84 protein-coding genes and 1 pseudogene (1 of these 85 running past the window's edge) are annotated in these 115,343 nt (G+C 73.0%); 46 read left to right on the forward strand and 39 right to left on the reverse strand.

From position 1 onward, the window contains the following. The 4 genes from ABD350_RS04885 to ABD350_RS04900 all read right to left on the reverse strand — a co-directional run. Positions 1 to 448: aminotransferase class III-fold pyridoxal phosphate-dependent enzyme (locus tag ABD350_RS04885; protein ID WP_344346478.1), on the reverse strand; the 448-nt coding region annotated here is incomplete at its 3' end. A gap of 103 nt (positions 449 to 551) precedes the next feature. Next, complete coding sequence (locus ABD350_RS04890) at positions 552 to 1,901, reverse strand: CynX/NimT family MFS transporter (protein WP_344346479.1); 1,350 nt, start codon at positions 1,899 to 1,901, stop codon at positions 552 to 554. Positions 1,902 to 2,029: 128 nt separating this feature from the next. Beyond that, positions 2,030 to 2,920, reverse strand: coding sequence for an ectoine hydroxylase (thpD, locus tag ABD350_RS04895; protein WP_344346480.1), 891 nt, complete (start codon positions 2,918 to 2,920; stop codon positions 2,030 to 2,032). 66 nt (positions 2,921 to 2,986) lie between these two features. Then, positions 2,987 to 3,400, reverse strand: a complete 414-nt coding sequence (locus ABD350_RS04900; RefSeq protein WP_344346482.1) for an ectoine synthase — start codon at positions 3,398 to 3,400, stop codon at positions 2,987 to 2,989. Positions 3,401 to 4,247: 847 nt separating this feature from the next. On the opposite strand from ABD350_RS04900, the gene ABD350_RS04905 reads away from it, so the two are divergent. From ABD350_RS04905 to ectA, 9 genes are all read left to right on the forward strand, one after another. After that, entirely contained in the window at positions 4,248 to 5,198 is a 951-nt protein-coding gene (locus ABD350_RS04905; RefSeq protein ID WP_344346483.1) for a ParB/RepB/Spo0J family partition protein, read from the forward strand. A 299-nt stretch (positions 5,199 to 5,497) separates the two neighbouring features. Beyond that, on the forward strand, positions 5,498 to 6,751 hold the full coding sequence (locus tag ABD350_RS04910) for a cation:proton antiporter (RefSeq protein WP_344346484.1): 1,254 nt from the start codon (positions 5,498 to 5,500) through the stop codon (positions 6,749 to 6,751). Positions 6,752 to 6,973: 222 nt separating this feature from the next. Further along, entirely contained in the window at positions 6,974 to 7,291 is a 318-nt protein-coding gene (locus tag ABD350_RS04915) for a hypothetical protein (RefSeq protein WP_344346485.1), read from the forward strand. A gap of 18 nt (positions 7,292 to 7,309) precedes the next feature. Then, on the forward strand, positions 7,310 to 8,008 hold the full coding sequence (locus ABD350_RS04920) for an SDR family NAD(P)-dependent oxidoreductase (protein WP_344346486.1): 699 nt from the start codon (positions 7,310 to 7,312) through the stop codon (positions 8,006 to 8,008). Continuing rightward, entirely contained in the window at positions 8,005 to 9,369 is a 1,365-nt protein-coding gene (locus ABD350_RS04925; protein ID WP_344346487.1) for a class I adenylate-forming enzyme family protein, read from the forward strand. Before ABD350_RS04920 ends, ABD350_RS04925 begins: the two co-directional genes overlap by 4 nt. Continuing rightward, a complete protein-coding gene (locus tag ABD350_RS04930) occupies positions 9,366 to 9,992 on the forward strand; it encodes an LbetaH domain-containing protein (RefSeq protein ID WP_344346488.1) in 627 nt (208 codons plus the stop codon). Before ABD350_RS04925 ends, ABD350_RS04930 begins: the two co-directional genes overlap by 4 nt. A gap of 11 nt (positions 9,993 to 10,003) precedes the next feature. Beyond that, the gene (cmlS, locus tag ABD350_RS04935) at positions 10,004 to 11,716 is read left to right on the forward strand and encodes a chloramphenicol-biosynthetic FADH2-dependent halogenase CmlS (protein WP_344346489.1); all 1,713 of its coding nucleotides are present in this window, start codon (positions 10,004 to 10,006) and stop codon (positions 11,714 to 11,716) included. Between the two features lie 161 nt (positions 11,717 to 11,877). Next, entirely contained in the window at positions 11,878 to 12,609 is a 732-nt protein-coding gene (locus ABD350_RS04940) for a 4'-phosphopantetheinyl transferase family protein (protein ID WP_344346490.1), read from the forward strand. Positions 12,610 to 12,635: 26 nt separating this feature from the next. Further along, positions 12,636 to 13,154, forward strand: coding sequence for a diaminobutyrate acetyltransferase (gene ectA, locus ABD350_RS04945; RefSeq protein ID WP_344346491.1), 519 nt, complete (start codon positions 12,636 to 12,638; stop codon positions 13,152 to 13,154). A 74-nt stretch (positions 13,155 to 13,228) separates the two neighbouring features. Here ectA and ABD350_RS04950 read toward each other — a convergent pair whose 3' ends face one another. Then, positions 13,229 to 13,447: a hypothetical protein gene (locus ABD350_RS04950; protein WP_344346492.1), complete on the reverse strand. Its 219-nt coding sequence runs from the start codon at positions 13,445 to 13,447 to the stop codon at positions 13,229 to 13,231. 235 nt (positions 13,448 to 13,682) lie between these two features. On the opposite strand from ABD350_RS04950, the gene ABD350_RS04955 reads away from it, so the two are divergent. After that, complete coding sequence (locus ABD350_RS04955) at positions 13,683 to 14,591, forward strand: TIGR04222 domain-containing membrane protein (protein WP_344346493.1); 909 nt, start codon at positions 13,683 to 13,685, stop codon at positions 14,589 to 14,591. 108 nt (positions 14,592 to 14,699) lie between these two features. Further along, a pseudogene (locus tag ABD350_RS04960) lies at positions 14,700 to 14,977 on the forward strand (alpha/beta hydrolase); the annotation flags it as partial. Positions 14,978 to 15,131: 154 nt separating this feature from the next. Here ABD350_RS04960 and ABD350_RS04965 read toward each other — a convergent pair. Then, entirely contained in the window at positions 15,132 to 15,863 is a 732-nt protein-coding gene (locus tag ABD350_RS04965; RefSeq protein WP_344346494.1) for a DJ-1/PfpI family protein, read from the reverse strand. A 194-nt stretch (positions 15,864 to 16,057) separates the two neighbouring features. Here ABD350_RS04965 and ABD350_RS04970 point away from each other — a divergent pair, with 194 nt between their 5' ends. Next, positions 16,058 to 16,810: a hypothetical protein gene (locus ABD350_RS04970; RefSeq protein ID WP_344346495.1), complete on the forward strand. Its 753-nt coding sequence runs from the start codon at positions 16,058 to 16,060 to the stop codon at positions 16,808 to 16,810. Between the two features lie 266 nt (positions 16,811 to 17,076). Continuing rightward, a complete protein-coding gene (locus ABD350_RS04975; RefSeq protein ID WP_344346496.1) occupies positions 17,077 to 17,694 on the forward strand; it encodes a sigma-70 family RNA polymerase sigma factor in 618 nt (205 codons plus the stop codon). Between the two features lie 176 nt (positions 17,695 to 17,870). Here ABD350_RS04975 and ABD350_RS04980 read toward each other — a convergent pair whose 3' ends face one another. Then, the gene (locus tag ABD350_RS04980; RefSeq protein ID WP_344346497.1) at positions 17,871 to 18,389 is read right to left on the reverse strand and encodes an AAA family ATPase; all 519 of its coding nucleotides are present in this window, start codon (positions 18,387 to 18,389) and stop codon (positions 17,871 to 17,873) included. Positions 18,390 to 18,664: 275 nt separating this feature from the next. Between ABD350_RS04980 and ABD350_RS04985 the strand changes: the two genes are divergently transcribed. The 4 genes from ABD350_RS04985 (at position 18,665) to ABD350_RS05000 (ending at position 24,015) form a co-directional block, all read left to right on the forward strand. Beyond that, a complete protein-coding gene (locus tag ABD350_RS04985; protein WP_344346498.1) occupies positions 18,665 to 19,429 on the forward strand; it encodes a formylglycine-generating enzyme family protein in 765 nt (254 codons plus the stop codon). A gap of 275 nt (positions 19,430 to 19,704) precedes the next feature. Then, positions 19,705 to 21,024, forward strand: a complete 1,320-nt coding sequence (locus tag ABD350_RS04990) for a cytochrome P450 (protein WP_344346499.1) — start codon at positions 19,705 to 19,707, stop codon at positions 21,022 to 21,024. Between the two features lie 358 nt (positions 21,025 to 21,382). Continuing rightward, positions 21,383 to 23,083, forward strand: coding sequence for a carbohydrate-binding module family 20 domain-containing protein (locus ABD350_RS04995; RefSeq protein ID WP_344346500.1), 1,701 nt, complete (start codon positions 21,383 to 21,385; stop codon positions 23,081 to 23,083). Positions 23,084 to 23,478: 395 nt separating this feature from the next. After that, the gene (locus ABD350_RS05000) at positions 23,479 to 24,015 is read left to right on the forward strand and encodes a GNAT family N-acetyltransferase (RefSeq protein ID WP_344346501.1); all 537 of its coding nucleotides are present in this window, start codon (positions 23,479 to 23,481) and stop codon (positions 24,013 to 24,015) included. A 35-nt stretch (positions 24,016 to 24,050) separates the two neighbouring features. Here the strand turns inward: ABD350_RS05000 and ABD350_RS05005 are convergent, their stop codons facing one another. From ABD350_RS05005 to ABD350_RS05040, 8 genes are all read right to left on the reverse strand, one after another. Next, on the reverse strand, positions 24,051 to 24,947 hold the full coding sequence (locus ABD350_RS05005; RefSeq protein WP_344346502.1) for an alpha/beta fold hydrolase: 897 nt from the start codon (positions 24,945 to 24,947) through the stop codon (positions 24,051 to 24,053). Between the two features lie 153 nt (positions 24,948 to 25,100). Then, positions 25,101 to 26,096: an AraC-like ligand-binding domain-containing protein gene (locus ABD350_RS05010; RefSeq protein WP_344346503.1), complete on the reverse strand. Its 996-nt coding sequence runs from the start codon at positions 26,094 to 26,096 to the stop codon at positions 25,101 to 25,103. Between the two features lie 330 nt (positions 26,097 to 26,426). Then, entirely contained in the window at positions 26,427 to 29,210 is a 2,784-nt protein-coding gene (locus tag ABD350_RS05015) for a helix-turn-helix transcriptional regulator (protein WP_344346504.1), read from the reverse strand. A gap of 547 nt (positions 29,211 to 29,757) precedes the next feature. Beyond that, the gene (locus tag ABD350_RS05020; RefSeq protein WP_344346505.1) at positions 29,758 to 30,819 is read right to left on the reverse strand and encodes an AraC-like ligand-binding domain-containing protein; all 1,062 of its coding nucleotides are present in this window, start codon (positions 30,817 to 30,819) and stop codon (positions 29,758 to 29,760) included. 188 nt (positions 30,820 to 31,007) lie between these two features. After that, entirely contained in the window at positions 31,008 to 33,290 is a 2,283-nt protein-coding gene (locus tag ABD350_RS05025) for an ATP-binding protein (RefSeq protein WP_344346506.1), read from the reverse strand. Positions 33,291 to 33,817: 527 nt separating this feature from the next. After that, positions 33,818 to 35,407, reverse strand: a complete 1,590-nt coding sequence (locus ABD350_RS05030) for an FAD-dependent oxidoreductase (protein WP_344346507.1) — start codon at positions 35,405 to 35,407, stop codon at positions 33,818 to 33,820. Beyond that, a complete protein-coding gene (locus ABD350_RS05035) occupies positions 35,404 to 35,571 on the reverse strand; it encodes a hypothetical protein (protein WP_344346508.1) in 168 nt (55 codons plus the stop codon). The genes ABD350_RS05030 and ABD350_RS05035 overlap by 4 nt, the downstream gene beginning before the upstream one ends. A gap of 102 nt (positions 35,572 to 35,673) precedes the next feature. Continuing rightward, on the reverse strand, positions 35,674 to 36,879 hold the full coding sequence (locus tag ABD350_RS05040; RefSeq protein WP_344346509.1) for a lycopene cyclase family protein: 1,206 nt from the start codon (positions 36,877 to 36,879) through the stop codon (positions 35,674 to 35,676). Positions 36,880 to 37,772: 893 nt separating this feature from the next. Between ABD350_RS05040 and crtI the strand changes: the two genes are divergently transcribed. Genes crtI through ABD350_RS05055 form a run of 3 tightly spaced genes read left to right on the forward strand, consistent with a single transcriptional unit; the run spans position 37,773 to position 41,364 of the window. Continuing rightward, entirely contained in the window at positions 37,773 to 39,338 is a 1,566-nt protein-coding gene (crtI, locus tag ABD350_RS05045; protein ID WP_344346510.1) for a phytoene desaturase family protein, read from the forward strand. Next, positions 39,335 to 40,357, forward strand: coding sequence for a phytoene/squalene synthase family protein (locus tag ABD350_RS05050; protein WP_344346511.1), 1,023 nt, complete (start codon positions 39,335 to 39,337; stop codon positions 40,355 to 40,357). Before crtI ends, ABD350_RS05050 begins: the two co-directional genes overlap by 4 nt. Next, positions 40,354 to 41,364, forward strand: coding sequence for a DUF5914 domain-containing protein (locus ABD350_RS05055; RefSeq protein ID WP_344346512.1), 1,011 nt, complete (start codon positions 40,354 to 40,356; stop codon positions 41,362 to 41,364). Before ABD350_RS05050 ends, ABD350_RS05055 begins: the two co-directional genes overlap by 4 nt. Positions 41,365 to 41,454: 90 nt before the next feature. Here the strand turns inward: ABD350_RS05055 and ABD350_RS05060 are convergent, their stop codons facing one another. Together ABD350_RS05060 and ABD350_RS05065 are read right to left on the reverse strand one after the other, a co-directional pair. Next, a complete protein-coding gene (locus tag ABD350_RS05060; protein WP_344346513.1) occupies positions 41,455 to 41,886 on the reverse strand; it encodes a PRC-barrel domain-containing protein in 432 nt (143 codons plus the stop codon). After that, positions 41,883 to 42,476, reverse strand: coding sequence for a PRC-barrel domain-containing protein (locus tag ABD350_RS05065; RefSeq protein ID WP_382466839.1), 594 nt, complete (start codon positions 42,474 to 42,476; stop codon positions 41,883 to 41,885). The genes ABD350_RS05060 and ABD350_RS05065 overlap by 4 nt, the downstream gene beginning before the upstream one ends. 472 nt (positions 42,477 to 42,948) lie before the next feature. Here ABD350_RS05065 and ABD350_RS05070 point away from each other — a divergent pair, with 472 nt between their 5' ends. After that, positions 42,949 to 43,686, forward strand: a complete 738-nt coding sequence (locus ABD350_RS05070; RefSeq protein WP_344346515.1) for a hypothetical protein — start codon at positions 42,949 to 42,951, stop codon at positions 43,684 to 43,686. A gap of 90 nt (positions 43,687 to 43,776) precedes the next feature. Here the strand turns inward: ABD350_RS05070 and ABD350_RS05075 are convergent, their stop codons facing one another. Further along, a complete protein-coding gene (locus ABD350_RS05075) occupies positions 43,777 to 44,169 on the reverse strand; it encodes an SgcJ/EcaC family oxidoreductase (RefSeq protein ID WP_344346516.1) in 393 nt (130 codons plus the stop codon). Positions 44,170 to 44,406: 237 nt separating this feature from the next. On the opposite strand from ABD350_RS05075, the gene ABD350_RS05080 reads away from it, so the two are divergent. Then, a complete protein-coding gene (locus tag ABD350_RS05080; protein ID WP_344346517.1) occupies positions 44,407 to 44,631 on the forward strand; it encodes a hypothetical protein in 225 nt (74 codons plus the stop codon). Positions 44,632 to 44,691: 60 nt separating this feature from the next. Here ABD350_RS05080 and ABD350_RS05085 read toward each other — a convergent pair whose 3' ends face one another. Beyond that, on the reverse strand, positions 44,692 to 45,144 hold the full coding sequence (locus ABD350_RS05085; RefSeq protein WP_344346518.1) for a phospholipase: 453 nt from the start codon (positions 45,142 to 45,144) through the stop codon (positions 44,692 to 44,694). A 190-nt stretch (positions 45,145 to 45,334) separates the two neighbouring features. Here ABD350_RS05085 and ABD350_RS05090 point away from each other — a divergent pair, with 190 nt between their 5' ends. Further along, positions 45,335 to 46,003, forward strand: a complete 669-nt coding sequence (locus tag ABD350_RS05090; protein WP_344346519.1) for a class I SAM-dependent methyltransferase — start codon at positions 45,335 to 45,337, stop codon at positions 46,001 to 46,003. A 34-nt stretch (positions 46,004 to 46,037) separates the two neighbouring features. Here ABD350_RS05090 and ABD350_RS05095 read toward each other — a convergent pair whose 3' ends face one another. Continuing rightward, the gene (locus tag ABD350_RS05095) at positions 46,038 to 46,841 is read right to left on the reverse strand and encodes a maleylpyruvate isomerase family mycothiol-dependent enzyme (protein ID WP_344346520.1); all 804 of its coding nucleotides are present in this window, start codon (positions 46,839 to 46,841) and stop codon (positions 46,038 to 46,040) included. A 195-nt stretch (positions 46,842 to 47,036) separates the two neighbouring features. Between ABD350_RS05095 and ABD350_RS05100 the strand changes: the two genes are divergently transcribed. After that, the gene (locus ABD350_RS05100) at positions 47,037 to 48,086 is read left to right on the forward strand and encodes a hypothetical protein (RefSeq protein ID WP_344346521.1); all 1,050 of its coding nucleotides are present in this window, start codon (positions 47,037 to 47,039) and stop codon (positions 48,084 to 48,086) included. An 80-nt stretch (positions 48,087 to 48,166) separates the two neighbouring features. Here ABD350_RS05100 and ABD350_RS05105 read toward each other — a convergent pair whose 3' ends face one another. Then, the gene (locus tag ABD350_RS05105; RefSeq protein WP_344346523.1) at positions 48,167 to 48,613 is read right to left on the reverse strand and encodes an anthrone oxygenase family protein; all 447 of its coding nucleotides are present in this window, start codon (positions 48,611 to 48,613) and stop codon (positions 48,167 to 48,169) included. An 89-nt stretch (positions 48,614 to 48,702) separates the two neighbouring features. On the opposite strand from ABD350_RS05105, the gene ABD350_RS05110 reads away from it, so the two are divergent. Further along, positions 48,703 to 49,281, forward strand: coding sequence for a TetR/AcrR family transcriptional regulator (locus tag ABD350_RS05110; RefSeq protein WP_344346525.1), 579 nt, complete (start codon positions 48,703 to 48,705; stop codon positions 49,279 to 49,281). Between the two features lie 220 nt (positions 49,282 to 49,501). On the opposite strand, the gene ABD350_RS05115 is transcribed toward ABD350_RS05110, so the two are convergent. From ABD350_RS05115 to ABD350_RS05145, 7 genes are all read right to left on the reverse strand, one after another. Further along, positions 49,502 to 50,452 (reverse strand): GlxA family transcriptional regulator, encoded by a 951-nt coding sequence (locus tag ABD350_RS05115; RefSeq protein ID WP_344346601.1) that lies wholly within the window; start codon positions 50,450 to 50,452, stop codon positions 49,502 to 49,504. Between the two features lie 23 nt (positions 50,453 to 50,475). Further along, positions 50,476 to 51,120: an HD domain-containing protein gene (locus tag ABD350_RS05120; protein ID WP_344346526.1), complete on the reverse strand. Its 645-nt coding sequence runs from the start codon at positions 51,118 to 51,120 to the stop codon at positions 50,476 to 50,478. Positions 51,121 to 51,297: 177 nt separating this feature from the next. Continuing rightward, positions 51,298 to 51,975 (reverse strand): class F sortase, encoded by a 678-nt coding sequence (locus ABD350_RS05125; RefSeq protein ID WP_344346527.1) that lies wholly within the window; start codon positions 51,973 to 51,975, stop codon positions 51,298 to 51,300. 198 nt (positions 51,976 to 52,173) lie between these two features. After that, positions 52,174 to 52,662 carry a sortase gene (locus ABD350_RS05130; protein ID WP_344346528.1) on the reverse strand — a complete coding sequence of 163 codons (489 nt, stop codon included), beginning with the start codon at positions 52,660 to 52,662 and terminating at the stop codon, positions 52,174 to 52,176. 509 nt (positions 52,663 to 53,171) lie between these two features. After that, positions 53,172 to 53,945 (reverse strand): calcium-binding protein, encoded by a 774-nt coding sequence (locus tag ABD350_RS05135; RefSeq protein WP_344346529.1) that lies wholly within the window; start codon positions 53,943 to 53,945, stop codon positions 53,172 to 53,174. A gap of 509 nt (positions 53,946 to 54,454) precedes the next feature. Continuing rightward, positions 54,455 to 54,970, reverse strand: a complete 516-nt coding sequence (locus ABD350_RS05140) for a lytic polysaccharide monooxygenase auxiliary activity family 9 protein (RefSeq protein ID WP_344346530.1) — start codon at positions 54,968 to 54,970, stop codon at positions 54,455 to 54,457. A gap of 358 nt (positions 54,971 to 55,328) precedes the next feature. Beyond that, positions 55,329 to 55,907, reverse strand: a complete 579-nt coding sequence (locus ABD350_RS05145) for a TetR/AcrR family transcriptional regulator (protein ID WP_344346531.1) — start codon at positions 55,905 to 55,907, stop codon at positions 55,329 to 55,331. Positions 55,908 to 56,176: 269 nt separating this feature from the next. Between ABD350_RS05145 and ABD350_RS05150 the strand changes: the two genes are divergently transcribed. From ABD350_RS05150 to ABD350_RS05165, 4 genes are read left to right on the forward strand one after another with little or no spacing between them, the layout of a single operon-like run. Further along, positions 56,177 to 56,761: a (2Fe-2S)-binding protein gene (locus ABD350_RS05150; protein WP_344346533.1), complete on the forward strand. Its 585-nt coding sequence runs from the start codon at positions 56,177 to 56,179 to the stop codon at positions 56,759 to 56,761. Then, complete coding sequence (locus ABD350_RS05155; RefSeq protein ID WP_344346534.1) at positions 56,758 to 57,750, forward strand: FAD binding domain-containing protein; 993 nt, start codon at positions 56,758 to 56,760, stop codon at positions 57,748 to 57,750. Before ABD350_RS05150 ends, ABD350_RS05155 begins: the two co-directional genes overlap by 4 nt. After that, positions 57,747 to 59,882, forward strand: coding sequence for a xanthine dehydrogenase family protein molybdopterin-binding subunit (locus ABD350_RS05160; RefSeq protein WP_344346535.1), 2,136 nt, complete (start codon positions 57,747 to 57,749; stop codon positions 59,880 to 59,882). The genes ABD350_RS05155 and ABD350_RS05160 overlap by 4 nt, the downstream gene beginning before the upstream one ends. Further along, positions 59,875 to 61,017, forward strand: coding sequence for an XdhC family protein (locus ABD350_RS05165; protein WP_344346536.1), 1,143 nt, complete (start codon positions 59,875 to 59,877; stop codon positions 61,015 to 61,017). The genes ABD350_RS05160 and ABD350_RS05165 overlap by 8 nt, the downstream gene beginning before the upstream one ends. 135 nt (positions 61,018 to 61,152) lie before the next feature. Here ABD350_RS05165 and ABD350_RS05170 read toward each other — a convergent pair whose 3' ends face one another. From ABD350_RS05170 to ABD350_RS05190, 4 genes are all read right to left on the reverse strand, one after another. Next, entirely contained in the window at positions 61,153 to 62,337 is a 1,185-nt protein-coding gene (locus tag ABD350_RS05170) for an aminotransferase class V-fold PLP-dependent enzyme (RefSeq protein ID WP_344346537.1), read from the reverse strand. A gap of 231 nt (positions 62,338 to 62,568) precedes the next feature. Further along, a complete protein-coding gene (locus ABD350_RS05180) occupies positions 62,569 to 63,150 on the reverse strand; it encodes a sugar O-acetyltransferase (RefSeq protein WP_344346539.1) in 582 nt (193 codons plus the stop codon). Between the two features lie 147 nt (positions 63,151 to 63,297). After that, entirely contained in the window at positions 63,298 to 63,711 is a 414-nt protein-coding gene (locus ABD350_RS05185) for a hypothetical protein (protein WP_344346540.1), read from the reverse strand. A gap of 82 nt (positions 63,712 to 63,793) precedes the next feature. Next, complete coding sequence (locus tag ABD350_RS05190) at positions 63,794 to 64,342, reverse strand: cysteine hydrolase family protein (RefSeq protein ID WP_344346541.1); 549 nt, start codon at positions 64,340 to 64,342, stop codon at positions 63,794 to 63,796. Between the two features lie 165 nt (positions 64,343 to 64,507). Between ABD350_RS05190 and ABD350_RS05195 the strand changes: the two genes are divergently transcribed. Both ABD350_RS05195 and ABD350_RS05200 read left to right on the forward strand, forming a co-directional pair. Next, the gene (locus ABD350_RS05195) at positions 64,508 to 65,308 is read left to right on the forward strand and encodes an inositol monophosphatase family protein (protein WP_344346542.1); all 801 of its coding nucleotides are present in this window, start codon (positions 64,508 to 64,510) and stop codon (positions 65,306 to 65,308) included. 270 nt (positions 65,309 to 65,578) lie between these two features. Next, on the forward strand, positions 65,579 to 69,199 hold the full coding sequence (locus ABD350_RS05200; protein WP_344346543.1) for a hypothetical protein: 3,621 nt from the start codon (positions 65,579 to 65,581) through the stop codon (positions 69,197 to 69,199). A gap of 62 nt (positions 69,200 to 69,261) precedes the next feature. On the opposite strand, the gene ABD350_RS05205 is transcribed toward ABD350_RS05200, so the two are convergent. The 4 genes from ABD350_RS05205 to ABD350_RS05220 all read right to left on the reverse strand — a co-directional run bounded on the left by ABD350_RS05205 (position 69,262) and on the right by ABD350_RS05220 (position 73,145). Then, positions 69,262 to 69,720 carry a MaoC family dehydratase gene (locus ABD350_RS05205; RefSeq protein ID WP_344346544.1) on the reverse strand — a complete coding sequence of 153 codons (459 nt, stop codon included), beginning with the start codon at positions 69,718 to 69,720 and terminating at the stop codon, positions 69,262 to 69,264. An 89-nt stretch (positions 69,721 to 69,809) separates the two neighbouring features. Further along, positions 69,810 to 71,333: an acyl-CoA synthetase gene (locus tag ABD350_RS05210; protein ID WP_344346545.1), complete on the reverse strand. Its 1,524-nt coding sequence runs from the start codon at positions 71,331 to 71,333 to the stop codon at positions 69,810 to 69,812. 11 nt (positions 71,334 to 71,344) lie between these two features. Continuing rightward, positions 71,345 to 72,217 (reverse strand): amidohydrolase family protein, encoded by an 873-nt coding sequence (locus ABD350_RS05215; RefSeq protein ID WP_344346602.1) that lies wholly within the window; start codon positions 72,215 to 72,217, stop codon positions 71,345 to 71,347. A 16-nt stretch (positions 72,218 to 72,233) separates the two neighbouring features. After that, on the reverse strand, positions 72,234 to 73,145 hold the full coding sequence (locus ABD350_RS05220; protein WP_344346546.1) for an SDR family oxidoreductase: 912 nt from the start codon (positions 73,143 to 73,145) through the stop codon (positions 72,234 to 72,236). A gap of 205 nt (positions 73,146 to 73,350) precedes the next feature. On the opposite strand from ABD350_RS05220, the gene ABD350_RS05225 reads away from it, so the two are divergent. Further along, positions 73,351 to 73,764, forward strand: coding sequence for a MarR family winged helix-turn-helix transcriptional regulator (locus ABD350_RS05225; protein WP_344346547.1), 414 nt, complete (start codon positions 73,351 to 73,353; stop codon positions 73,762 to 73,764). Positions 73,765 to 74,034: 270 nt separating this feature from the next. Here ABD350_RS05225 and ABD350_RS05230 read toward each other — a convergent pair whose 3' ends face one another. Further along, positions 74,035 to 74,775, reverse strand: a complete 741-nt coding sequence (locus ABD350_RS05230; protein ID WP_344346548.1) for a class I SAM-dependent methyltransferase — start codon at positions 74,773 to 74,775, stop codon at positions 74,035 to 74,037. Positions 74,776 to 75,122: 347 nt separating this feature from the next. Between ABD350_RS05230 and ABD350_RS05235 the strand changes: the two genes are divergently transcribed. Further along, positions 75,123 to 75,323, forward strand: coding sequence for a winged helix-turn-helix transcriptional regulator (locus ABD350_RS05235; protein ID WP_382466840.1), 201 nt, complete (start codon positions 75,123 to 75,125; stop codon positions 75,321 to 75,323). Between the two features lie 393 nt (positions 75,324 to 75,716). Next, the gene (locus ABD350_RS05240) at positions 75,717 to 76,385 is read left to right on the forward strand and encodes a Crp/Fnr family transcriptional regulator (RefSeq protein ID WP_344346549.1); all 669 of its coding nucleotides are present in this window, start codon (positions 75,717 to 75,719) and stop codon (positions 76,383 to 76,385) included. On the opposite strand, the gene ABD350_RS05245 is transcribed toward ABD350_RS05240, so the two are convergent. Continuing rightward, positions 76,367 to 77,062 carry a 4'-phosphopantetheinyl transferase family protein gene (locus ABD350_RS05245; RefSeq protein ID WP_344346550.1) on the reverse strand — a complete coding sequence of 232 codons (696 nt, stop codon included), beginning with the start codon at positions 77,060 to 77,062 and terminating at the stop codon, positions 76,367 to 76,369. The two genes, ABD350_RS05240 and ABD350_RS05245, sit on opposite strands and share 19 nt — an antisense overlap. Positions 77,063 to 77,129: 67 nt before the next feature. Further along, a complete protein-coding gene (locus ABD350_RS05250) occupies positions 77,130 to 78,431 on the reverse strand; it encodes a cytochrome P450 family protein (RefSeq protein WP_344346551.1) in 1,302 nt (433 codons plus the stop codon). A 328-nt stretch (positions 78,432 to 78,759) separates the two neighbouring features. Between ABD350_RS05250 and ABD350_RS05255 the strand changes: the two genes are divergently transcribed. The 12 genes from ABD350_RS05255 to ABD350_RS05310 all read left to right on the forward strand — a co-directional run. Next, positions 78,760 to 79,518 (forward strand): Crp/Fnr family transcriptional regulator, encoded by a 759-nt coding sequence (locus ABD350_RS05255; RefSeq protein ID WP_344346552.1) that lies wholly within the window; start codon positions 78,760 to 78,762, stop codon positions 79,516 to 79,518. A gap of 86 nt (positions 79,519 to 79,604) precedes the next feature. Next, positions 79,605 to 80,918: a cation:proton antiporter gene (locus ABD350_RS05260; RefSeq protein WP_344346553.1), complete on the forward strand. Its 1,314-nt coding sequence runs from the start codon at positions 79,605 to 79,607 to the stop codon at positions 80,916 to 80,918. 91 nt (positions 80,919 to 81,009) lie between these two features. Next, positions 81,010 to 81,903 (forward strand): DUF6039 family protein, encoded by an 894-nt coding sequence (locus ABD350_RS05265; protein WP_344346554.1) that lies wholly within the window; start codon positions 81,010 to 81,012, stop codon positions 81,901 to 81,903. Then, positions 81,887 to 83,119, forward strand: coding sequence for a hydroxymethylglutaryl-CoA synthase family protein (locus ABD350_RS05270; RefSeq protein WP_344346555.1), 1,233 nt, complete (start codon positions 81,887 to 81,889; stop codon positions 83,117 to 83,119). The genes ABD350_RS05265 and ABD350_RS05270 overlap by 17 nt, the downstream gene beginning before the upstream one ends. A gap of 4 nt (positions 83,120 to 83,123) precedes the next feature. Next, positions 83,124 to 83,915, forward strand: coding sequence for an enoyl-CoA hydratase-related protein (locus ABD350_RS05275; protein ID WP_344346556.1), 792 nt, complete (start codon positions 83,124 to 83,126; stop codon positions 83,913 to 83,915). Further along, complete coding sequence (gene fabD, locus ABD350_RS05280; RefSeq protein WP_344346557.1) at positions 83,912 to 86,503, forward strand: ACP S-malonyltransferase; 2,592 nt, start codon at positions 83,912 to 83,914, stop codon at positions 86,501 to 86,503. The genes ABD350_RS05275 and fabD overlap by 4 nt, the downstream gene beginning before the upstream one ends. A gap of 102 nt (positions 86,504 to 86,605) precedes the next feature. Further along, positions 86,606 to 87,556, forward strand: a complete 951-nt coding sequence (locus ABD350_RS05285) for a DUF6039 family protein (protein ID WP_344346558.1) — start codon at positions 86,606 to 86,608, stop codon at positions 87,554 to 87,556. Positions 87,557 to 87,616: 60 nt separating this feature from the next. After that, positions 87,617 to 89,419, forward strand: coding sequence for an amino acid adenylation domain-containing protein (locus ABD350_RS05290; RefSeq protein ID WP_344346559.1), 1,803 nt, complete (start codon positions 87,617 to 87,619; stop codon positions 89,417 to 89,419). A 344-nt stretch (positions 89,420 to 89,763) separates the two neighbouring features. Beyond that, a complete protein-coding gene (locus ABD350_RS05295) occupies positions 89,764 to 90,708 on the forward strand; it encodes a chlorinating enzyme (RefSeq protein ID WP_344346561.1) in 945 nt (314 codons plus the stop codon). A 45-nt stretch (positions 90,709 to 90,753) separates the two neighbouring features. After that, positions 90,754 to 91,929 (forward strand): alpha/beta fold hydrolase, encoded by a 1,176-nt coding sequence (locus ABD350_RS05300; protein WP_344346562.1) that lies wholly within the window; start codon positions 90,754 to 90,756, stop codon positions 91,927 to 91,929. A gap of 12 nt (positions 91,930 to 91,941) precedes the next feature. Then, positions 91,942 to 104,754, forward strand: coding sequence for an amino acid adenylation domain-containing protein (locus ABD350_RS05305; RefSeq protein WP_344346564.1), 12,813 nt, complete (start codon positions 91,942 to 91,944; stop codon positions 104,752 to 104,754). Next, positions 104,751 to 115,343 carry the 5' end (the start) of an SDR family NAD(P)-dependent oxidoreductase gene (locus ABD350_RS05310; protein WP_344346565.1) on the forward strand. Its footprint extends 11,559 nt past the window's final position, so only the first 10,593 of its 22,152 coding nucleotides appear in the window; it begins with the start codon at positions 104,751 to 104,753; its stop codon lies off the right edge, out of view. Before ABD350_RS05305 ends, ABD350_RS05310 begins: the two co-directional genes overlap by 4 nt.

Below are 115,343 nucleotides of genomic sequence, written 5' to 3' on the forward strand. Positions count from 1 at the left end.
AGCCCAGCGACATGCCGTGGAAGGCGTTGGTGAACGACACGACCGCCTCGCGGCCCTTCACCTTCCGGGCCAGCTTCAGCGCGGACTCCACCGCGTTGGTGCCCGTCGGCCCCGGGAACATCACCTTGTACGGCAGATCCCGCGGGCCCAGGATCAGGCGCTGGAAGGTCTCCAGGAACACGCGCTTGGCGGTGGTGGCCATGTCCAGGCCGTGGGTGACGCCGTCCCGTTCCAGATAGTCGAGCAGCGCCCGTTTCAGTACCGGGTTGTTGTGGCCGTAGTTGAGTGATCCGGCGCCGGCGAAGAAGTCCAGGTAGGCATGGCCGTCCTCGTCGTACATCCGGCTGCCCTGGGCCCGGTCGAAGACGGTGGGCCAGCCGCGGCAGTAGCTGCGGACCTCCGATTCCAGGCTGTCGAAGGTGCTCAGGTCGGGCGGCATGATGGTCATGCGTGCTCCCGGGGCTCGGCGAACGGCTGTGGTCGACGTGGAAGGTGCGAAGGTGCGCTTCGCCCGGCTCGGGCAAGGCGCGGACAGGGGGACGGCCGGTCTCTCAGCGCGCGCGGTCCGCCTCGGTGGACCGCGCGGAGACCCGCGCGGGCTCGCCACGACTCTCCTCGGGGCCGTCCGGCCGGGCGGGGCCCGGCCGGACGAAGCCGGGCCGTGCGGCAAGCAGTCCGCAGACGAGTTCGGGCACCACCAGCAGGAACAGCAGCCAGATCGACGCCTCCCAGCCACCGGTGACGCTGTGCAGCACACCGAAGGTGAGGGGGCCGCAGGCGGCGAGGAGGTACCCGCCGGACTGGGCCATGCCCGAGAGCCGCGCCGTGGTCGCGGCATCGGGGGAACGGAGGTTGAGGAGCGTGAGGGCGATCGGGAACGCGCTGCCCGTGGCGACTCCGAAGACGGTGACCCAGACCCAGCCGGCCCGCGGAGCCAGGAGCAGGCCGCCGAGACCGACCGCCATCAGGGCGACGACCCCGAGGACCAGCGGCCGCTGGTCGCGCATATGGGCCGCGACCACCGGCACGACGAAACCGAGGGGAATGCCGATGACGATGATGACGGAGTTCATCATCCCCGCGGTGGCGGGCGAGAACCCGTGATCGTGCATGATCCCGGGCAGCCATGCCGTCAGCGTGTAGAACATCAACGACGTCATGCCCATGAACACCATCACGGACCACGCCAGCGGCGAGCGCAGCAGCGAGCCCTGCGCCGCAGCGGCGCGGGTCGCCGCCTCCGTGGGCGCGCCCGTCGGGGTGTCCGGCCGGTCGGACGGGGAGGCGGCCGGGGAGGCGCCGGCGCCCGGCCGTCGCCGCCGGTGCGTGCGCGCGCGCAGCGCCAGCGGGCCCCACACCAGGGCCGCGACCAGCGCCGGCACCGCCCACGCGGCCAGAGCGGGCCGCCAGCCGCCCAGGTGGTCCAGGGGGACGGCCAGGCCCGCCCCGGCGGCGCCGCCGACCGACAGCAGCATCATCGACAGGCCGGTGAGCGAGCCGACGCGGTGGGGGAACCCGCGCTTGACGACCGCCGGCACCAGCACGTTGCCCGTCGCCATCCCGGCCGCGGCCAGCACCGTACCGGTGAACAGCGCGGACTGGGCGGGGACCACGCGCAGCAGGAGCCCCGCCGTGATCACCAGGAGCGCCACGGTGATCGCCGCCTCGGTGCCGATCCGACGGGCGAGCACGGGGGCGAGGGCGGAGAAGACGCCCAGGCACAGCTCCGGCAGCGTGGTGAGCACGCTGACCTCGACACCGGTGAGCCCGAACGTGTCCTGGAGTTCGTCCAGGAGCGGGGGGACGCCGGTGATGGCCGCCCGCAGGTTGAGGGTCAGCAGGACCAGACCGATGAGGGTCCAGACCGCTGCGGAACGAGTGGTACGGGGAGTGGAGGTCATGTCGCCTTCGTCCTGCGCGGCAGCGTGCCGAACGTCGGGTGCGGTCAGGGCTCGGGTCCCGTCCCGTCCGCGGCGGCCGGGACGGGACCGGCGCGAACGGATCGGCGGGTGCCGTCTCTTGGGCCGGTTCAGCCGGGGAACTCCCGGTTGCCCAGGTGCTGCGGACGCGGCCTGGCCGCGGCGAACGGGGCCTCCAGTGTGTTCTCCACGCTGTTGTAGACGATGAAGATGTTGGAGCGCGGGAACGGCGTGATGTTGCCGCTGGACGCGTGCAGCAGGTTCGAGTCGAACATCACCGCGGTCCCGGCGGGGCCCGTGATCTGCTCGATGCCGTGCTGCTCGGCCATCCTCGTCAGGTGCTCCTGGGCGGGGGAGCCGACGGGCAGGCGCTCCACGCGCAGTGACTCCTTGTGGTAGTCGGGCGGTGTCTCGCCGACCGTGGGAACGAACGTCCTGTGCGTGCCCGGCATGACCATGAGCGGCCCGTTGCACGGGAGGTTCTCGCTCAGCGCGATGGACACGCTGAACGCCCGCGGCCGGGGCATGCCGTCCTCGGAGTGCCAGGTCTCGAAGTCGGAGTGCCAGTCGAACGGGGCGCCGCCGAAGCCGGGCTTGTAGTTGACCCGGCTCTGGTGGATGTACACGTCCGAGCCGAGGACCTGCCGGGCGATGTCCGTGAGCCGGGGCGAGTGCAGCAGTTCGGCGAACAGCTCGCTGACCTTCTCCACCTCGAACACCGAGCGCACCCGGTCGGACCCCGGCTCCAGAATCACGCGTTCACTCGCGCGCAGCACCGGATCGGAGCCGAGCCGCCGCAACTCGGCGCGGTACGCCTCGACTTCGCGCGGGGACAGCAGGTCGTCGAGGACCAGGTAGCCGCCGGTCGCGTAGCGGGCCAGCTGCTCCTCGTCGAGCGGGCCCGGCGCGTCACCCCACACCACGGGGTCGACCCGCGGCCGGGGCACGGCCTCGCCGGTGACTCGGGTCGGATACAGGTCGGGACGCACGGTGGTGTTCATACAGTGCTCTCCTTCGGAGCCGATCGTGCCGGTGCGAGTGCCCGGTTCGGGGGCCGGGCTGCCGTCTCAGGCCGTATCCGCCTCCTCCGCCTCGGTGAGCAGCGGGTACGTGCCGTGCTCGTCGTGGTCCTCCCGGCCGGTCATGGGCGGGTTGAAGACGCAGATGTAGCGGGAGTCGGTCCTGGGGCGCAGGGTGTGCCGTTCGTGGCCGTCGAGGAGGTACAGCGTGCCGGGTGTGATCCAGTGCTTCTCCCCGGTCTCCTCGTTGGTCAGCTCGGACTCCCCTTCGACGCACAGCACCGCTTCGATGTGGTGGGCGTACCACATGAACGTCTCGGTGCCGGCGTAGACGGTGGTCTCGTGCAGGGAGAAACCGGCCCGCTCGCGGGCGAGGAGGATCCTCTTGCTCTCCCAGGTGCCGGACCTGGACTTGACGTGCCGGTCGGTTCCCTCGATATCGCTGAATGAACGGACGATCACGACGGGTCGTGCCCCCTCGGGTCGTGGATGGGTGAAGCGGCGTCGCGCACGGCGCGGGCGACTCTCCTCGGTCGCTCGCCCGCGTGAGCGCCGGGTGTGATGGGCAGGGCCGGTACCCCTGCGCGGGCCTCGGACTCGGAGCGCACAGGAGTGAAATACGGCCACGCGCGAACCGGCCGGACCACTGGCTGATCCTGGCCGGGCCACCGGCCCGCATCGCCGGCGCACCACGGAATCTCGGCGTCCGCCTGGTCAGCCCATTAGACCAACAGGGGAGCCCGGTAGCAACCATGGGCCCGGGTCCGGCCGGTGCCGCGCCCGGCCGCGTATTTTCGGCCAACTGCCCGCGCGTGACGCCGAGTTGATCTTGACGGATCGCTGTGTACCCTCGCGCTTCGGCTCCACGCCAGGGGAGGACACCTGCTTCACAAAACCTTCGAATCGCCGCACGCGCCCCTGCCGATTCGCCCCTGCGACGCGTCCGCGCACCCACACGGCGGCAGGCGCGGCGGGGCCGTCCCGCACGGCCGGTTCTGATCGGACGCACGTCCGCGCTCCTTTCGGGGATGCGACGCTGACAGCGCTACGAACCAGAAGTCGTCCGAACACAGCGGGCGGACGGCGTGGGACATCCCGCGCCTGCCGTGAGCTGACACGTCGTCAACGCTTACACGCCGTGGAACGTCGAGCGCGCGACACGAAAGGCCGGGACACGGCGTGCCGGAGACCATCCGCACGCACCGTGATGCGGGCATACCGGCTGGGGGCCGATATGGATGCTCAGCTTGACCACAGCGAACGACCGCAAGGCCTGGTCCTCAGCGAGCCAGTGCCTCACCTGGTCCCCGTGGACCAGCTTCAGCCGGCCGATTCCCCCCGCCTCGCGGGAGAGGACGAGCGGCATGCGCGGAGGCTGGCCGAGAGCGAGACCGAATGGCCGCCGATCCTGGTCCACCGGTCCACCATGCATGTGATCGACGGGATGCACAGACTCCGCGCGGCGAAGGAGAAAGGGTGGCACTCCATCAAGGCGGAGTTCTTCGACGGCACCGCTGAGGCGGCCTTCGTCGAAGCCGTACGGGCCAACATCCGGCACGGCCTCCCGCTCTCCCTGGAAGACCGGCGGTCGGCGGCCGAACGCATCGTCGCCTCCCGGCAGGACATGTCCGACCGGGCGATCGCCGAATGCACGGGGCTGTCCACCAAGACGGTCGGCGGCATCCGACGGCGGCTGAACGGCGGCTCCGCGCGCCAGGAGGTCCGGCTGGGCAGGGACGGCCGTCGCCGTCCGCTCAGTGCCGCCGAGGGAAGACGGCGGGCGGCCGAGGCGCTGACGGCCCGCCCCCACGCCCCACTGCGGCAGATCGCGAAGGCGGCCGGGGTCTCCGTGGGCACCGCACACGACGTCAGGGAACGCATACGGCGAGGTGAGGACCCCGTCGTGCCCAGGGACCGCGGGCAACCGCGGCAGCCCGATGGCCGGCCGGAGCCGGAGCCGGCTCAGGCGGTGGTCCGGGAGCCTCCGGTCACCCCTGGGGAACGGGAGCGGAAGACCCGGAACATGAGGGCCCGGCTGCAGTCGCTGCGGCGGGATCCCTCGCTCAGGTTCTCGGAGTCGGGCAGGGAACTGCTGCGGTGGCTGTTCCTGCAGTACCAGGCCAAGGCGAAGTATCCGCTCGTCGTCGAGAACATACCGCCGCACCTGGCGGCAACCGTCGCGGAGCTGGCCATCCAGTGCTCGGACATGTGGCGAAGCCTCGCCCGGGAACTCGAAGACCGCGCGGGACGGCCGGACTAGCGGGCACGCCCTTGTTCAACTGATGACAATCCACACTCGAACACAGGGTGCCGACGGAACTTGAACAGGGTGTCGGAGCAAGAGGAAATACGAAGCGGAGCCCCTCGTCGCCGGGGCGTTCAACCCCGGCGGCCAAGGGGCTCCGCTGGTTTTCCACGGGTGAGGTCTGAAAACTGGTGTCCCGGACGCGTTCGGACACCGACGGGCCCTTTTCCCCTGGAGGACATGTGCTTTTCTCGTCCGCACCGACGACGGTCACACCACTCGCGGCCCACGAATTGCTGGTCTTTCTGCTCCAAGTGGCATTGCTGTTGGTGTCGGCGCTGTTCTTCGGCAGGATCGCCGCCCGCGCCGGCCTGCCCGCGGTCGTCGGTGAACTCCTCGTGGGAGTCGTCCTCGGCCCTTCCGTGCTCCAGCGCCTGACCCCCGGCCTGTCGGGCTGGCTCTTTCCCGGCGGCCGCGAACAGGCGCACCTGCTGGACGCCGTCGCCCAGCTCGGCGTGCTGCTGCTCGTCGGAGTCACGGGCATGCACCTGGATCTGGGGCTGGTCCGCCGGCGCGGCAGCACGGCCGTGCTGGTCAGCGCCGGCGGCCTGATCGTCCCGCTCGGCCTCGGTGTCGGTACGGCGTTCCTGCTGCCCGCCGCACTGGTCCCGGACGGTACGGAACGGGGCGTCTTCGCACTGTTCCTCGGCGTCGCGATGTGCGTGAGCGCGATCCCGGTCATCGCCAAGACGCTGATGGAGATGCGGCTGCTCCACCGCACCGTCGGCCAGCTCACCCTGACCGCGGGAGTGATCGACGACGTCTTCGGCTGGTTCACGCTGTCCGTCGTGTCGTCGATCGCCGTCACCGGCATGAGCGGCGCGCCGGTCGTGGAGGCACTCGCCTCGGTGGCGCTCGTGGCGGTCGTGGCACTGACCGCCGGACGATGGGCGGTCCGTCACACTTTCCGGCTGGTGGGCAGGAGCCCGGAGCCGGGGGCGCCGGCCGCCGCGGCGGTCGGGGTGATCCTCCTGGCGGCGGCCGCCACCCACGCGCTGCATCTGGAGCCGGTTCTCGGCGCGTTCCTCGGCGGTGTCCTCATCGGACGGGAGGGGAAGGTCGAACCGGCCAGGCTGGCCCCGCTGCGCACCATCGCCCTGTCCGTGCTGGCGCCGGTCTTCTTCGCCACCGCGGGTCTTCGCATGGACCTCGGCGCGCTGATGGATCCCGGCACCGCCCTGGCCGGACTGGGGGTGCTCGCGGTCGCCGTGCTCGGCAAGTTCCTCGGTGTCTGGGCCGGCGCGAGCCTGGGCGGCCTCGGCCGGTGGGAGGCGCTGGCCCTGGGGGCCGGCCTCAACGCGCGGGGAGTCATCGAGATCGTGGTGGGAATGGTGGGGCTGCGGCTCGGCATTCTCAGCGTGGCGGCGTACACCATCGTGGTCCTCGTCGCCGTGGTGACATCCCTCTTGGCGCCGCCGGTCCTGCGCATGGCGATGTCGCGCGTCGAGCGAACGGCCGAGGAGGAAATCCGGGAGGCCGAGCAAAGGGAGTGGAGCGCACTGTCCTGACCCGCTGCCTCCATGGCCTGTTTGACACGACGGAATGCGGTCCGGCACATTCGTGACCCGGGTGGGAACGCGTCACGGCACGCGGAATCCCATGGCCCGATCGAAAAGACTCGCGGCACAACTCCGAGAGCTGATTGCCGCTTTGAGTACGGCGCCCCGAACGAAAGAGAAACGCGCCGCCCCGGAATACGCGGCCACCCCACATCGGAAGGTACGGCGACCATGAACGACCGGCTTCTCACGCTCATCCAGGACGTCATCGAGGAGGTCAACGAGCGCAGGGACGAGAAAATCCCCGACACGGATCTGGATTCCCTCACCCTCTACGGGGACAACGGAGTCTTCGACTCCATGCAGCTCGTCAACTTCCTGACCCAGGTGGAGGAGGCCGTCGAGGACGCGTACGGCGAGGAGATCTCGCTGACCTCGGAGAAGGCCGTGTCCCAGAGGGTGAGCCCGTTCGGCAGGGTCAGCCGGCTCGTCGACTTCATCGAGGCCGAGCTGGCCGAGGCCGGTGTCGCCGTCTCCCAGCCGGCGTGACCGGCACGGGACGCCCTGATGATCGCCCTAGTCACCGGAACCAGGACCGGCGTGGGAAAGGCCCTGGCCGAGCACTTCCTCGACCGCGGGGACACGGTGATCGGCTGCAGCCGGAGGCCGCCGAGCATCCGGCACCCCGCATACCGCCATCACGAGACCGACCTGACCGACGCCGCGCAGGCACGGTCGATGTTCCGCGCGGTGCGCCGCGAGTTCGGACACCTGGACGCGCTGGTCAACAACGCCGGCACCTCGGTCATGAACCATTTCATGATGACACCGGAGAAGACGGCTCGCGCCGTCTTCGACCTCAACTTCTTCGCGGTGCTCAACTGCTGCAGGGAGGCCGCCAAACTGCTCCAGAAGAGTCCCGAGGGGACCGCGGCGATCCTCAACGTCTCGACGGTCGCCGTGCCGTGGGCGCTGGACGGCCAGCTCGTCTACTCGGCGAGCAAGAGCGCCGTGGAACAGCTGACCCGCGTCATGAGCAAGGAACTGGCCGTGTTCGGCATCCGGGTCAACGGGATCGGCCTGCCGCCGGTCCGCACCGTCCTCACCCGGACCCTCGCCCCGGAGACCCTGGACGCCGTCGTGGAGCGGCAGACGATCGGGCGGATGTGCGAGATGGACGACATCGTCGGCCCCGTCGACTTCCTGACCACCGGCCACTCGGCCTTCGTCACCGGAGAGACGCTGTATCTGGGAGGAGTCCAATGAGGGACACCCTGATCGACAGGCTGGAGCGGTGGGGCGACCGCACCGCCGTCGTCCACCACCGGGCCGGCCGCACGTACGCGGAACTGGCCGGGGAGATCCGGCGGATCGAGACGCTGCTGGACGAGGCGGGAGTCGCACCGCACGACGCCGTCGTGCTGAAAGGAGACTTCTCCTTCTCCCAGATCGCCGCGCTCTTCGCGCTCTACCGTCGCAAGGCCGTGGTGGTGCCCGTCGTGACGTTCACCGACACGACCCTGGAGGCCGTCCGCGGCGCCTGCCGCCCCCGGCACATCGTGGACGTGGCGGAGAGCGTCACCGTCGCACCGTTCGACGCGCCCCCGGGCGAGGCCTCGGAACTCTACGGAGCCCTGACCGCGTCCGGCTCGGCGGGACTCGTCCTGCTCTCCAGCGGATCGACGGGGGCGCCCAAGGCGGTCCTGCACGACTTCGACGCCCTGGTCCGGGAGAAGATCGGCACGAGCGAACGCGCGGGCAGGAAGCCCCCGCACATCCTGCTGTTCCTGCTGGCCGACCACATCGGAGGGATCAACTCGCTGCTCGGCGTCGTACGCGGCGCGGCGACCGCCGTGCTGCCGGACAAGCGCACACCGGAGGAGATCTGCCGGCTGGTCGAGCGGTACGGCATCCGCCTCCTGCCGACCAGCCCGACCTTCCTCAACCTCATCCTCATCGGCGACTTCCACGAGAAGTTCGACCTCTCCAGCCTACGGCTGATCACCTACGGGACCGAGCCCATGCCGGAGGAACTGCTCAAGCGCGTCCACGCCGCCTTCCCGCGGGCCCGGCTGCTGCAGACGTTCGGGACCAGCGAGACCGGCATCTCCACCACGCAGAGCGAGTCGTCGTCCAGCACGTACTTCCGTATCTCGGACGAGGGCGTCGAGCACCGGGTGGTGGACGGAGAGCTCCAACTGCGCACCAGGACCCAGTTCATGGGCTACCTCAACTACTCCGACGAGGCAGTCACCGCCGACGGCTGGTTCCGCACCGGGGACCTCGTGGAGGAGAACGCGGACGGCTACATCAAGGTCAAGGGCCGCGCCAAGGAGATCATCAACGTCGGCGGCGAGAAGGTCCTCCCACTGGAACTCGAATCGATCCTCATGGGCAGCCCCCACATCGCCTACTGCACCGTCTACGGAAAGCCGAACTCCATCACGGGACAGGCCGTGCACGTCGACGTCAAACCCGACGGCGCGATGAGCAAGGCCGAAGTCCGCCGGCACGTCCGCGAGTTCCTGGACGGCAAGGTCGAGCCGTTCAAGATGCCCGCCAAGGTGACCGTGGTCGACGAGATACCCGTATCGGCCCGGTTCAAGAAGAAGAGGAGCCTGCCGTGACCGACGTGACCGTCATAGGGGCGGGCAAGTTCGCGCGGGAGGTGGCGCGTTACGCCGAGGACTCGGGGTTCGGCGTCGAACGCTACCTAGCCGTCGAGGGGGAGGAGGTCCACGCGCCGGACGGAACCTGGACCAAGCTCGCCGCACACCCGCCGGGCGAGGGCACCAAGGTCGTCCTCGCCGTGTCCGGCACGGAGCAGCGGCGCGAGGTGATCGAGGAGTACATCACCCCCCGCGGATGGGAGGCGGTCAACGTCGTCCACCCCTCCTCACGGGTCGACCCCGCGGCGATCGAAGGACAGGGCAACATCATCGGACCGGACAACTACGTCGGCGTGCGCACCGTCCTCGGAAGCTACAACGTCGTCAATTACCGGTGTACGTTCGGGCACCACTCCCGAATCGGTTCGGGCAATTTCTTCGCCCCGAACTTCCACGCCGGCAACAGCGTGGAGATCGGGGACGGGAACTTCTTCGGCCTGGCCTGCACCGTCGCCCCCGAGGTCCGCATCGGCGACACCTGCCGGTTCCAGGCGGGCCTCACCCTCTTCGAGAACGCCGCGAGCGGGTTCTCCTACCTCTCCCCGATCCGCATCAAAGCCCTCAAGACAACCGAGTCGTGAAGGAAGCACCCATGAACGGATCGACCGTCGCCATCATCGGGGCCGGCCCCGCCGGCTGCACCGCCGCCCTCACCCTGCACCGGCTCGGTCACACACCGGTCGTCTACGAGCGCGACAGCTTCCCCCGCTACCGGGTCGGCGAATCGTTCCTCCCCGGTTCGCTGTCCATCTTCCACCGGCTCGGCCTCCAGGACAGGATCGATGCCGCCGGCTTCGTCAAGAAGCCCTCGGCGACGTTCCTGTGGGGACAGGACGAGGCTCCGTGGACCTTCTCCTTCAGCACCCCGCGGACCTCGCCATGGGTCTTCGACCACGCCATCCAGGTGCAGCGCAAGGAGTTCGACAAGCTGCTCCTCGACGAGGTCAGGGAACGCGGCATCGAGGTGCACGAGAACACACCGGTGTCCCATGTCGACATAGCGGACCCCGGCGGGGTGTCGCTCACCGCCGGCCGCGGGGAGACCGCGAAGCGCCTGGAATTCGACTTCGTGATAGACGCCGGCGGCGCCAACGGGCCACTGGCCCGCAAGCTCGATGTGCGGCGCTACGACGAGTTCTACAAGAGCTTCGCCATCTGGTCGTACTTCCGCCGCCCCGACCCCTTCGAGGGCGACCTCAAGGGGACGACGTACTCCATCACCTTCGAGGACGGCTGGGTGTGGATGATTCCGCTCAAGGACGACCTGTTCAGCGTCGGACTGGTCGTCGACCGCTCCAAGGCGAGCGAGGTGAAGCAGGCCGGCCCCGAACGCTTCTACCGGGAGACCCTTGCCAAGGCCACCCGCGCCCAGGACATCCTGGGGGACGCGGAGATGGTCGAGGAGGTCCGGGTCGTCCACGACTGGTCGTACGACTCGGAGGTGTACTCCGGCGGACGGTACTTCCTCTCCGGCGACTCGGCCTGCTTCACCGACCCGCTGTTCTCCCAGGGCGTGCACCTGGCCACGCAGTCGGCCGTCTCCGCGGCCGCCGCGATCGACCGGATCACCCGGCAGGAAGCGGAGAGCGACGAGGTCCACGCCTGGTACAACCGCGCCTACCGCGAAACCTACGAGCAGTACCACGAGTTCCTCGCCTCCTTCTACACGCTGGCCTCCTTCACCGAGCCGGAGTCCGCGTTCTGGTCGAAGCGGCGCATCAGCGAGTCCGACGACGGACGCCTGAGCCACAAGCGCTGGTTCTCCCGGCTGGCCGCCACCAGCGAGGACGGCACCCTGTCGGTGGCCGACTTCCGTGACCGCGCGACCACCATGATGAGCATCGGCCGCCACCAACGCATGGAACTGAGCGACGAGTTCACCGACGACGAGCTCAACCCCGCCCGCGTGCGCTGGATCAGCCAGTTGACCAAGCGGCTCAACCGCATCAAGCGCCTGGAGTGGAACGGCGAAGAGGTGACCCTCAAGCCGTACTACAAGGTGGATCCCGAGACGTTCCGCCTGGAGCCCAAGCAGGTCCTCGCCAACGAGGACGGCCTCGACATGATCAAGTGGCCCCTGGAGGAACGGCACCGGCAGATCCTCAGCCGTCTCCTCAAGGAGGAGGTCGGCTACAAGGAGCTGATCCGCGAACTGAGCGACGCCGACCAGCAGGAACTCAGCTCACAGATCGTCATCCGGCTCATGGAGGCCGGCCTGCTGACCGGCTACGACAAGAACGGCGAGCGGGTCGTCATCCAGGACCGCCTCCGCTTCGACGGAGTGGGAACCGAGTACGAGGTCTGACGCCGGACGCCGGACTACGGACGCCGCTGTGCGTCGCCGCGGACCCGCCGCCGGGTCACCGGACCGGGCCGCCGGTCCGGCCGTCGGGTCCGCGGCACCGATCCGGAACCGGCCGGTGCCTCGCCGGGAACCGTCCGGGACCTTCGCCGGAAGGGGGAGCGATGCCGTTGGCCGTCGATGTCCTGCCCGCCGCCGGTGAGTGCCACCTCTGGTCGGTGCCCGTGCGGACACGCCCCGAGTGGGAAGCGCTGCTGGCCCCCGACGAGGCGGCCCGCGCCGCGGCGATGCCCAGGGGTGGACGGCGCGACCTGCTCGTCACCTCGCGCGCGGCGCAGCGCCTGGTCGCCCACCGGTACACCGGCAGGCCGGCCCGGGATCTGCGTATCGAGCGCACCTGCGACCGCTGCGGCGCCGGCCACGGCCGCCCCCGGATCGTCCACGGCGGGTACGACTACTCGGTCACCCACACCCGCCACCGGGTTCTCCTCGCCGTCGTGGCCCAGGGCCTCGTGGGCATCGACCTCGACACCGCCCCGTACCCCGGTGTCCCGCGGCGTCTCCTCACCCGCGCGGCGACACCCGGCGAACGCGCGGCCCTGTCCCGGCTGCCCGCGGGGGAGGTGCCGGAGGCGTTCACGCGGCTCTGGTCGAGGAAGGAGGCCGTCGTCAAACTCACGGGACACGGCCTGGCGGCCCGGCTGAACCGGATCGAGGTGCGCGGTGAGCTCGCCCGGCCCGAGGGGAGCCCCGCCGAGGACTGGCCCGCGTTCCCGATCCACCTGCGGGACGCGTGGGTGGAGGGCGGCCGGATCGCCGCGATCGCCAGCACGCACCGGATCACCGCTCTGGAGCCGCGGTCGCTGTCCGCCCCGGCCGCCACCAGGAACACGTGATTCGCCTGACACGAAGGGAAGAAACGATGACAGGCTCACCGCCGGAGCGGACCGGCACCGACGTCCGCTACCGCACGCCCGCTCCGGAAGACGCCGTAGCCGTCTGGCGGATGGTGCTCGACGAGCCGATGCTCGACGACAACAGCTCGTACCACTACCGGCTGTGGTTCCGGGACTTCGCCGAGACCTCCATGGTGGCCACCGTCGGCGACGACATCGTGGGCTTCATGACCGGCTACCGCCGGCCCGACGCGCCGGACACGTTCTTCATCTGGCAGGCGGCGGTCACACCCGGCAACGGCATCTCGGGCCTCGGCATCGACCTCCTCGTGCACGCGATCGACTCCCAGCTGGCCACGGGGGCGAAGTACGTGGAGACGAGTGTGTCCCGGCGGAACAAGGCGATCGTGATGCTGCTGCACATGGTCGCCACGACGTACGACGCCGACACCCACACCGAACTGCTCTTCCACGCGGAGGACCTCCCAGGCGGCGACCACGACGAGGTCCTCTACCGCATCGGGCCACTGAACCCCCGCACCTGAGGGCGGACTTCTTCCTCACACGGGCGTGGGGCCGGCCACCGGCCGGCCCCACGGCTGAGCGGGAACCCGTCCCGTCAGTCCCTCTCGTACTGGGCCAGCGCGAGCCCCAGACCGAAGAACGTGGGGGCCCACTCACCGACGAAGATCCCCCACCGGTCGGCACGGTCCACGCCGGCCGATTCGCCCTTCACCGACGCCGCCCACGACAGGAACGACAGCCCGATCGAGGCGACGGCGGCCGTGTACGCATGGTCACTGCGCACACCCGCCTCGTGCAACTTCTTGATGATCATGAATGGCTCCTCTGACGGAGGTCTGCAGACACTGCCCCCACCGTCTCCCCCCTCCGGCGGGCCCGCCCGTCACATACACCCAATCGGGTGACCCTTGCGACGTCGCGAGCAGCTGCCGACAACGGACTCGGGCGCGAGGGGCCGCCGCAGCAGGCGAATCGGTTCCGGCTTGTCGATCTGCCGTCGTGGGGACAACCCTCTTGAGTGAGTAGACGGGGGCTACGGGGGAACGGCGATGCTGTACGAGGGGATGTATCTCGCGGCACTGGTCCTGACGGCGGGCGCGATCGGATATCGGCTCGTCGTCGCTGTGCGGATCGCGGTGCTGCTGAGGACGGAGGTCACGGTCCGTGAGGACCTGTCCGTGGAGGAGCTGGCCTTCCTGGCGGGCGGGCCGCGCCGGACGGCGGTGACGGTGCTGTTCCGGATGGTGCGGCAGGGCCGTCTGACCGTGACGGAGGACGGCACGGTCACCGTCCCCGACGGCGCGTGCGCGACCGGCCCGGCGGCCGCTGTCGAGAAGGCGCTCGTCGAGGCGGCGGGTATCCCCCGCAGCGAGCGGGTGGGCAAACTGGTCGCCCGGACCGCCATGAGCCGCGCGGTACGGTCCGTCGGCGACCGCCTGCGGGCACAGGGCCTGCTGATCGAGCCCGCCCTGCGGCGCGCGCAGTACCGTGCGCGGCGTCTGCTGTGGTGGTCGGCGGCCGTCACGCCCGCGCCGACGGTGTGGGAACTCACCGCCGGTACTCCCGGTCGGTGGTGGGCCGGTGTGGTCCTGTCGGCCGGCGCGGCCGTCACGGCCGTGCTCGTCAAGCCGGTCCAGGCCTGGGCGCCGTACGGCGTCCAGTCGACGGTCGGCATCCTGAGCGGCGAAGGCGAGCGTCCGGCCCCGTGGCGGCGGGCAGGTGCCCTGGCCGCCCTTGCCGTCACCCCTGAGGGCGCGGTGGCCCTCGGCGGGCTGTCCGCCGCGCGGGAGCCGGAATTCGGGGCACTGGTCACACCGGAGACCTGGAGGGCGGGTGACCCGGCCCACGGCGGCGCCTCCGCCATCGGGTTCGGCGCGTACGGGGACTGGGGTTCCTGCGGGTATGCCGGCGCGTGTGGGGGAGGTGACGGCGGCGGATGCGGAGGTGCGGAAGCATGAGAGGCCGGACCGCGATTCGCAAGGGAGAACGGCACATGTCCGATACCGCGCCCACCGAGGTGTTCTCCGGCCGCGTGCTGGAGTGGCACAGCGAAGAGGGCTGGGGGACCCCGACTGGTGGTCCGCGCCCGGTACACCGCGGCGCGCGGTTACGCGGTGGCCACCATCGACGCCGCCGGGTGCGGTGACCGTCCACGTTCCGCCGCCGCCGAGCAGGCTCGGGCCGACCTCCGGCGGGCGATGCGGCCGGCGAGACGGTCGAGGAGATCTTGGAGGCCTTGATCGGTCCGCTGGTCGAGCCGCGCATCGCGGCCGCCGGTTTCTTCGCCGGGGGATATGTGCCCCGCGCCCAGCGCGAGGAGGCCCGGCAGATCACGATCCCGCTGAAGACCCCGCACGCCGGCCCCGCGAGCGCACCGCGCAAGCGCTCCTCGCGGGGCCTCCGCACGGTTCCACCGCCCGAGGGGCCCCGCTGCACCGGTACCGGCTCACAGGCGCCGGATGTCCCACCGGAGAACGGGAGCCGGGGGCTGCCGAAGGTCAGGGAGCCTGCCAGACCGTACCGCGTGCCTCGTACTCCAGCATCGTCTCGACACCGGTCGCGGCGTCCGATCCGAGTTCGCGCCTGACCAGCCACAGGCCCAGTTCCAGTCCCGAGGTGATGCCTGCGGCGGTGACGAGGTCACCGTCGTCGACCACACGGGCGTTCTTGACGAGACCACCGTGTTCTGCCAGGTACGCCTTCGCGCCGTGGTGCGTGGTGCAGGGCCGCCCTTGGGTCAGCCCGGCCGCGGACAGCAGTACCGCCCCCGTGCACAGCGAACTGATCGTCAGCCCCTCGCGGGGGGCTTCGGCGAGTGCCCGTGGGAGGGTGCCCTTGTCGATCTCGGCCCAGACGCCCGGACCGTCGCGGTGTGTGTAGCCACCGCCCGGCACCACGATCAGGTCCGTCTCCCGCGGCGCCCAGCGGTGCTTGACCTGGATGCCCGTACCGTACCCGCAGCGGATCAGTCCGGGGCGTCCGGTGGTGACGTACCGGACCTCGACACCCTTCGGGCTGTGCATGGCGGCGGCGGAGAACACCTCGTAAGGAGCGATACAGTCCAGCTCCTCGACTCCGTCGAACACGACGATGTCGACCCGCAGCGGCCCCGTCCGCCGCGTCGCGGCGGCCGCCGCCCGGGTGCCTGAGGCCGTGGCCGTCAGGGTCGCGGCCCCCAGAGTCGCCGCGCCCGCGGCTGTCGTCCGGCGAAGAAACTCTCTGCGTTCCATCGGTGTGCCTCCTGTGTGAGCCGTAATGGCCTTCCGGAAACGGCATGCGGTCTGTGAACTGCCCGCGGGGGAGTGGTCGTTCGGGGCGGCGGGTGAGTTCCCGCGCGGCGCGATGTGACGATCACCATGCGGGAGGTGGGGGAGGGGGGACCCTCGCGTGACGCGTGAGGTCCGGACTGCGAGGATGAGGCGCCATGAGGGCTGGGTGGTGTTCCCGCACGCTCAGAGCCGCCGTGTTCGCGGCCGTCTGCGTGCTGCTCGCCTCCCTGGGCCACGTCATGATGTCGGGCACCGGGGTGCCCTGGTGGGCCATGGCCGCGGGAACGGCGATGACCGGCGGTACGGCCTGGCTGCTGGCCGGCCGGGAGCGCGGGCCGGCCGCCGTCGGCTCCCTCGTGGTCGCCGCCCAGACCGTACTCCACGCGTCGTTCGCGCTCGCCCAGGCATTCGTACAGCCCCGGGCCCCCGGCGCCGGGTCACTCGGCCGGCGGTGGCTGGGCTGCCTGCTGCGCGGTTCACCGCCGGGTCCCGGACCGCGGCACGGTGTCATGCCGGCGTCCATGGCCTCCATGGAGCACGCGAGGGGCGGCACGCACTCCATGGGGCCGATGGGCCACATGGGGCCGATGGACCACATGGGGGCCCCGCACCCTCCCGGTCACGACATGTCCGGCATGTCCTCGACCGGTATGCTCACCGCCCACCTGCTGGCCGCGCTGCTGTGCGGCCTGTGGCTGGCTCACGGCGAGCGCGCCGCGTTCCGTATCCTGCGGGCCCTGGCCGCGTGGCTCCTCGCTCCGCTGCGCCTGATCCTCCGGCTGCCCGTGCCGCCCTACCGGCCACGCGTCCGCGCCCGCCCGGACCGTTCGGACGGCACGCTGCGGCGGCTCCTTCTCACTCGTGCGGTCACCTCCCGGGGCCCACCCACGGGGTCAGCTGTCGCCTGACGACAGCCGGATTCCCGAGGCCCCCTACGGAGAGGCCGCGTACGAAGACGACGTATACGCAGAGGTGTATACGGAGACGACGAGCCGTCGCTTCCTTGCTTCCTCGCTTCCTCGCTTCCTGGCCTCCTCGCCTCGGGATCGGCCGCGCGCTCTCGCGCCCGGCCGTTCACCCCTTTCACCGGTACCGCCGTGCCGCGCGCGCCTCCCTGTGCGCGCCCGCCCGCGGAACCGGTGTGCCCGGATCCCCGAGAAGGAGAGACCGCAAGGTGCTCACTCCTGCCCCGACCACCCCACGCGAAGCCTCGGAACGAGGGCCGAAAGACGATGCGATCACGGCCTGGGTACTCGCCGCCCGTGGTGGCGACCCCGAGGCCGTCGACCTGTTCGTCCGCGCCCTGCACCGAGACGTCCACCGCTACGTGACGTTCCTCGGAGCCGACCCCCACACCGCCGACGACCTCACCCAGGACACGTTCCTACGGGCCCTGGGCAGCCTGCACCGCTTCGAAGGCCGTTCCTCGGCCCGCACCTGGCTGCTGTCCATCGCCCGCCGCGTGCTGGTCGACAGCATCCGCCACAGCTCCACCCGCCCCCGCCTGTCCGGCACCGGCGACTGGCAGTCGGCCGCCGAGCGTGCCCAGCCACGCGGTCTGCCCGGCTTCGACGACGGCATCGCCCTCGCCGACCTGCTGGACACGCTCCCCGACGACCGCCGCGAGGCATTCGTCCTCACGCAACTGCTCGGACTTCCCTACGCCGAAGCGGCCGGGGTGAGCGGCTGCCCGGTGGGCACGGTGCGTTCACGGGTGGCGCGCGCCCGCACCTCACTGATCGAGCGGCTGCGGGATGCCGAGCGCGGTGCGCCGGCACCCACCGCCGCCTGACCACCCACCCACCGCCGCCGCCCGGCCCGCGGTCCACGGTCCGCACCGGGCGGCGGCAACCCGGTCCGCCCCTTCACGGGCGGACCGGCTATCGCGCGGATGGACGCGAGCAAGCCGCTGTCCGCGTCACCTGCCTTGACGCGCCGCTGCATCCGGCCGCCCCCCGGCGGTGGACCTCAGACGGCCTCCGCGATCCGAGCGGCGGCCTGGGCGGGCGTGAGGTGTGTGGTGTCGATGACCTCGGCTTCGGCGTGCAGCCACGTGCGGGCCGCTTCGGCGTAGGGCTCCAGGTAGCGCAGCCGGAAGGGGGAGTCGGGGCCGAGAACCGTATCGCCCGCGATGCGCGCGCGGAGGGTGGCCTGGTCCGCGTGGAGAACGAAGTGCCGGACCGGAATGGCATGCCCGGCAAGGCCCGAGCTGATCTCGCGCCAGTACTGCTCGACCAAGACGGTCATGGGCACCACCAAGGTGCCGCCGGTGTAGTCGAGGACGCGGCGGGCGGTCTCGACCACGAGCGGCCGCCACGGCGGCCAGTGCTGGAAGTTGTCCGTCGCGGGCAGCCCTGGCGTGATGTCCATGAGTGTCTCGCCGACCTTCTCGGCATCGAACACCCGCGAATCCGGGAGCAGTCGCTGCACGAGCGCACTGGTCGTGGTCTTGCCCGCGCCATGAGTACCGTTGAGCCATACGATCACGAGACGCGACGCTATCGCCTGAGGGCCGCGGGAACAGGCATCGGCGCGCACACAAGCGCGGTGGCGCCCAAATCCGCGTGCTCCCCCCGGAGTTCGACGAAGAGGAGACCGGGCAGCGGCCCCCGGGGTCGTGGTGCTCGGTGAGTGAGGGCAGCGGTCCTGGGACCTGAGTCCTCGTTCCGAGGTCGCTGTGGCCACGGGCCCGACGGCCGATGCACGCCCGGTGGCAGGGGGAGAACATGAAGTCTGCCCGCCCGTCGAGCCGAGGAGGAGCCATGCAGGTGGCGCAGGGGGATCAGGTGCAGCAGGTGGAACCGGTGGACTGGGTCGAGGTCCCGGCCGGGATGCTGCGGCGGGGTACGCCCGCCGACGAGGTGGCGGCAGTGGCTCGCCGCTACGCGGACACCGGGGTGCCGGTGGAGTGGTACCTGAAGGAAGCGCCACGCACCGCGATCCACGTCCCGGCGTTCCGGATCGCCCGCACCCCCGTCACGGTCGGCCAGTGGGCCCCCTTCGCGGCGGCCACCGGCCTGCCCGCCGTAGACGCGCCGACGGACCACCCGGTCATCGGCGTCACCTGGGAGGCGGCGACAGCCTACTGCCGCTGGCTCGGGGAACGGCTCGGCGACCCCGGGGTGCGACTGCCCACGGAGGACGAGTGGGAGCGCGCCGCACGGGGCGACGACGACCGGGAGTTCCCATGGGGTGACGAATACCGCACCGGCCTGGCCAACCTGGTGGACCTCGGCATCGGCACCACGACGCCGGTCGGCTCGTTCCCCGACGGCGCCAGTCCCTTCGGAGTGCTGGACATGGCGGGCAACGCCGACGAATGGACCTCCACCCTCTACGCCCCCTACCCCGGCGCACCCGCCGACGTGCCGCACACCGAAGACTGGGCCTTCGACCCGCACGTCACCCGGGGCGGCGCCTTCCGCCACGACCGCGACCTGGCCCGCTGCGCCCGCCGGCACGGCGCCTACGAGCAGGACCTCGCAGCGATCGGCGTGGGCTTCCGCCTGGCGGCCCCGGCCACGTGACACCGGCTGCCGGGTGCACGCCGACCCGGGGCGCACCCGTCGAGAGCGCACCCCGCGCTCGCCCGAGGCGACCGAGAGCCGGTGCTCCTGCGCGGAGACCGCCCGGCGGCGAACTCCTCGGGATCCGCACGGCGTACGCCGCGGGCCGGCCGCGGACGAACGTCCACGGCCGGCCGCCGTGGCCTGGTCACGTGCCGGTGGGCGAACCGGCGGAGACGTGACACCGGGGCCCATCTGGACCAGACTTCGGGCACCCCCGGACAGGAGGCACGACCATGCGTATTCCCGGGCCCGACCACCAGGAGGACGGCGGAGTGCGTGCCGTCGCGGCCGCCGGCGGTCTGCACCGCTACCCCTTACACCTGCACGACACCTACGGACCCGTCGTACGCTTCCAGCTGCCGGGAGCGGGCGAGGCCGTGTCGGTCGCCGACCCCGTGCTCCTGGAGGCCACGGCACACATCGACAAGCGGCCCGAGAAACTGTTCACCTTCCTGGACCCGCTGTGCGAGGCGGGCAACCTGCAAGTACTCCCCGCCGACGAGCACACGCCCTGGCGTCGCCTGTTGCTGTCCGTGCTCGCCGGACGCCCGGCCCACGAGCGGCACTTCGCCCGCTTCACCGACCTGGCACGGGAACTCGCGGACCGCTGGGCCGCACAGGCGGGTGGCGAACCCGTCGAGCTGCAGAAGGAGTTGACCGCTCTCTCGCTCCGAATGATCTGCGAGTTCGCGCTCGGCGGCGCGGACGCCGGCACGGACGCGGACCGTGTCGTCACCGCGTTCGAAGAGGTACTCACCGAGCATCTGGGGCGGCTCTACCAGGTACCGCGGACCGACCCCGGCTCGGCGCGGCGGGCCGAAGCGGCGCTCGCCTGTCTGCGGGCCACGGTCGACCGCGTGGTGGCGGCGCACCGGCCGGACGGCCGTGGTACCGATCGCAGCGACCTGATCGGGGCGCTCGTCAAGGCCCGGCAGAGTCCGGCGCGCATCCGGGACACCGTGATGGTGACACTCCTCGCCGCCCACCACACCACGGGCGTCGCCGTCTCCTGGACACTGCACCTGCTGGGCCGCCACCCCGACGTGGCCGCCCGCGTCGCCGCCGAACTGGACCAGGTCCTCGGCGACCGTGCCGCGCCCGACTACGGCGACCTGCGGCGGCTCCCCTGTCTGGACAGGGTGCTCAAGGAGTCGATGCGCCTGTTCCCGCCCGGCCCGTACGGCGCGCGCGAGACGACCGAGGACCTGCTCCTGGGCCCGTACGAGATCCCCGCCGGGACGACCGTGTTCTACCCCTTCTGGGCGGTACACCTGAACCCCGACCACTGGCCCGATCCGCACCGCTTCGACCCCGAACGTTTCACGCCGCGGGCTGTCGCCGAACGGCACCGCCTCGCGTACATCCCCTTCGGGATCGGCCCCCGCAGCTGCGAGGGCGCCGCCCTGGCCACGATCGAGGCCCAGCTGATCCTGGCCGTCCTCCTCAAACGCCTGCGCTTCAGCCCCGCACCGGGGCACGAGGTGACGCCGACGGAACGCTTCGTGCTGTGGGCGCGGGACGGCATCCGGATGACGGCGCACCCACGGCCCTGACCCCCGTACGGCCCACGCGAGCCGCAGTCGTGACTGCACCGGCCGGTACGTCCGGCTGTCTCCGGCCCGCACGGCCGGGCGCGTCGGGGGCACACCGGGTGCGCACCCCGCGGCCGGGGGCCGGAGTTGGTTGAAGGTAACACTCTGAAAACCGTTGCGAAAGACTTTGCGCGCAGCGTCTTCAACTATTGCCTGCTCAACCGCCGGTTCTGCGCAAAGGCTTGACCTGCGGTAAGCGGCGCCGTACGGTCTCGACCGCAATTTCTTGCTGCAAGAACCAGTGAACGGCCTGACCTGGCATGGCGCGTTGTCAACCAAGGCTGACTCCGGTACACCCCACTTCCCCACTGGAGCAACCATGGCTCGAAAGACCGTGGCCGCTGCACTCGCCGCCCTGGCGGGAGCCGCTGTGGCCGTCACGGCACCGACGCCGGCGCAGGCGAGCGCGCCCGGCGGCAAGGACGTCACCGCGGTGATGTTCGAATGGAACTTCACGTCCGTGGCCAAGGCCTGCACGGACCGGCTGGGCCCCGACGGGTACGGCTACGTCCAGGTCTCCCCACCCAACGAACACATCCAGGGCCCCGCCTGGTGGACGGCGTACCAGCCCGTCGGCTACAAGATCGGCACGAAGCTGGGCAACCGCTCGGACTTCAAGAACATGGTGGACACCTGCCACGCGGCAGGCGTCAAGGTGGTCGTCGACACCGTGATCAACCACATGGCGAACGCCTCCGGCACCGGGACCGCCGGGTCGTCCTTCAGCAAGTACGCCTACCCCGGCACGTACTCCCCCGCCGACATGGACGACTGCACCGCGAACATCACCAACTACGGCGACCGCTGGAACGTCCAGCACTGCGAGATGGGCGGCCTGCCCGACCTGGACACCGGCGAGGAGTACGTCCGCAAGACCCTCGCGGGATACCTGAACGACCTGCTCTCCCTCGGCGTCGACGGCTTCCGGATCGACGGCGCCAAGCACATCCCCGAAGACGACCTCGCCAACATCAAGTCCCGCCTGTCCCACCCCGGCGTGTACTGGAAGCAGGAGACCATCGGGGCCTCCGGCGAGGCGGTCCAGCCGCCCGAGTTCTACAACACGGGCGACGTCCAGGAGTTCCGCTACGCCTATGACCTCAAGCGGGTCTTCACCAACGAAAAGCTCGCCGAACTGAAGAACTTCGGCGAGGCCTGGGGTTATGTCACCGGCGGCAAGGCGTCCGTCTTCGTCACCAACCACGACACCGAGCGCAACGGAGGCAGCCTCACCTACAAGGACGGCGCGACATACACGCTCGCCCACGTCTTCATGCTGGCCTGGCCCTACGGCTCACCCGACGTGCACTCCGGCTACGAGTTCAGCGACAAGGACGCCGGCGGACCCGGCAACGGCCAGGTGAGCGCCTGCTACACCAACGGCTGGAAGTGCCAGCACGCCTGGCGCGAGATAGCCGGCATGGTGAAGTTCCGCAACACGGCCGCCGGTACCGCCGTGACGAACTGGTGGGACAACGGCGGCAACCAGATCGCCTTCGGCCGCGGTGACAAGGCGTACGTCGTCATCAACCACGAGAACTCCCCCCTCAGCCGCACCTTCCAGACCTCGCTGCCCGCCGGGAGTTACTGCGACGTGCAGAGCGGCAAGCCGGTGACCGTCGACTCCGCCGGCCGGTTCACGGCCACCCTGGGCGCCGACTCCGCACTCGCCCTGCACGTCGGCGCGAAGAACTGTGACACCACCGTCGATCCCGACCCCGATCCCGCCACCGGAGCCTCGTTCAACGTCCACGCCACCACCCAGTGGGGCCAGGACATCTACGTCGTCGGCGGCAACTCCGCCCTCGGCAACTGGAACACCGCGGGCGCCCTCAAGCTGGACCCGGCGAGCTACCCCGTCTGGAAGCTCCGCCTGTCCCTGCCCGCGGGCACCGCGTTCGAGTACAAGTACCTCCGCAAGGACGCCGGCGGCAACGTCACCTGGGAGAGCGGCGCCAACCGGACGGCCACCGTGCCGCCCGGCGGAGTGGTCACGCTGAACGACACCTGGCGCGGCTGACGAACGCCGGCCTCGCGGGCGAACGCCGACCACCGCCTCCCCACGGCGCTCACCGCCGACGACCGCCCGGCCCGTACCACCGGCGCCGGGCGGTCCCGCGCCGACGGCGACGGCCCGTGCCGGAACGGTGAACGCTCTACCGCTCACGACCAAGGGCACGCCATCCCGTCGCCCGAGCCGACGGAGCCCCGGCCTCTCGTCCCCGCGCCAGCCTCCATGGTGTAATGACTCGTATAGAGTTACACCTATTACCGACCTGGGGAGCTGCCGTGCCTTTCAAGACCACCGATGACGCGGTACGCGCGTGGGTAGAAGGGTGGGCCGTCTCGCGTGGCGCGGCCCAACCCACGCCCCGGCCCTGGGGGTTCACCGTGGAGGTTGGCCGGCCCACTGAGATGGCCCGGCATGTCGTCACCGCCGCCGACGAGGCGACCGTCCGCAAGCTGGCCGAGAACACCACCGCCTCCGGCATACCCCTGAAGGCGTTCGTGCCGGCGCCGACCCTGAAGGAGTGGCTGCCGCCGGGCTGGGTCCTCATGGACGGCCACGCCGCCCTCATGGCCGCCCGGCTGAGCGCCGTGGAGGCCCCGCCCGGTCTCCCCGACGGCTACCGGCTGCGCCGCTGGGACCGGGCCGGCGTCACCCGAGTGGCGGTACGCGCCCCCGACGGCGCCTTCGCCGCCCGCGGGCAGATCGCGGTCACCGGCCCGACCGCCGTGGTCGACCAGGTGGAGACGCACCCGGCTCATTGGCGCCGCGGGCTCGGGCGCGTGGTGATGGGAACGCTCGCCGAGGCCGCGACCCGCCAGGGCGCGCGGGCGGCCGTGCTGGGCGCGACCGCGAAAGGCCGGAGCCTGTACGAGGCCGTGGGCTGGCAGGTGGTGGCCCCGCTGAGCGCCGCCGTCCGGGAAACGGGAGACGGCGGGAGCTAGCCACCCGAGGCAAGCAGCGCCGCCGGAGGAGTTGCTCAGCCGGCCCCGCCCCGCCCGCTCCCCTCGCCGCTCCTCCAGAAACCGAGCAGGGCGGAGACGAGTGCCTCGGGAGCCTCTTCGGCCATGTGGTGCCCGGAGTCGATCGGGGCGCCGACCAGCCGGCCGGCCACCCAGTCACGCCAGACCTCCAGCACGTCGCCGTAGAGATCGGTCATGTCGTCGTGGACGGCCCACAGCACCTGCACGGGGCAGCCGATGCGCCGGCCGTTCCGCCGGTCGGTGTCGTCGTGCCGCCGGTCGATGCCGAGACCGGCACGGTAGTCCTCGCACATGGCGTGCACGGTGGCCGGGTCGTGGATCGCACGGCGGTAGTCGTCGTACGCCTCGGCGCCCATCTGCTCGGCGGTGGCCTTGTACCAGGCGTCCGGGTCGGCGTTGATGACGCGTTCGGCGGGCTTGTCGGTCTGCCCGAGGCAGAACCAGTGCCACCAGCGGGCGGCGAAGCCCGCGTCACAGCGCCGTAGCGCCTCCCCGATGGGAACGGCGTCCAACACGCTGACCGCGGACACGGCTTCCGGGTGGTCCAGGGCGAGACGCGTGGCCACATACGCACCCCGGTCGTGTCCGACGACGGCGAACCGGTCGTGCCCGAGACCGCGCATGACCGCCAGACAGTCGCCGGCCATGGCACGCTTGGAATACGGACTGTGCCGCACATCGGTCGGCGGCTTGTCGGACTCGCCGTAGCCGCGCAGATAGGGGCAGACCACCGTGTGACCCGCCGCGACCAGCAACGGGGCTACCCGGTGCCAGGTGGCGTGCGTACGCGGGTGCCCGTGCAACAGCAGTACCGCGGGCCCCCTGCCGCCGTGCCGCACCCGCAACCGGACGCCGTCTCCCTCGCGACGCGTCACCTCGAACCCGTCGAACACGAAACCTCCCGAGCCGGAACCGACAAGGCTCCCCTGCCCCGAAGCGCCCCGCGCACACGGCCGTCAGCGCGCGGACAGCCGGCGAGCGGTTGCCCACGCCCGGGCGTCGGCGCACACCGTCCGGTCACGTCGCTCCCGCGACCCGGAGATCGGCTATGGAACAAGCTGGGAAAGATCCCTCGGTCCCTCGCCGGGCGGCGGCGTGGGGGAGGGGCCGTTGTGCACACCGGTGTCCCGCCATTCGCTGGGTGAGCAGCCGTAGACGGCCTTGAAGGCGCGGCTGAAGTGCGCGGCGTTCCGGAAACCCCAGCCTCGGGCCACCGCCGAGATCGTACGGCTGACCCGGGCGCGGCGCAGCAGTTCGCGTGCGCACTCCTCGATCCGCCGCCGCTGGATGAGCCGGTGCAGCGTGGTGTCCTCGGCCTCGAACAGCACGTACAGGTAGCGCAGCGAGATGCCGTGCGCCTCGGCGACACGCGCGGGTGACAGGGCGGGGTCACGCAGGTGCGTCTCGATGTGGGCGCGGATCGATGCCAGCAGCACGGCGCGGGGCGTGTCCGGTGCCCTGTCGCCGTGTTCGGCCGCCTGCTCGTCGACGAGCGTGGCGACGAGGTCCGCGAAGTGGCCGGCGAGACGCTCCTTGACGTGGTCGTCGAAGGCCGTGGCGCCGGAGGCGAGTTCGGTGGCGAGCGGACGCAGCAGTGCCGCCACGCCCGCGGACGCGGGGATGGCGCGGCCGGTGAGGTGCGGGACGCGCGGCGCGGACGGCCCGAGTGAGCGTCCGGGTAGCCGCAGGGCGTACAGGTGGAACGGTGTGTGCTGGTCCAGTGCGAAGGGGCGGTCCAGATCGAGCAGGGCCAGTTGGCCGGGGCGTACGACGTCCTCGCGGCCGTCCTGCCGGATGGCGCCGGTGCCGTCCTGCTGCACGAGCAGGGCCAGGCCGCCGTCCTCGGCGGCCGGTACGGGCCGGTCGTCGAGGCTCAGCCGCAGCGGTGCCGCCCGCATCGACAGCAGCCGCAGCCGGCCCGCGTCGACCGAGCCGAGCGTGCCCCGGAAGCCGGCCGTTCCCGAGGGCAGGGTCACCTTCACGGGTGCCAGCCGCCGCCGGACCGCACGCTCCCACTCCCGGGCCCGGTCCGCCTCCGGCATCGGTGCTGTTCCTACCTCGTCCTGCACGGTGGCCCCTTCCTGTCCTCCGGTCCCGGCGGGACGGATGCGTGACCTCTTCAGCCTGGTCGGGGGCATCGGGAAGGGGTTAGGTCATGTGACCTGTTTCGCGGGGCGCATATGACCTGTCCGGCGGAAGACGGGGACATCTGTGTCCGTCAGGGTGTGCCGGTGCGCGCGCGAAGCGCGGCCGACGGGAGAGGGGGGCGGGGCCGGGCCGGGGCGGCGGGCGTCCGTCGGAGCGCGCGTCGCCGTGTGCGGACCGGGGCGGGCGCCCGTACGGCGCTCCGTACGCCGGTCGGGCCGAGCCGCCTACGGCGTGCTTCGCTCCAGAGCGCGTGCCAGGGCGGCGCGGGAGGCGATGCCCAGCTTGGGGAAGATCTTCGCCAGATGTCCGCCGACGGTGCGCGGGGACAGGCTCAGCCTGATGCCGATCTCCTTGTTGGTGAGCCCGTCCGCCGCGAGCTGGGCGATGCGCAGCTCCTGCGCCGTGAGCGAGAGGCCACCGCCGCCGCCCGGCCGGGCGGCGGCGGACCGCAGCGCGCGTTCGGCCCGCTCGGCCCAGGGGGCGGCGCCCAGGGCGCGGAAGGTCTCCAGGGCCTGCCGGAGGACCTTCGGGGCCCGCGGGCGGCGGTGGTCGCGCAGCCAGGTGCCGTGCGCCAGCCGCAGCCGGGCCAGTTCGAACACCCACCCGTCGGCGCCGGGCACGGCGTACGCCGCCTCGTAGAGCGCGTCGGCCTCCTCGTCCGCGGCGGCGAGCGCGCGGGCGGCGGCCAGCAGGAACGCGTGGTGCGGGGAGATGTCGCCCATGCGCGCCGCGTCGCCCGCCGCCACGTGCGCCCGTGCCTGCGCGGTCCGCCCGGTGCGCAGCGCCGCGTCCACGAAGTCGAAGAACGGCAGGTGGAACCACGGCAGGCCGGGCGGCAGGACGCCGGGCGGGGTCAGACCGGCCAGGGCGGTGTACGCCTCCTCGTCACGGCCGTGGCCGAGGGCGGCCAGGGCCCGCAGATGGGTGAGATGGTCCGTCACGAACTTCATCCGCACGCGTTCGGCGAGCGGCCGGATGGCGCGGTCCACCGCGAGCAGGCCTTCCTCGTCGCCGCGTCCGGCGAGGAAATGGGCGTAGTGGTGCCGGAAGAGCAGGGCGTTGCAGTGGTAGCCGAGGGCGTCGGCCGCCTCGGCCTCGCGCAGGCACACCTCCGCCTGGTCCCAGTGCCCCCGGAGGTAGTTCTGGTACCCGCCGGCCTTCGCGATGCTGCCCTGGGTGGCGTAGGCGTGCTGACCGAGGAAACGGCGCCACAGGGACGCGTCGGCCATGTCCACCGCGGAGGCGGTCCACAGCAGCAGCCACGCCGCCCCGGCCTGCTGCTCCTGGCTCATCGTGGCGGCCATCGCGCGCAGTTCGCCGCCCGTGCCGTGCGCGGTGCGGGCGGGGTCGGACCAGGCCCGGCGGCACAGGTCGGCCAGTTCGGAGACTTGGTGCCGGTGGGCGCGCAGGGCGGCCCAGCCGCGCGTGTCGGAGGTGTACACCGTTGCCAGCAGCAGCTTGAAGTACATCTGTTCGGCGAGGTCGGCGAACGGGCTCGCGCCCGCACCGGCCTCGGACAGGGCGTCGAGGGCCTGTGGGAGCAGGGTGAAGGACGACTCGAAGTCGACGTGGTGGCTCTGGTCGACGTAGACGACGGCATAGGCGTACAGCGGCGCGCTGTCGGCGGGGACCGGCGCGCGGCGCAGCTCCTCGACGAGTTTCGCCGCGTACGGCAGCCGTCCGCCGCGTGCGGCCATGGCGGCGGCCCAGGTCAGGCGGCGCGCACGGGCTCCCGCATGGGTGCTCAGGGCGGCCGCGCGGTGCAGCAGGAGAGCGCCCTCGGCGTCGCCGCCGCGCAGCGCGAGCCGGCGCCCGGCCTCCTGCAGCCGGCCGGCGAGCGCTTCGTCGGGCAGGACGGTCGCGTCCGCCTCGTGGCCGAGCGCCCGCGGATCGTCGTGCGGCAGGGCGGCGGCGAGCCGGCGGTGGGCGGCCCGCCGTTCGGGCCCGGAGGCCCGGGCGACGACGGCCCCGCGCACCAGGGGATGCCGGAAGGTGAGCCGGCCGTCCGACTCCAGGCGGGCCAGACCGCTGGTCTCGATCTCGTCGAGCACCTCGTCGGCGCGCCGTGCGTCGAGACCGTCCAGCAGGGCGGGAGTCACCCAGCTCGCCGTCGTGCCGCCCAGGGCCGCGTACAGCAGTACGTGGACGGCCTCGCCGGACAGACGGTCCAGGCGGGGCGCGAACAGCCGCTCCAGCCGGTGTCCGAGCGGGAACCTTCTCGGCAACGGCATCACGCCGCGGGCCTGGTCGGGATGGAGGTGGACGGGCAGTTCGACCAGCGCCAGCGGGTTGCCGGCCGCTTCCTGGAGGATGCGGTCGGCCGTGATGACCGCCAGGTGCGGGTGCCGGGTGCGCAGCAGGGCGCGGGCGTCCTCGCCGTCCAGTGCGGCCAGGTCGACGACGGTGCCGGGCCTGCCCTCGGTCGTGGTCCCCTCGGGGCGGCCGGCGCTGACGAAGGCCAGCGGCACCTCGGCGGTTCTGCGCTGCAGGAACGCGAACACGGCCGCGCTGGAGGAGTCCACCCATTGCAGGTCGTCCACGAGGACCAGCACCGGCCGCATCCGCGCCTCGCCCGCCAGGAGCGCCAGCACGGCGGCGCCCACCAGGAAGCCGCCCGGTACCGGTTCCGGGGCCTCCCCGAGGGCGAAGGCCAGGGCCCGCCGCTGCGGTTCGGGCAGGGCGCGCATACGATCCGTCAGCGGCCACAGCAGCTGGTGCAGCGCGCCGAACGCCACACCGGCCTCGGCCTCGGAGCCCACCGCGCGCAGCACGGTGAAGCCCCGGGCGCGCGCCTCGTCGTGAGCCCAGTCCAGCAGCGCCGTCTTGCCGAGGCCGGGCGCGCCCTGCAAGAGGGTGCCCGTGCCACCGCTGCCCGCCCGGGCGCCGTCCAGCACGCGCCGCAGCAGGGCCTGCTCGGGCCCCCGCCCGGCGAGCGCGGGGCGGTCCAGGACCGGATGGTCCACCACCGGAGGCCTGTCGGCCACACCGGCCTCGACGGACCGTCCCACCGGGATCACTCCCTCAGCCGGGCCCACCTCTGTGGAGTGTCCCACCGGGATCGGGCTGTCGGCCGCACCTGCCTCTACGGAGCGTTCCACCGGGATCGGGCCGTCGGCCGGACCGGCTTCGACGGCGTGCCCCGCCGGGACCGGCCTGCCGGCCGGACCCACCTCGACGGGGCGTCCCACCGGGATCGGGCCGTCGGCCGGGCCCACCTCGACGGAGTGCCCTGCCGGGAGGGCGCTGCCGGCCGGACCGGCCTGTGCGGAGCGCCCCGCGGAGACCGACGCGGGCCGCACCGGAACGGCGTGCGGGAACACCACCGCCGTCCCGGCCGCCGCGGGGATGGCGTGCGGAGGCAGAGAGGGCGTCCCGGACGTCCCGGGCGACGGCGCGGCGGTGCGCGGAGGCGGCACGGCCGTCCCGCCCGGCGGCACAGAAGTCTCCGGGCGCGGCCGGGATCCTCCAGGCGCTCCGGTCGATGGCGCGACGCCCCCCGGGGGCACCGCGGCCGTCCCGCCCGTCCTGTCCGTCGTCTCCCCCGGCGGGGTGCCGTCAGGCCGCACGGGAGGTGTCCCGGGCGGCACCGGGGGCGGTGTGCCCGGTGCCGCCCGCCGGTGCGGTGGCGGCGACCCGGGAGGGGGCACCGTACGCCTCGCTCGCCGTCCGGACCGCCGTCGGCGTCCCGCCCGCCATGCTCAACTGCCGCCATTCGCGCGGCGAGTGCCCGTACGCCCGGCGGAAGGCCCGGCTGAAGTGGGCCGGGTTGGTGAAGCCCCAGCGGTGCGCCACCACCGCCACGGCGGGTGCGGACCGGCCGCGGGACAGTTCCCGCGCGCACTCCTCCAGCCGGCGGCGCTGGACGAGCCGGGCGACCGTGATGCCCTCCTCCTCGAACAGCCGGTGCAGATAGCGCACGGAGATGTGGTGGGCCGTCGCCACCGTCTCGGGTGTCAGCCCGGGGTTCTCCAGATGGCGGTCGATGTGGTCGCGGATGCGCAGGACGAGTTCGCCGCGTCCGCTGTCGACACCGCCGGCCGGTCCGCGCTCGGCCACCAGCGTGGCGAAGAGGTCCTCCACGCCGGCCGCGAGCCGTGCCGCGACGGCGGGGCCGTAGGAATCCGCCGGGTCGAGGAGCCGGGTGAGGAAGGGGCCGAGGATCGCGCCGATCCCGTCCGCCCCGCTGACGGCGGTCACCGTGACCGCGCGCAGCTCCTCGTCGGACACGTCCAGACCGCGGCGGGGCAGATGGACGACGTGACAGGCGAACCGCTCGGGGAAGTCCAGGGTGTACGGCCGCGCCGCGTCGTAGACCAGGAGGTCGCCGGCGCCGGCCACGGCGCTGCGGCCGTCCTGGATCAGCGTCACCGTGCCGGCCGTCAGCACCAGCACCGCCACGCACGGATCGCCCGGCCCGCTCCGGCCGACGCGCTGGGCGTCGGCGTCGAGGGAACAGACCGGCAGGTGCCCGAGGCGGCCGCCGGCGACCCGGCCGGTGAAGGGGCCGCTGTCGCGGGGTGCCACGGCCATCGGGGTCAGGGTCGAGGCGAGGGCGGCCCGCCACCGGCCGATTCTGTCCGCCACGGGCACCGTGTCCGTCGACAGCACGAGGTCCACCTGGCTCTCCTCTCTCTTCTCCGTACCAACCAACCAACGGGCCGTGCCGCGCACCAGGCACTCTCCAGGCAGAAAGAGGTGGCGCGGGGATGTGCGCGCGGGGAACAGCACTGTGCGCGCAGAGGCAAGTCGGTCCGGGGGTGCGCACATAGGGTGGCCAGGCCGCCTTCGCGGGGCGGTGGTCCTGGTCAGGGTGTGTCCAGGCGGGCGAGCCGGGAGCGGGCCCTGGCGACGTGTTCCGGGTCGGCTCCGGGACCGACGGCGATGCAGCGCGTGAACGCCTCCCGGGCCTCGGCGACGCGGCCGGCGTCGAGGAGTACGTCACCGAGGGAGCGGAGGTAGCGGCTCTCCAGGGCGATGTTGCCGTCGGTGCGGCACAGTTCCACGGAGGTCCGCAGGTGCCGTACGCCTTCGTCCCAGCGGCCCATGCGGGCGTAGGTGCGGCCGAGGCCCGCCAGGGCGTTGGCGCGGGTGACGGCGGCGATGTGCGGTTCCAGACGGACACCAACCTTATCGAGCCGGGCCAGGATCTGCTGGTACGTCTCGATCGCTGCCTCACCGCTCTCGGCCTCCTGCTCCCAGGCACGTCCGAGGAGCGCCTGGAGCATGCCGGTCAGGTCTCCGGCGGCGTCGAACAGGGCGATGGCGCGGGAGCTGTCGTCGAACGCCGGGCCGGTGTCGCCGAGCAGGTGGTGGGCCCAGGCGGCGTACTGGTGCGCCCATGCCTGCTGGAGAAGGTCGCCTGCCCGCCGGGCCGCCGCGAGCGCGCGGGCCGAGTACTCCAGGCTGTCCCGGGGTCTGCCCTCGCACAGCAGGACGGCCCAGGCGTAGTAGTTGAGCTGGGTGGCTTCCACGAGTGGGTCGCCGAGCGCCTCGGCGGAGCGGACGGCGGTGGCGAAGACCTCCGGCCAGTGCCCCCAGAAGATCCACTGGTCGGAGAACCAGTGCAGGGACTCGGCGACCTCGACGACGGTCGCGTGGTCGCCGTCCGCGGCGGCGGCGTGCAGGGCGGCCAGCCAGTTGGGGGCTTCGGCCTGGAGCCACTCGCGGGCCTTGTCGGCGCTGGAGAGGTCCACGGTGCCCTGCCAGGTGGGCGGCGGTGCGCCGTGGTCGGGTTCGTACCACCGGCCGGCCACGACCGCCGTCTGGAGCAGCCAGCGGAACATCGAGCGGCGGGCCCGTTCGACGTCCTCGGCGCTGTCCTCGGCGGTGAGCCGGGTACGGCCGTACAGGCACAGCAGGTCGTGCAGCCGGTAGCGGTCCCCGGTGGCGCCGAGCAGGCCGGCCTCGACCAGTTCCTCCAGGGTGTCCTCGGTGTCGTAGAGGTCCTGGCCGGTGAGGTGGGCGGCGCAGGCGGCGCCCGTGTCGGGGCCGGGGATCAGCGACAGGCGCCGGAACATGCGGGCGGCGTTGGGGGTGAGCTGGCGGTAGGACAGGTCGAAGGCGCTCGCCACCCGCACGTCGCCCGCGGACAGCGCGTCCAGCCGGCGTTCCTCGTGCGCCAGCCGGTCCGCGAGCCGGCTCAGGCTCCAGCCGGTGCGTGTCGCGAGCCAGTTGCCGGCCACTCTGAGGGCGAGCGGCAGGTGTTCGCACAGCCGGGCGACCTCCTTCAGGGCCTCCGGTTCGGCCGCCACGCGCTCCTCTCCGACGAGTGAGGTGAGGAAGGCGGCCGACTCCGCCGCGTCCAGCCGGCCGAGCGGCAGGCGGTGCACGGCGTCGAGACCGGTGAGCAGACGGCGGCTGGTCACCATGACCAGCGTGCGGCCCGAGCCCGGCAGCAGCGGGCGTACCTGTGCCTCGTCGCGGGCGTTGTCGAGCACCAGCAGGCAGCGGCGGTCGGCGAGGATCTGCCGGTAGAGGGCCGGATGGGCCTGCGGACCGGACTTGGCCAGGTCACGGTCGGGCACGCCGAAGGCCTTGAGGACCCGGACCATCAGCTCCGAGACGGCGGGCGGGGTGTCGTCGGTGCCCCGCAGGTCCACCATGAGCTGGCCGTCCGGGAAGCGGTCGGCCAGCTCGCGGGCGGCACGCAGGGCGAGGGTGGTCTTGCCGGTTCCGGGCGCGCCGTGGACGACGATGACGACGGGCCGGGCGGCCGCGGCCCCCGGGTCCGCACCGCTGTCGTCGTCCGGGGCGCCTCCGGCGAGTTTGTCCAGTTCCGCCAGTTCGTCCGCGCGGCCGACGAAATCCTCGGCGCCGCGGGGGAAGGACCGCACCCCGACAGGGCTGTATGCGGGGCTGCGGCCGGCCCGGGCGGCGACGAGCAGCCTCTCGCGTTCGGTGTCGTCGAGTCCGAGCCCGTCGGCGAGCGCGGCGACCGTCCGCCGCTGTGGAGCGGCCCGGCGCCCGCGCTCCAGGTCGCCGATGCCGCGCACGCTGACGCCGGACGCGTCGGCCAATGCCTCGATCGTCAGCGACTTCGCCAGCCGCAGCTCTCGCAGCAGCGACCCGAACGCCTCTTGTGTGGACATTCCCGTCCCCTCCACAACCACCTTATTATTTGAACATTGTAGTAGATGGTCAGGTGAACTTGATCAAGGGAGGCCGCCGGGGGCGCCGAGCGGGGGAGGACCCGCCTCGGCGAGGGCGTCGAGAACCGCGTCGAGGGCGCCGAGAGCCGGGCCGTCGCCCTCGGCGCGGCGACCGGGACGGTCCGGCGAAGCCGGCGGCCGGCTGCGTGTCGGCGACGAGGGCGGACGGCCCGTGGCGGCCGGGGAGGCCACGCTCACCTCCTACGGCTCCCAGGTGCCGGCCGCCCCGAAGACCGGCGCCACCACGGGCACGGTCAGCGTCATCGCCTGGCCGCCCGGCCGCCGCCCTCGGCACCATCGACATCGGACCGCACCCGGCCGTGGTGTACGAGCGAGGCAGCGCGGTGTTCGGCCCCGACGCCAGGACCGGCACCGGACGCCGGCGCGACCGCCGCCGGCCGACCCCGCACGGTCCGTAGGTCGGTCCCCGCCCTTCAGGCCGTCCATGGTGACGACGGTGGGTGCCGTCACCGACCGCCCCCGGCCAGTGCGGCCGCCCAGCGCAGGACGGCCGTGCGGCCCCGGGTGGGCACCGTCCAGAGGGCGTGGCCGCGCAGACCCCACCGGCGCAGCAGGGAGTTGGCGGCGAGGAAGCCGCTGGTGGCCGCGCACTCCATCAGCGCCACCGGCAGGCCGGTACGGACCGCGTCGCCCGCGAGGACCAGACCGGGCGTCGTGGTGTCCACCGTCGGCCGGGCGGAGTAGCCGCCGACCGGGAACAGGGGGCAGTCGGCGCGCCACAGGTGCCGGGCATCGACCACCCTGGCCCGGCTCGTCTCCGGATACAACCGGCGCAGCGCGCCGAGCAGTTCCCGCTCGGTGGTCGCCCGGTCGGCGTCCTCGGGCAGGGCGTAGGCGTGCAGTTCCACCACCGCGCCACCGGTACGAGCGGCCCAGCGGGCGGCCTCGCCCTCCCAGCCGCTCGGCACGCTGACGTTGTCCAGCGCGCCGTACCCGCTGGTGCCGAGGAAGCCGGGGCGGTCGGCTCGCACGGGCCGGTCCAGCCACAGACGGGAGACCAGGAAGGGCGGAGCCGTACGCAGCCCGGCCACGCGCTCCCGCCACGCCGTGTCACCGAGGCCGGGGGAACGGGCCGCCAGCGCGCGCAGGGCCGCCGGGTCGAGAGCGAGCACGACGGCGTCGTACGACTCCTCGGCACCCGCGCCGGCACCGGCGGCGGCCACCGTGAAGCCGCCGCCGGGGAGAACCATGACCTCCTCCACGGGCGTGCCGGTGCGTACCCGTGCGCCGAGGCGGACCAGCCGAGCGGCGAGCGGGTCCCACAGCGCTTGCGGGAACGGCTCCCGGACCACCTCGAACAGCAGGCCCTCGGCCGAGCCGAGGAAGTAGACGTGGAACATCAGCGCCATCTCCGCGGCCGACAACCGCCTGGGGTCGGCGAAGAAGCTGCGGGAGAACACCTCGAAGGCCAGGTGCCGTGCGGCAGGCGGGAAGCGGATCGCCTCCAGGTGGTCGTGGGCGCTGACGTGATCGAGCCGGTCGTACACCTCGGGCACCCGCACGTCGAACAGCGGCAGCGCCGCGCGCGGGCGCATCCGGGCCAGGTCGCGCGGGCGGAAGGAGTCGCTGAGCGCCATGAAGGCCAGCGCGCTCAGCGGCGGAGTGCGCGGCACCCGCCGGAAGCCGTCCTGCCGGCCGTCGCCGTGCCGCAGCGGGTAGTCGCGCAGGCCGGTCAGACGGGACAGGGCGGGATCGGTGCGGCGCAGCAAGGCCCGCAGGTTGTAGTACTGGTGGAAGAAAGCGTGGAAACCCCGGCTCATCGTCACCGTCGAGCCGTCGGCCAGCCGGGTGGGCCAGCCGGCCAGGCGGCCGCCGAGCTGCGCCTCGCGCTCGTACAGGGTGACCCGTACACCGCGCTCGGCCAGGGCGGTGGTGGCGGTCAGTCCGGCGATGCCGCCGCCGACGACCGCCACGCGAGGCGCCGTGGGCCCCTCGGCCCGGTCGGCTCCGGCCGGCGCGGGCAGCCGGCGGGCCAGCCGGTCCCGGCCGGGTGGTGTGTGCGCGCCGCGTCCGGCCGGCCGCGGGAGGCCCGTCATCGTTCCGCCGCCCCGGTGGCGGCCGGGTGCCCGGCGACGGCGGTGCGGGCGCCGCCGCCCCGCCGGCCCGGCAACGGCGGCGTCGTCCCTTGGGCCGTCCCCGGCAGTCGGGGGACCTCGGCGAGTACGGCGTTCGGGCCGGTGGTGTCGCACAGCACGGGCATGCCATCTCCGTATGGTCGTCGGGCAGCGGCAACGGGCGGTGGCGCTCCGGGTGTTCCAGGTATTCCAGGCATCGCAGGTGTTCCGGGCGCCCGGCGGTGAGGCTACGGGCGTCGGACGGCGGGCGTGCTGCGGCGCGCGGTGAACGGCAGGGCGAGCGCCGAACCGAGCATCGCGGCGACGGGCACGCATAGACCGATGGACAGGTCCTCGGCAAGGCTGGTGTGCCCGTCCAGGAAGCGCAGCAGACGAGGAGCGGGCACCCGGGCGAACAGACGGGTGAAGAAGTCCGGGCCGTCCACTCGGCCGCGGTCGAGGGCGTGCAGCAGCACGGCGTCCAAGAGCCGGGGGCGCAACGCGTACGCGCGCGGCGGCAGGGGGCGGCGGCCGGCGTGCAGCGCGGCGGCCACGGCCGCGGTCTGGCGCTGTACGGCGCTGAAGGTGAAGCCCGTCGCGGGCCGGGTGGCGCCCGCCGCCGCACCGATCCGGAACACCCGGGCGGTGGCCTGCCGGGGGAAGGCGGCGTCCGTCATCGGGATCACGCCCTGTTCGCAGCCGGTGATCTCATGGTCCCCGGCTCCCAGCACCCGCTCGGTGTAGTGGCGCAGCGCCCGGTCGTACGCCTCGCGGTCGCACACCCGGCGGGAGAACTCCGTGTACTCGACCAGCGCCTCGCACGGGCCGGTCGGCAGGACGTACCCGAACGACAGGCCGTGGGCCGGCTGCGGGGTGCGGAAGTCCATGAACTCGACGGCCGTGGGATCGAACACGGGGTGACGGGTACGCACGAACCAGCCGCGGAAGTGCTGCAACAGCGTCGTACGGGCGGGCGGCAGACGCGTCGGCGGCCGGGAGTCGAACACCCACCGGGCCCTGACGTTCACCCGGTCGCCACCCGCTCCCCGGCCGTGCACCAGCGCCCCGTACGGCGTGGTCTCGACCCGTTCGGCCACCGCCTCGACGACCGTCACCCACCGGTTGCCCGCGATCAATCCGCCGACGAGTTCCTCGAAGGCGCCGGAGCGCAGCATCTTGTAGCGCAGCGGCGCGATGGCGGCGTCCAGCGTGCGGCCGTCGCCGGACCGTACCCGCAGCCGCCGCCAGGAGGCGGTCAGCGCTTCGTCGTACGGTCCGCTGCCCTCCTCCCAGTAACACCAGGTGCGTTCGGGGGCCCGGAGGGGACCCGGTGGTGCCGCCAGCAGCACGGCCGTCACCGGGCGCGCGCCCGCGGGTGGCCGGGCCAGCCGCAGGGCCAGGGACAACCCGGCGGCCCCGGCGCCCACCACGGCCACGTCCGACTCCACGTCCACGGCGCTCCCTTCGCATCCGATCCGAATCTGTGCGATCTGTTCAGGTCCGGTCGGCCAAGTCTTCCCGTCCTCCTGCCGTGGGGGACGGAAGCGGGAGCGTGTCGGACGTGTGGGCGCCCAAGGTGCCGGCATGTCCCCCGGACGGCGCATTCCGCGCGGTCGCCCGCGCGGAATGAGTGACACGTGACCTACGACAAGGGTGCGAGCGCCGGCCGGAAGCCCGGCGCCCCCGGAGACCGGGAGGACTCCGCGATGTGTTCCTTCCAAGGGGCAGGCCGTCCCACGGCGTCCTCGGCGTGCCGGCGGTTTGCTGTGGGCGGCCGTCGGAAGACCGGGGAGGCGGTTCGCCCGGCAGTCCGCCCGCAGGACCACCGGGCCGTTGACGCCGGCATCCCGTACCGCGCCGTCCGGGATCCACGGGCGCTGCCCACCGGCCGCCGCGGGCCTGATCGGCCGTTCCTCCACCCCACCGCCGCGCCCACCGCCCGGCCGGCGCGACGATGCCCGTGTCCCGTCGGCGAAGACCTGCCACGGCCGGGAACAGCGGCCCGGGCAGGTACAGAGCCGGGAACAGGGGTCTTGGCGCGTATCGAGTTGGGGGCAGCGGGCCTGGCGGGTTCGGAGCCGGGGGCAGTGGTCTTGGCGCGTACTGAGTCGGGAGCGGCGGGACGGGTGCGTACCGCGCCGGGCGCAGTGGCCCCGGCAGGTAGGGAGTCGCAAGCCGTAGTTCCGGCGGGTGCGGGTCCGACCGGGGTTGGCGGGCCGCGCGGGCGGCGCCTGTCCCGCCGGTCCCACGGGCCCTATGTGTCCCACCAGGCCCGCTGGGGGCGGGGCCGCGCGGGCGGGCCGTCGCTCGTGGTTCTCGCGGTTGCCGGAAGGCCGGGGGCGGGCCGGTGACCCGGCGGATTCCCGGACCCACCGATCACGTCGTGGTGGTGGGCGCCGGTCTGGCCGGTCTGTCCGCCGCCCTGCACCTGCTCGGGGCCGGCCGCCGGGTCACCGTGGTGGAACGGCACCCCGGGCCCGGTGGCCGGGCCGGACGTCTGGAGCTGGGGGGTTACCGGATCGACACCGGCCCCACCGTGCTCACCATGCCCGACATCGCCGACGAGGCGTTCGCCGCGGTCGGCGCCGCACTGCGCGACCGCGTCGAACTGATCCGGCTGCACCCCGCCTACCGGGCGCGCTTCGCCGACGGCAGCACCCTCGACGTACACACCGACCCGGCGGCGATGGAGGCGGAGATCGAACGGTTCGCCACCCGCACCGACGCCGTCGGCTACCGCCGGCTGCGGCACTGGCTGCACGCCCTGTACCGGGCCGAGCGGGGCCGGTTCCTGGACGCCGACTTCGACTCGCCGCTGTCCCTGCTCACCCCCGGCCTGCTGCGGCTCGCCGCACTCGGCGGCTTCGGCCGCTGGGAGGCCCGGGTCGCCCGCCACCTGCGCGACGAGCGACTGCGCCGCGTCTTCACCTTCCAGGCCCTGTACGCGGGCGTCCCGCCCGAACGGGCCCTGGCCGCCTACGCGGTGATCGCCTACATGGACACCGTCGCCGGGGTGTACTTCCCGCGCGGCGGCATGCACGCGCTGCCCCGGGCGATGGCCGACACCGCGGCCGAGGCCGGGGCGGAGTTCCACTACGGGCAGCGGGTCACCCGCCTGGAGCGTTCCGGCGAGCGCGTCACCGCTGTGGTGACCGACGACCGGCGCATCTCCTGTGACGCGGTCGTGCTCACCCCCGACCTGCCGGTGACCTACCGCCTGCTGGGCCGCGCCCCCCGCCGCCCGGCGCGGTTGCGGCATGCACCGTCCGCGGTGGTCCTGCACGCCGGCTGCGACCGCACCTGGCCGGAACTGGCCCACCACACCCTGTCCTTCGGGCATGCCTGGCGGCGTACCTTCCGTCAACTGACCAAGACCGGCGAGCTGATGAGCGACCCCTCCCTGCTGATCACCCGGCCCACCGCGACCGACCCCGGTCTCGCTCCGCCCGGCCGCCACCTGCACTACGTCCTCGCCCCCTGCCCGAACACCGACATCGGGCCGCGCGCCGCCGACTGGTCCGCCCTCGCTCCGCGCTACCGCGACAGTCTGCTGCGCGAACTCGAACGCCGGGGGCTGACCGGCATCGCGTCCGCCATCGAGGAGGAATGCCTGGTGACACCCGCCGACTGGACCGCGTACGGGCATGCCGCGGGCACGCCCTTCTCCGCCGCGCACACCTTCGCCCAGACCGGGCCGTTCCGGCCCCGCAACCTGGTGTCCGGCACCGCCAACGCCGTCCTCGCCGGCTGCGGCACCACACCGGGTGTGGGGGTGCCACCGGTACTGCTGTCCGGGAAGCTGGCCGCCGCGCGCATCGCCGGCCCCGCCCGTACGCGCGTCACCGGGCCCATCCGCACCCGTGTCACGCCGGGCGGCACAGCGCGCCGGGGCGCGGAAGGAGTACGTCCATGACCGCACGCGAACTGGACGCCGCCGGTATCACCGACGCACGCCTGCGCGCCGCCTACACCCACTGCCGCGACCTGAACGCCCGGCACGGCCGCACCTACTTCCTCGCCACCCGCCTGCTGCCCCCCGGCCGGCGCCCCGCGGTGCACGCCCTGTACGGCTTCGCCCGCTGGGCCGACGACATCGTGGACGCGCAGGGGCGCGGTGCCGGTGACAGTGCCGGTGACGAGACGGTACGGCGGGCCGTCGCCCTGGACCGGCTCGGCGACGATCTGGTCCGCGGCCTGGCGGGCGGCCGGTGCGCCGCCCCGGTGGTCGCCGCCCTCGCCGACACCAGCAGGCGCTACGCCATCGACCACCGCCACTTCGCCGACTTCCTCGCCTCCATGCGCAGCGATCTGACGGTCACCGAGTACGCCGACTACCGCGCGCTGCGCGCCTACATGCACGGCTCGGCCGCGGTGATCGGCCTGCAGATGCTCCCGGTGCTCGGCACCGTCGTGCCCCGGGAGGAGGCCGCGCCCTACGCCGCCGAACTGGGCGTCGCGTTCCAGCTGACCAACTTCCTGCGGGACGTCGGCGAGGACCTCGACCGCGGCCGGATCTACCTCCCCCAGGACCTGCTCGCCGCCCACGGTGTCGACCGCGAACTGCTGCGGCACTGCCGGGACACCGGACGCGGCGACCACCGGGTCACCGCGGCACTGCGCGCCTTCGAGTCCCTCACCCGGGCCGCCTACCGGCGGGCGGCTCCCGGAGTCGCCATGCTCGACCCCGTCGCCCGCCCCTGCATCCGCACGGCGGCCGTGCTGTACGGCGGCATCCTCGACGCGGTCCGCGCCGACCGCTGGGCCGTCCTGCACCGCCGGACCGCGGTGCCGCGCAGACACCGCGCCCTCGTCGCCGCCGACGGACTGCTGCGGGTGACGGCGGCCCGGCTCGCCGCCCGGCACCGGGCGACCACGGCCCCGGGGCCGGACCTGTCGGCGTACCCGGCCGCCTCCCGCGAGGAGGTCGCATGACGCCCGGCCCGCCACCGCGCCGCACCCGGCTGCCGTTGCGCCTGCGCCGTGATTCCCGCGCCGGGGAACACCGGCGCCCCACCTGGCGGGAAGCCCGGCCCGCGCTGATCGCCGGCGCCCTCGAACGCGCCCGGTCCCGGCCGGGCGGCAACTGGTACGTCGTGGGCCCCTCCGCCGCGCTGCGCCGGGACGGGCCGCTGGCCCGCACGGTCGCCGGCCGGGAACTGGTCCTCTGGCGCGACGGCCGGGGCCGCCCGGTGGCCGGGCCCGGTGCCTGCCCCCACCTGGGCGCGCCCCTCGTGGACAGCCCGGTGCGCGGCGGCACCCTGGTGTGCCACTGGCACGGGCTCGCCCTGGACGGCGGTCCGACCGCCGGTTGGAGCCCGTGGCCTGTCCATGACGACGGAGTACTGCTGTGGGTACGGCTCGACGCGGCCGGGGGCGAGGAGCCCACCGCCGGGCCGCCGGTGCCGGCCCGCCCGGCCGTGGCCCGTGCGCTCACGGCCGTGTACACCGGGACGGGCGTCTGCGAACCGGACGACATCGTCGCCAACCGCCTCGACCCCTGGCACGGGGCCTGGTACCACCCGTACCGCTTCACCGACCTCACCGTCGTGGAAGCCCCCGGCCCGGGCGGCACGGAGGACGCGTTCACGGTCGACGTCTCCTTCAAGCTCGCCGGCCGGATCGTCGTCCCCGTCCGCGCCGAGTTCACGGCCCCCGGACCGCGTACGGTCGTCATGCGGATCACCGCCGGGGAGGGCGAGGGCTCCGTCGTGGAGACCCATGCGACACCGCTCGGACCCGACGCCCTGGGCCGACCGCGTACCGCGGTGGTGGAGGCCGTCGTGGCCACCTCCGGCCGGCCCGGATTCGCCGTCGCCTGCCGGGCCGCCCTGCTGCTCGGCCCACTGCTGCGGCACACGGCGGGCCGTCTGTGGCGCGACGACCTCGCCTACGCCGAACGACGCTGGGCGCTGCGGTCGACGGGCCGCTTCCCAGGCTGAGGGGCCGGGCCGGCCGGGGGCCGGGGCCGACCGAGGAGACACCGCCGAACACGCGGTGCGTGCCTACAGCGCCGGATACTGGCGCGCGCGTCAGGAGGTTTCGGCGCGTACGACGACCGCATAGGAGCCGACGCCGAGGAGGCGGTCGCCGGAGATGTCGCCGAGAGCCGTGTACAGCGTGTGGATGTGTCCGGTCGTGTTGTCGAAGGCGATGTCCTTGACCGTGCCGTGCTCGGCGCCGTGTTCCGTCAGGACCCGGCGGCCCACAGCCTCTTGGTGGGCGGGGAGGCCGCCCTGCCCGGGATCGGTGGCGGCACGGGAGCGCACGATGACGGCGTCCCGTCCCACCGCCTCGACCGCGTGCCAGGCGATGGCCGTGACATGCCTCGGGGCTCCGGACAGGCGCAGGCAGGCGATGCTGCTCGTGTGCGCGTCGATGGTCAGGCTCTCCACTCGCCCCAGCGGTTCGGCCTCGTCGGCGGTGATCACCGGAAGGCCCTGGGTCTGAGTGAACATCATCATGCCGGTCCTCCTGCTCCGGTGGCGGGGCCGTCCGGGTACGGCTGTGCGGTGTGTGCGCGGAACGCCTCGACCTGGGCGCTGAAGCTGGGCAGGTCGTCGGCGACGAAGTGACGGGCGTGCGCGGGGACCACCAGGGCCCGCCCGGAGACGGCCAGCGTCTCTCCGCGCGGGATGAACGCCTTGCGCCGGTGGCGGTCCATGTTCTCGTCGGCGGCGATCTCGAAGCCGACCACACGTCCGCTGACACCGGCTTCGATCACGACATCCAGGACCGTGCCGATCTCCGTGCCCTGGTCGGTGAGCACGGGGGCGCCGATGACCTGGCCCTGTCCGGCTTCATCGGCTCCCAGGGCCATCTCCCGCGTCTCCAGCGCGGTTTCACCGGGGATCATCACGGCGGACGGGCCGATGGCGTGCACTGCGGAGAAGGGCAGGCTCTCCTTGAGCGGGCCGGCCAGCAGACCGCGCCCGCTCAGGGTGAAGCCGGTGATCCGGCCCGCGCGGGCGTCGAAGACGGTGTCCCTGATCTGGGCGACAGCCTCACCGCCCAGTGTCACCACCACCCGCTTGGTCAGTTCGGAGGCGAGCATGAGGGGGATCACCGCGAACCCTCCCGGCCGGTCCCGTGGTCCGAACGCACCGCGATCACCGTTCCGCTACGGCGCCTGGCCTGGACCGCCACGGCCGCCGCGATGAACAACCCCGCCACCGCGATCAACAAGATCACCCAGCCCCACCAGGCCATCACCGACCTCCTCGGTTCCGTCTTCGCCCAGCCGTCGTCCTGTCCGGCGGTCCCTGGGCTATCCGGTTGCCCGCCGTACGCTCCCGCAAGCCTTCCGTGTCACGGGTGGCCGGAACCGGCGGATCCGCTTCTCGCGGAGGAGTGGTCGCGGCGGAAGTCCGGAATACGTCGTCGGCTTCTCGGAGTTCGAGGGTCTGGAAGAGGAAGCGACTATTCCAGTATCCCGGGGAAACCGGGGTTCCACGGCGGCCGTCACCGGGACAGGAGAGCGGCGGCCGACCGACCGAAAAGGGCAGCCGAACCTGGAAGGGCTCTGTATGTCTGTGAGTCGTACGTTCACCGCGTCCGTCATCTGCGCGATGACCGCCATAGGTATCGCGGGCTGCTCCGATGAGGGATCGTCGGACCAGCCGTTCGAGGGGCAGAGCGCGGACCAGGTGGCCGCGAAGGCGGTGACCGCCACCCGGGACGCCACGTCGCTGCGCATGGCGGGGAAGATGTCCACGCAAGGGCATCCTCTGACGGTCGACTTCCACGTCGACACCCAGAAGAATTGCAAGGGCAGGCTGGCGATGGAAAGGGGTTCGGCCGACGTCATCCACACCGGCCAGACGACCTACGTCAAAGGCGACAAGAAGTTCTGGGCCGGTGCCGCACAGGACTCGGCAGGCGGAGACAAGCAGGCTGAGGCGCTGAGCGGCCGGTGGGTGAAGGTGCCGGTCGGTGATTCCCGTACGACGGGACTGTGCGACAAGCAGGGCTTCCTCGCCGACCTGGACAGCGACAAGTCCGAGCGCAAGGGAATGACGAAGGGCGACGTCACCACGGTGGACGGCCGGGAGGCGATCGCGCTGAGGAAAAAGAAGGGGAGCGGCGAAACCATCACCATGTACGTCGCGACCGAGGGAAAGCCGTACATTCTCAAGCTGGACCAGGCGGGCGGCAAGAGCCCGGGCACCGTCGTGTTCTCGGACTACGACAAGCCGGTCAAGGCGACACCGCCGCCGGCCGGAAAGGTCGTCGACGGCACCAAGGCCGACAAGTCGGTGTCCTGAATCGACGGTGGCCCGGATCCGCCGCGCGGGGGATGAGCCGGTCGTGAACGGCGTGGTGCCGATCGGGCAGCAGGTTGTTCAGGCGAGTCCTCAACCGCTCCGTACTTCGGTGTTCTGGCACGCGTGCAGCAGCCACCTCCCGTCCTCCTGCTTGGTCATGACGTAGAGCGGAGCGCCTTCCGTGTCGCCCTCCGCCGAGTGGTAGATCTGGCGGACCTTGACGGCCGCCACGTCGGGCCGCAGGAACTGCGTGTGCACCGCCTCGTAGGTGACCTCACCGTCCCAGCTCGCGGCGGGCAGCACGGTGCGGGTGAACTCGGCGATGGCGTCGAGGCCGATGAGGACCTTGCCGTGCGCGGTCGTCCAGAGGGCATGGGGATGGAACAGCGCGAGGAAACCCTCCACGTCCTTGGCGCGCTGGGTGCGCTCGACGGTGGCCACGACCTGTTCGATGGCTTCGATGTCCGTGGGTGCGTTGGTCATGCCGATCACTCTGATACCTCAAGTGGCCTTGAGGTCAAGGGGCTGGGTGATGCTCCTGGCCATCCCGCCGTAACTTGCCCACCCTGAGGGCCTGTTGACTGTCATGCGACCCACGCCACGCATCCGGCGCGGAGCGCGTCGAGCCGAGTCGCCGGCGGATCCGGGTGGAACGGGGGACACACGCCGAGAGCCGACAGGCGGCGCCGCGTCCTGGTGTGGGGCGGGACCGGCGGGGCGGTGGCCGCGGTCGCGAGCGCCGCGCTGCTGTGGGATCCCGGGCAGGCGCCGGCCCGGGCCGCCGGTGTCGTGGCGGCCGCCGCGGCCGCCGGGCACACCGTCCGGATCGTCGTGACCTCGACGGCGCCCACGGCCGTGGTGCTGACCGGGCTGCGGGCGGAGGTGCCCCGTCGAGCGTCTTCGCCGGCCGGGCCCGGCCCGGCGCGGCCCGGAGCCGCCGTCTGACGCCCCACGTCGAACGGCCCTCCTCTGGCCGCTCCCGGTGCCGGCGTCCTTTCCTACGGCTCAGCCGAGCGCCTTGACCGCCTGGTAGTAGGTCCATGCCGTGCTGTCGCACGCGGTCTTCGTGGCGCCGGAGTAGTTGACGCAGACGCGCTTGAGGTCCTCGTAGAGGGCGCTGTCGAGCCGTGCCTTGTTGGTGCTGAAGGTGCCGGCGGCCTTGTAGTTGCGGTAGCCGAAGTCGTGGCGGGCGCAGGACGTGGCGAAGGGGAAGCCGAACGGGTTGTCCGGCGAGGAGGAGCAGTAATCGGTCGACCAGTCGAACCCGTACGCGGACCAGGCGGCCTGGTTGGCCCGGGCGGCCACCCAGAGGTTGTAACTCGACGCGCTGGTCTGGGTCCAGCTCGCGAGGACCTGGGGCTTGTCGGCCGGAGCCGCGTCGGCGGCGGTGGCGCCGCCGATGGTGGTGATCACGGCGAGGGCCGAGGCGGACAGGCCGACGGACAGTCTTCGGTGCATCCCACACCTCCATGGGGCTGCGGCCCACCCTGGACCGCAGGTACATGACAAATTATTTGACGCCTCAACACTAAGGACAGGCAACGGAGTTGACCTGAACCACTGAATCTTGGCTGAATTCGCATGGTCGGCCACGACCCGCCCGGGAAACCCTGTACGGCGCCCCAAGCCGCCCCGGTAGCGTTGGTCGATGCGCGCACACCCGACTGACCGCCCGGCCGATCTCGACGTGATACGCGAGTCCTATGACCGGGTGTCCGACAACTACGCCCACATGGTGGTGACGACGGGAGTCGGCGACATCCGTCGCCATCCGTGGCTCAAGGCGTCGATCGACGCCTTCGCCGACACCGTGAGCGAACTGGGGCCTGTCCTCGACGTCGGCTGCGGCCCCGGAACGGTGACCGCCTACCTGGCCGAGCGCGGACTCGACGTGTCGGGGGTGGATCTCTCTCCGCGCATGATCGAGAACGCCCGCCGGCTTCATCCGCGATGCCGCTTCCGTGTCGCCTCCGCCACCGACCTCGACCTCGCCGAGGCGTCCCTTGGCGGTGTGCTCGGGTGGTGGTCGTTGTTCAACCTCCCCCGTGATGTCCTGCCGCAGGTACTCGCCCTGTTCGCGCGCGCGTTGAGGCCGGGCGGGCACTTCATCACCGCGACACACGTCGGCGACGAGGACGTGGTGCGTACCGAGGCCTACGGGGGCGTACCCGTTCGCTGGACGACACACAAGTGGCAGCCGGAGCAACTCGTCGACCTGATCGAGCGGGCCGGCCTGACCCTGGTCGCCGAACTCCGCCTCCCCGACGAGGAGTACGGCGGCCCGGGCGTGGTCGTCATGGCCAAGCGCCCCGGCTGACGACCAGTCACCGCCCTCTGTTGGGTCCGGAGACCTACTCGTCCGGGTCCCAGGCCAGGAGCTGGTCGAAGAGACGCCGGTCGCCCTCGGCCTTCAGGGAGTCCACCGGAACACGGCCGTACAGGGCCAGCACCAGCTCACCGGCCGTGCCCCGGAGCGAGGCGCCGGCCGGGTACGGATCCTCGCCGGCCGCGGTGGCGGGCGCTGTGCCGGGTTCGGGCAGGCGGGCGGCCCGTGCGCCGTCGGCGGAGAGCACGAGACGCCAGGAACGGCCCTCGGCGGCGTGATAGTCGACGGCGGCGGGCTCGTGCGGCCAGGCGCTCGTCGTCGCACAACAGGTGGACAGGAACTCCTCGACACCGTCGAGTGCCACCTCGTCCGGCAGCGGCCGCGGGGCACCCGCGGTGATCTGGGCGTCGTAGGTGTGCAGCGCGACCTCCTGGAGCTGGTGCCGAGCGGCGGCACCGGCGGTCTGCGGGGACTGCGAGGTGTTCCACCACGTCCAGCAGTCGCGATCCGGGCCGGACTCCCACAAGGCGTCCAGGAGCAGCCGTACCGACGCGGCCCACCAGTCCAGCAGGGCCTCGCGCTCCCGAGGCGCCGACGGGGCCGCCCATGCGGAGGGGGCCGGGGGAGCGTCGGCGGGCCCCGCGGCGACGATGGCGGCCCACTTCCGGCGCCCCTCACCCAGATGCCGCACCAGATCGAAAAGCGTCCACTCGGGGCAGGTCGGCACCTGCGCGTCGAGGCTGGGCGCGGAGGCGACCGCGGCGCCGAAGGCGGTCGACCGCTCGTCGATCAGCCGCAGCAGATCGGGGAACTCCAGAGTCTTGTGCATTCAGGGTGTCTATCACCGAGTTCCGGCAACCGGACAGTGTTTTTCGCAGCCGACGTGGCAAGCCCGCGGGGCGGGCCGCCCGCGCACCCGGTCCGGTGCCGCCCGGCCCGGGTTGCCGTGCCGGGGTGCCCGCCCGCGTCCTCACCCCGCGCTCGCCCACGGAAAACGGCGAACCCTCTTCCGTAGGTTGGCCCCATGGTGAGAACCGAACCCAGCGCGGCCGACCGGCACTTGATCCGGATCGCGGCAGGACGTGGACTGCGGTTGAGTCCCTACCGGCTGGAACGGTGGCGGACAGCCGGGCTGATCCCCCGCCCAGGGCCGGACACTCTGCTGCGCATCGGCGACGTCAAGGTCTACACACCGGAGACGGCCTGCCTCGTGGTGGGCCTCCTGACCTGGGCCCCGTTGTGCAGAACGAACGAGGAACTCGCGCTCCTGGCGTTCTTCAACGGGGTCCCGGTACCGCCGGATTTCCTCCGCATCGCCCTGGCCAAGGCCTACTTCCCGCAGTACACCAGGACACGCGACCGACAGGACGCGGAGCTGAGGCGGATTCCGGCGGATCTCCGGGACGAAGTCGCGCCCGAGTACAACTGGGCCGAGGCCGCGGCCGCGCTCGACATGGCGGAGTACGAGACGGCCGTGGGGCAGATGCGGGACAACCTCCGGCGCCGCCGTGATCTGGCGAAGGCCTCGCGCGCCGAGCTCGACGAACGCGTCCGCGGTGTTCTGATCTGGCTGAACGCGCCCGCCTTGCCGGCACACGACACCGTGTTCATGGCGGATCTGCGCGCCGCCATGGCGTTCGCCGGGCCGCCCGAACGGTCGCGCGCGGCGTGGCTGCTCGCAGCCGTGTGCCACAGCGAGCAACTCGCGGACCGCGGCGAAACATCCGGTCCCGAGCGGCTCGACACCTTGCTGGCCGTGACGGACGACGATCTGATCAGCCTGCGGGAACAGGTGCGGGAGTCCATGGACGCCATGTGCTACATGGCGACGGAAGGACACAGCCGCCGCTTTCCCGTCACTTCTCCCGCCACGGCCCGGTTGGCAGGCCGCATGCTGGTGGAGTGGACCACCGCGCGCCAGGCGTACCCTCCCGGTTCGCGTCCCGCGCAGGTACTGGTGGACAGCCTGCGCAGCCTGTGGTCCCTGTGCTCGGCCGACCGCGCCGGGGAAGGCCGCGCCGCCTTTCTGCACCGGACGCGACGGCACGTAGGACGTCAGGGAACCGACGGTTGAGACAGGGCTCCCTGCGATGGTGCCCGCTCCCGCCCGCCGGACGGGAGCGGGCACCACCTGCGGGATCTCGGCCCGCGGGCTCAGGTGAGGGCGGCGACCAGCAGGGCGAAGGCGGCGATGATGACGGCGACGCGGACGTGGTGAAGGCGGTCCCAGCGGTTCATCTGCTGTTTCCAGTCGGCGGGCAGGCCGTCGGCGGTCCAGGTCTTGATGCGGTTGTTGATCGGGACGAGCAACAGGATCGACATGATCACGCTGAGGGACAGCAGCGCGGCGGCGGTGACGACGAGGCCGGCGCCGTGGTGGTGCCGTCCGGCGACGGCCCAGACCGTGCCGAGGACGAGCGAGCCGATGTACCAGAACGGCATCACGGCGCCGAGCAGCCGGGCGCCGTGGGTGCGGGCACGCAGGCCGTTGTCGCCGGGGAGGCCGTCGAGGATCGGGTTGACGAAGAAGGCGACGGAGAACTCCACCCCCACCATCACGCCGACGACCACGGTGGTGAGGATTTCGAGTGCGTTGAGCATGTGATCCCCCTGGGATCTAGCGCCGCTAGCTGATGGGGCAACGCTAGCCTTGCTCTCGCTCGATTGTCTAGCAGTGCTAGGATCCGGTCATGTCGGTACAGGAACGCAAAGAGCGCGAACGGGCGGCCCGAGAGCGCCTCATCGTGGCGACGGCCCGCGAACTCGCCGAGCAGCAGGGCTGGGACGCGGTCACCACCCGTCGGCTCGCCGAGCGCATCGAGTACAGCCAGCCCGTCCTCTACAGCCACTTCCGCGGCAAACGCGAGATCATCGGCGCCGTCGCCCTCCAGGGCGCCGCCGAGCTGGCCGCGGCGGTGCGGGCCGCGGCCTCCGCCGTGGACGGCCCCCGTGCCCGGGTGACCGCCCTGGCCCGCGCCTATCTCGACTTCGCCGAGCGCAACCCGGCGGTCTACGACGCCCTGTTCCAGCTCGACGGCGGCCTGGCGTACGCACAGGAGGACACCCCGGAACCCCTCAAGGACGCCTTCGCCGCCCTGCTGGAGAGCCTGGGCGAGGTCGCCGGGGACGGCGTCCACCCGGGGCTTTTCACCGAGGTGTTCTGGGCATCCCTGCACGGGCTGGCGACCCTGACCCGGGCGGGCCGGCTGCCCCCGGAGGACGCCGAGCGGAGGCTGGAGCTGCTCGTGGGCCGGCTCGCCGTGGTCTGACGCACGTCCGGAGGGGCGGACGACCGAGAGCCTTCCGGGCCGACCGCCGGCCCACGGCAGCGCCGCCGGTCACTAGCCCGACTCCCCTATCGAAGCCCGGATGGCCGTGCCGGAGTCAGAAGTGCCGTCGGGTGGTTGTCCCGGGCGGCCGGGGCCGGGGGAGGTCCGGCCGTCGGTTCGTTCACACGGTGACGCCGGCCTGCCTTGGGGGGTGCCGGTCTCACCCGGGGACCGTTGTGCGGAAGCGGGACCGGTAGACAGTCGGTGAGATGCCCAGCGCGTTCTGGAAGGCCCGGCGCATCGCCTCGGCGGAGCCGAAACCCGCGCGTGCCGCGACGGTGTCCACGGACTCGGTGCCCGACTCCAGCAGAGCCTGTGCCGCTTCGAGGCGAATCGCCTCGGTGTAGCGTCCGACCGTCGTTCCGACGTGGGCCCGGAACAGCCGGTTGAGGTGGCGTACGCTCACCCCGGCGCCCCGCGCCAGTGTGGCCGGGTCGAGGTCCGTGCCGGGATCGGCGCCGATGAGGTCCATGACCTGGCGGACGACCGGATGCGTGGACTCCCGCAGGGTCAGCCGCGCGCTGAACTGCGACTGCCCACCCGGGCGCGCCATGAAGACCACGAGTTCCCGTGCGACCTCCCTTGCCACGTCGGGACCGTGGTCCTGCTCGACCAGCGCGAGGGCGAGGTCGATGCCGGCCGTCACTCCGGCCGAGGTGATCACATGGCCGTCGCGGACGAACAAGGCGTCCCTCTCCACGGTGACACGGGGGTAGCGGAGCGCCAGTTCGGGGGCAAGTCGCCAGTGTGTGGCGGCCCGCCGTCCGTCGAGCAGCCCGGCTTCGGCGAGCATGAAGGCACCGGCGCACACCGAGGCCACGCGACGGGCACGGCCGGCCAGGTCCTTCGTCACGTCCACCAGGGCCGGGTCGGCGACGGCTTCGCGCCACTCCCGGCGTCCCGGCACCAGCAGGGTGCCCAGCCGGTCCGGCAGGTCGTCCCGGCCGGTGCCGGAGTCCAGCCGGACGGGGGCGGAGGTGGGCACCGGCCCGGGAGCGGCGGAGACGATCCGCACGTCGTACCGGGCCCCGTAGGCGTTCGCCGTGGTGAAGACCTCGGCGGGTCCGGCCACGTCCAGCAACTGGACGCCGGGGAAGGCAAGGATCGCCACGAGCTGCCGCGGCCGCCGGTCGTTCACTCCGGCCACGGCGAGTCGAGGACGGTCCGCACGAAGTCGCCGCGCTCGAATCCGGGCACGTAGTGCTCCAGGACATCGGCTTTGATGTTCCCGAAGGTCGTCTCGGGCTTGGGGCGGATGCCTTGGGTGAAGGCCTCCAGGATCCGCCGCTTGAAGTCGGGGCGGGGATGCAGGGCGAGGACGGCCGCACGGTCGGCGGGGGCGATGTCGCCGTAGCCGATGCCCAGCACGTCGTACTCCACCCCGGCGGTCACGAGCGCGACCTCGGGTTCCATGAACTCCGGGATGCCGGGCGTGGTGTGCAGGGCGATCGCCGTCCACACGCGGCGAACGCCGTCCTCGGGCACTTGGTGTTCCCGCAGGAACCGGCGGGCCGCCTCCGCGCCGTCGACCTCGAAGCGCCGGCCACTGTCGTGGAAGCGCCGGCCGAGGCCGAGATCGTGGAACATGGCGCCGATGTAGAGGAGCTCCGGGTCGAATGCGAGGTCGCGCCGACGGCCCTGGAGAGCACCGAACAGGTAGACCCTGCGTGAGTGGTGGTAGATCAGCTCGCTCGTCTCGTCCCGCACCAGCTCGGTCGCCTCCCGGGCAAGCTTCGTGTCCGGCACGCCGACTCCGGCGACCAGCGTTGCGTCGGTCATCTTCCCACCCCATGTCTGCCATGTGTACGCGCGGGTTCGCGCTGTGACCTCAGTGTCGTCCGCGCGGCCGGGCCGGCACCATGTCCGGACGGACAGGTATCCCACGGATCCGGACACCGGTGCGGCGACGGGTCCGTCCGGGGCGCCGGGCGGCGGCCCCGCCACCCCCTGGCAGCACTACCGGGAAGCGTCCGCTTCGCGGGTCTGCGTCACCGCGGTCAGCGTCGCGTAGACCACTACGTTGCCCAGGTAGCCGGTGCCCTCGGTGTAATCGCCGCCGCAAGTGATCAGTCGGAGCTCGGGCCGTCGGGAACCGCCGTAGACCTTGTCACTGGGGAACTGCTCCTTGTCGTAGAGCTCGACGGCGCGGACGGTGAACACCGCTGTCCGTCGGTCCTCCCTGTCGACCTCGATGGTGGCGCCCTCGGTCAGGGAGCCGAGGTCGTGGAAGACACCGGGCTCGCCGGCGGGTGTGTCCACGTGCCCGGCGGCGACGGCGGTGCCCGCCGAACCGGGAGCGATGCCGTCGCCGTACCAGCCGGCGAGGCCGGGCTCGTCGGGTGGGGGAGTGCGCAGCGCCCCTGCCTCGTCGAGACCCACTCGTGTCATCGGGGCGTCCACGTCGATGGCGGCGATCCGGAGCCGGACCGGCTCCGCGGGCGGCAGCGGACGGACCGTCGGGAAAGAGGGGGCCGCGGCGGCCGGCAAGGCCTGGGCCGCCGAGGGCCGCGGTGGCTCCTCGTCGTGTACCCCGCTGATCAGCAGCACCGCGCCTGCCGCCATCGCCCAGCCGAGCGGGACCACTGCGGGGATGAGCCGGTCTTTGGTAAGGCGGGGCCGGTGTCCGGGTGCCATCGCGGTCGAGCCTTTGCTTCACGGCGGGTGCGGTGCGCCGGGTGGGGTGTGACGGGTGCGGTGTAGCGGGTGTGGTGTGGGCTTGGTGGTGGGCGGGCCTCGCCACGGGACCATCCGGTTTCCCCACCGGGTCCATTCGGTTTCCGGAGCCCGGCCGCCGACCTCGGTGGATGCGCCGGGCCGGCGGCTTCGGGCGGGTCAGATGCGGTTGTCTTCCGGGCGGCGGCACAACCAGACCACACCGGCGGCGGCCGTGAGGAGCAGTCCACCCCCCAGGGCGAGTCCCCTGTCCGAGTCGTCGGCCGGACCGAAGCCGGCGTCGACCGAGCCCTTGGGAGGGCGGCCGGTGATCTGGTACGTATCCGTGACCTTGGTCAGCGGCGGACACTTCAGGGTGACGGTGTCGCTGCCGGGTTCGGTGCCTTCCGGGATCTGGAATTGACCGGTGAGTACGCCCTCCTCGTCACCTGCGAAGAGGTGGAAATCCCCGCCCGCCTCCGACATGCCCTTGCCGTAGTCCGCGTCGGGGTCGCAGGCACTCGTACTGACCGTGACCGTGGAACCCGGATAGGCATTCCACGGTTCGATACGGATATCCGAGTCATCGGCGGCGGCAGCGGCCGGGATCTGCAGTGCCAGGGCACCGAGGAGCAGGCCGATACCCGCACCCATGTGTGTGTAACGCATGTGAATCCTCCAACGGACAGCGCCGGCCTGTCTGCGCGGTGCCTCTGCTGTGTTCCGCTCACGAGGCAACCGACAGACCGTCAGTCCCGCAACCTGACGCCTCACCACATGTGTCACTCGTTCAGGTGCGACGGCGCTCCCGCCTGATCGGTACGCGCAGGTCACCGCCGTGCAGCACGGCGTTACGCGTCACCCGCCGCCCCGTCCCCATAACGGTGAACGCCGGCCGTGTGGCCTCGCACGGCGCGGGGCGCCTCGGGCCGCCGTACGGGAGCGGCCGGGCCTTCCCGCGCGCCGGCCGTCATCACCCGTACGCAGGCACACGTATGCGGGGGAGGGACCTGGACCGTGCCCGGCGTTCATCCCCCCTCCTCCGCCGTCGGATGAGCGCGGGTGATCGGGTGGGCCGCGCCCAGCCGTAGAAGGCGATTCAGGCAGGGCGCGGCCGGCCCGGTTCCGTGCGGTTGCGTCCTCGCCGGAGCATCCCGGTCGGGGCCGAAGGGGCGTGCCTACCGGAGGACGACATCGCGGCCCGGGCCGCCTTCCACGGTGTCCTTCCCGGGGCCGCCGCCGACCAGGTCGTCGCCGCCCTCGCCGTCCAGTGTGTCGTCGCCGGGGCCACCGAGGACGACGTCGGGGCCGTCCCCGCCCATGGCGTGGTCGTCGCCCGGGCCGGCGTGCACGACGTCCGCACCGCCGTACGCCTCGATCATGTCGTCGCCCCGGCCACCCCACAGACGCTGGTCGCTGTCGTCGCCCATCAGATGGTCCATCCCGTCGCCGCCGTCCAGGACCGCGCGTCCCATGACCATGTCGTTCCCCGAGTCGCCCCGCACCGTGTGCGCCGTGTGGGCATGCAGTTCGTCGTCGCCGGGACCGCCGCGGACGGTGGCGACCGCGGGGTCACTGGTGACGATCGTGTCGTCGCGGTCGCCGAGGACGATGTCGATCCTGTCCGGCCGGGGGCTGCCGGTGGGCAGTTCGCAGACGACGAAGGTCTGGTCCCCGGGTTCGAGGTACGCGCAGTGGTCGCCGGGTTCGAGCGGGACCGCGTCGCGGAAGCCGATCCGGCGGACCCCGGTGCCGAGATCCATGGGGAACACATGGAGGTCGTTGGCCTGTTCCGCGGCGGCGGTGAAGACGATCGACTGTGCCGCCCAGTCGGCGCCGACACGGGCCTTCGCCTGGGTGGCGGCGGAGGCGGCCACTGCCGGGGCGGCGGCGAGGCCGGTGGCGAGCAGGGTCGTGACGACCGCGCGGGTGGCGGTGCGTTGCCGGTTCATGGGACCTCATCTGGATAGGGCGAGCGGGATCTCGACGGGGCGAGCGGGATCTCGATGGGGTGAGCGGGCAGGTCGGCTTCCTGAGGGGGCGGCCGCCGGGGGCGGGGCGGGGCCAGGGCCGGGGGCGACACCGGTCCCGGCGGGGAACCGCTCGCCGGGCATGCCGACCGGTACCGCGGTGGCCTCGGCGGGCCGCGGTCGCGGGGCGGTGCGGCGGGGGCCTCGCAGTCCCGGGTTTCCTCCGGGCCGAGCACCCGGAGGGGTGTGGGGCTTCGCCTGCCGACTCTCTTCACCGCCGTAGAGCCGTACTTGCCGTACCAGCCCCCTTTCGCACGCGCCCGCACGCGCGCGCCCGCCTGAAGGCTCCCGGCCGTCGGGCACCGGGACGCGCCGACCGGCCCGTACAGACCACAGACCTATCGGGCCGGACGAACCGACCGGCCCCGACAGGCCGACCGGCCCCGACAGGACCGGTTGGTCCCGGCAGGGCCGGCCGGTGCCGCAGCGCGTCAGCTCACGTTCACGTCGACGCAGGCGTAGAACGCGTTGGCGGTGTCGGCGATGTTCCACACGGCCAGCACCTTCTGCTTGCCGGTCAGCGTGCCGAAGTTCACCTGGTGGGTGACGGTCTCACCCGGCCGGGCGCCACCGTCGTTGAACTCCGCGATCTTCCGGCCACCCGCGTAGTACTGCCAGGTGCTGGTGGCGTGCCGTGCCGTCAGCCGCCAGCTGAAGCTGGTCGTCCGGCTGACCGGGGTGACCCTCCACCCCTTGCTGTCGTTGTCGAGCTCGGCGAAGGCGGCGTTCCCTCCGCTGCAGCTCATCAGGCCCTTGGGGCCCTCCACGCTCTGCGGCTCGTACTTGATGGAACCGCAGGAGACCAGGCCGGCGGCACACTGGGCCTGTCGGCTGGGGGGCGAGGATATGTAGCCGTGCGCGCTCGCGCTGCCGGCCGGGAGGCTCACGGCCAGGAGCGGGGCGATCCCCGCGCCGATCGCGGCGGCCAGCATCTTCTTGCTCTTCATGACGACTCCTGTGTGGGGGTTCGTGCCCGCCGACCCGAAGGCAGGCGAACATGAGCATGTCAAGCAACGGCTCCATGACCGTGGGGACGGCCAGGTGCAGTGAGGGAAGCGTACCCTGCTTGGTCTAGACCAAACTAGTACTCGGACACGATCGTGCCGATGTCCGCTCCGGCCGGCAGGTCGCACTCCAGGGTCCCGGGGCGTGTGCTGCCGGGGCGTCAGGCTCCCGGGATGGTACGGGGGATGGCTCGACTGCCAGGCCGGGACGGGAGGCCGGCGCCGGCCGGGGAAGCTGCCGGTGGCCTTCCTGTGAGGCGGCGGGCCGGGGCTGCTCCCCGCGGCGCGGCAGGGCGGCGCTTCACGGGTGGCGAGCCCTCGTGCGCAGTCCGTCCATGACCAGGTCGAGGAGCCGGGTGGCGCGTGATCGCCAGTCGTCGTCCGGGTCGAGCTGCCACAGGCCGGCTATGGCGAGGAAGAAGTCGTCCGCGCTGAGGCCGGGCCGAATGGTGCCGGCTTCCTCGTTGGCGCGGAGCAGCAGTTCCGCCGCATGGGTCACGGGCGTCGGAGGCGGCTTCGCGGGGCCGCCCGGTGCGCCGGTCACCTGCCGGATGGCGTCGGCCAGTCCGGCCTTGGTCATGGCGAACTCGGACAGCCGGTCCATCCAGGCGCGCAGGGCCTCGTCGGGGGCGCGGGTGTCCAGCAGGTGCCGGGCGCTGTCGGCGACCTGCTGCATCTCGTGGCGGTAGATCTCCAGGACGAGGGATTCACGGTTGGGGAAGTTGCGGTAGAAGGTGCCCTGTCCGACGCCGGCCTTCTTGGCGATCGCGCTCAGCGGGGCGTCCGCGCACCGCGACAGCTCGGCGAGTGCCACCACCAGGATGCGCTCGCGGTTGCGCTGGGCGTCGGAGCGCCGGGGTGCGTCCTTCTGCTGAGGCACGCGTCCTCCTCAAGGCGTGGCCAAACCTCGCCCTTGCTAAGCGGACAACTGTCCGTTAGGTTTCCGGGTAGCGGACAGTTGTCCGGTCGCGTCCACCATAGCGGCGGCCGCGAGCCCGTGGCAGTCGCCGGCCGCACTGTTCGGCCCTCAGTACCCAGCACCTTCGCTTCGCCCTCCTCGGGCGCAGGCCCGTACGACGCGTTCCACCCGCCGCCCGGTATCCGGCCGCCGGCCCACCCGTCTGTCCTGATTTGCGAAAGAAGCAGCGCATGGCCTCATCGACGTCCAGTGTCATCACTTTGAAGATCAACGGCGAGAAACGCACACTGCCCGTCGACCACCGCACCACCCTGCTCGACGCACTGCGCGAGCGGCTCGACCTGACCGGCACCAAGAAGGGCTGCGACCAGGGGCAGTGCGGCGCCTGTACGGTCCTGCTGGACGGGCGCCGGACCGTGGCCTGCCTGCAACTGGCCGTGGCGGCCGAGGGCCGGGAGATCACCACGATCGAAGGCGTGGCCGACGGCGAGCGGCTGCACCCCGTGCAGCAGGCCTTCCTCGATCTCGACGGCTTCCAGTGCGGCTACTGCACGCCGGGGCAGATCTGTTCGGCGATCGGGATGATCGAGGAACACGCGGCGGGCTGGCCGAGCGCCGTCACCGAGGACGTCCGCCCGCAAGCGGGGCCGCCGCCCCTGACCGCCGACGAGATCAGGGAACGAATGAGCGGAAACCTGTGCCGCTGCGGCGCCTACGTCGCGATCGTCGAGGCGGTCGCCCGCGCGGCGGAGGCGCACCCGCACGAGGGACGCGAGGACGCCGTGACGGACGGGGCGAGGGAGGCCGCGGTATGAGGGAGTTCGACTATCAGCGGGCACACGACGTCGCCGGCGCCGTGGCACTGCTCGACGCCGACCCGGACACCCGCTTCCTCGGCGGCGGCACCAACCTCGTGGACCTGATGAAATCGGGTGTCGAGCGTCCCGCACGGCTCATCGACATCCGTGAACTGCCGCTCGACCGGATCGAGGAGACGACCGAGGGCGGACTGCGCATCGGCGCCACCGTCACCAACGGCGACCTGGCCGCCCACCCCGAGGTCCGGCGCCGCTACCCGGCGCTCGCCCAAGCCGTGCTGGCCGGCGCGTCGGGCCAGCTGCGCAACATGGCCACGGTCGGCGGAAACCTGCTCCAGCGCACCCGCTGCGGCTACTTCACCGACATCAGCCGGCCCTGCAACAAGCGCGTCCCCGGCAGCGGTTGCCCCGCCGTCGAAGGCGAACACCGCAACCACGCGATCCTGGGCGCCTCCGACCACTGCGTGGCCGTACACGCCTCGGACATGGCCGTGGCGCTGACCGCCTTCGACGCCGTGGTCCACTACCAAACAGCCGACGGACCGGGGCAGTTGCCGCTCGCCGACTTCTACCTGCCCGTCGGGGACACCCCGCACCGCGAGACCGCCCTGCCGGCGGGCGCGCTGATCACCGGCGTCACGCTGCCGCCGGCCCCGGTCGCCGCCAACTCCCGCTACCGCAAGGTGCGCGAGCGCGCCTCCTACGCCTTCGCCATCGGCTCCCTCGCCGCCGCGCTCGACATCCGCGACGGCATCGTCAGGGACGCGCGCCTGGCCTTCGGAGCCGTCGCCTCCCGGCCGTGGCGGGCGCTGGCCGCCGAACGGGTCCTGACCGGTGCGCCGGCGGGGCCCGAGACCTACGCCGCGGCGGCGGACGCCGAGCTGGCGGCGGCCCGCCCGCTGCCCCGCAACGGCTACAAGGTGGACCTGATCCGCAACCTCACGGTGGCCGTCCTGACCGAACTCGCGAAGGAGGCGGCCCGATGAGCACCGTCACCACCACAAGTTCCGCACAGGCACCGTCCGTCGGCACCGGCCACACCCGCGTCGAGGGACGGGACAAGGTCACCGGAGCGGCCCGCTACGCGGCGGAAGTGCCCTTCGCCGGCCTCGCCCACGGCTGGCTGGTGCTGTCCACGATCGCCCGCGGCCGTATCCGCGCCCTCGACACCGAACCCGTCCTCGCCATGCCGGGCGTCCTCGCCGTGCTGGACCATCGCAACGCCCCGCACGTGAACACCGACTACACCGGCATGCTCGGCAGGCCCGACCCGACCTGCGCCGTCTTCCAGCACGACCGGGTGCCGCACCTGGGCTGGCCGGTGGCGCTGGTCGTCGCGGAGAGCTCCGAGCAGGCGAGGGAGGCCGCCGAAGCACTCGTCGTGCACTACGAACAAGAGCCGCACGACACCGAGTTCTCGGGAGATCGCCCGGAAGCCCGCCCGGTGGACGGCCATATGCCCGCGGTGACGGAGAAGGGCGACCTGGAGGCCCGGCTGGCCTCCTCGGCCTTCGTCGTCGACGCCGAATACACCACTCCCGAAGAACACCACAACCCGATGGAACCCCATGCGGCGACCGCCCGCTGGGACGACGGACGGCTGGAGCTGACCGACTCCAACCAGGGCGTCACCTGGGTCGCCGGCGAACTCCAGCACCTCTTCTCGCTCGATGCGGCCTCCGTGCGCGTACGCTCCGAACACGTCGGCGGCGGCTTCGGCAGCAAGGGGGTCCGGGCCCACCAGGTGGCCGCCGTGATGGCGGCGACCATCCTGCAACGGCCCGTACGGGTCGTCCTGACCCGGCGTCAGATGTTCGCGCTGGCCGGCCACCGCAGCCCCACCGTCCAGCGCGTCCGGCTCGGCGCCGACGCCGACGGCCGGCTGCGCGCCCTGGAGCACCGCTCCGTCAGCCGCACCTCCACCGTGCACGAGTTCGTCGAACCGAGCGCCGGGGTGGCACGGGTGATGTACGACGCCGACGCCCACCACACCGCCAATCACGTCGTGCCGCTCGACGTGCCGTCCCCGACGTGGATGCGGGCCCCGGGCGAAGCTCCCGGATCGTTCGCGCTGGAGGCGGCGCTCGACGAACTCGCCGACAAATGCGGAATCGACCCGATCGACCTGCGTCTGCGCAACGAACCGGAAAGCGGCCCGGTGTCGGGTCTGCCGTTCGCGGGACGCAACCTGGCCGCCTGCTTCCGGGAGGGCGCCCGCAGGTTCGGCTGGGCGGACCGCGACAGCCGCCCCGGAGTGCGCCGGGAGGGGCGCTGGCTGCTCGGCACCGGCACGGCGGCGGCCTCCTTCCCGGCCGGGGCCGCCCCGTCGACCGCGACCGCGACCGCGCATCCGGACGGCACCTTCACCGTCCGGATCTCCGCGGCCGACATCGGCACCGGGGCCCGTACCGCACTCGGCCTGGTCGCCGCCGACGCACTCCAGGTGTCCCCGGAACGCATCCGGGTGCGCATCGGCGACAGCGACTTCGGCCCCGCGATGATCGCCGGCGGCTCCATGGGCACCCGCTCCTGGTCCTGGGCCGTCAAGGCGGCGGCCGGTGAACTGCGCGAACGACTGGCCCTCGGCACCGACCTGCCCGCACAGGGCCTCACGGTGCGATCGGACACCACCGAGGCCCTCCAAGCCCTCGGACCCGCCGAACGACACTCCTACGGCGCCCAGTTCGCCGAGGTCGCCGTGGACGTCACCACCGGCGAGGTGCGGGTGCGACGCATGCTCGGCATCTTCGCGGCGGGCCGGATCGTCAACCCGCTCACCGCCCGCAACCAGCTCCTGGGCGGCATGATCTGGGGCATCTCCATGGCCCTGCACGAGGAGGCGGCCCGGGACCACGCCTTCGGCGGCGTCGTCGGCGCCGACCTCGCGGGCTACCACGTGGCCACCCACGCCGACGTACCCCGCATCGAGGCCGACTGGATCGACGACACGGACCCCGACGACCCGGTCGGGATCAAGGGCATCGGCGAGATCGGCATCGTCGGCGCCGCGGCCGCCATCGCCAACGCGGTCTGGCACGCCACCGGCGTACGCCACCGCAGCCTGCCCATCCGGCCGGACCGCGTCCTGACAGCCGTCGCGGGGGCGCCGGATGCTTGACCTGGCCGGGGAACTGCTCCCATGGATCGAGGAGGGCCGGGAGTTCGCCGTCGCCACCGTGGTGGCCGTGAGCGGCAGCGCACCGCGCGAAGCCGGCGCCGCCCTCGCCGTCGACCGCGAGGGCACCGCCATCGGCTCGGTCTCCGGCGGCTGCGTCGAGGGCGCGGTGTACGACCTGTGCGGTGCCGCGCTGCGGACCGGGGAGAGTGTCCTCGAACGGTTCGGCTACAGCGACGAGGACGCCTTCGCCGTGGGGCTGACCTGCGGCGGAACGATCGACGTGCTGATCACGCCGATCGGGGCGCAAGCCCCCGCGCGGACGGTCCTGCGCCCGGCGCTGTCCGCCGCCGCCCGAGGCGAACCGGCGGCCCTCGCCCGGGTCGTCCGCGGCCCCGCCGAACTCCTCGGACAGATCCTGTCGGTCCGCTCCGACGGCATGTCCGAGGGCGGTCTCGGCGGCCACCCGGACCTGGACCGGACGGCGACGGCCGAGGCCCGGGCCATGCTGGAGGCGGGCCGCACCGGCACCGTGGAGCTGTCGGCGGACGGCTCGCACTGCCCCGGCGGACTGACCCTGCTGGTCGAGTCGAACGTGCCACCCCCTCGCATGATCGTCTTCGGCGCGGTCGACTTCGCGTCGGCGCTGGCCCGGGCCGGGAAGTTCCTCGGCTACCACGTGACCGTCTGCGACGCCCGTCCCGTGTTCGCCACCCGCGACCGCTTCCCGGACGCCGACGAGGTCGTGGTCGACTGGCCGCACCGCTACCTGCGGCGCACCGCCACCGACGCCCGTACCGTCCTGTGCGTGCTCACCCACGACGCCAAGTTCGACGTTCCCCTGTTGAAGGCGGCCCTGCGGATGCCGGCCGCTTTCGTCGGCGCGATGGGATCACGCCGTACCCACGAGGACCGCAACCGGCGGCTGCGGGCGGAAGGCGTGACCGAACGCGAACTCGCCCGGCTGCGCTCACCGATCGGCCTCGACCTCGGCGCCCGCACACCGGAGGAGACCGCCCTCTCGATCGTCGCGGAGATCGTCGCCACCCGGCGGGGCGGAACGGGCGTCCCCCTGACCGGTTCCAGCACGCCGATCCACCACGAGGTGGGGGAGGGAAGGAGGTCGGCGGTCGCCTGACGGCCCAGGGCGCGACGCGGCCGCTTACGGGACCAACCGCTGCCGTACCGGTTCGGCAAGGGCCGATGCCCGGGGGCGGTGTGGTCGGTCCCGGTCACCGCGGGGCGTGCCGGCGCACCGTACGCGGGTGGGCGCTCAGGCCGAGAGGGAGTGGAGCGCCTGGGACAGCCGCTCGATGTCCTCGTCGGTGTTGTAGTAGTGCACCGATGCGCGCACCACGGCGGGCAGCCCGCGCGCGCCCAGGTCGTAGCGGGCCGAGGCGATCGTCGAGACGCTGGTGTTGATGCCCGCCGCGGCGAGATGCTGCCGTACGTCGGTGGCGGGTACGCCGTCGACGGTGAACGTGACGATGCCGCACAGACGCCGGCCACGGTCCTGGACGGTTACTCCCGGTGTCCGCGCGAGCCGGTGCCGCAGCCGCGCCGCGAGGGCCGTGACCCGTTCCTCGATCGCTTCGATGCCCCAGTCCAGAGCGTAGTCCACGGCGACACCGAGGCCGATCTTCGCCGCGTAGTTGGCTTCCCAGACCTCGAACCGCCGAGCGTCGGACCGGATTTCGTAGGTGTGCGCGCCGGTCCACGTCGCGGCGTGCAAGTCGAGGAACGGCGGCTCCAGCTTGTCGATGAGCCGGTCGGAAACGTAGAGGAAGCCGGTACCGCGCGGCCCGCGCAGGAACTTGCGCCCCGTCGCCGACAGCATGTCGCAGCCGATCTCCCCCACGTCGACCGGCAGTTGCCCCACGGACTGGCAGGCGTCGAGCAGGAACGGAACGCCCGCGGCGCGGGTCAGCCGGCCGATCTCGGCCGCGGGGTTGACCAGACCGCTCTGGGTGGGCACATGGGTGACGGCGACGAGCTTGACGTCATCGTCCAGGCGCCGCTGGAGGTCCGCTACCGACAACTGGCCGTGTTCGTCGTCGTCGACCACCTCGACGCGGGCGCCGGTGCGGCGGGCCACCTGCAGAAAGGCGATGACATTGCTGGCGTACTCGGCGCGGGAGGTCAGAATGCGATCGCCGGGCCGGAAGCGCATCGCGTAGAAGGCCGTGTCCCAGGCACGGGTGGCGCTTTCGACCACGGCGACCTCGTGCGGCCGGCAGCCGATCAGGCGGGCGATCGACCCGTAGACGGCGTCGACTTCGGAGGCTTGCGCCGCCGCGGCCTCGTAACCTCCGAGCCGTGCCTCCAGCCGCAGATGGTCGATGACGGCTTCGAGGACCGGAGCCGGGGTGAGCGCCGCGCCGGCGTTGTTGAGGTGCACGACGTTCGCGCACCCCGGGGTCTCGCGGCGGGCACGGGCCACGTTCACTGGTTCCGGCATGGCACTCCTTCACACGGGGCTTGTGGGGGCCCGTGCGGCACAGCGGTCAGGCCTGTGCCGCACGGGCGGTCAGGGGGCACACCGGCCGGTGCGGGTGATACGGGTGATCGTCTCCAGCGTGAGGGAGCGGTCGTGGGGTGCGGTGGCCAGGGCGCGGTGGAGGGGCAGGCCCTCGATCAGGACGCGGGTACGGCGTTCCGGTCGGCGTGTCCGGTGACCATGGCGACAGCCTCACAGGCTCCGCACCACGCGGGCCGGGTTGCCCACGGCGACGGTGTCGGCGGGGATGTCCTTGGTGACGACGGCGCCCGCGCCGATGACGGAGTTGTCGCCGATACTCACCCCCGGGCACACGATGACCCCGCCGCCGAGCCAGACGTTGTCACCGATGGCGATCGGCTTCGCCGCTTCCAGCTTGTCGCGGCGCGGCTGCGGTTCCAGCGGGTGAGTGGGGGTGAGCAACTGGACGTTCGGCCCGATCTGGCAGTCCTCCCCGATCGTGATGGCGGCGACGTCCAAGGCGGTGAGGTGGTAGTTCACGAAGGTCCGGGCACCGATGGTGATGTTGCTGCCGTAGTCGACGTACAGCGGCGGACGGACGTGCGCCCCCTCACCGAGGGCGCCCAGCAGTTCGGCCAGGATCGGCTGGGCCGCGGCGGCGTCCTCGGCGTAGGCGGCCTGGTAGCGGGTGGCCAGGCGGACGGCCTGCTGCTGTCTGCGGGCGATGCCGGGGTCGTCGGCGATGTAGAGGTCGCCTGCCTCCATGCGCTCCAGGTTCGTACGCGGATCGTCCGCGAAGTAGTCCGTCGGCATGCGGACGAGCGTACCTCGCGGGGCGTACGAACGTACGCTCCACGTCGCGGAGTTGCGCCGGTGCGCAGCCACAGCTCCGCCGGTGACGGCCCTGGCCGACGCCGCGCGGCGGGATCACCGGCATGGCCCGCGGACGCCGCCACGAACTCACACCGACCCGGCAGGCGGTCCATCGGAGCGCAGCGCGGACCGCATCTCATCGAGGGTCGGGGGCCCGGGATCAGGCACGGGCTGACCGACCTCGGACGGCCAACGGGGACGTACGCATCGCACGAAGTCCTCGAAGTCGGTCCGCAGATACCGGGAGTCGGCCGGCTTCAGCCGGATCTGGTGACGGCTGTCGGCCCACCAGATCTCGAAATCCGCGACCGTGCCCTCGGCCGGCCAGTCATCGCTGCGTTCCGGAAGCAGCACGACGTCGACGAAGCCTCCGACGCTCAGGCCGATGTCCACGAAGATCCCGATCGCCCCGGGCCGAGGAACCTTCACGACGGTGCCCTCGACAACCTGCCCGAAGCGCAGCCCCCTGCGGATGCGGGCCCATTCGACCTCTGTCACCACGCACGCATCTTCGCACTTCCGCCCGGGGCGTCGGCAACTGCACGCGGACCGCCCCCGTCGGTCCGTCGGCGGTCCCGGGCGGTCACAGGGCTGGTCGCCTTCGCAGTTCCTCGCTCGTGCACACCCGCGCGCCCATGTTCCGCTCCATCATCTGCAGGGCTGCCCGCGCGAGGTCCTCGTGGATGTGCGCTACGGCATCCTTGGGAACGACCACGTCGAAGTGGCGGATGTGTGCGTCCAGCGCCGAGTACAGCACGCACTGCTCGGTCACCTGCCCGGTGAGCACCAACTGATCGATGTTCTGTTGTCGCAGGAGGTACTCCAGAGGGGTCTCGAAGAAGACCGAGTGTCGGGCCTTCAGGACGAATAGCGACTCCGCGTCGGGCTTCAACGGTTCCACCAAAGACCCGTGCGGGCCGTTCAAGGCCTCGTCCAGCAACTCGCCGTGATGCGATCGCCACTCACCGAAGTTGTCGTTCACGTAAATCACCGGCACCGAGAGACCTCGCGCGTGACGCAGGAGGTCCGCCACGACTGGGACAACCTCCCGCGCGGAGGGAAGCAGCAGGTCGGCGTCCTTGTGGTCGTAGGTGTTGATCATGTCGATGACCAGCAGCGCAGTTTTGCTCACGCCCACCGGGTTCCCAGATTTACGCTTATCCCCTTGGTGTTTTCTGTTCGCGAAGACCTTCCTGGGGCGGCCGGGCCGGGGCTGCCGGAGATCTTCTCGCTCCCTAGTGCTCTGACCGGGAAGGTTCGCCGGGACGGGTAGCTTCGCCTCGATAGTCTGCACGGCATGATCGACTCATACGTGCGCTCCGACGATGCTGCAGTCGCGATAGCCGGGGCGCGGGCTGGCGCGGACGTGGTCCGTGACATGTACGGTCAGCGGCTCAATCGCATCGATAAGGGTGCCGGGGACTTTGCCACCGCCGCCGATGTGGAGGCCGAGAAGACGATCCTCGGCGTCATCCGTGCCGCACGGCCCGATGACGCGGTACTCGGTGAGGAAGGCGGGCAGCAGGGCGCCACCGACGCTGTGCGCCAGTGGTTGGTGGATCCCCTGTGCGGCACGCTGAACTACGCCGTCGGCACCATGCTGGTAGCCGTCAACGTGGCGCTGCGCGATGGGGCGGCGGCCGTGGCCGACCCGTTCAGCGGCGAGGTTTTCTTCACCGACGGGGAGGCCGCCTGGGTGCGGCATGACGGCGCCGACGACGCGCTGCTGACGCCCACGCCCACTACCCGCTTGGTAGACGTCAACCTGGATCCGCCGTTCCCGAGCGCGCCGGGATTCCGGGCCGTGGATCTGCTGGCCCACCCTGGGTTCGTCGCACGTTTCCGGCCGCGCGTCGTGTCCACGACGCTGGCGCTGGCCTGGGTCGCTGCCGGCAAGCGCGCCGCGTATGTCACCGATGGCAGCGACCTGTCCGGAAGTGTGCATTTCGCGGCCGGTATCGCTTTGTGCCGGGCTGCCGGCTGCGTTGTCACCGGCATCGACGGTGCCCCGATAGGTGAGGCAGGCCGTGGGCTTGTGGTCGCCGCCGACGACGAGACCCACGGGCTGCTGATGTCGATGATGCGCAGCCGAAGCTAGTGCTGCGGCCGCATGGGTGTCGCCGGGCTGGGTCGGTCTGGGACTGGAGCGGCCTGCCGCCCCAGCGGGTGCCCTTCGACGGCGTACCGTAGGCCCCTGAGCGTGCTGCTTGCCGACGGGAGACCGGTCTGGCTGCGCGGCGCGACAGGCACCCCGGTGCCCTGCGTGGTGGCGTCCGCGGGAGTCAGTGGGCGGTTGGGAGGGGTCTCCCCGGCGGGCTGGTGCTGGTGCCGGCCGGGATTGTCAGTGCCGGCTTCTAGCATGGCGGGCATGACGAAGACGCAGGTGGGGGCGGCGGGGCGGCTGCTGCGCGAGATGGTCGGGGCGGGTCGGGGCGCGGAGGGTACGGGCCCGCGCAGCGGAGTCGCGGTGCGGGCGGTGCGGCGGGCGCGGCCGGCGCGCTCGGTGGCGGCCAAGGTCGCCGCCGCGGGGGGAGTGGACGACGAGACGGCCGCCTTCCTCCGTGATGTGACGAAGCGTCACCTCGGCGGGGACGCGGACCGCTGGTGCGCGCTGCACGACGCGCTGGCCGGCCACCCCGGCGCCCTGCCCGAGCTGCTCGCCGCGCCGCCGGCGCCACCAGTGCGAGACGACACGCTCCGTCCGCCCGCGCCCCGCAGTGTCCACCGCACGCTCGGCCTGCTCCTTGAGCACACGGAGCCACGGCACGCCGCTGCCGCGTTCGCTGCCCTGCCCGAGCGGGTGACGACGGAGCTGCTGGCCGGCGGAACCCCGCCGGCGCCCACCCTCGTCGCCGCCGTCCTCGACCACGGCGACCCCCGCACCCGGGCCGCCCTGGCCCGCCATCCCCGGCTCGACACCCGGGTGCTGGCCCGGCTGGTCGCGGTCGGTGACGCCCGGGTCGCCGCAGCCGTCTACCGCAACCCGCGCACCACCCAGTCCCTGCGCCGCACCATCGCGGAACGGCTCGACGCCGTCCCGCTCGACAGCGCGCTGCGCGCCGAGCTGACGGCGCCGCACGGCGAGGTCCCGCGCACCTGGCTCGCCCCGCTGCTCGGCTCGGGCGACCCGCACCTCGTCGTGCCGGCACTGCGGTGCGGAGTGCGACAGGCCGCCCAGCGGTACGCCCTGCTGAGAATCTGGGAGCGGACCGGCCCGGACGCCGTACGCGCCCTGCTCGACGACCCCGCCGCGGCCGCCTGGCTGAGCCGGGCCACCGTCGACACGGTGACCGAGGCCCTGGCCGCCCCGGACGGCGACGGGCCGCGTCGGCTGCGCGCGCAGGGCGAACCCTACGAGGACCCCGCCCGGCTGCCCGCGCTGCTCGCCACCGCCCGGGGCACCAGCACCCTGCGCGACCTGCTGTCCGAGCCGTACGTCCATGATCTCGACGCGCTCGCCGCGGCCCATGCCGCGACCCCGTTCATGCCCAAGGCCTGCGAGGAGCTGGCCCGCCACGAGGCGGCGAGCGACGCACAGCGCCAGGCGTTCCGGCTGTGCGTCCTCAACGAGCCGTGGCGGGCCGGGGGCCGCCGTGCGGGAAACACCACCCTGCCCACTCGGCGCCTCGCCCAGGAGGAGCTCGACGACAGCGCCGCCGTCTGGGCGGAGGGCATGGCAACGGCGGGGTACCTCGACCCGGTCGAACTGATCGGCACCGCGCGCCCCGCCGTCCATGCCCTCGCCGCGCTCGCCCGCCTCGCCGAACGGGACCTGCTGGGCACGGCGGCGGCCGCCGAACTGCGGGCACTGACACGGGCGCACCTGGGGGAGCGGGAGCGAGCCTGGGCCGCGCTCGACGTCCTGCTGCCCGAGCACGCGGGAACGGTCGCGGAGCTGATCGCCAAGGCGGGCAAGGTCCCGGACCAGGCAGCCACCGAGCCCCGGCCACCGGCGCCGCCTGCCGAGCACGCTGCCGAGTCCCAACCGCGGGCCGAGCGCGTCGCCGAGTCCGACCCGCCGGCCGAGCACGCTGCCGAGCCCGAGAGTGTCGCCGACTCCGGGCCGCCGGCCGAACACCTGTCACCCTTCCGGGAACCCTCGTCCCGGCGTACTCTCCACCGGCGCGACCGTGTGCACGCCCTGGCCGCGCTCGACCTGCTGTACTCCCTCGCCCCGGACGGCGCGCCCCGGCCGAAGGACCCCGAGGTGCTGCGCGCGCTGGCCGACTACGAGCCGGCGACCGCGCCCGGCCTCGCCACCCCTCGCTGGTTCGCCCTCGCCTGCGCCTTCCACGGCATCCCCCCGTCCGGGGATGGTTTCGCGTACGGGGCGCCCACCCTCGCGCAGGTGCGCGCACAACTCCCGGAGACATACGGATCCGCCGCACAGCACACCGAACACGCCTACGTACAGGGCGTGCTGCCCGCCGACGAATTGCTCACCCTGCTGCCCGCCCGGCGTCTGCTCCTGCTGCCCCACGACTGGCAGCGACTGGCGTTCGCCGACGCGTGGCGGGCCGCGCTCGCCCGTCGGCTGCGCGCCGAACTCGGCACCGACCCCGACGCCTGGCTCCGCCTGGCCGCGACCGTGACGGCGTCCGAAGCCGCCGGTGAGGGGTTGACCTGGGCGCGGCTGCTCCAGCGCGCGCAGTGCGGTGCGGGCCCGGCGGCGCACGCGGGAACGGCCATCGGCAGGTCCGGACCGGCCACCCCCGACGAGGCGATCAAGCTGCTGGAGCACGGCGACCATCTGTGGGGCTGGCCGGAGGGCACCCTGCTGTGCCTCGCCGACGCCGAGGTGGTCGACGCCGTCCTGCCCCGGCTCGGGCCCGACGGGCCCTGGCTGCTCGCCGCGTACCTGCTGCGCCACGACCGCACGCCCCGCACGGTCCTCGACCGGCTGCTCGCGGACCGCGACCCCGACGCGCTGCGCGTCCTGGCCTCCCAGTCCCGCTGGATGGAGCGCAGCGGCGCGGTGGAGCGCCTGGTCGACCTCGACGACCCCGAGGTCGATCTCGCCCTGCTGCGGCACTGGATACCCCGGCCCCTCGTCCACCGGATCGTGACCCGGTCACGGCCAGGTGCCGGGCGGCCGTCCCTGGGCGCCCGGGTGCTCGCCGACTGGCGAGCCGGACACTCCGCGCGGCCGGCCGGCGGTCTGATGTGGCTGTGCTCCGCCGAACCCGACCTCTTGGAGGAACTGCTCGAAACAGAGGGCTCCCGGCTCGGCCTGGGGTATCAACTGCTCGGCTGCCTACGGCTGCTGGAGTACGGCGGTGCCGACCGGCTGGCGCGGCTCGCGGGGCGGGGCGTGCTGGGGCGCTCCGCCACCACCGTATGCGCGAAGGCCCTCGCCTCCGCCGACCCCGCCGCCGTACTCCGCGCCCGGCTCGACCGCGAACTGGCGCCGGAGAAACTCGTCCGGAAGCTGCGGCGCGCCCGGCACGCCCCGCACGCACGCGACCTCGTCGAGTCCCTCCCGCCGGGCGAGCCCGTGGACTGGGCCGCGCTCGAAGCCGCCCACACCGGGGAACCGCTCCCGTACTGGCGGGACATCATCCGCTTGGACGGCGTCCCCGAGGACGTACGGCTGCGACATGCGGCGCTGCTGCCGGAGCCGGGGCCCGACGGCCTGCCCGGCGGCGCTCGGCTCACCCGGGAGCGCGCCCGGCACGGTCTCGGCGACCTGTTCCGCCACGCGCCGACCACCCAACTGGACGGGCTGCTCACGGCGGGACTGCTCGACGGCGCGGACCTGATGCGCCTCGCGGCCCCGGCCGCGCGGATACTCGCCTATCTGGGCGCGGCCGCCCGGCGCACGGACGCCCCGCCCGAGGCCGCCGAGGCCCGCGCTCTCCTCGCGGACCTGGTGCGCTCCGGACTCGGCACGGACCCGGCGGCTTGGCACCGGGTCGCGCGACGGCTGACCGGTCTGGACCCCGAGTGGGATCCGGTCTCGGCGGTGGAGGCGTTGTTGGCCGCCCGGTAGTGGTTCGCGGGGCTCCGCTCCGGTGGGGGTGTGCGGGCGCGATGGCTCCCGTTTCCCGCTGGTCAGGCGTAGTGGCGGTAGACGGCCTGGGCCACGCAGGCCGGCTTGTCGTGGCCCTCGACCTCGACGGTGAACGTCAGGGGCATCTGCACGCCGTTGCCCTTGACCTCCTCCACCGTGCCGACGACCCCATGGAGGCGGATCCTCGCGCCGACGGGGACGGGGCTGGGGAAACGGACCTTGTCCAGGCCGTAGTTGACGCTCATCGTGGTGCCGGTGATCCTCAGCAGTTCGTTGAAGAGGGGGATGACGAGGGAGAGGGTGAGGTAGCCGTGGGCGATGGGGCCGCCGAAGGGCCCGCCCTCGGCCTTCTGCGGGTCCGTGTGGATCCACTGGTGGTCGCCGGTGGCGTCGGCGAAGGTGTTGACTCGCTGCTGAGTGATTTCGAGCCACTCGGTGCGGCCGAGGTCGGCTCCGCCGAGGGACTTGAGTGCGTCGAGGCCGTGGGCAGTGGTGGGCATGGGCGGATCCTTTCGATGGGCGGACGGTGGTCGGTGTGTCCGTCGGGGCGCGTTGCCCGGTACGTCTGCCAGGTGTGGGGGTGGTGGGATCAGTCCCCGTGGGTGTCGCGCACGACGGACTTGACGATCTTCCCGGTGGCCGTTCGGGGCAGGCTCTCCGTCACCACGAGGGACTTGGGGATCTTGTATGCGGCGAGCCTGCCCCGCAGATGGCCGAGGAGGTCCTCCTCGTCGGCGCGGACGCCGGAATCGAGCACGACGACGGCACGGCCGACCTCGCCCCAGACCGGGTCGGGTACGCCGATGACCGCGCACTCGGCGACCGCGGGATGGGTGAGGAGTACGCCCTCCACCTCGGCCGGATAGACGTTCTCGCCGCCCGAGACGAACATGTCCTTGACCCGGTCGACGATGTAGGCGTAGCCGTCCTCGTCGACGCGGGCGACGTCGCCGGTGCGCAGCCAGCCGCCGTCGGTGAAGACGGCTTCGGTGTCTTCGGGCCGGCCCCAGTAGCCGGTCATGACGTTGGGGCCCTGGACGAGGATCTCCCCGGGCTCTGAGGGGCCGGCGTAGCTGCCGTCGGGCAGGACCAGGCGTGTGTCGGTGAAGAAGTGCGGTACGCCGGCGGAGCCCGCCTTCGCCGCGGCATGCTCCTTGTCCAGGTAGAGGACTCCGGGGGATGCCTCGGTCATCCCGTAGCCCTGGCTGAAGGCCAGGCCGCGGTCGAGGTAGGCGGCGATGGTGCGGGCCGGAACGGGGGCGCCGCCGCAGTTGAGGGTGCGCAGACTGGACAGGTCCGTGGTCGCCCAGCGGGGCCGCGCCGCCATCGCGTCGTACATCGTGGGGACGCCGAACATGCAGGTCACCCGTCGGCTCTCGATGAGTTCCAGCACGCGTTCGGCGTCGAAGGAACCGAGCAGCACCACCCGGCCGCCCTTGAGCAGGGTGGGCAGGCAGGTCATGTTGAGCCCGGCGGAGTGGAACAGCGGGGCCACGACGAGGGTGACCTCGTCGCCGGTGAGGTCGGTGTCGACGAGGACGTTGACGCTGTTCCAGGTGATGTTGCCGTGGGAGAGGACAGCGCCCTTGGGACGGCCCGTGGTCCCGGAGGTGTACATGATGAGGCACGGGTCCTCCGGTAGCACGGTCTCGTCCAGGGGACCGGTTTCCGCACCGGTCAGCAGGTCCTCGTAGCCGAGGGCGTCATCGTCGTCGGACCGGGCGAGGGCGATCCGGTGCCGGACCCCGGCCGCCTCGGCCGCGGCGCGGGCCGCCTCCGCCTGTCCCACGTCGTGGACGAGGACGGTGCTGCCCGAGTCGGACAGGTTGTACGCCAGCTCCGGGGCCGCCAGCCGGGTGTTGAGGGGGACGAAGACCGCGCCGAGGGCACCGGCGGCGAACAGCGTCTCCAGGAAGGCCGGATGGTTGGGGCCCAGGTAGGCGACCCGGTCGCCGCGTTTCGTGCCCAGGCCGCGCAGGGCATGGGCGAGACGCAGTACGCGCTGGTGCAGTTCCCGGTAGGTCCAGCGGCGTTCCTCGTGGACGACGGCGATCCGGTCGGGTGTCTTGCGGGCCCGGCGCGCCGGCCATGAGCCGATGCCTTGGTTCCACACGAACGGCTCCTTCACTCAGGGCGCAGGCCGAGCAGGCCGGCGGCGTTCTCCTTGAGGATCTTCGGCCGGACCTCCGGCTTGATGTCGAGCGTGTCGAAGTCGGCGAGCCACCGGTCGGGTGTGATGACGGGGTAGTCGGAGCCGAAGAGGACCTTGTCCTTGAGCAGACTGTTGGCGTACCGCACGAGCTGCGGTGGGAAGTACTTCGGGGACCAGCCGGACAGGTCGATGTACACGTAGGGCTTGTGGGTGGCCACCGCGAGGGCCTCGTCCTGCCAGGGGAAGGACGGATGGGCCAGGATGATCCGCAACCGCGGGAAGTCCACGGCGACATCGTCGACGAGCAGGGGGTTGGAGTACTTCAGGCGGATGCCGCCGCCGCCCGGGAGGCCGGCGCCGATGCCGGTCTGGCCGGTGTGGAAGAGGGCGGGTACGCCGAGTTCCTCGATGGCCTCGTACAGCGGGTAGGCGAGCGGATCGTTCGGGGAGAACGCCTGGACGCTGGGGTGGAACTTGAACCCGCGCACGCCGTACTCCTCGACCAGACGCCGGGCCTCACGCACCCCTGCGCGGCCCTTGTGCGGGTCGATGGAGGCGAAGGGGATCAGGACGTCGGCGTGGGCGGCGCAGCTCTCGGCGATCTCCTCGTTGGAGATGCGGGGGTGGCCGGTGGCGTGTTCGGCGTCGACGGTGAACACCACGGCCGCCATGCGGCGTTCACGGTAGTAGGCGGCCATCTCCTCGATGGTCGGCTGCCGGTGCCCGTGGGCCTTGAAGTACGCCTCGGAGGCCCCCATCAGTTCCGGGCTGAGCGCCCCGTGCCCGTCCTTGGACACCTCCGCGTGCGTGTGCACGTCGATGGCGGTCAGCCGGTCGAGGTCCAGTGCGAGGTCGCCCATCTCACGCCTCCGGTACCCGGGGCGCGGGGATGCCGTAGGACTCGGGCTCGGCGCCGACGCCGTCCGCCCACGCGGAGGCGATGGCGTCGGCGCTCCAGCCGCCGTCGGCGAAGGCGACGGCCTTCTCCTTGGGATGGGCCCACAGGGCCAGACGGTCCCCGCCGACCCCGATGGCCTGCCCGGTCACCTCGGCGGACAGGTCCGAGGCCAGGAAGGTGACCAGGCCGGCGACGTCCTCGACGGTGCCGAGGCCCTCGTCCTTGCGCAGCCAGTCCGGCAGCGGCTTGCCGGTGCGCTCGGACTCCTCGATGAACGGCGCGAAGACCGGGATGGTCTTGGTCATCTCGGTGGCGGCGACGGGGATCACGGCGTTGACCGTGATGCCGGCGCGGCCCAGCTCCATGGCCCAGGTCCGGGCCATGGCGACGATCCCGGCCTTGGCCGCGGCGTAGTTGGTCTGCCCGAAGTTGCCGCGCTGCCCGGCCGGTGAGGAGATCAGGATCAGCCGGCCACCGGTGCCCTGCTGCCGCATGCGGACGGCGGCGGCCCGGGCACACGTGAAGGTGCCGCGCAGGTGGACGCGGACCACGGCGTCGAAGTCGTCGTCGGTCATCTTCCACAGCACCCGGTCGCGCAGGATGCCGGCGTTGCAGACCAGCACGTCGAGGCTCCCGAACTCCTCCACCGCCGTGTCGACCAGTCGCCGGGCCGCCTCGCTGTCGCCGACCGCGGCGACTACACCGGTCGCCCTGCCGCCCGCGGAGGTGATCGAGGCGACGGCCGCGTCGACCACGGCTTGGTCGGTGTCGTTGACGACGACGGCGGCGCCCGCCGCGGCGAGGGCCTGGGCATAGGCCAGTCCGAGACCGCGTCCGCTGCCGGTGACGACGGCGGTTTTTCCCTGAAGAGCCATGAGAGGTGCCTCTCTTACGGGGTGAGGGAGGAGTACTGAAAGCGCCGGCCCGGGCCGGGATCGACAGGAATCCTGATGAACGCCAGTCTGGGTAATCAACAGGATTCCTGTCAATGGCCTAGTGTGGAGCCGCCGAGTCCGCGGCGAACAGCGAAGGGAACGACATGAACCGACCCGGGCGGCCCGTCACCACGGGAGGGCGAGCATGAGCGCCTCACTGCTCTACTTGGTCAAGAGAACGGAACTGGCGGTACGCGCCCGCCTGGAGGAACTGCTCAAGCCCGCCGGGATCACGGCGTTGCAGTACACCGCCCTCACCGTGCTGGAGCGGCGCGACGGAATCTCCGCCGCACAGCTCGCCCGCGACTCCTTCGTCACCGCCCAGTCCATGGCCGACATGGTCCGCGCCCTGGAACGCCGCGGCCTGATCCGCCGCGAGCCCAATCCCGGCAATCGCCGCGAACGTCTGATCCTGCTCGCCGCCCCGGGGCGGCAGCTGCTGGCCGAGTACGCGGGGCCGGCCCGCGCACTGGAGGAGCGCATGATCGCGGACCTGACCGCCGAGGAGGCCGACGCGTTCCGCCGGGCACTCGTCGGGGCGTGGCGGGCCCTGTCCTGATGACGCGTCGTCAGGTTGCGGGTGAGGCCGTGCTGGTGGTGAGTGGTCGGCCGCAGGTGGCGTCGGGGCGGGTGGGGAAGGCCTGGGCGGCGGTGACGGGGATGACGTGGTGAGTTGGCGGTAGTAGCACTCGATCCGCCGGTGCGTCTTCGTCCGCCGCACCAGGTGGGCGGCCGTCTGCTTGCTTCCGGGGGGTGTGGCAGGCGTCCTTGCCGACGGCCGCACCTGCGGAGCGGGGACGCCTGCCTTCATGTCCCGGCGCGGTGGGACTTACGGTTTGTGGGTTACCCAGAGCAGTTCCGCCGGCCAGCGGTGTCCCCAGTCGGGTGGATCGGTCTCGTTGTAGCCGTTGGGTGTTCCCGGCTCGGGCCGCGGCTCGATGAGGTCGTCGATGACGAGACCCGCGCCGCGCAGGACCTTGACCCAGTCGCCGTAGGTGAGCTGATAGCTGGTCGCGCCGTCGTCCTCGGCGATGGTGTCCAGCCCGAAGTAGTCCCGCTGAAGCGTCGTGGTCACCCGGCCGGCCGCTTCGTCGTAGCACACTTCGAACCACGGGCTGGCGACATTGAACACCAGGCGTCCGCCTCGAACCAAGACGCGTGCGGCCTGCGGGACGGCCAGATGCGGGGGCGCCCAGCTGAGCCCGCCGAAGTCGCAGAACACCAGGTCGAAGCTGTCGGCGGCGAAGGGGAGTTGTTCGGCCGCGCCTTGCACCAGCGGGTAGCGGGCCGTTCCCATCGCGCGGGACGCAGCGGCGAGTTGGGCTTCGGACAGGTCGACCCCGACCACGGTGGCGCCCTCGGCGGCGAGCGCCCTGGACCACTGGCCGGCGCCGCAGCCGAGTTCGAGGACGCGCTTGCCGGTGACGTCTCCCAGGGCGTGCAGGTGCGCGTCGGGGATGGAGTACATGCCCCACAGCCGGGGTGCGGCGCCGATTTGCGGGTCGTGCCTGTGCTGGTAGGCGCTGCTGATCTGGTTCCAGAGCTGCCGGTTGCCGGGGATGCTGTCCATGTGCCGACTCCAGCACTGCCTGTCGGGCGCGGTCAACACGATTAGGGCACTGGCCGGCCTTGGCCCCGGTTCGGCCCTGGCTCGACCCGTGATCCGCCGGAAACGAGCCCTGTCCGGTGCCGCGCAGATCTCCGTCGGACCGGCCCAAGAGGCCGGTCCTCGCGGGCCTGTGCGTACGCGGTGGCGAAGGCGTCGGGTGTCTTTGTGGCGGGCGCCGCCCTCGACGTGGATCGTCTCGCCGGAGACGAGACCCGGGCGGAGGAGCCACATCACCGCAGCCGGCGGCTTGACGGTCCAGCTCGGTCGCGCGGACGCCCGTACACCGCCGATGCCCCGGATCCCGGTGCATCACCCCGAAGGTCCTGACGGAGACCCTGCGCTTCCTGGAAGCCGGCGGTCTGGTCGGCCGCCACGCGTACGACGAGGACCCGCCCCGCGTCGAGTACGCCCTCACCCCGCTGGGCCGCTCGCTGCGCGCCGTACGGCTCCGGGCCGGAGGACATGTCGCGGGCATCGAGGCGGTCCGGGCCCGGCAGTCGAGTCGCTGAGCGATGAGTCCGGCGGCATGACCAGGAGCGGTCAGGTTCCTCTCGGGCCGCACGATGAGGCTGTTCTCACGCGGACCGACCCTTTCGAGCCGACCGGTGTGGCCGTGCGTGCGGTGAGGCGGTCGGCGGCCGGGCTTGAGTGTCGAGTGGCCGGATCGCGCCATTCTCCGGGCGGTGGCGCAGTGGTAGAGCAGCGAATTTGATCTGGCGTGGCCGAAAACAGTCCCTCTTGGACCGGCGAATGGACCGGGCGAGTGGCCGAAGATGGTATATGGTCCAGATTCGGCGGAGTGCAGGGGGGCACGATTTGCCTGGGGAGGGTGGAACGGGCCTTCAACTTTTGTTGACTGGATTCCGCCTCGTTACGGCCGCCGGATGCGAGGGGGAGTACATATGTTCGCCGGCACGTGCACGCCGTTGTGGGAAACTCTGCGGGAGAGAATGGCCGGGGAGGGGAGGGCGGCCCCGGTGGTGCGGCTGGTGCGCGGCGAGAACGCGTATTCCAGCGGGCAGTCCGACGACAGCCTGTACCTCGTCGAGGAAGGCCAGGTCAAGACCGTTTCGGACTCGCCGGACGGCAAGCGATGTCTGCTGTCCATACGAGTGGAGGGGGAGTTCTTCGGTGAACTGGGAATCCTGCGGGGAACGCGCCCGGAGACCGCGACGGCGATGAAGCGGAGTGTCCTGCGGAAACTGTCGGCCGCACATGTGGCGGCGGTGCTGCAGGATCTGGGAAACACCGAGGAGTTCGCCCTGCACCTGATGGCGCAGATGTCCCGGCAGCAGCGGTTGATCGCCAACATGGTGACCATGAACTGCGAGCAGCGGCTCGCGGTGACACTTCTCGATCTCGCTCGGAAGGTCGGCCGGCGGCAGGGGGCCGAGCTGCGACTGGAACGGCGGATCACGCACGAGGAACTCTCGGAAATGGTCGGGACGACACGCTCCCGGGTGGGGTTCTTCCTGAAGAGGTTCTCCGACAACGGGCTGCTGGTGCACAGCGGATCGGCCCAACTGGCCGTGAATGAGCCCCGGTTGGCGCGCTACGTGGCGATGGTCTGACCGGGGCCGGCGGGGGCGTCGCCGTGGTGGACCACCACCATCCCGGCGGCGTCCGCGCCGCGGCGCAGGGCGAGCGCGGCGATATGGCCGGGGCCCGGCCGCCACTGGTGAAACTGCCACTGGCCCGTGGCATCGGCGGCCAGCGCGATCGTCCCGGTGTCGGACAGCGCGCCGAAGTCGCAGCGGTGGAACGGGTGGGCGAGGCCGAGCCCGAGAGCCTTGGTGTAGGCCTCCTTCAGCGTCCAGTACCGAAGGAGGGCGTCGGCCCGCCGGCCGGCGGGCAGCCCGGCGAGCGCGGCGGCCTCGGCGGGGGCGAGCACTCCGGACGGCCGGGGGGTGCGCTGCTGGGCGGCCTCCTCGACATCGATGCCGCAGTCGGTCCGGCGGGTCACCACGCAGACGGCCGCACCGGGCGCGTGGGAGAGGTTGAACCTCAGCCCGGTCTGCGCGCCACGGCCGGCGAGTTCCGGACGGCCGTGCCAAGTGGTGCGGAACTCCCAACCCAGCGGCGGGAGTTCGGGGTGACACCAGGACAGCGCCGTACGCAGCAGGGCGTGCCCCACCGCGTACTGGGCGCGGTCCCGGGCGAAGCGGAAGCGGGCCAGCCGGTCGTGCTCGGCGGGCGTGAGCAGTGCCAGCCCCGCCCGGACCGCGGGGTCGTGGTCCGAGTCCGGCACGCGCGCGGTCCATACGTGGGCCTCGCGCGTGCCGGGCCGGAGCCCTCGCTCTGTCATCCCGCGCGGGTCAGGCCGGCGGGCCGAGTTCGACCGGCAGCTCGACCAGGCCGCGCATGATCCGGGTGGGGCGCCAGCGCAGGTCGTCACGGGAGCCGGACAGCGACATGCCCGGGTAGCGGTCGACCAGTGCCGCGATGGCCTCCTGACCCTCGATCCGGGCGAGCGGTGCCCCGATGCAGTGGTGCAGGCCGTAGCCGAAGGCCAGGTGCGGGTTGTCGGTGCGGGTGATGTCCAGCCGGTCGGGGTTCTCGAACTGCCGCTCGTCGCGGCTGGTCGAGGCGATGGAGACGGTGACCACGCTGCCGGCCGGGATCACGGTGCCGGCCACCTCGACATCCTCGGTGGAGACCCGCATGGTGGACAGCTCCACCGGTGGGTCGTAGCGCAGGAACTCCTCCACCGCGGAGGCGACCAGGTCGGGCTTGGCCCGCAGCAGGGCGAACTGCTCCGGGTTGTCGAACAGTGCCAGGGTGCCGTTGGCGATCAGGTTGACGGTCGGCTCCTGACCCGCGCTGAGCAGCAACATCACGGTGGAGACCATCTCGGTCTCGGTGAGCCGGTTGCCCTCGTCGCGGGCGACGATCAAACCGGTGATCACATCGGGCTGCTGGTCGCTGGTGTCCTCGTCGCTCTCCGCGAGGTCCTTGAGCTCCTCGCGGCGGCGGGCCAGCAGCTCGGTGAAGAAGGACTGCATCGCCGCGTAGCCCTGCTGCGGGGTGAGGGCGCCGTCGACCACCGCGTCCGGGGCGGTGAGCATGGCGGTGGCCCAGATCCGGAAGTTCTCCCGGTCGGTGTTCGGCACGCCGAGGATCTCGCAGATGACGGTGGTGGCCAGCGGGTGCGCGTAACTCTCGATCAGATCGGCGGTCCGCTGACCGGCGAGGCCGTCGAGCAGCTGCTCGGCGATCTCCCGCACGCGCGGACGCATCGCCTCCATCCGGCGGTTGGTGAACGCCTTGCTGATCAGCTTGCGCAGCCGGGTGTGGTCCGGCGGGTCGGTGTTGACCAGGTGGTACAGGTAGTCGGCGCGGTTGTCGCGCTCGCCCTTGACGTAGCCGGCGTCGCGCAACTGGTCCCAGGCCAGGCCCGGATCCTTGGCGAAGCGGGCGTCGTTCATGACGTCGCGGGCCTCGGCGTAGCGCAGCACGAGCCGGCGGTGGAGGCCGTTGGGTTCGCGGATGGTGTGGACGACGCCCTCGGCGCGCATGTCGGAGTACAGCGCGTAGGGGTCGACCCGCGGCCCGGTCGGCAGGACCTTCGGGTCCTCGGTACCGGACGGCGCGCCGGGCTGTGATGACCGGTCATTCACGGGGCAGTCTCCGTTCCTCGGCAGGTCGGCTCGATCCGGCGGTTACGCCCGAGCGCACCGAACCTAGACCGGCCGAACCGGGCATTTCTGCGCTGGATTGAGCATCGCGCGAAGTCGGCGGGGAGCCGCCGCGGCCGGTGGCAGACCCGCGTCGAATGAGGGTGCGCGGGCATTGGTGTAGGCCGGATATTTTCCTATGCTTGCCCCCGCACCTCGCTTATCCGTACATCATGGCGATCCTCACGCCAGTCCAACGCGTCCGCCGGGCCGGGCCGCCCGGGCCGGGACGACGGTCCTGTGCCGCTTTCTAGGCGATTCGAGGTTGAAGATGAGGGCAACACTGGAACACCACCGGACCCGTCCTACCGCCACCGCCGCCCCCGTGCGGCGTCCCGTCGAGCAGGCCGACACCGACTCGGCCCGCTTCCGCACCAAGCTGCGCGCGCTGTGCGCCACGCGGCTGCACGACACCCCGACCCTGACGGTGCCCCGGCGGGGACACGTGTACATGGACGGCGGCCGGGACCGGCACATATACGTGATCGAGACCGGGCAGGTCAAAACGCTGATGACCACCGGGAGCGGCAAGCGATGTCTGCTCTCCATCTCCGGGGCGGGCGACGTCCTGGGCGAACTGGGGCTGCTCGGCAGCGAGCGCTCCGACACCGTCGTCGCGCTGGAACCGGCGACGCTGCACCAGATCCCGGGCGACCGGTTCCTCTCGGTGCTCGCCGAGGGCGGGCTGCTGCCGGAGTACGTGCGGCACCTCGGCGAGCGGGTGATCGAACAGCAGAAGATCATCGTCGACATGGTGACGATGGAGTGCGAGCGCCGCCTGGCGGCCCGGCTGCTGCTGCTCTCCCGGCAGATCGGCGTGCGCCGCGGGCCGCTGGTGCTGATCCGGGCCCGGATCACCCAGGAGGAACTGGCCGAGATGGTCGGTACCACCCGCTCCCGGGTCGGGCTGTTCCTCAAGCGCTTCCGGGAGGCCGGCCTGGTCGACATGGTGCAGGGTTCCCTGCTCGTCGACGACCGGCGGCTCGGCGACTACATCGAGGGCCGGCCGGCGGCCGACGGCCGCTTCTGATGCTCAATTCTGAGTAGCTGGGCACTCGTCGGGACGCCAACCCTTGGGACTCCGGAAAAGACCGGCACCAAGGGGGACGTCCGAACATGAGCGAGCATCAGACCCTGCTGTTCCTGCTGCAGCTGGCGTCCCTGCTACTCGTCGGCACCGGCATGGGCCAACTCGCCCGCCGGGTGGGCCTGCCGGGCGTGGTGGGCGAACTGTTCAGCGGTGTGGTGCTCGGGCCGACCGTGCTCGGACATCTCTCGCCCGACATGTACGCCTGGATGTGGCCGGCCGACAGCTCACAGACCCGGCTGCTGGAAGCGGTCAGCACCTTCGGCGTACTGCTGTTCATCGGATTGTCCAGCGCCCACCTGGACCTGCGGATGCTGCGCCGGCGCCCTCGCACCGTGCTCTCGATCAGCATCGCCGCGCTGGTGCTGCCGCTCGGCCTGGGCGTCGCCACCGGCCTGCTGCTGCCCGGCAGCCTGCTCGGCCCGCATGCCGACCGCTCCTCGTTCGCGCTGCTGATCGGTGTGGTGATGGGCGTCAGCGCGATCCCGGTGATCGCCAAGACGCTGACCGACCTGGGCATGCTGCACCGCGACATCGGCCAGCTGACGCTGGCCGCGGCGGCCGGTGAGGACGTGGTCGCCTGGATCCTGCTGTCGCTGGTCTCCGCCATGACGGCGGGCGCCCTGAAAGCCGGTCACATCGTCTCCAGCGTGGCGCACCTGCTGCTGTTCCTGGCCGTGGTGATCGCCGCCCGGCCGCTGCTGCGCCGGGCGCTGGGACGGGCCGAGAAGGCCGAGGGCTCCGGGCCGGTGATCGCGATCACCGTGGTGGCGATCCTGGCCGCCTCGGCCGGCAGCCAGTCGCTGGGCCTGGAGTCGGCGCTCGGCGCGTTCGCGGTCGGCTGCCTGCTCAGCTCGCCGTCCCGGGAGACCGCGGCGCGGCTGGCCCCGCTGCGGACCGTCACACTCTCCGTGTTCGCCCCCGTCTTCCTCGCCGGGGCGGGTCTGAAGGTGGACCTGTCGGTGCTGGGCGACCCCGGGACGCTCGCCGCCGCGGTGGTGGTGCTGCTGCTCGCCGTCGGCGGCAAGTTCGCCGGCGCCTACCTGGGCGCCCGGTTCGGCCGCCTGACGCACTGGGAAGGGCTTGCACTGGGCTCCGGGCTGAACGCCCGCGGCGCGGTCGAGGTGGTGGTGGCGAGCATCGGCCTGCGGCTCGGCGTGGTCAGCCCCGCGATGTACTCGATCATCGTGCTGGTCGCCGTACTCACCTCGGTGATGGCCGCGCCCACCCTGCGCTGGACCATGGCGAAGGTCGAGCACCGCTCCGAGGAGCACCTGCGGGCCGCCGAACTCGCCGCCTGGGCGGACCGCCCCTCGGCGCCGGCCGACCCTGCGCAGAATTGAGCAGCAGGAATCCGCTGCGCGCTCTTAACGTAATCCGGTAGTGATCGTCGGGGACGACCGGCTGATTTCCGTGGAAAAGGAGGCGGGCAACGTGACGGCCGCAGAAGATTCCAGCACACAACCCAGGATCAGGCCGGCGTTCCACCAGACCTCGGTGCCGTTGGACAAACTGCTGAATTCCGCCGACGCGGGATTCCTCATCCACCGGGTCGGGCAGCTGAAGAACGAGTTCCGCGAGGAAGGCATGTCCTTCTCCGCGGACCTGGTCGACCTGATCAACAACGCCCAGGTCGGCTACGTCTCGATTTTCGCCTTCGAGGAGCTGTTCGGGACGCAGAACCGGCTGCACTGGCTGCTGCACCTGAAGGAGCCCAGCGACTACCGCCGGATGCTCGACATGGTCGACCACTCCCAGAAGTGGGCCGACGTGTCCGCCGGCGACCGGCTGCCCACCAAGGGCGGCGGCAACTGGGAACGCATGTTCGTCGAGGGCTCGATGACCGAGACGATCATCTGCCCGCAGCACGGTCTGAGCCACCACGACGACGACCACCCGCTGGACACCTTCCAGCCACCGGCCCGCTACCAGTCCCGGCTCGCCCCCGAGCAGCTGCTGCACTCCGTGAACACCCCGCTCACCGTGCACCGCCGCCTCCAGGTCCGGTACGCGCTGCGCGAGGAGGCCCGGAAGTTCTGGTTCGACTGGGCCGGATACGTCTCCGAGGCGATGACCGGCCGCGCCACCGCCTTCCTCTACGAGGAGATGTGGGGCCAGCAGGACCGCCTGCACCTGCTGATCCACCTCGCCTCTCCGGAGGCCTACCACGAGCTGACGGCCCTGCAGGAGACCGACCCGGAGCTGCGCCGCCTGATGGCCTCCCAGGTCGTCCCCGACAGCAAGGGCGGAGGCGGCTGGCACCGCACGGTGCTCGACGGCACGATGACCGACACCCTCTGGGCGCCGCTGCATGGCCGTCGGAGTTGAGGCGGCCCACGCCTATGTCGGGCGGGCCGCCCTGGACGTCAGGGAACTGTTCCACGCGCGCGGACTGGACCTGGGCCGCTTCGACAACCTGATGATGGTGCAGAAGTCGGTCAACCTGCCGTGCGAGGACCCGGTCACCAACGCCGTGAACGCGGCCAGGCCGATCCTCGACCGGCTCACCGGGGAACAGCGCGACAGCATCGAGGCGGTGATCGTCGGCACCGAGTCCGGCCTGGACTTCGGCAAGCCGATCAGCACCTATGTGCACCACTACCTCAATCTCGGCCGGCGCTGCCGCTCCTTCGAGGTCAAACACGCCTGCTACGGCGGCACCGCGGCGCTGCGCACCGCGCTCGGCCTGCTGGCGGGCAGCCCCCGCCCGCGGGCCCGGGCACTGGTGATCGCCGCCGACGCGGGCGGCTCGGTGGTCGGCATGCCGTACTGGGAGCCGTCCCACGGCGCCGGCGCCGCCGCCCTGCTTATCGGCCCCGAACCCGAGGTGCTCGACCTCGACCCCGGCGCGGCCGGCCTCTACAGCCACGAGGTGATGGACACCTGCCGGCCGCGCCCCGACCTCGCGGCCGGTGACTCCGACCTCTCCCTGCTGGCCTACCTGGAGTGCCTGGAACGCTCCTTCGCCGACTACCAGGAGACGGTCGCCGGGGCCGACCTCGTCGACACCTTCGACCACCTGGCCTTCCACACCCCGTTCGGCGGGATGGTCAAGGGCGCCCACCGGCACCTGATGCGCCGGGTCAAGCGGATGTCCCCGGACGCCATCGAGGCCGACTTCCGGACCCGGATGGCCGCCTCGCTGGTCAACCCGGCACGGATCGGCAACACCTACGCGGCCGGCCTGTTCGTCGCCCTGCTGTCGCTGATCGAGCACGGCGACTTCAGCGAACCGCGCCGGGTCGGCCTGTTCTCCTACGGGTCGGGCTGCGCCTCGGAGTTCTACAGCGGCGTGGTCGGCGCCGGGGCGCCCGCCCTGCTCGCCCAGTACCGGACCGCCGACGCCCTGGACGCCCGGCACCGGCTCGCCGTCGCCGACTACGACCGGCTGGCGAAACACACCGCCGAGGGCGCCCCCGGAGTGCAGGACGCGGTCCTCGACGTGTCGCGGTACGCGGACGTCTACGACCCGGCGCTGCACGGCAGGGAGCACCTGGTGCTGGACCGGATCGAGAACTTCCACCGGCGCTACCGATGGAGCTGAGCAGATGGACCTGAGCACGGATCACCGTACGATCCGACTCTCCGGCACGCCGGGCGTCCTCACCGTCGCCCTCGACCGCCCGGACGCGCAGAACAGCATCGACACCGCCATGATCCGGGAACTGCACGCGGCGCTCGACACCGCCGAGGCCGACCCGGACTGCCGGGTGGTGGTGCTCACCGGCGGCGACGGCGTGTTCTGCACCGGCATGGACCTGCTCGGGGCGGCCGCCGAGGGCCGCCCCGACCGGGAGCGGGCGGCACAGGGCGGCGCCGAGTTCCTCGGCCTGCTGAAACGCCTCACCCTCACCCCGCGGGTGGTGGTCGCCACCGTCGACGGCCGGGTGGCCGGCGGCGGCGTCGGCCTCGTCGCGGCCAGCGACTTCGTGCTCGCCACACCCCGTTCCACGTTCAGCCTGCCCGAGGCGCTGTGGGGTCTGCTGCCGTGCAGCGTCGCCCCGTTCCTGATCCGCCGCACCGGCTTCCAGAAGGCCTACGCGATGAGCCTGAGCACCCTGCCGGTGACGGCCGATCAGGCACTGCTGTCCGGCCTGGTCGACCAGCTGGTGGACCAGCTCCAGCCGGCGCTGCGCAGACTCGCCTTCCGGGTCACCAAGGTGGAGGGCGCCACGGTCGGCGACCTGAAGCGGTACTTCACCAAGATGTGGATCATCACCCCGGAGGCCGAGCGCCTCGCGATCGACGAGTTCGCCCGGCTGATGTCCTCCGACGGTGTCGGCCGCCGGATCGCCGACTTCGCCGAACGGCAGCGCTTCCCGTGGGAGGGCGGATCGTGACGCGGCGGACCGCATGGCTCTTCCCCGGCCAGGGCGCGCAGCGCCGCGGCATGGGCCGCGACCTGTTCGACCGCTACCCGGAGGCGATGGCCGTCGCCGACCGGATCCTCGGCTTCTCGGTGCGCGAACTCTGCCTCGGCGACGCCGGCGAACGGCTCACCGACACCCGCTACCTGCAGCCCGCGCTGTTCGTCGTCAACGAGCTGACCAGACGCGCGTACGCGGCCCGCGAACCCGCCCCCGACTTCCTGGCCGGGCACAGCCTCGGCGAGTACAACGCGCTGCTCGCCGCCGGCGCCTTCGACTTCGAGACCGGCCTGGCCCTGGTCGCCCGCCGCGGCGAACTGATGGGCCGGGCCACCGGCGGCGCGATGACCGCCGTGATCGGCCCCGGCGCCGCGCGGATCGCCGGCCTGCTCGCCGAGGCCGGCCTCGACGACGTCGACCTCGCCAACCTCAACTCCGCCGAGCAGGTGGTGCTCTCCGGCCCCGCCGAGTCGCTGCGCCGCGCCGCCGAGACCGTCACCGCCACGGGAGCGGGACGCTGCGTCCCGCTGCGGGTCAGCGCCGCCTTCCACTCCCGTCACATGGCCGACGCCGCCCGCGAGTTCGCCGCCTTCCTGGACGGCTTCGAGCTGCGCGACCCCGGCCGCCCCGTGATCGCCAACGTCACCGCCCGGCCCTACCGCCCCGGCGAGGTCCGCCGGCTGCTGGCCGCCCAGGTGCACAGCGCGGTCCGCTGGTCCGAGAGCATGCGGCACCTGCTGGAGCAGGGTGTCGACCGGATCGCCGAACAGGGCCCGGGCAGAGTGCTGACGGGGCTGTGGGACGCGGCGCGGAAGGACGCGGAGAACGGGCAGGCACCGCGACCCCGGCCCGCCGTCGGTCATGATCCGGCATCGCGTCCCCAGCCTGTCGTCGGTCACGATGCGGCACCGGGTGCCGAGCCTGTCGTCGGTCACGTTCCGGCGCCGCGACCCCGGCCCGCCGTCGGTCACGATCCGGCATCGCGACCCCGGCCCGTCGCCGGCCACGACTCCGCTTCGCGACCCCAACCCGCCGCCGGCCACGCCCCGGCACCATCGGCGGCCGGAGCGGTCACCGGCACGGCGTCCGGCGCCGGACCGGCCACCTCTCCGTCCTACGCCGGACCGGCCACCTCTCCGTCCCGAGCCGCCGCGGCCGTAGTCCCACCAACCCCCGCTCAGACGCCACCCCCTGACGGCCTTTCGGGGCTCACCGCGGAGCGGCTGGGGTCGGCGGGGTTCCGGGCCGATTACCGGGTGCGGTACGCCTACCTGGCCGGGTCGATGTACAAGGGCATCGCCTCCACCGAACTCGTGGCCCGGATGGCGCGGGCCGGGCTGCTCGGGTACTTCGGGACCGGCGGGCTGCGGCCCGAGCGGATCGAGGCGGCCATCACCACGCTCCGCGCCGAACTCGGCCCGGACGGCCGCTTCGGGATGAATCTGCTGCACGCGCTGCACGACCCGGCGCTGGAGGAGACCACCGTACGGCTGTTCCTGCGGCACGGCGTACGGTTCGTCGAGGCGTCGGGCTTCACCCAGCCGACCCGTGCGCTGGTGTGGTACCGGCTGAGCGGGGCGCACCGGGACGGCGCGGGCCGGGCGGTGGCGCCGAACCGGCTGCTGGCCAAGGTCTCCCGGCCGGAGGTGGCGACGGCGTTCATGGAGCCGGCGCCGGAGGCACTGGTACGGGGGCTGCTCGCCGACGGACTGCTGACCGCCGCGGAGGCGGAGGCGGGCCGCGCGCTGCCGCTGGCGGGGGAGGTGTGCGCGGAGGCCGACTCGGGCGGGCACACCGACGCCGCGGTGGCGTACACCCTGATGCCCGCGATGACGGGCCTGCGGGACCGGATCGTGGCCGAGCGCGGCTACCCGGACGGCATCCGGGTCGGCGCGGCGGGCGGCCTGGGCGCGCCGGAGAGCCTGGCGGCGGCGTTCGTGCTGGGCGCGGACTTCGTGGTCACCGGCTCGGTCAACCAGTGCACCCCGCAGGCCGGGACGTCCGATGCGGTGAAGGACCTGCTGGCGCAGGCGGACGTCCAGGACACCGGGTACGCGCCGGCCGGCGACATGTTCGAGATCGGGGCGCGGGTGCAGGTGCTGCGCCGCGGCACGCTGTTCGCGGCCCGCGCGAACAAGCTGTACCAGGCGTACCGGCAGTACGACGGCCTGGAGGCGATCGACGCCAAGCTGCGGCGGACGATCGAGGACGGCTGGTTCCACCGCGACCTGGAACAGGTCTGGAAGGAGACCCGCGAGTACCATCTGCGGGGCGGCCGCCCCCAGGAGGTCGAGCGGGCCGAGCGGGACCCCAGGCACCGGATGGCGCTGGTGTTCCGCTGGTACTTCGTGCACAGCACCCGGATGGCGCTGCGCGGCGACCCGGCCGAGCGCGTCAACTACCAGATCCACACCGGCCCGGCGATCGGCGCGTTCAACCGCTTCGCCGCCGGGACCGCGCTCGCCGACTGGCGCAACCGCCATGTCGACGCCGTCGCCGAGGCTTTGATGGCCGGCGCGGCCGAGGTCCTCCGGGACCGTTTTTCCTCGCTGGGCCGATAATTCGGCGGCCTGCTCAATAGTGAGCTGCGCCGATCTCCGAAGGAATGGCCTAATTGTGCCGCGCAGAGCGGAAATGCGAACCATTCACCAAGGAGCCCGTCCATGACTGAGAAGGTCGATTCCGAATTCTCCACCCCGGTCGCCCAGCAGCAGACGTCCGTTCCGGTTACGGACATCCTGCACTCGGCGAATTCCGGTGTCGTGGTCGAGCGCGTCGGGCAGCTACGGGCCGAATTCCGCTCGGAGGGGCGGCAGTTCGCCCGTGAACTCTCCGAGTACCTGAACACCCAGTACGTCGGCGTCGCGACCACCTTCGTCTACGAGGAGACGTTCGGGACCAAGGACACCCTGCACTGGCTGCTGCACATGCGCTCCCTGGAGGCGTACGAGACCCTCGTCCGCATGGGCTCCCAGGACGAGGGCTGGCGCGAGGTGATGTTCCGCAACCGCATCCCGGAGGAGCGCGGCGGCGGTTCCTGGGACCGGATGTTCCTCGACGGGGGACTGAAGGAGACGGTGCTGATCCCGCAGTCCTTCGGGATGTACGGCACCGCCGAGACCGAGCTGTCCTCGGTGGTCGAGGAGGGCGGCGTGGACCGCTTCGTGGTGCCGACCGCCGAGCACCAGACCTCGCAGAAGCCCGATGAGCTGCTGCACTCCGCCAACTCCGGCATCATCATGCACCGCACCGGCGAGCTGAAGTACGAATTCCGTTCCGAGGGACGGGAGTTCGCCCGGGCGCTGACCGAGAGCTGGAACGCCTCACTGGGCGGCGAGGCGACGATCTTCCTGTACGAGGAGGCGTTCGGCCTCTCCGACCGGATCCACTGGTTCATCCACCTGCGCAAGCTCAGCTCCTACTACAACCTGATGGGCCTCAGGGCACGGACCGGCCCGGCCGCGCGCGAGGTGTTCACCAAGCAGTGGATCCCTCAGGAGAAGGGCGGTGGCGGCTGGGAGCGGATGTTCGTCCAGGGCAGCCTGCGGGACCTGGCCCTGACCCCGCAGCACTGGGGCATGTACGCCACCAAGATCAGCGCCGCCCAGGGCTGACCGCCCCGCGCGCTCCCGGCGCGCCCGCCCCGCGAACCCGTACCGGATGGGAGATCCGCCATGGTTTCCGGCAAGACGCTGCACCAACTCTTCGAAGACCAGGCCGCCAGGACGCCGGACCGCGTGGCGGTGAGCGCGGCGGACCGCGCCCTCACCTACCGCGAGTTGAACGCCGAGGCCGACGCGGTGGCCGCCCGGCTGCGGCGGGCCGGCGCCGGCCCCGGCCGGCTGATCGGCCTGTGCGTCGACCGCACCGCCGACCTGGTGGTCGGCCTGCTCGGCATCCTCAAGGCGGGTGCCGCGTATGTGCCCGTCGACCCGGCCTACCCGGCCGGGCGGATCGCCTTCCTGCTCGACGACAGCCAGGTGTCCGCGGTGGTCACGGTGTCCCGGGTCGCCGAACGCCTCGCGGACTGCGCGGCGCCGGTGATCCCGCTCGACCGCGACACCGAGGCGCCGGCCGCGCCCGCCGCCGCGGCCGAGCAGTCCCGGGACAGCGACCTCGCGTACGTCATCTACACCTCCGGGTCGACCGGCGTACCGAAGGGCGTGCTGGTCGAACACCGCAACGCGGTCCGGCTGTTCGAGCAGACCGCCGAACTGGTCGGCTACCGCCCGGACGACGTGTGGACGCTGTTCCACTCGATCAGCTTCGACTTCTCGGTCTGGGAGCTGTGGGGCGCGCTGCTGCACGGCGGCCGACTCGTGGTGGCCGGCACCGAGACCGTCCGCTCCCCTCAGCTGCTGCACAAGCTGCTCGCCGACGAGGGCGTCACGGTACTCAACCAGACCCCGTCCGCGTTCCGCCGTCTGGTGGGCGCCTCCACCGCGACGCTGCCCGCGCTGCGCCTGGTGGTGTTCGGCGGCGAGCGCCTGGACGTCAAGCTGCTGGAGCCCTGGTTCGCCCGCTACGGCGACGAACGGCCCGCGCTGGTCAACATGTACGGCATCACCGAGACCACGGTCCATGTGACGGCCCGCCGGATCACCCGCGCCGACCTCGACGAGCCCGGTGTCAGCCCGATCGGCCGCCCACTGCCCGACGTCACCCTGCGCCTACTCGACGAGGACGGCGACCCGGTCGCCGACGGCACCCCCGGTGAGCTGTACGTCGGCGGCACCGGCGTGGCCCGTGGCTACCACCGCCGCCCCGAGCTGACCGCCGAGCGCTTCCGCACCGTCGGCACGGGGGCGGACGCGGAGCGCCTGTACCGTTCCGGCGACCGCGCGGTGCGTACCGCCGACGGCGAGTACCTGTTCGTCGGCCGGGCCGACGACCAGATCAAGATCCGCGGCTTCCGCATCGAACCCGGCGAGATCGAGGCGCTGCTCGCCGACGACCCGCGGCTGGCCTCGGCGATCGTCGTCCCGCAGGACCACGGGGAGGGCGACGTACGCCTGACGGCCTACCTGGTGCCGTCGGCCGGAGCGGAGACCGGCGACGAGGCACTCGGCCGGCTGGTCGCCGAGGTGTCCGCCCGGGCCGCGGGCACGCTGCCCGAACACATGCGGCCCTCCGCGTACCGGCTGATCACCGAGGTGCCGACCACCGCGCAGGGCAAGGTCGACCGCTCGGCGCTGCCCGCCCTGCCGCACCGGCAGGCCCCGGCCGGCCCGTCGGGGGGCGGCGCGGAGCTGACGCCCACGCAGCGGCAGGTCGACGCGATCGTGACCGAGGTGCTGGCCCGGCCGGGCATCGGTCTCGACGACGACCTGTTCGAACACGGCGCCACGTCCCTGGCGTTCATGCGGGTGATCGCCTCCGTCAACCGGCGCTGGAAGCTGTCGCTGACCGGCGCGGAACTCGACGCGGCGACCGTCCGAGACCTGTCCGCCTGCGTGGACGCGCGGGCCTCGAAGTGAGTGAGTCCAGACGCCTCGTATGACCGAGCGGCCAAGCCGCGACCGGGAGACCGGCCGAGGAGGCGGTGAGGGCCGTGCCGCCGTGCCGGCCCCGGCAACGGGCGGCGGCGAGCGGGCCGGCGGGCTCGCACCACGACGGCCGGAGTCCCGCACGGACCGGCGGGCCGGGCGGTGGCCCGACGACACCGGGCGCCACCGCCGCCGCTTCGGGCCCCACGGCCCGGGAACCGGCCGAGCCGGTCCGGTGCCCGCCCGACCACCGCGTGACCCACCCCGACACCAGTCCGGCAGACCCTCGACGGGACGCGCCGGAAACCACGTACTCAAGGATGAGGAGCACCACTGTGCCCGACGTGACCGGCGGCTTCACGCTGACGCCCGAGGAGCGGGCGAGCTTCCACGAGCGCGGCTACTTCGGCCCGTTCAAGGTGTACGAGATCGAGGAGATGCAGCGCCGCTGGCGGGTCGAGCGGCTGCGGCTGATGGACCGCAGCAACGCGGTCTACCAGGACGAGGCCGCGCAGTCCGGCAACACCAACATCTCCAACTACGACCGGCACCTGGACTCGGAGTTCCTCGCGGACCACATCTGCCGACCGGAGATCGTCGACCGGGTGGCCAGCGCGCTCGGACCCGACGTCCTGTGCTGGCGCAGCGAGTTCTTCCCGAAGTACCCGGGCGACGAGGGCACCGACTGGCACCAGGCCGACACCTTCGCCAACGCCTCCGGCGTGCCGCAGATCCTGTGGCCCGACGAGCACAAGGACTTCGGCGGCACCATCACGGTGTGGACGGCGTTCACCGAGGCCAACGAGGACAACGGCTGCCTGCAGTTCATCCCCGGCACCCACACCCGGATGAACTACGACGAGACCAAGAAGATGCACTACAGCCCGGACTCCATCAACCAGGTGGACAAGGGCGGCGTCCGCCGCGGCTTCTTCGGCTACGACTACCGCGAGTTGCAGGTCGACGCCGACTTCAAGCCCGACGAGTCGAAGGCGGTGTCGATGGTGATGCGCCCGGGCGAGGCGATCATGTTCTGGTCGACCCTGATGCACGCCTCCTGGCCGCACAGCGGCAAGACCGACGAGATGCGCCTGGGCTTCGCCGGCCGGTACGTGCCGACCTCGGTACGGGTCTACCCCGGCACCGAGCAGATCGAGGAGTACGGCGGCACCGTCTCGCTGGAGCGCTACGGCGCCGTCCTGGTCAGCGGCGAGAACCGGTACGACCACAACCGGATGGTCACCCGGACCACTCTCGGCCACCCGTTCACCACCCGCTGACAGCGACCGACACCGACCGACACCGACCGGAAGGCGTACGAGCCGATGACCGAGCACCAGGCCCGGGCCGCCGCGGCCGTACTCGCCGAGGGGCTGCGCGACCTGCGGACGCTGGCCGCGCGCCTCGACCCGCCCGCCAGGGTGACCGTGCCCGCGGGCCCCCGCGCCGAGCTGCTGGCCGCGCTGGCCGATCGGCTCGGTGTCCCGCTGGCCATCGGGCCGGCCGCCCCGGACGGGGACAGCGGCGTCTTCGAACGGATCATCGGCGAACGGCTCGGGCCGGCCCTCGGCCGACCCGGGCTGGACGGCCTCGCCGACGACCCCACCGAGATCACCGGGATCGCCGACCGGGTGACCGCCGCCTCCTTCGACAGATTCCGCACCCCCCTCGACGCCGTCGCCCCCGACGGCGCCCGGCTGCCCGTCTACACGGCCGGCGACCCGGCCGCGCCCGCGGTCCTGATCGCCTCCGCCTGCGGGATGCCCGCCGAACTGTGCTCTCGCTGGCTGGAGTTGCTCGGCGACGAGTACCGGGTCGTCACCTGGGAGACCCGCGGTCTGTTCACCGACGAACCCGACTTCGACAAGCTCGCATGGGACACCGAGGCACAGGCCGGGGACATCTTCACGGTCATGGACCACCTCGGCATCCGCACCGCCCACCTGCTGGGCTTCTGCGGCGGCAGCGTGATCGCGCTCGCCGCGGCCGGCCGGGGCCCCGAGCGGATCGACTCGCTCAGCCTCTGGCACGGTGCCTACGAGCTCGGTCCGGGCTCGCCGAAGCTGGACCACCACCGGAACATCCAGGCGCTGATGGCGATGGCCGCCGAGGACCGGGAGACCGCCGCCGCCGTGCACGCGGTGTTCCTCGGCACCATGCTCGGCAGCACCCCGCCCGATCTCGCGCACCTGGTGCTCTACCCCTTCGCCACCCCCGAACTGTTCTTCCGCTACTGCCGGTTGAACGGCGCGATCACCGACATCGACGTCAACCCCCTGCTGGCCGGCGTCGACCACCCCACGCTGGTGGTCACCAGCGAGGACGACACCACGGCCAATCCGCTCGGATCGGCCGAGGTGGCCCGGCGGCTGCCCAACGCGACGCTCAGCGTCGAGCCGACCGGCGATCACATCTCACTCTTCAAGTTGGGCGGCCGGCTGGGCGAACTCGCGCGGGGTTTCCTGCGCGAGCACCCCGGTGGCCGGGCCGCTTCGCGCTGAGACGGGACTCACGTGGAAACGAGCAACGAGACCGGGCTGACGGCTGTTCGGATCCTGCACCGGCTGCTGGCCGAGGTACGCCCGGACGGAGCGGAACCGCTGCCGCCGGGCGGGCTGGCCGACTGGGGCCTCACCTCGCTGGCACTGACCCGGCTGTGGGCCGGCGTACGGCGCGAGTTCGGCCTCGACCTGCCGCCGGCCCGGCTCGCCGCCTCCACCCTCGGCGAACTGACCGCCATGGTGGCGGCGGGAACCGCCGAGACCGCGCCGGGTCCGGCCGCCGCGGCCGGCGCGGATGAGCGGGAGCCGTTCCCGGTCACCGACCTCCAGCAGGCCTACCTGGTCGCCAAGGGCAGCGACCTGGGCGGCGAGGCGGTCGGCTGCCACCTGTACCGCGAGTTCGCCGTCCCCGACCTCGACCCCGGCCGGCTGCGCCGGGCCTGGCAGGACCTGATCGACCAGCACGGCATGCTCCGCGCCGTCGTCGACGACGACGGCCTGCAGCACATCCGCCCGGCGGCCGACGACTGGCCCCTGCCCGTGCACGGACCCGGCGGCGCCGAGAACCGCGACACCGTCCGCGCCCGCCTGTCGCACCGCTGCTACCGGCCCGGCGCATGGCCGCTGTTCGCCATCGAGGTCACCCGTACCGGAACCGGCCCGGACATCGTCCACCTCAGTCTGGACACCCTGATCACCGACGGCCACGGCTACGCGGTGCTGCTCCAGCAGTGGCACCAGCGCTACCACCACCCCGAGCGGCCGCTGCCCGCCGCCGGACCGTCCGTCGCCGAACTGGTGCCCGCCCTGCTCGCCGAACGCGGCTCGGACGCCCACCGCGCCGACCTCGCCTACTGGGCGCAGGAGCTGGCCGAGCTGCCGGCCGGGCCCGGACTGGTCGCCCCGGTCTCCGTGCCCGCCCCCGCGGGTGGCTGCCGCGAACGCCGCCCGCTGGACGCCGAACTGCCCGCCGGGCAGTGGCGGGCGCTGACCGTGCGGGCCGCCCGGCTCGGCGTCTCACCGACCGCCCTGGTGCTCACCCTGTTCGCCGAGGCACTGGACCGCCGGCAGCCACAGCGGCGCACGGCCCTGGTGGTCACCACCAGCAGCCGCCCGTACCTGGCCGCCGAAACCCCCTACCTGGTCGGCCCGTTCACCTCGACCGCCGTCCTGGTCCTGGCCCGCGAGGCCGACGAGACCCTCGACGAACAGGCCGCCGCGGTGCACGCCCGCCTCGGCGAACACCTGCGGCACGGCCTGGTCTCCGGCATCGAGGCGTTGCGCGAACAGCGCACCGGCCGGCCCGCGCCCGCCGTCGTCTTCACCAGCCTGCTCGACGTCGGCCCGCCGCCCGGCGTCGGGGGCGGCTTCGGCGCGGCCATCGAGTACGGGGTCAGCCAGACCACCGACATCGCCCTCGACCACCAGATGTGGGAGCAGGACGGCGCCCTGCGCTACCGGTGGGACATCGACCCCACCCGGTTCGCCCCCGGCGCCGTCGAGACCGCCTTCGCCGCCTTCGGCAACGCCCTCGCCGCCGCCTGCGCCGAACCCGCCGGGGAACCGCGGCCGCCCCGCGCCCTCCAACAGGCGTACCTGGTCGCCCGCGCGGCCGCCGGCGACGGCCCCGCCGAGGGCTGCCAGTGCTACCAGAGCTTCGAGGCCGACGCACTCGACGTCGACGCGCTCGCCGACGCGCTGCGCCGCCTGGTCGACGGCCACGCCGTGCTGCGCACCGCCTACACCGCCGACGGGGCGACCACCCGCCGGCACGGCCCCGCGCAGTGGCGGATCCCGGTGATCGAGGCCGGCGACCCGGCCGCGCACCCGGCACTGCGCGCACTGATCCGCGAGGACATGACCAACCGGCCGTTCCCGCTCGGTGGCTGGCCACTGTTCGACCTGCGGGTGACCCGCGACGACAGCGGACTGTCCGTCGCGCACTGCGCCTTCGACCTGCTGGTCGCCGACGGCCTGAGCATCCACCTCCTGTTCCGCGACCTGTGGCGGCTGTACGCCGACCCGGCCGCCCGGCCGGTACCGGCCGGACCCGCCCCGGCCCCCGCGACACCCACCGCCGAGCAGGCCCGCTACTGGCGCGAGCGGCTCGCCGGACTCCCCGCCGGACCGGAACTCGCCCCACCCGGCGGGCCCGCCCCGGCCGGCCGGAGCCGCACCCGCCTGGCCGGCCGGATCGACGGCTACCGCCAACTGGCCCGCCGCTGCGCCGAATACCACCTGCACCCCGACGACCTGCTGCTCGCCGCACTCACCCGGGCCCTCTCCAGCCACACCGAACAGCCCTACGCGCTGGCCGTGGTGCTCTGGCCGAAGACCGCCGAGGCCGCCCGACCGGGCGAGCACTCCTTCATGACCTGGGTCACCGCCGCGCCCCCCGGACTCCCGCTCACCGCCGCCGCGGCAGAGTACCGCCGGGTCCTCGACGCCGACCTCGCCGAGGGCGGCACCGGCGGCCTCGACGGGATGCGCCGCCAGGTGCTCCGCGGCAGCGACGCCGCCTACCCCGTGGTCTACACCGCACTCGTCGACCTCACCGACCGGCCGCTGCCGTCCGGAGTACGCCAGGGCGAATGGCTGACCAGCACCCCCGGCTGCGCCCTGGACAGCGTCGCCGTCGCCGAGGGCGACGAACTGCGCTACTGCTGGGACATCGTCCAGGCCGACTTCCCGGCCGGCCTCGCCGAGCGGATGTTCGCCGCCTTCGAAAGCGAGCTGCGGCTGCTCGCCGACGACGCCACCTGGACCGCCGTCCCCGCCGGCGGGCTTTCCGCGGCGGAACGGCACACCGTGCTGTACACCTGGAACGAGACCACCGTCCCGGTACCCGACGACGGCCCCGTGCACCTGCTGTTCCAGCGGCAGGCCGCGAACGCCCCCGAGGCGGTGGCCCTGCGCTGGCGCGGCGGCACCATGACCTACGGCGAACTCAACCGCCGCGCCAACCGGATCGCCCACCACCTGATCGCCGCCGGGGCCGGCCCCGGGCAGCTGGTCGGCGTGCGGATGCGGCGCGGCCCCGAGATGGTCGCCGCCCTCTACGGCATCCTCAAGGCCGGCGCCGGCTACCTGCCGGTCGACCCCGCGCTGCCCGGCACCCGGGTCGCCGCGATGCTCCGCCTCGCCCGGGCCGCCACCGTGCTGACCAGCACCGACACCCCCGCCGTCCCGCTGCCCCCCGGGGTCGTCACCGTGGCGACCGACACCGACCCGGCGATCACCGGGGCCACCGCCCGCGAGGACGACCCGGAGACCCGCGGCACCCGGGACGACACCGCGTACGTCATCTTCACCTCCGGCTCCACCGGCACCCCCAAGGGCGTCCAGGTCGCCCACCGCTCGGTGCGCAACCTGCTGAACTTCTGCCATCGCACCTTCGAGCTGCGCCCGTCCGACCTCGGACTCGCCGTCACCTCGCTCAGCTTCGACCTCTCCGTCTTCGACATGCTCGGCCTGCTCGGCGGCGGCGCGGGCGTCTACCTCGCCGACGAGGCCCAGCAACGCGACCCGGAACTGCTGCTCGACATCCTGCTCACCGAGCCGATCACCATCTGGAACTCGGCGCCCACCACCCTGCACCAGCTCACCCCGCTGCTCACCCCCGGCACCGGGGATCCCGCCGCTGCGCACCTGCGGATCGTCGCCCTGGCCGGCGACTTCATCCCGCTGTCACTGCCCGCGGCGATCCGCGAGGCGTTCCCGAACGCCGAGACCATCGCCTTGGGCGGGCCCACCGAGACCACCGTCTGGTCGAACATCTACCGGGTCACCACCGTCGACCCGGACTGGCGCAGCATCCCCTACGGCAAGCCGATCGACAACACCCGGCACTACGTGCTCGACGAACACCTCCGACCCTGCCCGATCGGTGTCGAGGGCGACCTGTACACCGGCGGCGCATGCCTGGCCGTCGGCTTCTGCAACCAGCCCGGACTGACGGCCCGCCTCTTCCTGCCCGACCCGTTCGTCGGCACCCCCGGCGAGCGGATGTACCGCACCGGCGACCGGGCGCTGTGGCTACCCGACGGCAATCTGCGGATCGCCGGACGCGGCGACCGCCAGGTGAAGATCCGCGGCCACCGGGTCGAGCTCGGCGAGGTGGAGCACCGCCTGCGCGCCCACCCCGCCGTACAGGAGGTCGTCGCCGTGCTGCGCGACAGCGAACCGCCGGGCGGTGACGCCAGACTCGTCGCCTACGTCGTCACCGACCCGGCCGCTCCCGCCGTCACCGCGGCCGAGCTGCGCGCGCACACCGCCGAGGCCCTGCCCGGATACATGGTGCCGAACTTCGTGGCGCTGCTGCCGTCCTTCCCGGCCACCGCCAACGGCAAGCTGGACCGCAAGGCGCTGCCCTGGCCGTTGGACGTCACACCGGCCGCCACACCGGCCGAGCCCGCGGCACCGTCGGCTCCGGACATCCGAGCGGCTACCCGAGCGGCCACCGAGGTCCCGGCGGCGCCCGCGCCGGCGCCCGTGTCCGGCCCCCCGGCCGCGAGCCCGGCAGGGCTGGCCGAAGAGGTCGCGGCGATGTTCGCCCGGCACCTCGGCGTGGACACCGTCGACCCGGCGCTGGACCTCTGGGAGCAGGGCGCCACCTCCTTCACCATGGTCCAGGTCTCGGCCGGGCTGCGGAAGCGGTACCGGCAGCGGGTGCCGGTCTCGGCACTGATCTCCGAGCCGACCGCCGCCGGCATCGCCCGGATCCTCGCCGACCGCCTCGGCCCCCCGGCCCGGCCCGAACCGGCCGCGCCCGAACCGGCCGGGATCGAACCAGCGGCGTCCGAACCCGCCGCGTCCGAACCCGCCGCCCCCGGACCGGAGTCGGGCCCCGGCACAGTGGACATGTTCTCCCCGCGGGAACGGGACGCGTTCAAGGCCGCCGCCTGGAACCTGCGCCGCCCCACGCCCGGCGCACAGCGCATCGCGCTGCCGGAGACGACGTTCCACCCCGCGTACTACGACTGGCGCGGCAGCCGCCGCGACTACCGCGACACCCCCCTGCCCGCGGAGGCGCTCATCCGCCTGCTCGGCCTGCTGCGCGAGGCCCCCCTGGAGGGCGGCACCCGCCGCCTGTACCCGTCGGCCGGGGACACCTACTCCGTGCAGGCGTACGTGTATGTCAAGGCGGACGCCGTCGACGGGCTGGCCGGCGGCATCTACTACTACGACCCGCGCGGCCACGCCCTGGAACTCGTCAACGCGGCGCCGCGGATCGACCGCTCCGTGCACTTCTACTACAACCGGCCGGTGTTCGACGGGTCCGCGTTCGGGATCTTCCTGATCGGTCAGACGCACGGCATCACCCCGCTCTACCAGGAGGTCGCCGAGCGCTTCCTGATGCTGGAGGCCGGATACATCGGCCAACTGCTGATGACCGGTCAGGCGGCCTGCGGCATCGGCCTGTGCCCGGTCGGTACACTGACCTTCGACGACATCCGCGACCAGTTCGCCCTCGACGACGGCCACGTCTTCCTGCACTCCTTCATGGGCGGCGGCGTCGAGCGGACGAGCACCGCCGGAGTGCGGCCGCCGTTCGCCGAGCAGGCCGCGCGCGCCGCGGCCGCCGAGGAACCGAAGGCCACCGAGGTGGCGGTGATCGGCATGGCCGGGCGCTTCCCCGGCGCCGAGGACCTGGGGGAGTACTGGCGGCAGCTCAGCGCCGGCCGGTGCGCCGTCGGCCCACTGCCCGCCGGGCGGGGCGTCGCCGAGGACGGCCGGCTGCCGGCCGGACTGCACGGCGGATTCCTCACCGGTATCGACACCTTCGACAGCCTGCACTTCCGCATCGCCCCGGTCGAGGCCGCCACGCTCGACCCGCAACTGCGGCTGCTGCTGCAGACCGTGTGGACCTGCCTTGAGGACGCCGGCCACACCGCCGAATCGCTGCGCGCCGCCGCGCCCCGCGTCGGCGTGTTCACCGCCGCCATGTGGCACGACCACCAGCACAGCGGCAAGGAGACCTGGGACGCGGACGCCGCCGCCCGGGTCGCTGCCCTGGCCGGCGACATACCCGGCCGCATCTCGCACTACTTCGGCTTCGACGGCCCGAGCATCGCCGTCGACACCGCCTGCTCCTCCTCCTTGACCGCCCTCCACCTCGCCGCAGAAGCCCTGCGGCGCGGCGAGTGCGACGCCGCCGTGGTCGGCGCGGTCAACCTCGTCACCCACCCGTACCACCTCGCCCTGCTCGCCGAGGCGGGACTGCTCGCCGAGGGCGGGCCCGTCCGGGCCTTCGCCGCCGACAGCTCCGGCTGGTGCCCCGGCGAGGGCGTGGCCGCCGTGCTGCTGCGCCCGGCGGCGGCCGCCGACCGGGACGGCGACACCGTCCGGGGTGTACTGGAGGCCACCTGGACCGGCCACGCCGGCGGCGGTGGACGCTTCGGCGTGCCCAACCCGCGAGCGCTGGCCGGCTCGCTCGGCGCGGCCCTCGACCGGGCCGGGACCACGCCCGCCCAGGTCGACTACGTGGAACTCGCCGTGGCCGGCGCGGGAGTCGCCGACGCCGCCGAACTGGAGGCGCTCGCCGAGGTGTTCGCGGGAAACCCGGTGCTGGCCGGCACGGTGAAACCGAACATCGGCCACCTGGAGTCCGCCTCGGGCCTCTCCCAACTGCTGAAGGTGCTTCTCCAGTTCGAGCACGGCCGGATCGCTCCGACGCTCACCGCCGGGCGGCGCAGCGACCTCGTCGACTGGGACGACCTGCCGCTGCGGGTCCCCGAGCACCTCGTCGACTGGCCGTCGGCCCCGACCGCCCGCCGCGCCGTGATCAACGCGGTCGGCGCCTCCGGCGCCTACGCCCACGCGGTGGTACGGGCCGCGACGTCCGCCGACGGCGGCGGGCCCGCCCCCGCCGACGAGCGCGCGTCCGGCCGACAGGCGGTGGTGCTGTCCGCCGGCTCGGCCGAGGGCCTGCGGCTCGCCGCCGGCCGGCTCGCCGCACACCTGGAGAACGGCACGGCACCGGCCCTCGCCGACCTGGCGTTCACCTTGCAGGACGGCCGCGTCCCGATGCCGCACCGTCTCGCCGTGGTCACCTCCGACCTGGCCGAAGTGGGCGTCGCGCTGCGGGAGTTCGCCGCCGGGCGGGCCACCCCCGCGTTGTCCGACGCGGTGGTGAGGCCCGGCCGTCCGGTCGCCGAACTCGTCCCGGCGAACGCCGACGCCGCGGCCGCCGGGTGGTTGCGCGGAGCCCCCGTCGCCTGGCACGCCCTGTGGTCGCCCGGCCGCCGTCGGGTGCCGCTGCCGGGCACGGTGTTCACGGGGGAGGAGTACCGCCTGACCGCGCCCACACCCACACCCGCGGCCACACCCGCGCCCGCGGCCAGGCCCGTATCCGTACCCGCACCCGTACCCGCGTCCGAGCCCGTCGTCGAGGTGTCCGAGGCCGTCCGGCAGTATGTGCTCGACGTCTACGCCGAGGCGTCCGGCATCCCCGTCGACCGGCTCGACCCGCGGGTGCGGCTGGAGCACTACGGTCTGACCTCGTACGTGGTCGGGCAGCTGAACGACCGCCTCGCCGAGGACTTCGCCGAGCCCGTCTCCCGCACCCTGTTCTTCGAACACCAGGACCTGGCCGGCGTCGCCGCCGAACTCGCCGCCCGCGCCGACGGCCCCTGGCAGCCCGCCACGCCGACGGCCCCGGGCGGCCGGCCCGAACCCGCCGGGAGCCGGCCCGACGACACGGCGGTCGCCGTCGTGGGCCTGGCCGGCCGCTACCCGCGGGCGGCGGACCTGGACCGGTTCTGGCACCTGCTGGAACAGGGCTACGACGCGATCGGGCCGCTGCCCGCCGAACGGCACCGGCCCGACTGGCCGGTGGACCTGATGTGGGGCGCGTTCCTGGACGGCATCGACCGGTTCGACCCGCTGTTCTTCGCCATCTTGCCACGCGACGCGGTCCTGATGGACCCGCAGGAACGCCTCTTCCTCGAAGTCGCCTGGGAGGCGCTGGAGGACGCCGGCTACACCCGGGCCCGGCTGCGCGAGCAACACGGCGGACGGGTCGGCGTGTTCGCGGGCGCCATGTACAACGAGTACCCCTTCCTCGGCGTCGAGCAGTCGCTCCTCGGTCCGCCGGCCGACACCGGCTCCGCGCTCGCGGGCATCGCCAACCGGGTCTCGTACTTCCTGGACCTCAACGGCCCCAGCCTGACGGTCGACACCATGTGCTCGGCCTCCCTGACGGCCGTACACCTGGCCGTCCGCGCGCTGCGCCAGGGCGAGTGCGAGGCCGCGCTGGTCGGCGGCGTCAACCTGTCCGCCCACCCGCACAAATTCCGCCAGCAGCACCGTCTGCGGATGGCGTCCACCGACCACCGCTGCCGCAGCTTCGGCGCGGGCGGCGACGGCTTCACACCCGGTGAGGGCGTCGGCGTGGTGCTGCTGAAACCCCTGGCCCGGGCGATCGCCGACGGCGACCGGATCCACGGCGTGATCCGCGGTACCGCCGTCAACCACGGCGGCCGCACCAGCGGCTACATGGTGCCGAACCCGGTCGCTCAGGGCGAGTTGGTGGCGGCGGCACTGCGCGACGCGGGCGTGGAGCCGCACAGCATCGGCTACCTGGAGGCGCACGGCACCGGCACCGCCCTCGGCGACCCGGTGGAGATCAGCGGCCTGGCCCGGGCGTTCGCCGGGGTGGAGGCGGGGACGTGCCCGATCGGTTCGGTGAAGTCCAACATCGGCCACCTGGAGGCCGCCGCCGGACTGGCCGGACTCACCAAGGTGCTGCTGCAGCTGCGGCACCGCAGACTCGTGCCCTCGCTGCACGCCGAGCAGCTCAACCCCGACATCGACTGGTCGCGCAGTCCGTTCGCCGTCCAGCACGAGTCCGCGCCGTGGCCCGCCCGCCGTACCGCCGACGGCACCCCGGTGCCGCGCCGGGCCGGACTGAGCGCCTTCGGCGCGGGCGGGGCCAACGCCCACCTGGTGATCGAGGAGTACCTGCCGGAGCCGACCGCCGAACCGATCCGCCCGGCCGGACCGCAGCTGTTCACCCTGTCCGCCCGCGACGAGCAGCGGCTGACCGAACTCGCCCGCCGCTGGGCGGAGTTCCTGACCCGTCCGGAGCTGCCGCCGTTCGCCGACCTGGCGCACACCACGCAGTCCGGCCGCGAACCGCTGCGCGAGCGCCTGGCCGTCGTCGCCGCCGGCCCGGCCGAACTGCGCGCGGAAATCCAGCGCTTCCTGGACGGCGACAGCGGCGGCGGCCTGGTGCGCGGCCGTACGCCCGGGCCCGACGCCCCCGCCGGACCGTACCCCGCCGACGGCTCGTACGGCGACCTGCACTCGCTCGCCCGGCACTGGACGGCCGGGGGCCGGGTCGACTGGTCCCGCCTGCACACCGGTGCCCGGCCCCGCTGGGCCGCCGCCCCCAGCTATCCGTTCGCCCGCGGCCGCTACTGGCCCGAGCTCCCGAAAACCCTGGAGGCCGCACCCGTGCAGGAGCCCGACGGACGGCAGCCGCTGCTCTTCACCAAGACATGGCGAAGCGCCGGGCAGCCCCGGCCCGAGCCGGTGACCGGACGCATCGTCTGCCTGTACACCGACCGTTCCCGGGAGACGGCCCGGCAGGTCGCCGAGGCCTTCGGGCGCGACCGGGTGATCCCGGTCCGCGAGGGCGGACCCGCCGACGGCGACGCCGGGTTCACCGGCGAGCGGGACGCGATCGCGCTGCTGGACGGCCTGGCCGACCGGCACCCCGACCTCACCGGCTGGCTCGACCTGAGCGAACTCGACCGCTCCGCCGCCGACCCCGGCCCGTGGCCGGCCCGGCTCGCCGCCCTGCAACGCCTGCTGGCCCGCCGCCCCGGCACCCCGCTGCGGATCGTGCACGCGGTGCGCGACCGCCGCGGCGCGGACGGCCGCCGTCTGGCGGGCGTGGTGCGGCTGCTCGGCGCGGAGTACCGCACCGTCCGCGCCACCGTCGTCGAGAGCGACGCCGAGCCCGCCGAACTGGCCCGGCAACTGCTCGTCGAATGGGCGGGCGGCGAACCCACCGCCGAGGTCAGGCGGTGCGGCGGCGAGCGGCTGACGCCCGTACTGGAACCGGTGCGCACCCCGGCTCCGGAGGAGTTCGCGGCCGACCCGGCCAAGGTCTACCTGGTCACCGGCGGCACCCGGGGCATCGGTGCGGAGGTCGCCCGCCGCCTCGTCGAACGCGGCGCCCGCCGCCTCGCCCTGACCGCCGCTCACCCGCTGCCACCGCGCCATCGCTGGACATCGCCCGAGCTGACGGACCGTGAGGTGATCGCGGTACGCAACGTGCAGGCGCTGGAACGGGCCGGCGCGCAGGTGCTGCTGCACGCCGGTGCCCCCGCCACCGAGGCCGACATCGACGCCTTCCTCACCAGGGTCCGCGGCTCGCTCGGCCCGATCGGCGGCGTGGTGCACTGCGCCGGACTGCCCAGCCGGGGGCGGCCCTCCTTCGTCCACAAGGCGGTCGCGGACGTAGCCGAGGTGTTCGAGCCGAAGACGACGCTCGCCGATCGGCTGGAACGGCTGTGCGCCGCCGACCAGCCCGAGTTCTTCGTCCTGATGTCCTCCGCGAGCACCCTGCTGCCCCGCCTCGGCGCGGGCGTCATCGACTACGCCGCCGCCAACGCCCACCTGGAGTACCTCGCCGACCGCCACCGCACCGGGCGCACCCGCTTCCACAGCGTGCACTGGCCGACCTGGCTCGGCACCGGCATGGGCGCCGACCAGCCCGACGGCTGCGCGCCTGCCGGGCTGGACTCGATCACCGTCGAGGAGGGGCTGCGGATACTCGAAGCCGTCCTCACCGGCACGCTGCCCGCCCAAGTGCTTCCCGTCGTACCGCTGCCCGGACGCTTCGACCCGGAGACCCCGCTGCACGCGCACCGCGCCTCGGCAGCGCCCGCCGACGCACCGGCGGCCACGGCTCCTCCCGCGCCCTCCGACGTGTCGCCTACGGCCTCCGACGCGCCGCCGACGCTCTCCGTAGCGCCGCCGGACTGGCTGCTCGCGCTGTTCTCCGAGGCACTGGGGATCCCGCTGCCCGACCTGGACGTCACCGCCCCCTTCGCCGACCTGGGCGTGGAGTCGGTGATGCTCGGCGAACTCGTCGAACTGATCGAGCAGCGGATCGGCGGCAGCCTGGAACCCGCCGTGCTGCTGGAGCACCAGACCCTCGAACGGCTCGCCGGATACCTGCGGAAGGCCGGACTGGGCCAGGTGGCCGCCGACAGTCCGGAGGTCACCGAACACGATGCCGCAGCACAGGAGTTGACGTCACATCGGAAGCAACCGGCTCCGGTTCCGGTCATGCCCACGGTCGTCGGCGCGGCGCAGGAGCCCGCCGACCGCCGGATCGCGATCATCGGCCTGGACTGCCGGTTCCCCGGCGCCCCCGACCCGGACGCCTTCTGGACCGCCTTGGCGGAGGGGCGGAGCAGCGTCACCGAGGTCCCGCCGAGCCGCTGGGACCACCGGGCGCTGTACCGGCCGGAGCACCGGATCGGCAGCAGCATCAGCCGGTGGGGCGGGTTCGTCGACGGCATCGAGGACTTCGACCCGGAGTGGTTCGGGATGACCGAGGAGGAGGGCCGCTGCCTCGACCCGGCGGTCCGGCTGGTCCTGGAGGGCACCGTCAACTGCCTCGCCGACGCCGGGTACCGCACCGAGGAACTGCGGGGCCGCGAGGTCGGGGTGTTCGTCGGCGCCCGGCTCGGCGACTACGGCCGGCGGATCGGGCTGCGCTCCGGCCCGGCCGCGCTCGGCGGCGACCAGAACTTCGCCGCCGCCAGGGTCGCCCACCACTTCGACCTGCACGGCCCGAATCTGACCGTCGACAGCGCCTGCTCCTCCGCCCTCGTCGCCGTCCAACTCGCCTGCCGCAGCCTGCTGGACGGCGAGTCCGAGCTGGCGATCGCCGGCGGCGTGGACATCCTGCTGGACGAGCGCCCCTACCTGGAATTCAGCGCCGTCCGGGCGCTCTCGCCGACCGGCCGGTGCGCCACCTTCGACCGGGACGCCGACGGCTTCGTACCCGGCGAGGGCTGCGGCCTGGTGCTGCTCAAGCCGCTCGCCCGGGCGCTCGCCGACGGTGACCGGGTGCTCGCGGTGGTCGACGCGGTGGCCGTCAACAACGACGGCCGCACCATGGGCCTCACCACCCCGAACCCGGTCGCCCAGGCCAAGGCGATCCGCCGGGCGCTGGCCACCGCCGGAATGTCCGCGGAACGGGTAGGCATGGTCGAGGCGCACGGCACCGGCACGATGATCGGCGACCCGATCGAGCTGCGGGCGCTCACCGACGTCTACCGGGAGACCACCGACGCACGCGGATTCTGCGCGATCGGCAGTGTCAAGTCCAACATCGGACACCTGCTCAGCGCGGCCGGCGCGGCCGGCCTGGTCAAGGCGGTGCTGGCGCTGAAGAACCGCCGGCTCCCGCCGACCCTGCACTGCGCGCATCCCAACCCGCGCTTCGACTTCGCCGACTCCCCGTTCTACCCGAACACCGCCCTGCGGGACTGGCCCGACCCCGGCCGTCCCAGGGTCGCCGCCGTCAGCGCCTTCGGGCTCGGCGGCACCAACGCCCACCTGATCGTCAGCGAGCCCGACGGCACGCCGGTCGCCGAACACCCGCCGACCCGCCGCCCGCTGCCCCGGCCGGTCTTCGCCCGCCGCCGGCTCTGGCTGGAGGCCCCGGCCGCACACCGCCCCGCGCACCCGTCGCCCGCGCCCGCCGGGCCGGTCCGCGCCGCCTCGATCCTCGACCTGCACTTCGAACCGAACCCCGCCGCAGGGGCCGTCCTTGGCATCCCGGAGAGGACCCACCCATGAGCGACTCCCTCATCGACTGTCGACTGGTGCTGCGGCACGACGACTTCATCATGCAGAACCACCGGGTCCACGGGGTGTCGGTGATGCCGGGAGTCACCTTCCTCGACATCGTGCTGCGGGTCCTCGCGGCCCAGGGCCTGGACCCGACCACCTTCGAACTGCGCGACATCGTCTTCGCCGAGGCGATCGCCACCGCCGAGGGCAACGACCGGGAGATCCGGGTGGTGATCGGCGAACCGGTGGCCGGTGTCCGCCCGGTCACCGGCACCAGCCGCCGGCTCCGCGCTGACGAACCGGACGGCGAGTGGCGGGAGAACATCCGCGCCGAACTGCACCCGGCCGGCCCGTCCGCCGCCGCGGACGTGGACGCCGCCGCCCTGGTGGCGGGCGCGCACCGCACCCGGTCGATGGCGGACATGTACGCGCACACCCGCTCCCGGGAGATCGTGCACGGCGCGGCCATGCAGTGCGCCGGCCCGATGCACCTCGGCGCCGGTCGCCTGCTGGCCGAACTCTCGCTGGTCCTGCCGGAGACCGCCGAGGACCGCGCGTTCCTGCTGCACCCGGCGAAGATGGACGCCGCGACCATCGTCGCGTACGGGCAGCGCGAGATCACCGCCGCCGAGCCGTTCATCCCGATGTTCATCGACCGGTTCCGCGCGCACGGGCCGCTGCACGGGGCGTTCCTGGTGCACGTGCCGCGGCCCGAGGAACTCACCCCGTCCGGAGAGCTGTTCCGCAGCACCTTCTCGCTGCACGACCCGCAGGGCCGCACCATCGCCGAGTTCGACCGCCTCACCTGCAAGCGGATCCGCCGCCCGGAGTCGATCCGCGACCTGCTGCCAAAGACCGCCGCCGCGCGGCAGCCCGCCACCGATGCCCCACAGGCCCCCACCGTGTCCACCGAGCCGACCGCCGCCGCTCCGCAGGCCCCCACCGCGCCCGCCGCCGACTACCGGCACTGGCTGCGCGGGCGGATCGCCCGGATGCTCGACCGGAGCGCCGACACCGTCGACGACGGGCTCGGCTTCTACGACATGGGCCTCACCTCCACCGACATGCTGCGGATCAGCAACGACCTTGAGGAGGTGGTCGGTTCCGCGCTCTACCCGACGCTCCTGTTCGAACACACCACGGTGGACGCCTTGGCACGCCACCTGGAGGAGACCTACGGCGTACCCGCCCCGGCCGTTCCGCAGGCGTCCGCGCCCGCCACTCCGACTCCGGCTCCGCAGGCATCCGTATCGGCCGCACCGGCTCCGCAGGTGTCCGCGTCCGGCGAGCCGGCCCGCCCGCACCGGGCGCAACTGCTGCGCCCGGTCTGGCAGCGGGCCGCGCACTCCGCGCGGACCGTGCCCACCGACCTCGCCGTGCTCGGCGCCGCCCCGGCGCTGCTCGCCACACTGACCGAACGGGCCGCAGCGACGGGCGCGTTGGTGGTAGAGGTCGACCCCGGCGACCGGGCGCTGCTCGGCGCGCAGCTCAGCGCGCTGGAGGAGCGTCCCGGCCGGTCCTGGACGCTGCTGGACGCCACCGGACTCGGCGGGCCGGCCGTCGAACCGGCGGAGGTCGCGGTCGCCGCGTGGGCGGCCTGCGCGGCGGCGAGCGAGCGGCGGCCCTCCCGGATGCGCGCGGTGCTGTTCGCGCACCGGCGGCAGCCGGAGTACGCGGCGGTGGCCGCGCTCGGCCGCACCGTGACGGCCGAGCTGCCCGCGCTGGCCGTCCGCGGGATCGAGGTGGCCGCCGCCGGTCCCGCCGAGCTCGCCGCGCTGCTGCTCGCCGAGGCCGCCGACCCGTCCGCGGAGAGCGAGGTCCGGCACGCGGGCGGGGAACGCTGGGCCCGGCGCTTCCAGACGGTGGAGGGCCCGGCGCCGACCGGGGAACCGGTGCTGCGCGAGCGCGGTGTCTACCTGATCACCGGGGGCGGCGGGGGCCTCGGTCCGATGCTGGCCGAGCACCTCGCCCGCACCCGCCGCGCCCGCATCCTGCTGTCCGGCCGCTCCGCGCCCGGCGAGGCGCTGCTCGGACGGATGCGGGAGTGGCGGCGGTACGGCGCGGACGCGCGGTACCTGACCGCCGATGTCACCGATGCCGACCAGGTGCGCGAACTGGTGGCCGCCGCGCACGAGTCGTACGGACGGATCGACGGTGTCGTGCACTGCGCCGGGGTGGTCCGGGACGGCATCTTCCTGACGAAGCGGCCCGAGCAGATCCGCGAGGTACTGGCTCCGAAGGTCCTCGGCATACGCCACCTCGACGAGGCGACCCGCGCCGACGCACCCGACTTCCTGGCCGCCTACTCCTCGCTGTCCGCCGCCATCGGCAACCCCGGCCAGAGCGACTACGCCTACGCCAACGCCTACGTCGACCACTACCTGGCCGCCCGGCCCGGCCGGAGCCTCTCCGTCGGCTGGCCGCTGTGGGCCGAGGGCGGGATGCGGACCGACGCCGAGGTCACCGAGCGGGCCGCCCGCACCCACGGTGCCAGCCCGCTGCCGACCGGCACCGGCATCGAGCTGTTCGAGCGGGCGCTGGCCTGCGACGACCGCCGGCTCGTCGTCACCCATGCCGACCCGACCCGGCCCGACGACCGCCTGCCGCTCGCCGACGGCGACCTCACCGAGCCCGTCACCGCCGCGTCGAACGCGGTAGAACCGGCCGCCACCGCCCCGGACACCGCCGCGCGGAACGTCGTAGAGCCGGTCGCCGCCGCGCCGGGCGGGCGCGGAGCGGATGCCATCGCGGTGATCGGGCTGGCCGGGCAGTACCCGCAGGCCGCCGACGTCGACGCGTTCTGGCGGCTGCTCGCCGAAGGCCGCGACTGCGTCACCGAGATCCCGAGGGACCGCTGGGACCACGCGGCGATCCACGACCCGGAGCCCGGCCGGCCCGGCCGCACCTACGGCCGCTGGGGCGGGTTCCTGGACGGCATGGACCGCTTCGACCCGGCGTTCTTCGGCATCTCCCGCCGCGACGCCGAACGGATGGACCCGCAGGAACGCCTGTTCCTCACCACCTGCTGGCAGACCCTGCAGGACGCCGGCCACCCCGCGTCCCGGACCGCCGCCTCCCCCGTGGGCGTGTTCGCCGGCGTGATGTGGAACCACTACCAGCTGGTGCAGGGCGCCGAGGACGGCGTGCAGCCGACCGCGATGCACGCCGCCGTGGCCAACCGCGTCTCGTACACGCTGAACCTGGCCGGCCCCAGCATGGCCGTCGACACCGCCTGCTCCTCGTCGCTGACGGCCGTTCACCTCGCCGTGGAGAGCCTGCGCCGCGGCGAGTGCGAGATGGCGCTGGCCGGCGGCGTGAACATCGCGGCCCACCCGCAGAAGTACCTCCAGCTCGCGCAGGGCCGCTTCCTCTCCGACGACGGCCGCTGCCGCAGCTTCGGCGCGGGCGGCACCGGCTACGTGCCCGGCGAGGGCGTCGGCGCGGTGCTGCTCAAGCCCCTCGCGAAGGCCGAGGCCGACGGTGACCACATCTACGGGGTCATCCGGGCCACCCGGCTCAACCACACCGGCCGGACCAGCGGTTTCACCGTCCCCAGCCCCACCTCGCAGGCCGCGCTGATCCGCGACGCCCTGGACGCCGCCGGCCTGTCGCCGTCCGGGATCGGATACCTGGAGGCGCACGGCACCGGCACCGCGCTCGGCGACCCGATCGAGATCGACGGCCTGCGCAAGGCCTTCGCCGCGGCCGGCGGCGATCGGGGCGGCTGCGCGATCGGGTCGGTGAAGTCCAACATCGGCCACCTGGAGAGCGCCGCCGGAATCGCCGGCGTCACCAAGACCCTGCTCCAGCTCAAGCACCGTCAACTCGCCCCCTCGTTGCACGCGGAGGTGGTCAACCCGGCCATCGACCTCGCCGCCACCCCGTTCCGCCTGCAGCGTGAGCTCACCGACTGGCCCGCCCCCGCCGACGGCTCGCCGCGCCGGGCCGGCGTCAGCGCCTTCGGCGCGGGCGGCTCCAACGCACACCTGGTGCTGGAGGAGTACCGCGCCCCCGCCGACCGGCCCGCGAGCGGCGGTCCCGCGCGCGGCGGCAGGGAGCTGATCGTGCTGTCGGCGCGCGACGCGGACGCCCTGCGGGCCTACGCCGAGCGGCTCCGCGCCGTACTGGCCGGGCCGGCCGAGCCGTCGCCCGCCGGGGCCGGGGAACTGCGCCGGGTGCTCACCGGCGCCGTCGCCCAGGTGCTGGGCGTCCCGGCCGACGCCGTGGACCCGGCCGAGCCGTTGGTCGACCTCGGTGTCGACCGTACCGGCCTGGCCCTGGTCCGCAAGGTCCTGGACGAGTACCGGCCCGGCCTCGGCCGGCCGCTGCCGGCCGAGGGCGACCGGTCGATCGACCAGCTCGCCGGAGAGCTCGGCACCGAGCCCCGGCCCGCCGTCCCGCTCGCCTCCCTCGCCCACACCCTGCGGGTCGGCCGCGACCAGCTGAGCAGCCGCCTCGCCGTCATCGTCACCGATCACGCGCAGCTGCTCGCCGCCCTCGACCGCTACCTCAGCGGCGCCACCCCCGAGACCGGCCAGTACTGGGGACACGAGAAGGCCGGCCCGACCGAGCCGCGCCCCGAACTCGCCGAACTCGTCCGCGCCGGACGGCTGGAGGAGGTCGCGGCGGCATGGAGCGCCGGGGCCGACGTGCCGTGGGCGGACTGCGCGCCGGCCGGCCCGGCCCCGCGCCGGGTGTCGCTGCCGGTCCCGCCGCTGCGCGAGGAACGGCACTGGCTGGGCGGCTGGCAGCGCCGTACCGGCGAACCCGCCGTCACCGCACCGGCGGTGGCCGCGCCGCCGCCCGCCGCTCCCCGGAAGGTCGAGCCGTACCACGGCGACGAGGTCGAACTGCGGGTCCTGGAACACGGGATCGCGCTGGTCACCATGCGCGACCACGCCCACCGCAACATGTTCACCACCGGACTGACGCACGGTCTGGAGGCGGCCTTCGCGGAGATCGAGACCCGCGCGGACATCCGCGCCGTGGTGCTCACCGGCACCGAGACCGTCTTCAACCTCGGTGCCACCCCGAAGGCCCTGGAAGAGCTGGCCGAGAAGCACACCCGGTTCACCGACACCCCGTTCGTCTACGAGGGTCTGCTGCGCTGCCGCCGCCCCGTGATCTCCGCGATGCGCGGCCAGGCCTCCGGCGGCGGCCTCGCCTTCGGCCTCTACGCCGACCTGGTGGTGCTCGCCGAGGACGGCTCCTACGGGGCCAACTTCCTGAAGTACGGCTTCACGCCCGGCATGGGCGCGACGCTGGTGCTGGAGCAGCGCCTGGGCCGCACCCTGGCGACCGAGATGTTCCTCACCGGCCGCGGCTACCGCGGTGAGGAACTCGCCCGCCGCGGTGCCTCGGTGACCGTCGTCCCGGCGGCGGACGTGCTGCCGACCGCGCTCGACCTGGCCCGCTCGATCGCCGACAAGCCCGCCGAGGCGGTCGCCGAGGTCAAGGCGGAGCTCGCCGGCCGACTGCTCGCCCGGCTGCCGGAGATCGTGGAGCGCGAGGTCCGGATGCACGAACGGGTCCTGGGCGGAAGGTCGTTGGACCTCGTCCAGGAGCACTTCCGGAAGGTCCGTGACTACGGTGCGACGGCCACCACCGGCGCCACGGCCACCACCGGCGCGACGGCCGAGGGGACAGCCGCTACCCCGGGGGACACTTCGCCCGCCGTATCCGCCGTATCCGCCGTATCCGCCGCGCCCGTCGAGGCGCCGGCGGCGGCGCGGCCGGTCGACGTTCCCGAGGCCCGGCTGCCCGACCCGGCCGAGGTGGAGCGGCTGGTGGTCGCCACCCTCTGCGGCATCGTGTACGCCACCGAGGAGGAGATCGACCGGCAGCTCAGCTTCAACGAGCTGGGCGTGGACTCGATCGGCGCGGTGGAGATCGTCCGCAGCCTCAACCAGCGCTTCGGCCTGGACGTCGACTCGGTCGCCGTCTACGACCACCCCACGGTGGCCCGGCTGACGGCGCACGTCCTGGAGACCGCCGAGCAGGCCCACGCCCTGCACCGATCGGCCCTTGCCCGGACTCCCGCGCCCGCTCCCGCTCCGGCGCATGTTCCTGCTCCGGCTCCCGCTCCGGTGCCCGCTCTCGCGCCCGCGCCGGAGCCGACGCCCGCGCCCGAACCACCCGCCGGGCCGCCGGTACGGCTCACGCCGCCGGCCGTGGCCGCCCCCGCCCCCGTCGCCGCCCCCACCCCTGCCGCCCCCGGACAGGCGAGCCTCCGGCCGCTGCGTGGCACTCCCGTCCAGCAGCCCGTCCAGGTGGTCGAGCCCGTTCAACCGGTCCGGCCCGCCCAGCCGGTGCGGCTCGCCCCGCTCACGCCCCGGGCCGAGGCGCCGCAGCCGTCGCGGCCACCGGCGGACGGCACCGACGCCGGCGTTGGCACCGATGGTCCCGACGGCACCGACGGCATCGCGATCATCGGTGTGGCCGGCCGCTTCCCGGACGCCGAGGACCTCGACGCGTTCTGGGCGAACCTGGCCGCCGGCCGGAGCAGCATCTCCGAGGTGCCACAGGCCCGTTGGGGCACCGGCTGGTTCGACCCGGACCGGCGCGTCCCGGACCGCTCGTACAGCAGGTGGGCGGCCCTGCTGCCGGACCTCGGCGGCTTCGACCCGCGGTTCTTCCAGCTGTCTCCGATGGAGGCGGAGGCGATGGACCCGCAGCAGCGCCAGTTCCTGCAGCAGGCGTGGACGGCACTGGAAGACGCCGGCTACGCGGCCCCAGGGGAGCGGCGCCGGTGCGGCGTGTACGTGGGGGCCAGCGGCGGCGACTACTACCACCTGCTGCGGGCGGCCGGCCAGGCGGACACCGGGCAGGCGTTCCTCGGCAACAACATGGCGATCCTGGCGGCCCGGGTCGCGTACCTGCTCGACCTGAGCGGCCCGACGATGACGGTCGACACCGCGTGCTCCTCCTCGCTGACGGCCGTACACCTGGCCTGCGAGGCGATCCGCGGCGGTGACTGCGAGCTGGCGGTCGCGGGCGGCGTGGCGGTCATGACGACGGCGCAGATGCAGGTGTGGAGCAGCCGGGTCGGGATGCTCTCGCCGACCGGCCGGTCCCTCCCGTTCGACGCCGACGCGGACGGCATCGTACTCGGCGAGGGCGTCGGCGCGGTGGTGCTGAAGAGCCTGAAGGCGGCGCTCGCCGACGGCGACCGGATCCACGCGGTGATCAAGGCGAGCGGTGTCAACGGCGACGGCCGCACCAACGGCATCACCGCGCCGAGCGCCGCCTCGCAGGCCGAACTGCTGCGCGCGGTGCACCGCCGGGCCGGCGTGCGGGCCGGTGACATCGGGTACGTCGAGGCGCACGGCACCGCCACCCACCTCGGCGACCCGATCGAGGTCAAGGCGCTCAACCAGGTGCTGGCCGACACCGACGAACCTGGGTTCACCGACGGACCGGGCCTCACCGACGGACCGGACCTCGCCGACGGGCCGGGCTTCACCGCGCTCGGCTCGGTCAAGGCCAACATCGGCCACACCACCACGGCCGCCGGCATCGCCGGACTGCTCAAGGTCGTGCTGGCACTGCGCCACCGCGCCCTGCCCCCGCTGCCCGGCTTCACCGAGGCCAACCCCAAGCTCGACCTGTCGGGCGGCCGGCTGCGGGTGGTCCGCGAGCTCACGCCGTGGAAGCCCGGCGCCAACGGTGTCCGGGTCGGCACGGTCAGCAGCTTCGGCTTCAGCGGCACCAACTGCCACGTGGTGCTCGCCGAACCGCCCGCCCGCCCCGCGCCGGAGCGCCGGCCGGAGACGGCCCGCCACCTGGTCCCGCTGTCGGCCCGTACGCCCGGGGAGCTCGCCCGGGTCGCCGCGGACCTCGCGGAGGCATTGGAGCGCGACCCCGCGCCGGCACCCGCCGACATCGCCTACACCCGCGCACTGGGCCGCACCCACCTGCCGGTCCGCGCCGCGCTGCTCACCGGCGGGCGCGAGGAACTCGGCGAACAGCTCCGGAAGCTGGCCGCGAACCAGGAGAGCCCCGGCTGCTACCTCGCGGACTCCACGGGCCTGGAGGAGGCCGCCGGCTCGGACGACCCGCTGGTGCGGGCGGCCGCCGTGTACGTCCGAGGGGGCACTCCCGACTGGGCGGCGCTCACGGCCGGAGGCCGGCGGGTGACGGTGCCGACGTACCGCTTCGCGCAGGAGCACTACTGGGTCACCGGCCCGGCCGCCCCCGGCCACGTGGTACCGCCCGGCGTGGCGGACGACAGCCCGCTCACGGCTCCGACGCCGCGGGCGGCCCGGGAGCCGGACCGGCCCGAGGCCCCGGGCGGCGGGGCCGACGGCACCGTGGTGGTGCGCCCCGAGGACCCGATCGCCACCGACCACCGGGTGGCCGGCCGTCCGCTGCTGCCCGGCACGGCGGCGCTCGCGCTGGCCACCGGCCTCGCCGGGCCGCCGTACCGGCTGTCCGCGGTGCGCTGGCTGCGGCCGTGCGAGCTGTCGGAGCCGCGCCGGCTGCGGCTGGCGGGGGAGGAGTCGGCGGCGGGCCGGTCGCTGAGGCTGGAGGCGGAGGGCGCGGACGGCCCGTACGTACGCGCCGGGTTCGCGGCGCTCACCGCCGAGGAGGCGGCCGGGTTCGCCGCCGAGCCGCCGCTCGACCCGGCGCTGACCGCCGACCGCTGCCCAGGCGCCTGGAGCGCCGACGCGCTGTACGGGGCGTTCGACGCCGCGGGCCTCGCCTACGGGCCGTCGTTCCGCCGCCTTGAGCACGTGCGGGTCGGCGACGGTGAGACGCTGGGCACGCTGCGACCCGCCGACGGACCAGCCGGGTGGCAGGACCTGGCAGCGGTGCTGGACGCCGGGCTGCAGGTGCTCGCCCCGCTGCTGGACGCGGACGGCCCGCGCGCGCTGCTGCCGTTCGCCGTGGACCGGGTGACGGTGCTGCGCTCACCCGGACTGGCCCGGTACTCGCACGCCCGGCGCACCGGCGGCGACCGGTTCACCGTGTCGCTGACCGACGGTTTTGGCGTGCTGTGCGTCCGGTTCGACGGCGTCTCGCTGCGTGCGGCGCCCCGCCCGGCGGCCGCCGCCGCGGCGGTGCCCGAGGGGCCGGGGATCTTCCGGCCGGCCTGGGAGGACGCCGGGCCCGCCCCGGCGGAGACCGCGGCCGGCGGCACGGTGCTGATCTGCCGCCCCGAGGCCGCCGGTGACCTCGCCCGCGCGCTGACGGACCATCACCGGGGCTCCGGAGTCCGCACGGTGGGCTACGACGACATCGACGCGGTGACCGAGGTCCCCGCCCTCGTCTACTTCCTCACCGACCCGGCGCCCGCCCACCGGCCGGAGCGGGACCGGAGCGTGCCGGCGCTGCTCCGGCTGGTCCGGCGGCTGCTGGCCCTCGGCGCGGCGCACACCCCGCTCGCCGTCCGCGCCGTCCTGTTCGGCGCGGTCGCGGCGACCGGCGGCGAACCGCTGCGGCCGCACGCGGCCGGGCTGCTCGGCCTGTGCGCCACCGCCGCCGCCGAGTACCCGCGCTGGACGGTCGGCTGCGTGGACGCCGGGACCACCCCGGCCGCCCCCGAGCGGCTGGCCGCGCTCCTCGCCCGGGAACCCGCCGCCGACCGGCTGATCGCGCTGCGCGACGGGCAGCGCCTGCGGCGCACCCTGTCGGCCGTCCGGCCGGCCGGCGGCGAACCGCCCTGGCGTGAGGGCGGTGCGTACGTGATCCTCGGCGGAGCGGGCGGCCTCGGCCGCACCCTCGCCCGCCACCTCGCCCGCACCCACCGGGCCCGGCTGGCGCTGATCGGCCGCCGCGAGCAGGACCCGGCGATCGACGCGCTGCTCGCGGAGATCACCGAACTCGGGGGCGAGGGAGTCTACTTGCGGGCCGACGCCGCCGACATGGCGCGGCTCGACCGGGCGGTGGCCGCCGCCCGGACCCGCTTCGGCACCCTGAACGGAGCCGTGCACGCCGCCCTCGACCTGCGGGACCGGACACTGCTGCACGCCGACGAGCAGACCCTCCACGAGGTACTCGCGCCCAAGGTGGCCGGCACCGCCGCGTTCGCCGACGCGCTGCGCCAGGACCCCCTCGACCTGCTGGTGGTGTTCTCCTCCGCGATCTCCTTCACCGACTCGGCGGGCCAGGCCGCGTACGCCGCGGCCAGCACCTTCCAGGACGCCTACGCCCAGTGGCTGGACGCGACGGTCCCGTACCCCGTGCACGTGCTCAACTGGGGCTTCTGGGGCAGCGTCGGGGCCGTCGCCTACGAGCGCTACGGCCAGCGGCTGGCCGCCTTCGGTGTCGGCTCCATCGAACCCGTCGAAGGGCTCGCCGCGCTCGACCGGGTGCTCGCCGCCGGCCTGCCGCAGGCCGTGGTGGTCAAGGCCGACCCGCGGGGCCTGGCCCGGCTCGGCGTGCGCGCCGAGACCGACGACCCGCTGGCCCGCGCCCGGGCCGGCTTCGCCGCACTGGACGTGGTGGCCGCCGACCTGCTCCGTGCGGTGTTCGCCGCCCTGCCGGAACTGCCGCCGCTGGAAGAGCCGTCGACGTTCGACGCGTTCGCGGACCGGCTCGGCGCAGGGGGCCGCAACCGCTTGGTGCTGCGCGCGGTGCTGCGGGTGCTGGAACGG

Origin of the sequence: Streptomyces nogalater (assembly GCF_039532885.1) — a bacterium.
GTDB lineage: Bacteria > Actinomycetota > Actinomycetes > Streptomycetales > Streptomycetaceae > Streptomyces > Streptomyces nogalater.

Coding starts and splice junctions, on each gene's coding strand:
- ABD350_RS05095 (WP_344346520.1), bottom strand. CDS start 46,841: ATGCACAAGACTCTGGAGTTCCCCGATCTGCTGCGGCTGATCGACGAG.
- ABD350_RS04925 (WP_344346487.1), top strand. CDS start 8,005: ATGAGGGACACCCTGATCGACAGGCTGGAGCGGTGGGGCGACCGCACC.
- ABD350_RS05205 (WP_344346544.1), bottom strand. CDS start 69,720: ATGCCCACCACTGCCCACGGCCTCGACGCACTCAAGTCCCTCGGCGGA.
- ABD350_RS05300 (WP_344346562.1), top strand. CDS start 90,754: ATGACCGAGCACCAGGCCCGGGCCGCCGCGGCCGTACTCGCCGAGGGG.
- ABD350_RS05200 (WP_344346543.1), top strand. CDS start 65,579: ATGACGAAGACGCAGGTGGGGGCGGCGGGGCGGCTGCTGCGCGAGATG.
- ABD350_RS05120 (WP_344346526.1), bottom strand. CDS start 51,120: ATGACCGACGCAACGCTGGTCGCCGGAGTCGGCGTGCCGGACACGAAG.
- ABD350_RS05100 (WP_344346521.1), top strand. CDS start 47,037: ATGGTGAGAACCGAACCCAGCGCGGCCGACCGGCACTTGATCCGGATC.
- ABD350_RS05065 (WP_382466839.1), bottom strand. CDS start 42,476: ATGCTCGCCTCCGAACTGACCAAGCGGGTGGTGGTGACACTGGGCGGT.
- ABD350_RS05165 (WP_344346536.1), top strand. CDS start 59,875: ATGCTTGACCTGGCCGGGGAACTGCTCCCATGGATCGAGGAGGGCCGG.
- ABD350_RS05180 (WP_344346539.1), bottom strand. CDS start 63,150: ATGCCGACGGACTACTTCGCGGACGATCCGCGTACGAACCTGGAGCGC.
- ABD350_RS05125 (WP_344346527.1), bottom strand. CDS start 51,975: ATGGCACCCGGACACCGGCCCCGCCTTACCAAAGACCGGCTCATCCCC.
- ABD350_RS05060 (WP_344346513.1), bottom strand. CDS start 41,886: ATGATGATGTTCACTCAGACCCAGGGCCTTCCGGTGATCACCGCCGAC.
- ABD350_RS04915 (WP_344346485.1), top strand. CDS start 6,974: ATGAACGACCGGCTTCTCACGCTCATCCAGGACGTCATCGAGGAGGTC.
- ABD350_RS05270 (WP_344346555.1), top strand. CDS start 81,887: ATGGCCGTCGGAGTTGAGGCGGCCCACGCCTATGTCGGGCGGGCCGCC.
- ABD350_RS05220 (WP_344346546.1), bottom strand. CDS start 73,145: ATGGCTCTTCAGGGAAAAACCGCCGTCGTCACCGGCAGCGGACGCGGT.
- ABD350_RS05155 (WP_344346534.1), top strand. CDS start 56,758: ATGAGGGAGTTCGACTATCAGCGGGCACACGACGTCGCCGGCGCCGTG.
- ABD350_RS05170 (WP_344346537.1), bottom strand. CDS start 62,337: ATGCCGGAACCAGTGAACGTGGCCCGTGCCCGCCGCGAGACCCCGGGG.
- ABD350_RS05230 (WP_344346548.1), bottom strand. CDS start 74,775: ATGGACAGCATCCCCGGCAACCGGCAGCTCTGGAACCAGATCAGCAGC.
- ABD350_RS05130 (WP_344346528.1), bottom strand. CDS start 52,662: ATGCGTTACACACACATGGGTGCGGGTATCGGCCTGCTCCTCGGTGCC.
- ABD350_RS05275 (WP_344346556.1), top strand. CDS start 83,124: ATGGACCTGAGCACGGATCACCGTACGATCCGACTCTCCGGCACGCCG.
- ABD350_RS04950 (WP_344346492.1), bottom strand. CDS start 13,447: ATGATCATCAAGAAGTTGCACGAGGCGGGTGTGCGCAGTGACCATGCG.
- ABD350_RS04990 (WP_344346499.1), top strand. CDS start 19,705: ATGCGTATTCCCGGGCCCGACCACCAGGAGGACGGCGGAGTGCGTGCC.
- ABD350_RS04995 (WP_344346500.1), top strand. CDS start 21,383: ATGGCTCGAAAGACCGTGGCCGCTGCACTCGCCGCCCTGGCGGGAGCC.
- ABD350_RS04970 (WP_344346495.1), top strand. CDS start 16,058: ATGAGGGCTGGGTGGTGTTCCCGCACGCTCAGAGCCGCCGTGTTCGCG.
- ABD350_RS04920 (WP_344346486.1), top strand. CDS start 7,310: ATGATCGCCCTAGTCACCGGAACCAGGACCGGCGTGGGAAAGGCCCTG.
- ectA (WP_344346491.1), top strand. CDS start 12,636: ATGACAGGCTCACCGCCGGAGCGGACCGGCACCGACGTCCGCTACCGC.
- ABD350_RS05025 (WP_344346506.1), bottom strand. CDS start 33,290: ATGTCCACACAAGAGGCGTTCGGGTCGCTGCTGCGAGAGCTGCGGCTG.
- ABD350_RS05090 (WP_344346519.1), top strand. CDS start 45,335: ATGCGCGCACACCCGACTGACCGCCCGGCCGATCTCGACGTGATACGC.
- thpD (WP_344346480.1), bottom strand. CDS start 2,920: ATGAACACCACCGTGCGTCCCGACCTGTATCCGACCCGAGTCACCGGC.
- ABD350_RS04890 (WP_344346479.1), bottom strand. CDS start 1,901: ATGACCTCCACTCCCCGTACCACTCGTTCCGCAGCGGTCTGGACCCTC.
- ABD350_RS05290 (WP_344346559.1), top strand. CDS start 87,617: ATGGTTTCCGGCAAGACGCTGCACCAACTCTTCGAAGACCAGGCCGCC.
- ABD350_RS05225 (WP_344346547.1), top strand. CDS start 73,351: ATGAGCGCCTCACTGCTCTACTTGGTCAAGAGAACGGAACTGGCGGTA.
- ABD350_RS05110 (WP_344346525.1), top strand. CDS start 48,703: ATGTCGGTACAGGAACGCAAAGAGCGCGAACGGGCGGCCCGAGAGCGC.
- ABD350_RS05085 (WP_344346518.1), bottom strand. CDS start 45,144: ATGCACCGAAGACTGTCCGTCGGCCTGTCCGCCTCGGCCCTCGCCGTG.
- ABD350_RS05135 (WP_344346529.1), bottom strand. CDS start 53,945: ATGAACCGGCAACGCACCGCCACCCGCGCGGTCGTCACGACCCTGCTC.
- ABD350_RS05140 (WP_344346530.1), bottom strand. CDS start 54,970: ATGAAGAGCAAGAAGATGCTGGCCGCCGCGATCGGCGCGGGGATCGCC.
- ABD350_RS05260 (WP_344346553.1), top strand. CDS start 79,605: ATGAGCGAGCATCAGACCCTGCTGTTCCTGCTGCAGCTGGCGTCCCTG.
- ABD350_RS05105 (WP_344346523.1), bottom strand. CDS start 48,613: ATGCTCAACGCACTCGAAATCCTCACCACCGTGGTCGTCGGCGTGATG.
- ABD350_RS05050 (WP_344346511.1), top strand. CDS start 39,335: ATGACCGCACGCGAACTGGACGCCGCCGGTATCACCGACGCACGCCTG.
- cmlS (WP_344346489.1), top strand. CDS start 10,004: ATGAACGGATCGACCGTCGCCATCATCGGGGCCGGCCCCGCCGGCTGC.
- ABD350_RS05035 (WP_344346508.1), bottom strand. CDS start 35,571: ATGCCCGTGCTGTGCGACACCACCGGCCCGAACGCCGTACTCGCCGAG.
- ABD350_RS04965 (WP_344346494.1), bottom strand. CDS start 15,863: ATGGAACGCAGAGAGTTTCTTCGCCGGACGACAGCCGCGGGCGCGGCG.
- ABD350_RS05070 (WP_344346515.1), top strand. CDS start 42,949: ATGTCTGTGAGTCGTACGTTCACCGCGTCCGTCATCTGCGCGATGACC.
- ABD350_RS04985 (WP_344346498.1), top strand. CDS start 18,665: ATGCAGGTGGCGCAGGGGGATCAGGTGCAGCAGGTGGAACCGGTGGAC.
- ABD350_RS05010 (WP_344346503.1), bottom strand. CDS start 26,096: ATGCCGGAGGCGGACCGGGCCCGGGAGTGGGAGCGTGCGGTCCGGCGG.
- ABD350_RS05000 (WP_344346501.1), top strand. CDS start 23,479: ATGGCCCGGCATGTCGTCACCGCCGCCGACGAGGCGACCGTCCGCAAG.
- ABD350_RS04940 (WP_344346490.1), top strand. CDS start 11,878: ATGCCGTTGGCCGTCGATGTCCTGCCCGCCGCCGGTGAGTGCCACCTC.
- ABD350_RS05255 (WP_344346552.1), top strand. CDS start 78,760: ATGAGGGCAACACTGGAACACCACCGGACCCGTCCTACCGCCACCGCC.
- ABD350_RS05160 (WP_344346535.1), top strand. CDS start 57,747: ATGAGCACCGTCACCACCACAAGTTCCGCACAGGCACCGTCCGTCGGC.
- ABD350_RS05195 (WP_344346542.1), top strand. CDS start 64,508: ATGATCGACTCATACGTGCGCTCCGACGATGCTGCAGTCGCGATAGCC.
- ABD350_RS04955 (WP_344346493.1), top strand. CDS start 13,683: ATGCTGTACGAGGGGATGTATCTCGCGGCACTGGTCCTGACGGCGGGC.
- ABD350_RS05285 (WP_344346558.1), top strand. CDS start 86,606: ATGACTGAGAAGGTCGATTCCGAATTCTCCACCCCGGTCGCCCAGCAG.
- ABD350_RS05150 (WP_344346533.1), top strand. CDS start 56,177: ATGGCCTCATCGACGTCCAGTGTCATCACTTTGAAGATCAACGGCGAG.
- ABD350_RS05030 (WP_344346507.1), bottom strand. CDS start 35,407: ATGACGGGCCTCCCGCGGCCGGCCGGACGCGGCGCGCACACACCACCC.
- ABD350_RS05075 (WP_344346516.1), bottom strand. CDS start 44,169: ATGACCAACGCACCCACGGACATCGAAGCCATCGAACAGGTCGTGGCC.
- ABD350_RS05240 (WP_344346549.1), top strand. CDS start 75,717: ATGTTCGCCGGCACGTGCACGCCGTTGTGGGAAACTCTGCGGGAGAGA.
- ABD350_RS05055 (WP_344346512.1), top strand. CDS start 40,354: ATGACGCCCGGCCCGCCACCGCGCCGCACCCGGCTGCCGTTGCGCCTG.